General features: G+C 72.2%; 77 protein-coding genes and 1 riboswitch. Of the genes, 42 read left to right on the forward strand and 35 right to left on the reverse strand.

Annotation, left to right across the window (positions count from 1 at the left end; all coding sequences use genetic code 11):
• Window positions 1–620, reverse strand: a 620-nt coding sequence (locus tag M8C13_RS38645) for an exonuclease domain-containing protein (protein ID WP_252485777.1), incomplete at its 3' end; no start/stop codon positions are given.
• Window positions 621–757: 137 nt separating this feature from the next.
• On the opposite strand from M8C13_RS38645, the gene M8C13_RS38650 reads away from it, so the two are divergent.
• The 8 genes from M8C13_RS38650 (at window position 758) to M8C13_RS38685 (ending at window position 10132) form a co-directional block, all read left to right on the forward strand.
• A complete protein-coding gene (locus M8C13_RS38650; RefSeq protein ID WP_252485778.1) occupies window positions 758–1681 on the forward strand; it encodes a hypothetical protein in 924 nt (307 codons plus the stop codon).
• Window positions 1682–1728: 47 nt separating this feature from the next.
• Window positions 1729–2586 (forward strand): hypothetical protein, encoded by an 858-nt coding sequence (locus tag M8C13_RS38655; RefSeq protein ID WP_252485779.1) that lies wholly within the window; start codon window positions 1729–1731, stop codon window positions 2584–2586.
• A gap of 237 nt (window positions 2587–2823) precedes the next feature.
• A complete protein-coding gene (locus M8C13_RS38660; protein ID WP_252485780.1) occupies window positions 2824–3528 on the forward strand; it encodes a hypothetical protein in 705 nt (234 codons plus the stop codon).
• A 49-nt stretch (window positions 3529–3577) separates the two neighbouring features.
• Window positions 3578–4465: a hypothetical protein gene (locus tag M8C13_RS38665; RefSeq protein ID WP_252485781.1), complete on the forward strand. Its 888-nt coding sequence runs from the start codon at window positions 3578–3580 to the stop codon at window positions 4463–4465.
• A 182-nt stretch (window positions 4466–4647) separates the two neighbouring features.
• Window positions 4648–6027, forward strand: a complete 1380-nt coding sequence (locus M8C13_RS38670; protein ID WP_374213306.1) for an NYN domain-containing protein — start codon at window positions 4648–4650, stop codon at window positions 6025–6027.
• Window positions 6028–6329: 302 nt separating this feature from the next.
• Window positions 6330–6483, forward strand: a riboswitch (cyclic di-AMP (ydaO/yuaA leader).
• A gap of 14 nt (window positions 6484–6497) precedes the next feature.
• Complete coding sequence (locus M8C13_RS45665) at window positions 6498–7538, forward strand: C40 family peptidase (RefSeq protein WP_252485782.1); 1041 nt, start codon at window positions 6498–6500, stop codon at window positions 7536–7538.
• Window positions 7539–7626: 88 nt separating this feature from the next.
• Window positions 7627–8985 carry a basic secretory family protein gene (locus M8C13_RS38680; protein ID WP_252485783.1) on the forward strand — a complete coding sequence of 453 codons (1359 nt, stop codon included), beginning with the start codon at window positions 7627–7629 and terminating at the stop codon, window positions 8983–8985.
• Between the two features lie 10 nt (window positions 8986–8995).
• Window positions 8996–10132, forward strand: coding sequence for a glycosyltransferase family 4 protein (locus M8C13_RS38685; RefSeq protein ID WP_252485784.1), 1137 nt, complete (start codon window positions 8996–8998; stop codon window positions 10130–10132).
• Here the strand turns inward: M8C13_RS38685 and M8C13_RS38690 are convergent.
• From M8C13_RS38690 to M8C13_RS38705, 4 genes are all read right to left on the reverse strand, one after another.
• Window positions 10117–13203, reverse strand: a complete 3087-nt coding sequence (locus tag M8C13_RS38690; RefSeq protein WP_252485785.1) for an AfsR/SARP family transcriptional regulator — start codon at window positions 13201–13203, stop codon at window positions 10117–10119. The two genes, M8C13_RS38685 and M8C13_RS38690, sit on opposite strands and share 16 nt — an antisense overlap.
• Window positions 13200–16427, reverse strand: a complete 3228-nt coding sequence (locus M8C13_RS38695; RefSeq protein ID WP_252485786.1) for a BTAD domain-containing putative transcriptional regulator — start codon at window positions 16425–16427, stop codon at window positions 13200–13202. Before M8C13_RS38695 ends, M8C13_RS38690 begins: the two co-directional genes overlap by 4 nt.
• 28 nt (window positions 16428–16455) lie before the next feature.
• A complete protein-coding gene (locus tag M8C13_RS38700) occupies window positions 16456–19638 on the reverse strand; it encodes a BTAD domain-containing putative transcriptional regulator (RefSeq protein ID WP_252485787.1) in 3183 nt (1060 codons plus the stop codon).
• Window positions 19639–19827: 189 nt separating this feature from the next.
• On the reverse strand, window positions 19828–21615 hold the full coding sequence (locus M8C13_RS38705; protein WP_252485788.1) for a long-chain fatty acid--CoA ligase: 1788 nt from the start codon (window positions 21613–21615) through the stop codon (window positions 19828–19830).
• Between the two features lie 111 nt (window positions 21616–21726).
• Between M8C13_RS38705 and M8C13_RS38710 the strand changes: the two genes are divergently transcribed.
• From M8C13_RS38710 to M8C13_RS38745, 8 genes are all read left to right on the forward strand, one after another.
• Complete coding sequence (locus M8C13_RS38710; protein WP_252485789.1) at window positions 21727–22104, forward strand: polyketide cyclase / dehydrase and lipid transport; 378 nt, start codon at window positions 21727–21729, stop codon at window positions 22102–22104.
• A gap of 10 nt (window positions 22105–22114) precedes the next feature.
• On the forward strand, window positions 22115–22552 hold the full coding sequence (locus M8C13_RS38715; RefSeq protein ID WP_252485790.1) for a DUF1801 domain-containing protein: 438 nt from the start codon (window positions 22115–22117) through the stop codon (window positions 22550–22552).
• Window positions 22553–22632: 80 nt separating this feature from the next.
• Window positions 22633–23214: a Uma2 family endonuclease gene (locus tag M8C13_RS38720; protein ID WP_252485791.1), complete on the forward strand. Its 582-nt coding sequence runs from the start codon at window positions 22633–22635 to the stop codon at window positions 23212–23214.
• A gap of 26 nt (window positions 23215–23240) precedes the next feature.
• Window positions 23241–24029: a metallophosphoesterase gene (locus tag M8C13_RS38725; protein WP_252485792.1), complete on the forward strand. Its 789-nt coding sequence runs from the start codon at window positions 23241–23243 to the stop codon at window positions 24027–24029.
• A gap of 26 nt (window positions 24030–24055) precedes the next feature.
• Window positions 24056–24496 (forward strand): SRPBCC family protein, encoded by a 441-nt coding sequence (locus tag M8C13_RS38730; RefSeq protein ID WP_252485793.1) that lies wholly within the window; start codon window positions 24056–24058, stop codon window positions 24494–24496.
• A 26-nt stretch (window positions 24497–24522) separates the two neighbouring features.
• Entirely contained in the window at window positions 24523–25737 is a 1215-nt protein-coding gene (locus M8C13_RS38735; protein WP_252485794.1) for an ArsA family ATPase, read from the forward strand.
• A 4-nt stretch (window positions 25738–25741) separates the two neighbouring features.
• Window positions 25742–26131 carry a hypothetical protein gene (locus M8C13_RS38740; RefSeq protein WP_252485795.1) on the forward strand — a complete coding sequence of 130 codons (390 nt, stop codon included), beginning with the start codon at window positions 25742–25744 and terminating at the stop codon, window positions 26129–26131.
• Window positions 26125–27075 (forward strand): ROK family glucokinase, encoded by a 951-nt coding sequence (locus M8C13_RS38745; RefSeq protein ID WP_252485796.1) that lies wholly within the window; start codon window positions 26125–26127, stop codon window positions 27073–27075. Before M8C13_RS38740 ends, M8C13_RS38745 begins: the two co-directional genes overlap by 7 nt.
• Window positions 27076–27177: 102 nt before the next feature.
• Here M8C13_RS38745 and M8C13_RS44885 read toward each other — a convergent pair whose 3' ends face one another.
• Together M8C13_RS44885 and M8C13_RS45190 are read right to left on the reverse strand one after the other, a co-directional pair.
• Window positions 27178–27309 (reverse strand): hypothetical protein, encoded by a 132-nt coding sequence (locus M8C13_RS44885; protein WP_256510433.1) that lies wholly within the window; start codon window positions 27307–27309, stop codon window positions 27178–27180.
• Window positions 27310–27465: 156 nt separating this feature from the next.
• Window positions 27466–27939: a hypothetical protein gene (locus tag M8C13_RS45190; protein ID WP_305884048.1), complete on the reverse strand. Its 474-nt coding sequence runs from the start codon at window positions 27937–27939 to the stop codon at window positions 27466–27468.
• A 203-nt stretch (window positions 27940–28142) separates the two neighbouring features.
• On the opposite strand from M8C13_RS45190, the gene M8C13_RS38755 reads away from it, so the two are divergent.
• The 3 genes from M8C13_RS38755 (at window position 28143) to M8C13_RS38765 (ending at window position 30563) form a co-directional block, all read left to right on the forward strand.
• The gene (locus M8C13_RS38755) at window positions 28143–28841 is read left to right on the forward strand and encodes a lysophospholipid acyltransferase family protein (protein WP_256510434.1); all 699 of its coding nucleotides are present in this window, start codon (window positions 28143–28145) and stop codon (window positions 28839–28841) included.
• Window positions 28842–28883: 42 nt separating this feature from the next.
• Complete coding sequence (locus tag M8C13_RS38760; protein ID WP_252485797.1) at window positions 28884–29387, forward strand: polyadenylate-specific 3'-exoribonuclease AS; 504 nt, start codon at window positions 28884–28886, stop codon at window positions 29385–29387.
• 150 nt (window positions 29388–29537) lie between these two features.
• Window positions 29538–30563: a 6-phosphofructokinase gene (locus M8C13_RS38765; protein WP_252485798.1), complete on the forward strand. Its 1026-nt coding sequence runs from the start codon at window positions 29538–29540 to the stop codon at window positions 30561–30563.
• 65 nt (window positions 30564–30628) lie between these two features.
• Here M8C13_RS38765 and M8C13_RS38770 read toward each other — a convergent pair whose 3' ends face one another.
• Together M8C13_RS38770 and M8C13_RS38775 are read right to left on the reverse strand one after the other, a co-directional pair.
• Window positions 30629–31831: a glycoside hydrolase family 5 protein gene (locus tag M8C13_RS38770; RefSeq protein WP_252485799.1), complete on the reverse strand. Its 1203-nt coding sequence runs from the start codon at window positions 31829–31831 to the stop codon at window positions 30629–30631.
• A gap of 101 nt (window positions 31832–31932) precedes the next feature.
• Window positions 31933–33312, reverse strand: a complete 1380-nt coding sequence (locus tag M8C13_RS38775; protein ID WP_252485849.1) for a pyridine nucleotide-disulfide oxidoreductase — start codon at window positions 33310–33312, stop codon at window positions 31933–31935.
• A gap of 183 nt (window positions 33313–33495) precedes the next feature.
• Between M8C13_RS38775 and M8C13_RS38780 the strand changes: the two genes are divergently transcribed.
• Entirely contained in the window at window positions 33496–34884 is a 1389-nt protein-coding gene (locus tag M8C13_RS38780; protein ID WP_252485800.1) for a class II 3-deoxy-7-phosphoheptulonate synthase, read from the forward strand.
• A gap of 98 nt (window positions 34885–34982) precedes the next feature.
• Here M8C13_RS38780 and M8C13_RS38785 read toward each other — a convergent pair whose 3' ends face one another.
• Genes M8C13_RS38785 through M8C13_RS38795 form a run of 3 tightly spaced genes read right to left on the reverse strand, consistent with a single transcriptional unit; the run spans window position 34983 to window position 37611 of the window.
• Window positions 34983–35831, reverse strand: a complete 849-nt coding sequence (locus M8C13_RS38785; RefSeq protein WP_252485801.1) for a M23 family metallopeptidase — start codon at window positions 35829–35831, stop codon at window positions 34983–34985.
• 56 nt (window positions 35832–35887) lie between these two features.
• Entirely contained in the window at window positions 35888–36655 is a 768-nt protein-coding gene (locus tag M8C13_RS38790) for an ABC transporter permease (RefSeq protein WP_252485802.1), read from the reverse strand.
• Window positions 36652–37611, reverse strand: coding sequence for an ATP-binding cassette domain-containing protein (locus M8C13_RS38795; RefSeq protein ID WP_252485803.1), 960 nt, complete (start codon window positions 37609–37611; stop codon window positions 36652–36654). Before M8C13_RS38795 ends, M8C13_RS38790 begins: the two co-directional genes overlap by 4 nt.
• Before the next feature lie 86 nt (window positions 37612–37697).
• On the opposite strand from M8C13_RS38795, the gene M8C13_RS38800 reads away from it, so the two are divergent.
• A complete protein-coding gene (locus M8C13_RS38800) occupies window positions 37698–38465 on the forward strand; it encodes a TetR/AcrR family transcriptional regulator (protein WP_252485804.1) in 768 nt (255 codons plus the stop codon).
• Here the strand turns inward: M8C13_RS38800 and M8C13_RS38805 are convergent.
• From M8C13_RS38805 to pknB, 4 genes are all read right to left on the reverse strand, one after another.
• Window positions 38462–38605, reverse strand: a complete 144-nt coding sequence (locus M8C13_RS38805; RefSeq protein ID WP_252485805.1) for a hypothetical protein — start codon at window positions 38603–38605, stop codon at window positions 38462–38464. The two genes, M8C13_RS38800 and M8C13_RS38805, sit on opposite strands and share 4 nt — an antisense overlap.
• A 110-nt stretch (window positions 38606–38715) precedes the next feature.
• On the reverse strand, window positions 38716–40212 hold the full coding sequence (locus tag M8C13_RS38810; RefSeq protein ID WP_252485806.1) for a flotillin family protein: 1497 nt from the start codon (window positions 40210–40212) through the stop codon (window positions 38716–38718).
• A 61-nt stretch (window positions 40213–40273) separates the two neighbouring features.
• Complete coding sequence (locus M8C13_RS38815) at window positions 40274–40477, reverse strand: hypothetical protein (protein WP_252485807.1); 204 nt, start codon at window positions 40475–40477, stop codon at window positions 40274–40276.
• Window positions 40474–42477 (reverse strand): Stk1 family PASTA domain-containing Ser/Thr kinase, encoded by a 2004-nt coding sequence (gene pknB, locus M8C13_RS38820; protein WP_252485808.1) that lies wholly within the window; start codon window positions 42475–42477, stop codon window positions 40474–40476. The genes M8C13_RS38815 and pknB overlap by 4 nt, the downstream gene beginning before the upstream one ends.
• 74 nt (window positions 42478–42551) lie before the next feature.
• Between pknB and M8C13_RS38825 the strand changes: the two genes are divergently transcribed.
• Entirely contained in the window at window positions 42552–42917 is a 366-nt protein-coding gene (locus tag M8C13_RS38825) for an Rv2175c family DNA-binding protein (protein ID WP_252485809.1), read from the forward strand.
• A 52-nt stretch (window positions 42918–42969) separates the two neighbouring features.
• Here M8C13_RS38825 and mptB read toward each other — a convergent pair whose 3' ends face one another.
• On the reverse strand, window positions 42970–44580 hold the full coding sequence (gene mptB, locus M8C13_RS38830; RefSeq protein ID WP_252485810.1) for a polyprenol phosphomannose-dependent alpha 1,6 mannosyltransferase MptB: 1611 nt from the start codon (window positions 44578–44580) through the stop codon (window positions 42970–42972).
• Between the two features lie 215 nt (window positions 44581–44795).
• Entirely contained in the window at window positions 44796–45905 is a 1110-nt protein-coding gene (locus M8C13_RS38835; protein WP_252485811.1) for a polyprenyl synthetase family protein, read from the reverse strand.
• A 161-nt stretch (window positions 45906–46066) separates the two neighbouring features.
• Here M8C13_RS38835 and M8C13_RS38840 point away from each other — a divergent pair, with 161 nt between their 5' ends.
• The 3 genes from M8C13_RS38840 to M8C13_RS38850 all read left to right on the forward strand — a co-directional run bounded on the left by M8C13_RS38840 (window position 46067) and on the right by M8C13_RS38850 (window position 48614).
• A complete protein-coding gene (locus M8C13_RS38840) occupies window positions 46067–46960 on the forward strand; it encodes a methylenetetrahydrofolate reductase (protein WP_252485812.1) in 894 nt (297 codons plus the stop codon).
• Window positions 46961–47123: 163 nt separating this feature from the next.
• The gene (locus M8C13_RS38845; RefSeq protein ID WP_252485813.1) at window positions 47124–47333 is read left to right on the forward strand and encodes a hypothetical protein; all 210 of its coding nucleotides are present in this window, start codon (window positions 47124–47126) and stop codon (window positions 47331–47333) included.
• A gap of 90 nt (window positions 47334–47423) precedes the next feature.
• Window positions 47424–48614 (forward strand): lipase family protein, encoded by a 1191-nt coding sequence (locus M8C13_RS38850; protein WP_252485814.1) that lies wholly within the window; start codon window positions 47424–47426, stop codon window positions 48612–48614.
• Here the strand turns inward: M8C13_RS38850 and M8C13_RS38855 are convergent, their stop codons facing one another.
• Complete coding sequence (locus M8C13_RS38855) at window positions 48615–48995, reverse strand: RidA family protein (protein WP_252485815.1); 381 nt, start codon at window positions 48993–48995, stop codon at window positions 48615–48617.
• A 10-nt stretch (window positions 48996–49005) separates the two neighbouring features.
• Window positions 49006–49149, reverse strand: a complete 144-nt coding sequence (locus M8C13_RS38860; protein ID WP_252485816.1) for a hypothetical protein — start codon at window positions 49147–49149, stop codon at window positions 49006–49008.
• 168 nt (window positions 49150–49317) lie between these two features.
• On the opposite strand from M8C13_RS38860, the gene M8C13_RS38865 reads away from it, so the two are divergent.
• Window positions 49318–50298, forward strand: coding sequence for an AraC family transcriptional regulator (locus tag M8C13_RS38865; protein WP_252485817.1), 981 nt, complete (start codon window positions 49318–49320; stop codon window positions 50296–50298).
• Here the strand turns inward: M8C13_RS38865 and M8C13_RS38870 are convergent.
• Together M8C13_RS38870 and M8C13_RS38875 are read right to left on the reverse strand one after the other, a co-directional pair.
• On the reverse strand, window positions 50284–50985 hold the full coding sequence (locus M8C13_RS38870) for a carbon-nitrogen hydrolase family protein (protein ID WP_252485818.1): 702 nt from the start codon (window positions 50983–50985) through the stop codon (window positions 50284–50286). The genes M8C13_RS38865 and M8C13_RS38870 overlap by 15 nt on opposite strands.
• Window positions 50986–50989: 4 nt before the next feature.
• Complete coding sequence (locus M8C13_RS38875; protein ID WP_252485819.1) at window positions 50990–51658, reverse strand: DUF3153 domain-containing protein; 669 nt, start codon at window positions 51656–51658, stop codon at window positions 50990–50992.
• Between the two features lie 94 nt (window positions 51659–51752).
• Here M8C13_RS38875 and M8C13_RS38880 point away from each other — a divergent pair, with 94 nt between their 5' ends.
• Window positions 51753–53438 (forward strand): DUF885 domain-containing protein, encoded by a 1686-nt coding sequence (locus M8C13_RS38880; RefSeq protein ID WP_252485820.1) that lies wholly within the window; start codon window positions 51753–51755, stop codon window positions 53436–53438.
• Here the strand turns inward: M8C13_RS38880 and M8C13_RS38885 are convergent.
• Window positions 53435–54010 (reverse strand): N-acetyltransferase, encoded by a 576-nt coding sequence (locus tag M8C13_RS38885; RefSeq protein ID WP_252485821.1) that lies wholly within the window; start codon window positions 54008–54010, stop codon window positions 53435–53437. The genes M8C13_RS38880 and M8C13_RS38885 overlap by 4 nt on opposite strands.
• Before the next feature lie 230 nt (window positions 54011–54240).
• Between M8C13_RS38885 and M8C13_RS38890 the strand changes: the two genes are divergently transcribed.
• The 4 genes from M8C13_RS38890 to M8C13_RS38905 all read left to right on the forward strand — a co-directional run bounded on the left by M8C13_RS38890 (window position 54241) and on the right by M8C13_RS38905 (window position 58014).
• Window positions 54241–54684, forward strand: coding sequence for an SAV_6107 family HEPN domain-containing protein (locus M8C13_RS38890; RefSeq protein ID WP_252485822.1), 444 nt, complete (start codon window positions 54241–54243; stop codon window positions 54682–54684).
• Entirely contained in the window at window positions 54681–55451 is a 771-nt protein-coding gene (locus M8C13_RS38895) for a maleylpyruvate isomerase N-terminal domain-containing protein (protein ID WP_252485823.1), read from the forward strand. Before M8C13_RS38890 ends, M8C13_RS38895 begins: the two co-directional genes overlap by 4 nt.
• A 62-nt stretch (window positions 55452–55513) precedes the next feature.
• Window positions 55514–56263, forward strand: coding sequence for a MerR family transcriptional regulator (locus M8C13_RS38900; RefSeq protein WP_252485824.1), 750 nt, complete (start codon window positions 55514–55516; stop codon window positions 56261–56263).
• Window positions 56264–56490: 227 nt separating this feature from the next.
• Window positions 56491–58014: a TROVE domain-containing protein gene (locus tag M8C13_RS38905; RefSeq protein ID WP_252485825.1), complete on the forward strand. Its 1524-nt coding sequence runs from the start codon at window positions 56491–56493 to the stop codon at window positions 58012–58014.
• A 13-nt stretch (window positions 58015–58027) separates the two neighbouring features.
• On the opposite strand, the gene M8C13_RS38910 is transcribed toward M8C13_RS38905, so the two are convergent.
• Window positions 58028–59656, reverse strand: coding sequence for an FAD-dependent monooxygenase (locus tag M8C13_RS38910; RefSeq protein ID WP_252485826.1), 1629 nt, complete (start codon window positions 59654–59656; stop codon window positions 58028–58030).
• 65 nt (window positions 59657–59721) lie between these two features.
• Entirely contained in the window at window positions 59722–60321 is a 600-nt protein-coding gene (locus M8C13_RS38915; RefSeq protein WP_252485827.1) for a TetR family transcriptional regulator, read from the reverse strand.
• Window positions 60322–60430: 109 nt separating this feature from the next.
• Between M8C13_RS38915 and M8C13_RS38920 the strand changes: the two genes are divergently transcribed.
• Window positions 60431–61066: a GntR family transcriptional regulator gene (locus M8C13_RS38920; RefSeq protein WP_308202910.1), complete on the forward strand. Its 636-nt coding sequence runs from the start codon at window positions 60431–60433 to the stop codon at window positions 61064–61066.
• Window positions 61063–62070, forward strand: a complete 1008-nt coding sequence (locus tag M8C13_RS38925; protein ID WP_252485829.1) for a 1-aminocyclopropane-1-carboxylate deaminase — start codon at window positions 61063–61065, stop codon at window positions 62068–62070. Before M8C13_RS38920 ends, M8C13_RS38925 begins: the two co-directional genes overlap by 4 nt.
• Window positions 62071–62145: 75 nt before the next feature.
• Here the strand turns inward: M8C13_RS38925 and M8C13_RS38930 are convergent, their stop codons facing one another.
• Complete coding sequence (locus M8C13_RS38930) at window positions 62146–62859, reverse strand: TetR/AcrR family transcriptional regulator (protein WP_252485830.1); 714 nt, start codon at window positions 62857–62859, stop codon at window positions 62146–62148.
• A gap of 104 nt (window positions 62860–62963) precedes the next feature.
• Here M8C13_RS38930 and M8C13_RS38935 point away from each other — a divergent pair, with 104 nt between their 5' ends.
• Window positions 62964–64352: a serine hydrolase gene (locus tag M8C13_RS38935; RefSeq protein ID WP_252485831.1), complete on the forward strand. Its 1389-nt coding sequence runs from the start codon at window positions 62964–62966 to the stop codon at window positions 64350–64352.
• A gap of 502 nt (window positions 64353–64854) precedes the next feature.
• Here the strand turns inward: M8C13_RS38935 and M8C13_RS38940 are convergent.
• The 4 genes from M8C13_RS38940 to M8C13_RS38955 form a co-directional block, all read right to left on the reverse strand.
• The gene (locus M8C13_RS38940) at window positions 64855–65370 is read right to left on the reverse strand and encodes a hypothetical protein (RefSeq protein ID WP_252485832.1); all 516 of its coding nucleotides are present in this window, start codon (window positions 65368–65370) and stop codon (window positions 64855–64857) included.
• Window positions 65371–65387: 17 nt separating this feature from the next.
• Window positions 65388–66338: an endonuclease/exonuclease/phosphatase family protein gene (locus M8C13_RS38945; RefSeq protein ID WP_252485833.1), complete on the reverse strand. Its 951-nt coding sequence runs from the start codon at window positions 66336–66338 to the stop codon at window positions 65388–65390.
• A gap of 66 nt (window positions 66339–66404) precedes the next feature.
• Entirely contained in the window at window positions 66405–70988 is a 4584-nt protein-coding gene (locus M8C13_RS38950) for an ATP-dependent helicase (RefSeq protein ID WP_252485834.1), read from the reverse strand.
• Window positions 70989–71585: 597 nt separating this feature from the next.
• Window positions 71586–72413, reverse strand: coding sequence for a class I SAM-dependent methyltransferase (locus M8C13_RS38955; protein ID WP_252485835.1), 828 nt, complete (start codon window positions 72411–72413; stop codon window positions 71586–71588).
• 64 nt (window positions 72414–72477) lie between these two features.
• Between M8C13_RS38955 and M8C13_RS38960 the strand changes: the two genes are divergently transcribed.
• Together M8C13_RS38960 and M8C13_RS38965 are read left to right on the forward strand one after the other, a co-directional pair.
• Window positions 72478–73044: a helix-turn-helix domain-containing protein gene (locus M8C13_RS38960; protein ID WP_252485836.1), complete on the forward strand. Its 567-nt coding sequence runs from the start codon at window positions 72478–72480 to the stop codon at window positions 73042–73044.
• Window positions 73045–73130: 86 nt separating this feature from the next.
• Window positions 73131–75392 carry an Hsp70 family protein gene (locus M8C13_RS38965; RefSeq protein WP_252485837.1) on the forward strand — a complete coding sequence of 754 codons (2262 nt, stop codon included), beginning with the start codon at window positions 73131–73133 and terminating at the stop codon, window positions 75390–75392.
• A 39-nt stretch (window positions 75393–75431) separates the two neighbouring features.
• On the opposite strand, the gene M8C13_RS38970 is transcribed toward M8C13_RS38965, so the two are convergent.
• The 3 genes from M8C13_RS38970 to M8C13_RS38980 form a co-directional block, all read right to left on the reverse strand.
• Window positions 75432–79136 (reverse strand): S8 family serine peptidase, encoded by a 3705-nt coding sequence (locus tag M8C13_RS38970; protein WP_252485838.1) that lies wholly within the window; start codon window positions 79134–79136, stop codon window positions 75432–75434.
• Between the two features lie 115 nt (window positions 79137–79251).
• Complete coding sequence (locus M8C13_RS38975; RefSeq protein ID WP_252485839.1) at window positions 79252–80055, reverse strand: aminotransferase class IV; 804 nt, start codon at window positions 80053–80055, stop codon at window positions 79252–79254.
• Between the two features lie 16 nt (window positions 80056–80071).
• On the reverse strand, window positions 80072–80683 hold the full coding sequence (locus M8C13_RS38980; protein WP_308202911.1) for a sigma-70 family RNA polymerase sigma factor: 612 nt from the start codon (window positions 80681–80683) through the stop codon (window positions 80072–80074).
• Between the two features lie 295 nt (window positions 80684–80978).
• Here M8C13_RS38980 and M8C13_RS38985 point away from each other — a divergent pair, with 295 nt between their 5' ends.
• Together M8C13_RS38985 and M8C13_RS38990 are read left to right on the forward strand one after the other, a co-directional pair.
• Entirely contained in the window at window positions 80979–82136 is a 1158-nt protein-coding gene (locus M8C13_RS38985) for an acyl-CoA dehydrogenase family protein (RefSeq protein WP_252485840.1), read from the forward strand.
• Window positions 82133–83377 (forward strand): MFS transporter, encoded by a 1245-nt coding sequence (locus M8C13_RS38990; protein WP_252485841.1) that lies wholly within the window; start codon window positions 82133–82135, stop codon window positions 83375–83377. The genes M8C13_RS38985 and M8C13_RS38990 overlap by 4 nt, the downstream gene beginning before the upstream one ends.
• On the opposite strand, the gene M8C13_RS44890 is transcribed toward M8C13_RS38990, so the two are convergent.
• The gene (locus M8C13_RS44890; protein ID WP_256510466.1) at window positions 83374–83508 is read right to left on the reverse strand and encodes a hypothetical protein; all 135 of its coding nucleotides are present in this window, start codon (window positions 83506–83508) and stop codon (window positions 83374–83376) included. The two genes, M8C13_RS38990 and M8C13_RS44890, sit on opposite strands and share 4 nt — an antisense overlap.
• A gap of 39 nt (window positions 83509–83547) precedes the next feature.
• Between M8C13_RS44890 and M8C13_RS38995 the strand changes: the two genes are divergently transcribed.
• Window positions 83548–83742 carry a DUF3046 domain-containing protein gene (locus M8C13_RS38995; protein ID WP_252485842.1) on the forward strand — a complete coding sequence of 65 codons (195 nt, stop codon included), beginning with the start codon at window positions 83548–83550 and terminating at the stop codon, window positions 83740–83742.
• Window positions 83743–83791: 49 nt separating this feature from the next.
• Here the strand turns inward: M8C13_RS38995 and M8C13_RS39000 are convergent, their stop codons facing one another.
• Window positions 83792–85618, reverse strand: a complete 1827-nt coding sequence (locus M8C13_RS39000) for a S8 family serine peptidase (protein ID WP_252485843.1) — start codon at window positions 85616–85618, stop codon at window positions 83792–83794.
• A 296-nt stretch (window positions 85619–85914) separates the two neighbouring features.
• On the opposite strand from M8C13_RS39000, the gene M8C13_RS39005 reads away from it, so the two are divergent.
• The 3 genes from M8C13_RS39005 to M8C13_RS39015 all read left to right on the forward strand — a co-directional run bounded on the left by M8C13_RS39005 (window position 85915) and on the right by M8C13_RS39015 (window position 88699).
• Window positions 85915–86874 (forward strand): hypothetical protein, encoded by a 960-nt coding sequence (locus M8C13_RS39005; RefSeq protein WP_252485844.1) that lies wholly within the window; start codon window positions 85915–85917, stop codon window positions 86872–86874.
• A gap of 239 nt (window positions 86875–87113) precedes the next feature.
• Window positions 87114–88157, forward strand: coding sequence for a recombinase RecA (gene recA / locus M8C13_RS39010; RefSeq protein WP_252485845.1), 1044 nt, complete (start codon window positions 87114–87116; stop codon window positions 88155–88157).
• Window positions 88158–88159: 2 nt separating this feature from the next.
• Window positions 88160–88699: a regulatory protein RecX gene (locus tag M8C13_RS39015; protein WP_252485846.1), complete on the forward strand. Its 540-nt coding sequence runs from the start codon at window positions 88160–88162 to the stop codon at window positions 88697–88699.
• Window positions 88700–89342: the final 643 nt, after the last annotated feature.

An 89342-nucleotide genomic window follows, 5' to 3' on the forward strand; every position in this document is an offset into this window, starting at 1 on the left:
AGCAGCTCCTCCAGCGAGTGCACGCCCAGCGGCCCGAGGCGTTCCAGCAGCGCGTGCAGCACGTCCACGGTGGCCTTGGCGTCGTCGAGGGCCCGGTGGTTCGGGGTGACGCTGGCGCCGAAAAGCGCGGCCAGCGCGGCCAGGCGGCAGCTGGGCGCCTCCTCGCGGGAGAGCACCCGGCGGGCCAGCCGGACCGTGCACAGCACCTGCGGCTTCGGCCAGGGGTAGTCCAGCTGGGCCGCGGCGGCCTTGAGGAAGCCGATGTCGAAGGGCGCGTTGTGCGCCACCAGCACGGTTTTCGGGTCGCCGGTGGCGAACTCCAGGAACGCGGGCAGCACCTGGGCCAGCTTGGGCGCCTGGCGCACCATCAGCTCGGTGATGCCGGTCAGCGCGACCACCTCCGGCGGGATGCCGCGCTCCGGGTCGACCAGGGTGCCGAACTCGCCGAGCACCTCGCCGCCGCGCACCTTCACCGCGCCGAACTCGGTGATCATGTCCGATCCCGGCCGCCCGCCGGTGGTCTCCAGGTCCAGCACGACGAAGGTCACCTCGTGCAGCGGGGTGCCGAGCTGCTCGAAGGACAGCTGCAGTGGGGTGGCCCTGGGGCTGTGCTGGCTCATCAGCTGCGACGGTAAGTCACCCCACTGACAGTTCCGTCGGCAGAACCGGACCACTGCAAAGGTTCTTCCTGGCCTGCGTTCAAGATCCACGGTTACGTTCGGGCTCATCAGCCATGGTGGGTTCGGAGGTCTTGGGAGTGGGCACGCGTAACGGGCGGGTACTGGAGCGGATCAGCCGCACGCTGGCCGCGGGGGAACGCCCCGACAGCTGGCAGGACAACCGGATCTCGTACTTCGAGAACATGCGCGCCGAGATGTCGATCCTGAACAAGACCGGCGGCGGCTACTGGCACACCATCGGATGCACCCCGGCTGAGGCCAAGCTGGTCGAGCCGCTGGTGCTGCACTTCTACTCGCTGGTCTACCAGGGCGACATCATCTACGAGGCGGCCCAGCAGGCCGGTTCCAGCCGGGTCACCGACCACAGCTGGAAGACCCGCATGCAGGAGCTGCTGAAGAACCACAACCTCTACGACAGCCGCATCCAGGCCGGGGTGGACAACCTGGAGCGCTACTACGTCATGGAGGGCCAGCTGCTGCTGGGCGAGCTGCCGCTGACCGAGGAGGTCATCGAGGAGATCTCGTTCCTGCGCTCCTCGGACCTGCACGTGATGATCAGGGTGATGGACCGGCTCAAGGGCCGGACCCCGAACGAGCAGTTCTACCAGCTGCTCAAGGCCCCGATGGCGCTGTTCGACATCGGCGACGACTTCGACTCCTACGAGCGTGACATCGCCGACGCGAGCTACAACTCGCTGCGGCTCTACGTCGCCCTCTACGGCGTCGAACAGGCCAAGGAGAAGCTGCAGGCGCTGCGGGAGCGGATCTGGGCCAGGGGCCTGGCCCTCTTCGCCGAGGTGGGCAAGCCGGCGCTGGTGCGCTACCTGACCAGCACCCCGCTGGTGAACCTGAACCTGCCGGTGGTGCCCGAGCTGCTCGGCACACTGCCCCGCGCGGTGCTGGCCAAGCTCGCGGTCAGCGCCTACAAGCTGGAGGGCAACGGCGCCGAGGTGATCCCGGAGCCGATCGCCGAGTCCGGCCCGCTGGTACCGGTGTCCTGACCCGGCGGCTGAGGCCACCACCACACACTTCAGCAGGGAGAAAGATCGTGACCGAGGCGGCGGTGCAGCGGCTCAAGGAACGGATGGTTCCCAAGGAGCCGCCTGCGGCCTGGCAGAAGCTGGACATCAGCTACCGGGACAGCATGCGGGCCAACCGCGCGCTGCTCTGGGACAACTGGGGCGCGCGGTACGCGCTGGGCTTCAGCAGGGGCGAGTTCGAGGTGATCCGCCCGTTCGTCCGGCACTACATCGCGCTGGCCTACCAGGCGGAGTCCGACCCGGCGCTGGTGGCCGAGCTGGTCACGCTGGCCGAGAGCTACGGCGTGCTCGACGAGCAGGTGCGGGCCGGACTGGCCGAGCTGTCGGAGTCCCTGGAGACCAGGGACCGGCTGCGGCGCGGCGAGCTGGCCGCGGACGAGAAGGTGATCACCAAGCTGACGCACAGCAGGGTCGCCGACGTCCGGGTGCTCAACCGGCTGCTCTACCTGCTGCGGGACCGCCCGGTGGACGAGGAGCACCTCAGCCTGATCGACCCGTGGCTGCGGCTGCAGGACCTGCGCGGCGACCTCGCGGGCTACCCGGAGGACATCGCCTGGGACCGGTTCAACCTGCTCCGGCTGTTCGTCCAGGCGCACGGCCAGAGCCAGGGCGTGCACAAGCTGCGCGCCTACCGGGCCGGCCTGCTGCGCCAGGCGCTGGGGCAGCTGCCCGGCGCGAGCACCGAGGCGCTGCGCAAGCTGCTCACCGCAGCCCTGCCGGATGCGGGCATCGACCTGACCGCCTCGGTGGTGGCGCGGCTGCCGCGCGCGGTGCTGCTGCCGCTGCTGACCAACGTCGGGCGCACCTGGGACCTGGCCACCGCGCCGGTGCCCACCCCGTTGCCCGAAGACGTGAAAGCCCGATAGAAATCGCCGAAGGCACCAGCAGATCTGCGGGTGGCGAAAAGGGAAGTCTTTCCTCAAGTTTTCGCCAACCGCGCAGCGGCAACGGCGCACGCTGCTAGTTTCGCCCCAACTTTCGAGGCGAGGAGTGCACCGTTGTCCAAGTGGGGACGGAAGTCGTTAGAAAAAATCAGGGATAACGTCTACGGCCGGTCTGCGCCCGAACTGTGGTCGCAGAGCAGTGTCACCTATCAGGACAAGGTGACCTCGACCGCGCGGCTTTTCTCCTGCGGCGGGCTGCGCTACTGGGAGCTGCTCGGCGCGAGCAGGCTGGAGATCCGGCTGATCCAGCCGATCGCCTACCACTACCTCGCGCTGTGCAGCCAGGCCCGCCGCACGGAGGTCGCCGAGGACTCCTGGAAGAAGGAGATCGAGGCGTTCTTCCGCAGCTACGGCGTCTTCGACAGCGACGTGCAGAAGTGCCTCTACGACCTCGAGCACGCCCGCACGCTGACCGCCTCGCTGCGGACCGGCCTGCTGGAGCCGACCCCCTCGCTGCTGACCGAGCTGAGCAGGCTGCGCGCCGGTGAGCTGCTCGCGCTGGTCAAGGTGATCAGCACGCTGCGCGGGCGGCCGCTGGCCGGGCACGAGCTGGCCGTCTACGAGTCCGCGGTGCGGCTGGCCCAGCTCGACGGCGACCTCGCCGACTACCCGGCCGACGTGCGCGCCGACCGGTACAACCACTACCGCGCGCTGCTGACGCTGACCGGCGCGCAGCAGGCCGCGGCCAGGGTGCGCGAGCACCGCCAGGACCTGCTCAGCGAGACCCACCACCGGCTGCGGGCGGGCAGGCTCGGCCGCGGCGGCCACCGCGAGCTGCGCAGCTGGCTGGCCAGGCGGCAGGAGCAGCCGCCGGTGCCGCAGGCGATCACCACCTCGGTCGCCGCGCGCGCGGAGCTTGCGTAGGCAAGCGCTTACATCTGCCCTGAACCACCAACCCACCTGGGGAAACGCAATGGTGCACGGCACTGCCACCGCCGAGGCGCTCCGCGAGCGCATCCTCGGCGCCGACGCGCCCGAGTTCTGGTCCACGACCCGGGTCACCTACCTGGAGTCGCTCAAGGCCAGCCGGGTCATGTTCCTCGACGGCTACGACACGATGCTGCACCTGGTCGGGGTCAGCGAGGACACCGCGAAGGTGTTCGAGCCGCTGGTGATCCACTTCCTGGCGCTGGTCTACCAGGCCGATCTCGCCTACGAGGAGGCCCAGGTCAACGGGTCCTTCGAGGTCGACCTCGGCTGGCGGCGGGACATGGAGGACCTGCTGGAGGGCTACGGCCTGCTGGACCAGCAGGCCAGGGCGCGGCTGGACGACCTGCAGCGGTACTTCGAGCTGGAGGGGCAGCTGCTGCTCGGCCAGGTCGAGGTCACCGAGGACTCGGTCTACGAGGTGCTCTCCATCCGCTCCTCCGACATCGCGCTGGCCATCCCGCTGATGCTCAACCTGGTCGGCGTGGACCCCCGGATCGTGGACGAGCTGGTGCGGGTGAACAAGCCGCTGTACATGCTCTGGGAGATCGCCGACGACGTGCCCTCCTACGACAAGGACGTGGCCGCGGGCAGCTACAGCACGATCCGGATGTACGCCAAGATCTTCGGCGCCGAGCGCGGGCGGGCCAAGCTGGAGGAGTTCCGCGCCCGGCTGGTGGAGCAGGCCTGCGCGGAGTTCGCCAAGGTCTCGGCGACCACGCTGCGGATCTTCGTCGGCTCGGTGGCGCCCGCCTGGCTGATGCCGCTGGTGCGCAGGATGCCGCGCGGACTGCTGGTGCCAATCCTTCAGTCCTCCATACGCAAGGACAAGATGACCAGGCCGGAATTGCCGAAAATGATCGACGAGAACTGAAAGATTTACGCAATTCGGGTCCAGCTGGGCATTCCTGGCACAAAACTGCCGGGAGCGTGCACTCAATTGTTGAATGGGTGTGCGGCGGCCTCGTCCCGGCGCGGGCGTGATCAGGTTGTTGCCGAAGCGTCGCCGAGCGTAACCACAGGCGCGCGCCGAGGGGGTTGACGGCGGCTAACCTTATGCGGGTGTTCCCGTTGCCCGCGCAGACCAGCCACGACCGGCCGGAACCCGACCCGGGTCCGTCCGCTGTGGACGGTGCGCCGCCGTCGGAGCCCGAGGTGGACTTCGACACCCTGCCCGAGGCGGTTCGGGCGCGGCTCGCCGAGCTCTCCGCCGAGGCGCTGGGCACCATGCCCCAGCTCGACATCCCGCAGCCGCTGCGGCCGGTGGCCCGGTTCGCCCCGGCCAAGCGGGCCAAGCTGGGCGCCGGGCCGCTGCTGGCCGCGCTGCGCGACTCCGCGGTCTTCCGCAACGCGGTGGTGCAGTGGTGCCGGGAGCACCGGCCCAGCACCCTGGAGCTCGCGCCCGGCGACCCGGTGGCCACCGCGGCCGCCGCGGTGTTGCTGGCCGATCCGGCCGCCCCGCTGCACGTGGAGCTGGTGGCCAGGCGCTCGGTGGACGCCCAGCTGCGGGCCGAGCGGGACGCGGCGCTGTCCCGGCTGGAGCGGCTGGAGGCCGAGCTGGCCAGGGTGCGCGCCGAGCTGGCCGAGGCCAAGGGCGCGGCCGAGCAGGTCCGGCAGGAGGGCGAGGCCGAGCTGGACCGGCTGCGCAAGCGCCTGCGCGAGCAGGGCGTGAAGCTGCGCCAGGCCAAGGACGAGGCCGAGGCGGCGCGGTCCGCGCTGAGCAAGGGCCACGGCGAGACCGAGGCGGTGGTCGCCGCGGTCACCGCCGAACGGGACAAGGAACGGGAGCGGGCCGAGGTGGAGCGGCTCAAGGCCGCCCGCGCCCAGGCCGAGGCCGAGGTGGCCAGGCAGTCCGCCCGCGAGGCCAGGCAGGCCGACGAGGTCCGGCTGGGCCTGCTGGTGGACACCCTGGCCGGCGCGGTCACCGGGCTGCGCAGGGAGCTGGCCCTGGGCGGCAGCGGCCCCCGGCCCGCGGACACCGTGCGCGGGGCCACCCCGGCCGCCGGCGCGGTCGGCCGGGTGCAGGACCCGGCCGCGCTGGACCGGCTGCTGGCGCTGCCTGCCGTGCACCTGGTGGTGGACGGCTACAACGTGACCAAGACCGGTTATCCCGAGTTGACCCTCTCCGAGCAGCGGGACCGGCTGGTGCACCAGCTCGCGGTGCTGGCCGCGCGCACCGGGGCCGAGGTCACCCTGGTCTTCGACGGCGCCGGCGTGGTCGCGGTGCCCGCCTCCGCGCCGCGCGGGGTGCGGGTGCTCTTCAGCGACCCCGGGGTGCTGGCCGACGACGTGATCAGGGCGCTGGTCACCGCCGAGCCGGAGGGCCGTCCGGTGGTGGTGGTGACCTCCGACCGCGCGGTGGCCGACTCGGTGCGCAGGCGCGGCGCGCACCCGGTGCCCTCGGCCGTGCTGCTGGCCAGGCTGGGCCGGGTGTGAGTCCACCCATACCCGCTATACGTGTGGCGCTCGTCACTTTTCTCGGGTGAACCATCCTGCAACCAGAAACGGTCCGTGTCGGTGCGTGGCCAGAGTTGATCTCTGGAGAGGGCGAACACCGCAGGTCGCGCTGAATATGGTGAGCGACTACACAGCGCTGTTGTGTCGCTGGGTAACTACTCCGATCGGGCGGCCAGGTCACGGCCAAACATCGGCCGACCCCCGGCGGTGGACTGCGGGCCTCACTACTCGTAACCTGTCCGAGATCTCGCGGCGGACCGTCGTCCAACCGAGGGCGACACCGCGAGTCACCGCCGAATCGGCCTGTCGGGGGGCCGAACCGGGGACCCAGGCAGTTGGGGTGAATCGGGCGGGCCTTGATCGAAGGCGCCGCGCGTAGGGCGACTTCGGGCCCGAACCCGTCAGCTAACCCGGTAAGCGGTAGCGAGCACGAAGGAGTAGTACGCCACGTGGCGTCGCATCGACTCAAGCGCACGATGCGCGGGGCCCTCGCGGCCTCAGCAGTGGTCGTAGCTGTAGGCATCGCGCCGACGACCCCCGCGCTGGCCGACCCGGAACTGCCCGCCAACGCCTCCGAGGCGATGAAGCAGCTCCAGGAACTGGCCAAGGAGACCGAGAAGCTCGCGGAATCCCTGCACGAGGCCCAGGACGACCTGGACAAGAAGAACGCGGACCTGGCCAAGGCCAACAAGGAGGCCGAAGACGCCAGCAGGCTGGGCGCCCAGGCTCGCGAGCAGGAGAAGGCACTCCGCCAGGACGTCGACAAGGTCGCCGCCGCCGACTTCGAGGGCGCCCGGCTGAGCCAGGTCGAAGCGCTGATGACCTCGTCGTCGCCGCAGGTGTTCCTGGAAAAGATGTACGTGCTGGACCTGATCGCGGGCGACAACAAGGACGCGATCGACAAGCTGCACGCCACCATCAAGCAGGCCGAGGACGCGGCCAAGCGAGCGGTCGACGCCAAGGACCGCGCGCAGAAGGCCACCGACGAGGCCCAGCGGATCAAGGCCGAGCTGGACAAGCGCGACGCCGAGCTGAAGAGCCGCACGTCCAAGGTGAAGGCGCAGTACGACAAGCTCACCGCGGACGAGAAGAAGAAGCTCAAGGGGCCCGAGGACAACTCGGTCATCGACATCCCCGGCAACAGCGGCATCGCGGGCGCGGCGCTGCAGAAGGCGCTGAGCAAGCGCGGCTCGCCCTACGTCTACGGCGACGAGGGCCCGAGCACCTTCGACTGCTCCGGCCTGGTCTACTGGGCGTACCAGCAGGTCGGCATGACCCTGCCGCGGTCGAGCTCGCAGCAGGCGCGGATCGGCGCCGCGGTGCCGCTCAACGCGATCCAGGCGGGCGACCTGGTGGCCTACAAGGGCCACATCGGCATCTCGGTCGGCAACGGCAAGATGGTGCACGCGCCCACCACCGGCGACGTGGTCAAGATCGCCCCGCTGCAGAGCGGGATCATCGCGGTCCGCCGGGTCGGGGTCGGATCCTGACCCAGAGTTGCGGGTAAGTCTGTTTTTCCGCGGGGCCGTCACCGATCGGGTGTCGGCCCCGCGGCCATTCCCGTCCTAGGATGCAGCTGTGTCCGGGGTTGGCCGGTACAGGAGCTGGCTGGTCGCCGCGGTGGCCGCCGTGCTGCTGGCTGGGCTGGCCGTGGTCGCCACCCCGCAGGCCAGGGACGTCGTCGACCCCTCGCCCCAGGTCACCACCCTGGACGCGGCGGGCCGCCCGGTACCCCCGGAAGCGCCTGCCACCTCGGCGGAGGCCCCGCGCGCGGCCGCGGTGGCCGAGCTGCTGCGCCGCCGGGCCGAGGCGGTGCTGCGCAGGGACGAGGCCACCTTCCTGGCCACCCTCGACCCCAACGCCGACTCCGCCTTCAACACTGCCCAGCGCAACATGTTCGTCAACCTGGCCGGGGTGCCGCTGAGCAGCTGGCGCTACCAGGTCGAGCCCGCCGAGGCGCTGGGCACCTCGGGGCTGACCTCCTACGCCCCCGACGCCGACGAGCTGTACTCGCCCAGGGTCGAGCTGAGCTACGCCATCGGCGGCGGCGACGCGGTGGCCACCACCCGGCCGATGGGCTACCTGTTCGCCCGCTACGGCGACAGCTGGTACCTGACCTCGGACTCCGCGCTGGAGGCCCAGGGCCGCCGGACCTGGCGCGGGCCGTGGGACTTCGGGCCCTGCCAGGTGCTGACCACCAACTCCGGCATCGTGCTCGGCCACCGCGCCAACCAGGCGCTGGCCCAGCGGGTGGCCAAGGAGCTGGACGCGGCGGTGCGCGCGGTCAGCGAGGTGTGGGGCCGGGAGTGGTCGCAGCGGGTGGTCGTGGTGCTGCCGGAGACCACCAGGGAGCTACAGGCCATGGTCGGCTCGGAGTTCGCGGTGGACTCCATCGCCGCGGTCGCCCTGGCCGACCGGGTGGACCACGAGCAGCAGCTGGTCGAGGGCGCCCGGATCGTGTTCAACCCCAAGACCGCCACCCGCCTGTCGGCCAGCGCGCTGCGGGTGGTGCTGCGGCACGAGATCACCCACGTGGCCGCCCGCGCCGCCACCGTGGACGGCGCGCCGATGTGGCTGCTGGAGGGCTTCGCCGACTACGTGGGCTACCGCGGCTCCGGTATCGCCCCCACCGAGGCCGCCCCCGACCTGACCCGCCGGGTGCGCGCCCAGGACGGCGTGCTGGACCTGCCGGCCGACACCGACTTCCGCTCCGGCGGCCAGCGCCTGGACGTGGCCTACCAGTCCTCGTGGTCGCTGTCGGCGCACATCGCCGAGCGCTACGGCGAGGCCACGCTGGTGGAGCTGTACCGGCGACTGGCCAGGGCGGGGCAGACCGACACCGCGGGACAGGACCGGATACTGCGCGAGGTGCTCGGCATCGACCGCGCCAAACTCCTAGTCGGCTGGCGAGAGTTCTTACGCAAGACCTACGGCTAAGGTTCGCCCCGTGCGCCGCACCTTGCTGGTCACCAACGACTTCCCGCCCCGTCCCGGTGGCATCCCGGCGTACCTGCACTCGCTGGCCACCGCGCTGCCCTCGGACAGCCTGGTCGTCTACGCCCCGGCCTGGGACGGACCGGTGGGTTCGGCCGCGGACTTCGACGCCGCGCTGCCGTTCCCGGTGATCCGGCACGCCAGCCCGCTGCTGTTACCCGAGCCCGAGGTGGTGGCCAGGGCCACCGACATCCTGCGCGCCGAGGGCTGCACCGCGGTGTGGTTCGGCGCGGCCGCCCCGCTGGGCCTGCTGGCCGCGCGGCTGCGGGTGGCCGGGGCGCGCCGGGTGGTGGCGTGCAGCCACGGCCACGAGGTCGGCTGGTCCATGTTCCCCGGGGCGCGCTGGGCGCTGCGCCGGATCGGCGCGGCCGCGGACGTGGTCACCTGCGTGAGCCGGTACACCCGCTCGGCCATCGCCTCCTCCTTCGGCCCGCTGGCCGCGCTGGAACACCTGCCGGCCGGCGTGGACGCCACCTACTTCCGCCCGGACTCCGTTGCCCGCCAAGAAATCCGCCGCCGCCACCGGCTCGGCGCGGCCCCGGTGGTGCTGTGCGTCTCCCGCCTGGTCCCGCGCAAGGGCCAGGACGCCCTGATCCGCGCCCTGCCCCGGATCCGGCACCAGGTCCCCGGCGCGAAGCTCCTGCTGGTCGGCGGCGGCCCGTACCTCAAACGCCTGCGCCGCCTGGCCAGACAGTCCACTGTGGACGAACACGTGATCTTCACCGGCGCGGTCCCGATGACCGAGGTCCCCGCCTACTACGCCGCCGCCGACGTCTTCGCCATGCCCTGCCGCAAACGCGGCTTCGGCCTGGACGTCGAAGGCCACGGCCTGGTCTTCCTGGAGGCCGCGGCCAGCGGGCTGCCGGTGGTGGCGGGGGACTCCGGCGGGGTGCCGGAGACGGTGCGGGACGGGGTCACCGGCAGCGTGGTGGACGGGCGCTCGGTGCGCGCGGTGGCCGAGTCGGTGGCGCGGCTGCTGGCGGATCCGGAGCTGGCCGCGAGCATGGGGCGGGCCGGGCGGGAGTGGATGCGCCGGGCCTGGCGCTGGGACGCCGCGGGGGCCCGGCTGGCGGGTTACCTGGACGGCTGAGCCGCGTCCAGCTCGGCCAGCAGGGCGAGGGTCTCGCCGGTGCCGCCCTCGTAGCCGGTCTCCTGGAAGGCGGTCAGCGCGGCCCGCGCGTGCTGGGCCGCCGCCGCGGTCGCGCCCAGCCGCTGTTCGGTCCTGGCCAGCGCGAGCAGGCCGCGGGCCTCGAAGGTCCGCTGGTGGGTGCGCCGCGCGAGGGCGACCGCCTCTCTGGCGAGCCGCCGGGCCTCGGGCAGCTCGGCCAGGTCGAGGTGGGCCAGGGCGTTCCCGAGCAGCGCCTGGGTCATCTCCTGGAACTGACCTAGCGGGGCCGCCTGCTCGTAGGCGGCGGCGAAGCGGTCGGCGGCGACCCTGGGCCGTCCCCGCCGGTGCTCCGCAATGCCTTCGGCGACCAGGCTGTAGGCGCTGTTCGACCTGCGCCGCACCGGATACGGGTCGCTCCGCAGCGCGTTGATCTGCCGCTGGGCCTGCTCGTACTCGCCCAGCTCCGCGTAGGCCTCGGCGACCAGGCCAGTGCCGACGGACTCCGGGAGCGCGATACCCAGCTTCCAGCGCAGGTCCCGGCTGCGCGACAGGCTGCGCACGGCCAGCTCGGGCCGCCCGAGGAGGACCTGCTGATGGGCGAGGTCGGCCAGGGCGAGCGTCTCCAGCCCCGCCGCGCCGATCTCGGCGAAGATCTCGATCGCGGCGGAGACGTGCGCGCCGGACTCGGCGAGGCGCCCCAGCCGCATGGTCGCCCCGCCGAGGAAGTTCAGCGCCGTCCCTTGGACCAGCCGCGAACCCGCGGCGGTGGCCATCCGGTGGGCGCGCTCGAAGTACACCTGGGACCGGTCCAGCCGTCCGACGAGGCCGTGGGCGTGGCCGATGCGGATCAGCGCGAGGGCTTCGCCCGCAGGTAGGCCCAGCCGGGTGTAGACCAGCTTGGCCTCGGTGCCCAGTCGCACACTGGCGTGGTAGTCCTGTGGCCAGAGCAGGATCTCGCTCAGGATGACCCGCGCGTCCGCACCCGCCCGGTGCGCTCCGGCCCGGTCCGCCGCTTCGACGGTGCGCCGAGCGAGCGGGATCTGCTCGTCATGCCAGAACTGGATGTAGAGCACCCGCAGCATCGCGATGCCCAGCAGCGCCGCCCGCTCGGGATTGGCGTCGACAGCGCGCCCCTGCACCCCGGTCAGGGTGGCGAACTCGGTGTCGAACCACTCCAGGCCCTCGGCCGTGGTGCGCGACCAGACCCGCTGGGGCGTCCAGTCGTCGAGCGCGGTCTCGGTGCGTGGCCCGTACAACAGGCCGACCAACTGCGCCGCGCCGGTCAGGCAGTGCTCGAGCAACCGGCTCTCCGCGGCGGCGCGGTCCGCTGGGGCGTCCTCCGCCTGGTGGCGTTCGGCGGCGTAGAGCCGCAGCAGGTCGTGCGCGCGGTAGCGGCCGGGCCGGTACTCGTCGAGCAGGTGCGCGTCGGCCAGTTCGGTCAGCGCGGCTCCGGCCGGTTCCCCGGCGAGCGCGGTCGCCGTCGGTTCGGTGAGATCCGAGCCTGGCGTCGCGCTGGACAGCCGGAACATCCGGCGGGCGGTGGCGGGCAGTGCGCGGTAGGACAGGTCGAAGGCGCGGCGGACCACGGTGTCCTGGTCGTCGTCGATGGCCAGTTCGGCGAGCCGGTCGCGGCCGGCCAGCCGGTGCAGGTAGGCGCCGAGGTCGGGGGAGGACAGGCCCGCGATGTTGGCCGCGGCCACCCGCAGCGCGAGCGGGAGGCGGGCGCACAGTTCGGCCAGGCGGTCCGCCTCGGCCGGGTTGGCCTCGACCAGGGCCGGACCGAGGACGCGGCGGAGCAGGGCCTTGGCTTCGGGTGGGCTGAGCACGTCCAGGGTGACGCGGCGGCATTCGGGCAGGCCCGGGATGACGCCGCGGCTGGTGATCAGGGTTCGGCAGTGCTTGCCGGTGGGCACCAGGGGGGCGACGGTGGAGGCGTCGGCGGCGTTGTCCAGCAGGACCAGGAAGCGGCGGTCGGCGAGCAGGGACTGGTACAGGCGGGCGCGGCCCGGTTCGTCGGCGGGGATCTCGGACTCGGTGAGGCCGAAGGCGCGCAGGAAGCGGGCCAGCACGGCGAAGGTGGTGGGTTTCTCCTCGGGGGAGTAGCCGCGCAGGTCGACGTAGAGCTGGCCGTCGGGGTAGCGGTCCTTGAGCAGGTGGCCGATGTGCACGGCCAGCGCGGTCTTGCCGACGCCGGGCTGGCCGTAGATCACCGTGCAGCCGTGCGGGGCGGTGGTGATGGCCTCGACCAGCTCCGCGCGGCCGACGAAGTCGTTGATGTCCAACGGAAGCTGGTGGATGGGCAGGCCGCCGCGTGGCGCGGGGGGCGGGGTGGCGCGGGGGAGCTGTTCGGTCAGGATGGCCTGGTGCTGGGCGCGTAGTTCCGGGGAGGGGCGGGTGCCGAGCAGTCTGCTCAGGGTCTCGCTCGCGGTCTGGAAGGCTTGCAGCGCCTCGGCTTGGCGGCCGGAGCCGGCCAGCGCGAGCATCAGCTGGGCCCAGTGCCGTTCGCGCAGCGGGTCCTGGGTGGTCAGCTGTTGCAGCTCCGGCACCAGCTCGGCGTGCCCGCCCAGCGCCAGGTCCAGGTCGATCCGGCGTTCCAGCGCCCGCTGCCGTTCGGCTTCCAGGCCGGCCGCGGTGACCCGCAGGGCGGGGGAGAAGACGTCGGAGAGCGCGGGGCCGCGCCACAGCGCCAAGGCGGCGCGCAGGGTGGCGCGTTCGGCGTGCGGGTCACCGCCGGCCTCGGCGACCAGGGCGCGGAAGCGGTGCAGGTCAACGGAATCGGGCGGGACCTCGGCCAGGTAGCCGGTGGCGGTGGTGCGCAGCACCGGTTCGGGCAGGGTGGCGCGCATGCGGCGGATGTAGGTCTGCAGCGCGTTCTTCGGGTTGCGCGGGGGCTGCTCCCACACCTGCTCGGTCAGCTCGGTGATGCTCACCGGGCGGCCGGGGCGCAGCAGCAGCGCGGCCAGCACGGTGCGGTGCTTGCCGGGCAAGGCGGGCAGCAACGCTCCATTGTGGACTACCTCGGTGGGGCCGAGCAGCCGGAACTCCAGCGTCACGGGGTGGCTCCGTGCTCGGCCAGCCTGGCCCGGACGGCGCTGGTGTCCACCACGCCCATGGCCACGTAGTGTGCCAGCGCCTCTGTCCACAGTGGACAGGCGACACGCGGGCCGTGGGTGGCCAGCCTGGCCAGGCCCAGCACCTCCAGCGCGTGCGCCGCACCCGGCCGCCTGCCGGTCTCCCGGTGCACCGCGATCGCGGACTCGGCCAGCCCGGCCGCGGTCTCCGGCTCGCCGAGGTCCAGCCGCACCAGGGCCAGTTCGGTGAGCGCGTCGCCGAGCGCGGTGCGCAGGCCCCTGGTGCGGGCCATCAGCTCGCCCTCCTCGGCGTGCGGCAGCGCCGCCGCCGGGTCGCCCTGGCCGCGGTGCACCGCGGACACGCCGAGGCAGATCAGCACCGGGACCGCGGGGTGGCCGCCGGAGGTGCTGGCCAGCTCGCGGGCCGCCCGGTAGTGCCGCAGCGCCTCGGCCCACTCCCGGTGCGCGCGGTGGATGGCCGCGATCAGCGTGCGGGTGGCCGGTTCCAGGCGGTCCCGCGAGCTGCCCGCCTCGCTGGCCAGCACCCGGTCCAGGTGCACCCGCGCGGCCGCCACATCGCCCCTGGCCAGCTCGAACCGGGCGCGGGCCTCCTCCACCAGGCGCTGCTGCAGGCGGCCGAGGCGCTGGGCCAGCCGCTGCGCCTGGGCCAGCCGTCGGCCGGCCTCGGCGAACTCGCCCACCCCGGCCAGGGTGTCGGCCAGGTGCACCAGGCACAGCGTCTCCGACTCGTGCGCGGCCAGCCGGTGCGCGATCCGGTAGGCGTGCTCGATCCGGGCGACCGCCTCGGGCAGCCTGCCGACCGCGACGTAGGCCGAGTGCAGCCCCTGGCTGGCGTAGCCCTCGCCAGCCGGGAACCCGGCCTCGGCGCTGAGCCGGATCGCCTCGGTGTAGCGGGCGATCGCCCGCGGGAAGCGGGTGGCGACCTCGTAGGCCATGCCGATGTTGGTCAGCGCCATGGCTTTGCCCGAGCGGGAGCCGACCTCGCGGTAGCGGCACACCGCCAGCGCGCCGTGCCGCACCGCCTCGGCCACCCGCCCGTACACCGACAGCGCCCCGCTGAGCGCGTTGTGCATGTCGGCCTGCCCGAGGACCAGGCCCTGCCGCCGCGCCGAGCGCAGCCCGGCCTCGCAGCTGAGCACCTGCTCCTCGAAGTGCCCGTTGGTCCAGAAGTGGGTGGTCAGCGCGGTGGCCAGGGCCACGCACAGCTCGTCCGGCTGCTCCTGGGTGGCCAGCACGGCGGCCACCAGGGTGGCGCGTTCGGCGTCCAGCCAGTGCTTGGCGCCGTCGGCGTCGGTGAAGGGGGCCTGCTTGCCGACCACCACGTCCGCGCGCGGGGCCTCGGCGTAGAGCAGCAGGGCGGCGTAGCTCGCGCAGTCCAGCAGGTAGGCCAGCAGCCGCTGCCGGGCCGCGGCCACCGCCTCCGGCGGGTCCTCCAGGTCGCGCTGCCTGCCGGTGTAGAGCCGGAGCAGGTCGTGGAACTGGTAGCGGCCCTCGCGGTGCTCCTGCACCAGGTGCGCGGTGGCCAGCTGGGCCAGCAACTCGGCCGCCTCCTCCCGCGTGCAGCCGGTGAGCACGGCGGCGTGCGCGGCGGTGAAGTCCGGGCCGGGCACCAGCCCGAGGTCGCGGAAGACCCGTTGCGCGGCAGGGGAAAGCGTGGCGTAGGAGAGGTCGAAGGCGCGGTGCACGGCCGCGTCGTCGTCGCCGTCGATGGCCAGCGCGGCCAGCCGGTTGCCGGTGGCCAGCTCGTGCACGTAGCCGGGCAGGTCCGGCTCGCCCCGGACGGTCAGGTTGGCCGCGGCGATGCGCAGCGCCAGCGGCAGCCGCGCGCACAGCCCGGCCAGCTCGGCGGCGGCCGCGCGGTGCTCCGCCAGGTGTTCCGGGCCAAGGATCGCGCCGATCAGGTCCAGGGAGTCCTGTTCCCCCAACGGATCCAGCCGGATCCGGTGACAGTCCACAGTGGACATGGCGTTGCGGCTGGTGACCAGCGCGGCGCAGCCGGGGGTGTCCGGCAGCAGCGGCAGCAGCTGGGCGGCCGAGCCCGCGTTGTCCAGCAGCACCAGCACCCGCCGCCCGGCCAGCAGCGCCCGGTAGCGGCTGATCCGGTCCGCGGTGCGGTAGGGCACCTGGTCGGCAGGCACGCCGAGCGCGCGCAGGAACTGGCCGAGCACCTGGGCCGGGTCGAGCTGCTCGCCGGGGCAGTAGCCGCGCAGGTTCACGTAGAGCTGGCCGTCCGGGAAGGCCGGGCGCAGCAGGTGCCCGGCGCGCACCGCGAGCGCGGTCTTGCCGATGCCGGGCTGCCCGCACACCAGCACCCGCCGCTCCCGCTGCCGCGCCAGCAGCTCGCCCAGCTCGGTCAGCTCGGCGTTGCGGCCGGTGAAGTCGCTGATGTCCGACGGCAGCTGGCAGGCCGGTCGCCACAGCTCGGCCGCCGGTGGCGGCGCGGCCAGTCCAGGGGCGTTGGTCAGCACCGCCTCGTGCGTCCAGCGCAGCCTGGCCCCCGGCGAGATGCCCAGCTCGGCCTGCAGGGTGGCCGCCGCGGTGGCGTAGACCTGCACCGCCTCGGCCGGGCGCTGGGCGCGGTAGAGGGCGACCATCAGCTGGCTCCAGAACACCTCCCGCACCGGGTGCCGCCGGGTGAGCAGCTGGAGCTCGCCGATCACCGCGTTGTGCTCGCCGCGGTCCAGGTCCAGCTGGATCCGCCGGGCCAGCGCGGTCAGCCTGCGTTCCTGCCAGCGGGCCGCCTCCGGCTCGGTGAAGCCCGGCGCTGGCACGTCGGCGAAGGGCTCGCCGTGCCACTGGGCCAGCGCCGCGGTCAGCTCGGCGTGCTCCACCGCGGTGTCCTGGGCCTCGTCCGCCCGGCGCAGGTGCGCGGCGAACCGGTGCAGGTCAACGGCTTCCGGTGGCACGTCGAGCAGGTAGCCGTGCGCCACGGTGCGGATCACCTCGGCGCCCAGGCGCGCGCGCAGCCGCTGCACGTAGGTGTGCACCGCGCCGCGCGGGTTGCGCGGCCGGGCGGCCTCCGGCGGCCACAGGTGGCCCGCGATGGTGTCCGCCTCGACCGGCTTGCCGGGACTGAGCAGCAGGCAGGCCAGCAGCACCCGGTGCTGGGCCGCGCCGATCCGCAGCACCCGGCCGGCACTGCTCACCTGCAACGGACCGAGGACCTGGAACTCCAGCCCGGTCACGCCACCACCCCCCTTCCGCTCAACCTGTCTACTCGACCCCCGCCGGCTCGCGCTGGCGCCCCCACACCAGCGTGAACAACTCCCGCGCCCGCGCCAGGTACGGCGCGGCGGCCCCGGCCTCCGGGCCGCGACCCAGTCCCTCCGCGATGAGCAGCAGGGTGCGCGCCTCGCCGAGCCGGTGGCCGGTCTCGGCGTGCACGTCCAGCGCTTGCTGCGCGGTGGACAGCGCCGCGGCCAGCCCGTCGGCGCCCAGCGGGTCCGCGGCCAGCCAGGCGGCGGCCAGCGCGGTGAGCGCCTGGCCGACCTTGACCCGGCGGCCCGACGCCCTGGCCACCCGCTCGGCCTCCCGCCCGCAGTGCAGCGCCTCCTCGGCCGCGCCCGCCGCGGTGTGCGTCTGGGTGAGCACGATCAGCGCGTCGATCTCGGTGCTCGCGTGCGCGATGTCCCGGGCCAGGCCGAGCGAGCCGGTGGCGGCGCGCAGCGCGGCGGCGTGCTCACCGGCGGCCAGGTGCAGCGCGGCCTGGGTGCACAGGGTGTCGCACTCGGTGCGCCGGTCGTCCACCGCGCGCGCGTTGGCCAGCGCGGCCTCGGCGTGCCGGGCCGCTTCGGCGTGCTCGCCCAGGTCCAGGTACACCTTGGCCAGGGCTTCCTGGGTGTTGGCCTGGTCGTAGCGGGAGCCGTGGTCGGCGTAGAAGGCCAGCGCCTCGGTGAGCTGGTCCGCGGCCAGGCGCAGCTGACCGAGGTCGGCCAGCACGATGGCCAGGTTGACCAGGGTGCTGTAGGCCAGCGCCCGCGCGCCCAGTTCGCGGTGCAGGTCGACCGCCCGGTGCAGGTGCCCGGCGGCCTCGGCGAGCCTGCCGAACACCGCGTGCGCGATGCCCAGGTTGTTCAGCGTGGTCGCGGTGGCCGTGGTCTTCGGCCGACCGGCGCGCAGGGCCAGCGCGCGCTGGAAGTGCTCGACGGCCTGCTGGTAGTCGCCGCCGTTGCTGTGCGCGGTGCCGATGTTGTGGTGCATGGTCGCGGCCGCCTCGGCCTCACCGTGCTCCTGGGCGGCGCGCAGCGCGGCGTGCCCGGCGGCCAGCCACTCCGCGGTGTGCCGGTGCGCGTAGAAGTACAGCCGCAACGAGTCGATCAGGTGCCAGGCGGTCTCCGGCGGCCCGTGCCCGGCGGCGTGGTGCACCGCGGCGAGCAGGTTGGGCCGCTCGGTGTCCAGCCAGGCCAGCGCCTCCTGGCCGGTGGCGAACTCGGGCGCGGGCACCTGCCCGGTGTCCCTGGACAGCAGCAGCGCGTCCGGGTAGAGCCGCCGGATCGCCTGGTCCGCGCCCCGCAGGTAGCCCGCGAACAGCCGCCGGCGCGCGGCGATCAGCTCTTCGGCGCTGTCCTCCTCCTCGCCCAGGTCCTGGGCGTAGCGGCGGAGCAGGTCGTGGAAGTGGAAGCGTCCAGGCGAGTGCTGGCCGACCAGGTTGGCGGCGGCCAGGCGGTCCAGCAGGCGGTCGGCCTCGGCCAGGTCGACATCGGCCAGTGCCGCGGCGGCCTGCGCGGTGAAGTCGGGGCCGGGGACCAGGCCGAGGTGGCGGAACAGGCGGCGGACGTCGGCGGGCAGCGCGGTGTAGGACAGGTCGAAGGCGGCGTGCACCGCGGCCTGGTCGTCGCCGTCGATGCTCAGCGCGGCGATGGTCCCGGCGCGCAGCTCGTCCCGGTAGCCGCCCAGGGTGTGCCGGGGGTTGCTGACCAGGTTGGCCGCGGCGATCCGCAGCGCCAGCGGCAGCCGGGCGCACAGCTCGGCCAGCCCGTCGGCGGCGCCCGGCTCGGCGGCGATCCGGTCCGGCCCGAGGATCGCGGCCAGCAGGTCCCGCGCCTCCGGCCGGTCCAGCACCTCCAGGGTGAGCCTGCGCGCGCCCTGCAACGCGGTCAGCCCGCGCAGGTCGTCCCGGCTGGTCACCAGCACCCCGCAGTGCGGCTCGGCGGGCAGCAGCGGGCGGACCTGCTCGGCGGCGGCCGCGTTGTCCAGCACCACCAGCACCCGGCGGCCGGTGAGCAGCGACCGGTACAGCGCGGCCTGCTCCTCGATCTCGGTCGGGATCTGCTTCTGCGGCACGCCCAGCACCCGCAGGAAGTGCGCCAGCGCCTCGGCCACGGTCATCGGCTGGCTGCTGGCGTGCCCGCGCAGGTTGATGTGCAGCTGACCGTCCGGGAAGCGCTCGCCCAGCCGGTGCGCGGCCCGCACGGCCAGCGCGGTCTTGCCGATGCCCGGCGGTCCGGCCAGCACCACGATCGGCGCGGCCGTGCGCGGGGCGGAGCTGGACAGCAGCTCACCGATCCGCCGCAGCTCACCGGCCCGGCCCACGAAGTCGGCCAGGTCCGGCGGCAGCTGGCGGAGCACGCCCTGGCGCGGTTGGGCGGGCAGGTCGGCGGGTGGCTCGACCGGGCGGGGCGCGGCCAGCGCGGGGTCGTTGACCAGGATCGCCCGGTGCAGCTGGCGCAGCGGCTCGCCGGGGTCGATGCCCAGCTCCTCGGCCAGGGTGTCGCTGAGCTGGCCGAACACCCGCAGCGCCTCGGCCTGCCGGTCGCAGCGGTAGAGGGCCAGCATCAGCTGGTGCCAGAACCGCTCGCGCAGCGGGTGCTCGGCGGTGAGCCGGTGCAGCTCGCCGGCCAGCTCGGCGTGCCTGCCCAGCTGGAGGTCGACCTCGATCCGGCGTTCCAGGGCCTGCAACCGCTCCTCGGCCAGCCGGGGCGCCTCGTCCCGGCGCAGCGCGTCCGAGGGCACCCCGGAGAGGGCCTCGCCGCGCCAGAGCGCCAGCGCCCGGCGCAGGCAGTCCGCCTCGCCTGCCGGATCGGCGGCCGCGGCCAGCGCCCGGCCCTGTTCCAGCAGCTCGCGGAAGGTGAACAGGTCGAGCTGGGCGGAGCCGAGCCGGATCAGGTAGCCCTCGGGACGGGTGTGCACCAGCTGGCCGGGGCCCGGCTCGTCGCCGAGGGCCTGGCGCAGCCGCATCACGTAGGTCTGCAGGGTGCCGCGGGCGCGGGCGGGCGGCGTGTCGCCCCAGATCCGGTCGAACAGCTCCTCGACCGGCACCACCTGGTTGGCCCGCAGCAGCAGGGTGGCCAGCAGCGCCCGGTGTTTTCCGGCTCGTACCTCGACCGGCAGCCCGCCGCGGCGGACCTCGACCGGACCGAGGATCCGGAAAACCACCTCCTTGGGCGCCGATTCCATGAATTCCTTCCCCCCGTGCCCTGGTTACGGGCACCATGAAGCCTGGGCCGACCGTGCCCCGAACACTGTAGGCGTCCGCGTTAGTCACACGTCAGCGAGACGACAGCGCCGTCCGGCAACCTTGTTCTCAGGGGGGCCGGGTGGCCCGCGCTACAGGGGGACGAAGCGCGGGCCACCCGAAATTTTTCCTCAGCTGTACATGCCGGAGATCTCGGTCGAGTAGGTCTCGTTCACCACGTTCCGGCGCAGCTTCAGGCTCGGCGTCAGCTCGCCACCGGCCTCGGTGAAGTCCACCGGCAGGATCCGGAACTTCTTGATCGCCTCCGCGTTGGAGACCGCCTGGTTGGCCTCGGCCACCGCGGCCTCGATCTCCCCGCGCAGCTCGGCGTCCTCGATCAGCTCCGCCACGGTGGCGTTCTCGGGCTTGCCGTGCTGCTTCTTCCAGGCCGGGAAGAACTCCGGGTCGATGGTGATCAGCGCGGCGATGAACGGCTGCCGGTCGCCGACCACCATGCACTGGCTGATCAGCGGGTGCGCGCGCAGCCGGTCCTCCAGCACCGCGGGAGCGACGTTCTTGCCGCCCGCGGTGACGATGATCTCCTTCTTCCGCCCGGTGATGGACAGGAAGCCCGCGTCGTCGAGCTCGCCGAGGTCACCGGTGTGGAACCAGCCGTCCCTGATCGACTCGGCGCTGGCCGCCTCGTTCTTCCAGTAGCGGCGGAAGACGATGTCGCCCTTGATCAGCACCTCGCCGTCCTCGCCGATGCGCACCGAGGTGCCGGCCACCGGGCGGCCGACCGAGCCGATCCGGATCGCGTCCTGGGTGTTCACGCAGGCCGCGGCGCTGGTCTCGGTGAGGCCGTAGCCCTCGTAGACGGTGACGCCGACCCCGCGGAAGAAGTGCGCCAGCCGGGCGCCGAGCGGGGCGCCGCCGGAGACCGCGGCCTGGCAGCGGCCGCCGAGGGCGTTGCGCAGCTTGACGTAGACCAGCTTGTCGAACAGCGCGTGCTTGAGCTTGAGGCCAAGGCCGGCACCGCCGTGGTCCTGCGCCTCGCTGTAGGCCACCGCGGTCGCCTCGGCCAGGTCGAAGATCTTGCCCTTGCCCTCGGCGTGCGCCTTCTGCTTCGCGCCGTTGTAGACCTTCTCGAACACCCTGGGCACCGAGACCACGAAGGTCGGCCGGAAGGTGCCCAGGTCGGCGACCAGGTTCTTCACGTCCGCGGTGTGCCCGACCGTGGTGCGGGTGTAGACCGCGCACACCGCGAGCACCCTGGCCAGCACGTGCGCCAGCGGCAGGAAGGCCAGCATCGAGTTGCCGGGCTGCAACAGGCTGGGGAAGGCGGCGATGTCGGAGCGGATCTCGGCCAGCAGGTTGCGGTGGGTCAGCTCGCAGCCCTTGGGACGGCCGGTGGTGCCCGAGGTGTAGATGATGGTGGCCAGGTCATCGGCCCGCACCGCCGCGCGCCTGCTGTGCACCTCGCTGTCGGGCACGTCCTTGCCCGCCTCGGTGAGGCTGGTCACGGCGCCGTTCTCGATCTGCCACACATCGGACAGTTCGGGCAGGTTGCCGCGCACGCCGTCCAGGGTGCTGCGGTGCGCCGAGGTCTCCACGACCACCGCGCGGGCGCCCGAGTCGGACAGGATCCACTCGATCTGACCGGCCGAGGAGGTCTCGTAGATCGGCACGCTGACCGCGCCGGCGAACCAGATCGCGTAGTCGAACAGGGTCCACTCGTACCGGGTCTTGGACAGCAGCCCGATCCGGTCGCCCTGTTGGACACCCGCGGCGATGAAACCCTTGGCCAGCGCGACGACCTGGTTGGCGAAGTCCTTGGCGGTGACGTCAAGCCAGGTGCCGTCGACCCGTCTGCGGAAGCTCACCGCCGTCGCGAACCGCTCCGCGTTGGCCCACACCATGTCGGTGAGGTTCTCCTCATCGGCCACGGTGGCGGTGGCCGGGACGCTGAACTCTCGCACGTCAACCTCGCTAACGCAGGGAGGGTGTTACTGACGGGTTAACCTAGCTGCTTGTGACGCTGTGACAATAGGGCGTAACCCAGCTGTGGCCGTTATGGCACGCTTTGTCCCATGTCCTCGGTAGACGTGGTCGACGAACTCTTCATCACAGTTCCCCCGTCCACCCTGGCCGCCAGCCTCGCCGACCCGGCCTCCTGGCGCGCGTACTGGCCGGACCTGGAGCTGACCGTCTACGCCGACCGCGGCGCCGAGGGCCTGCGCTGGACGGTGGCCGGAGCGCTGGTCGGCACCATGGAGCTGTGGCTGGAGGCGGTGCTGGACGGCACCGTCGTGCACTACTTCCTGCGCGCCGAACGGCCGGGCGAGGTCCCGTTCACCCCGCGCGAGGCCCAGCGCGAGACGGTGCGCCGGCAGCGTGCGCAGAAGAAGGTCGCGTTCACCTGGAAGGACATGTTCGAGGCGGGGCGCCCTGTCGGGGTCGCGCCTTAGCCTCCACGATATGCAGAGCAGCGCGAACACCATCGAGGCCTACCTGGCCGAGCTGCCGCCGGACCGCCGCGAGACCGTGGCCGCCGTCCGCGAGGTGGTCCTGGCGAACCTGCCCGAGGGCTACGACGAGGGCATGGACTTCGGGATGATCTGCTGGCACGTCCCGCTGAGCCGGTACCCGGACACCTACAACGGCCACCCGCTGGGCTACGTGGCGCTGGCCTCGCAGAAGCGGTACCTGTCGCTGTACCTGATGGGGGCGTACGCGGACGGGGACGGCTTCCGGGCGCGGTACGAGGCGACCGGGAAGAAGCTCAACATGGGCAAGTCCTGCGTGCGGTTCACGAAGCTGGACGACCTGCCGCTGGAGCTGATCGGCGAGGTGGTGGCCGAGGTGTCGCCGGAGCAGTACATCGAGATCTACGAGAAGGCCCGCGGCCTGCGGTGAACCGGGGTGGCTTGCGAGGCGGTGCTGGTGCGGTGATCCGGCAGCCGGTGGGATACTGCTGGTAGACGTGAGGAGCGGCTGTGACGGCACTTCCGGAGACCGGTTTTTTTCACCTCCTGACCATCGAGGAGTATCTCGCGCTGGGTGAAGTCGAACACGGCTACACCGAACTCCTGGAAGGCCGCCTGCTGATGTCGCCGAGCCCGGTGCCCGATCACAACGTCGCCTCGGCGGAGCTGCGGGACCAGCTCAAACCGCAACTCCCGGCCGATCTGGAAGTGATCCAGGACATCGACATCGATCTTGAGTTCGCGCCGCCAGGCGGGCCGGGTTCCTCCCGGCGGCCGGACCTGATCGTCGTCGACCGGAACGCGCGCCGGCGGGTGCGGGCAGAGGGCGGGATGATCCGCGCCAGTGAAGTGCTCGTAGTGGTGGAAGTCGTCTCGCCTGGCTCCCGGCGCACCGACAACGTGGCCAAACGGACCGAGTACGCCGAGGCGGGTATCCCGCACTACTGGATTCTCGACATCGTCGAGCCGATGTCCCTGGTCGCCTGTCACCTCACCGAGGAGTTCGGGTACCAGGACGATTCCCGGGTCACCGGCACCTTCACCACCACGGTGCCCTTCCCCGTCACGATCGACCTGGGCCGCCTCAACTGATCCCGCCGCTCGCCTAAAGTCGTTCCGTGCGAGTTCACGTGGTCTCCGACGTCCATGGCAACGCCGACGCGCTGGCCCGTGCCGGTGACGGAGCGGACGCGCTGGTCGTGCTCGGGGACCTGCTGGACTTCGTCGACTACCACAACCACGAGCGCGGCATCTTCGGCGCGGTGTTCGGCGCGGAGAAGGTCCGGCAGTTCGCTGAGCTGCGCAAAGGCGGGCGGCGGGGCGAGGCTGGGGCCTTTGTCCGGTCGTTGTGGGCTGGGCTGGCGGACGCGGCGGCGGTGATCGAGGAGGCGGCGCGGGAGCAGTACGCGGCCATGTTCGGGGCGATGTCCGCGCCGACCTACGCCACGCCCGGCAACGTCGACCTGCCGTACCTGTGGAAGGAGTTCGCCGGGTCCGATCTCCAGGTGCTGGACGGGGACGTGGCCGAGATCGGCGGGCTGCGGTTCGGGTTCGCCGGTGGGGCGCTGCTGCTGCCCGGCACCTCGCTGCCGCGGAACGCGCCGTGGCTGCCCTACCTCCGCTCGGCCGAGGAGTTCGGCGAGGCGGTGCTGGAGCTCAGCGCGGTCGACGTGCTCTGCACGCACATCCCGCCCGCGCGGGCCGAGCTGACCTACGACGTGGTGGCGCGGCGGGCCGAGCTGGGCTCCTCGGCGATCCTGGAGCTCATTGACCGGGACCGGCCTCGGTGGTCGGTGTTCGGGCACGTGCACCAGCCGTTGGCGCAGCGGATGCGGATCGGGCGGACGGAATGCGTCAACGTGGGTCATTTCCAGCGGCGGGAGCGGCCCTACGTGCTGCGGTGGTGACCCCCGAACGCGGTAACCTCCCGGCTATGGCCGACCAGTCCACCCAGTCCATCGTCATCGCCGCCTCGCCAGAGGAGATCATGGCGGTGATCGCCGACTTCGTCAGTTATCCCGACTGGGCCGACCAGTTCAAGTCCGTCGAGGTGCTGGAGACCGACGGGGCGGGCCGGCCGAGCCAGGTCCGGTTCAAGGTGGACGCCGGCGCGTTCAAGGACGAGTACGTGCTCGCCTACGACTACAGCGAGGATGGCCGCTCGCTCGGCTGGAACCTGGTCAAGGGCACCATGCAGAAGGCCCAGAACGGCCGCTACCAGCTGGCCGAAGAGGGTGCCGGCACCAAGGTCACCTACTCGCTCACCGTCGAGCTGGCCATCCCGATGATCGGGCTGTTCAAGCGCAAGGCGGAGAAGATGATCATGGATATCGCGCTGAAGAACCTCAAGCGACGGGTCGAGAGCGCGGGCTGAACCGGCGTCCCGGAGAATCGTCACTCGTGCGTGTCCTGCTGTTCACCGGCAAGGGCGGGGTGGGCAAGACGACCCTCGCCGCCGCGACGGCCGCCCGCCTCGCGGCAGGCGGCCACAAAGCGCTGGTCGTCTCCACCGACCCGGCGCACTCCCTCGGCGACGCCCTCGGCGCCCCGCTGACCTCCGCGCCCGCCGAGGTGGAGGGCGCGAACGGGCTGTACGCGGCCCAGATCGACGCCCGTGGCCTGGTCGACGGGGCCTGGCAGGAGCTGCGCGGGCACCTGCACACCGTGCTGGCCGGCGCCGGGGTGGACGAGCTGGACGCCGAGGAGCTGACCGTGCTGCCCGGCGTGGAGGAGCTGCTGGCCCTCGCCGAGGTCGAGCGCGCCGCGCGCCTTGGGCCATGGGAGACGGTGGTGGTGGACTGCGGTCCGACCGCCGAGACGCTGCGCCTGCTCGCGCTGCCCGAAGCCTTCGCCGGCTACCTGGAACGACTCTTCCCCACCCACCGCAGGGTGGTCCGCGGCCTGCTCGCCGGTGTCGCGGGCAGCGCCACGGTGGAGAAGTGGGACGCCGCGGCCGAGGCGCTGGGCAGGCTGGCGGTGCGGCTGGAGGCCCTGCGCGACCTGCTGGTGAGCCCCGAGCACACCAGCGTCCGGCTGGTGCTGACCCCGGAGCGGGTGGTCGCCGCCGAGACCCGGCGCACGCTGACCGCCTTGGCGCTGCAAGGCATCCGGGTGGACGGACTCATCGCCAACCGGGTGCTGCCCGACCTGGGCGCCGGTGGCCGGGGCGCCGCGGCCCAGTGGCTGCGCACCCGCCGCGGCGAGCAGGACGCCGTGCTGGCCGAGCTGCACGAGGCCACCGACGTGCCGGTGCGGATCGTGGAGCACCGGGCCGCCGAACCGGTCGGGGTGCCCGCGCTGCTGGAACTGGCCGCCGAGCTCTACGGCGAGGGCGACCCGCTGGCCGGGGCCGACCGGCCGCCGCTGGTCTCGGTCAGCGGCGGTGGCCGTGGCCTGGAGGCCCGCTACGAGCTGCATCTGGCGCTGCCGCTGCTGGCCGAGTCCTCAGTGGACCTGGCGCGGGTGGACGACGACCTGGTGGTCACGGTGGACGGCAGGCGCAAGCTGGTCGCGCTGCCCGCGGTGCTGCGGCGGTGCGAGGTGACCGGCGCGGCCGCCGGGACCGAGGGGCTGACCGTGCGGTTCCGGCCCGACCCCCGGCTCTGGATGCGGTGAGGCGATGAACGAGCAGAACAACACCGGCGACGGACAGAACCGGCTGGCCGAGGAGGCCAGGCTGCTGCTGGACGCCCTCGCCGAGCGGGCGGTGCCCTGGCTGCGCAAGCTCGCCGCCGAGCAGCCCGGCGACGAGCACAGTCCGGCCAGCTGCGGCTGGTGCCCGCTGTGCGCGGCCATCGCGGTGGCCCGCGGCGAACGGCCGGAGCTGGCCGTGCGCGCGGCCGAGCACCTGGCCGGGCTGCTGGGCACGCTGCGCGCGGCCATGGAGGAGCGGGTGCCCGCGGCGCCGGGCCAGGACGTCGGCGCCACGCCGCCGCCCGCCGGGTCGCCTGGGACTGAAGCGCCGAGCGCGCCCCGGGTACAGCGGATCACGGTGGAGCGGGAGTGCTGACTGTCGGCATCGACGTCGGCGGGACCACGGTGCGGGCAGGGGTGGTCGACGACCACGGCTCGGTGCTGGACACCGCCCGCACCGCCACCCCGGCCGGCCAGGACGCGCTGGAGAACGCCATCGCCTCGGTGGTCGGCCAGCTGACCGAGCGGCACGAGGTGTGCGCGGTCGGCCTGGCGGTCGCCGGGTTCGTCACCGAGGACCGGCGCGGCGTGCGCTTCGCCCCGCACCTGGCCTGGCGGCAGGCCCCGGTCGCGGACCGGATGACCCGCAAGCTGCGGCTGCCCGTGGTGCTGGAGCATGACGCGAACGCCGCGGCCATGGCCGAGTACCGCTTCGGCGCCTCCCGTGGCGCGCGGGTGTCGGTGATGGTCGCACTCGGCACCGGGATCGGCGGCGCGCTGCTGGTCGACGGCGAGGTCTTCCGCGGCGCGCACGGCGTCGCGCCGGAACTGGGCCACCTGCGGGTGGTGCCGGACGGCCGCCCATGCCCGTGTGGCAAGCGGGGTTGCTGGGAGCGCTACTGCTCGGGCACCGCGCTGGCCGCGACCACGGTGGAGCTGCTGGCCAACGAGCCCGGCCTGTCCACCGTGCTGGCCCGCGAGCCGCTGCGTGACGGCCGCACCATCACCGGCCGCGCGGTGGCCGGCGCGGCCCGCGAGGGCGACCCGCTGGCGCTGCGCGCCTTCGGTGAGCTGGCCCGCTGGCTCGGCGAGGGCCTGGCCCTGGTCGCCGACGTCTACGACCCGGAGGTCGTGGTGATCGGCGGCGGGGTCTCGGAGTCCGCGCCGCTGTTCCTGGACGAGGCCCGCGAGCACTATGCGCGGCAGGTGACCGGAGCAGGCCACCGCCCGCTGGCCCGCATCCGCCCGGCCCAGCTCGGCGACGACGCGGGCATCGTCGGCGCGGCCGCGCTGGCCGCAGACCTGGTCGCCAGGGTCTGAGCCCCGGTTCGAAAACGAAACGGACCCGGCGCGGTGGCACGGGTCCGGCAAGTGGACAACGCCTGGCTGATCCGGCGACGCTGCCGGTCAGGCGCCGCTGGGTCAGCGGCCGCTGCGGCGGAACAGGCGGCGGCGACGGCCACCGGTGGTGTTGCGACGGTGCTGCTTCTGCTCACGCGCCCAGCTCGACTCGGCGAGCGCCTTGGCGAGCCACATGGCCTGGAGCTGATCCATGGAGAGGGACCTGCCTTCCGTTTCTGTATCGGTTCTGACGAGTCTCAGGCTACGCCTCGACTGAATCGGTACACAAACGAGAAACCGCAGTTCGTGGCCCACCTCACCGCGTTACGCGGACCCCTGTGACCTGCCTCCCGCCGAGGCGGCGCGGGGTCAGACCTGGGCGCCGTCGTGCCAGCCGGAGTCCGGCGGCGGGCCCTTGCGCATGTTGACCACCAGCCAGCCGATGCCGCCGCTGATCAGCAGCAGGCCCAGCGGGAAGGCGGTGCTCCACAGCATGCCGATCAGGCCGTGGGTGAAGAACAGCAGCACGCCAAGGCCGATCAGCGCCAGCGCCGCGGCCGTGGTGCGGCGCAGCGGCGGGATGGGCGGCGGCTCCGGGGGCTCGTAGTGGCCCTCGTCCTCCTCCGGCGGCGCGGCCGCCTGGCGGGACGGCTGCTCTTCCTCGGCCGCGCGCTCGGGGCGCGGGGCGCGTTCCGCTTCCGGCGGCTCGACGGCCTTGGCCGCGGCCTCCGGGGTCTCCGGCCATTCCGGAGCGCTGCCCTCACGGCGGAGACCCGCGACGATCGCCTCGAAGGCGGCGTCCACGTCCTCCGGTCCGTTGGTCTCCTCCGCGCGGTTGCTCATCACCGCCATCGTCCCATGAGCGGGCCGTGCCCGGCAGACGTCGGAATGGGCCTTCCGGCAGAAGAAGATGGGTGTGTCTGGTCACCTGTGCACGTCAACGGGTGCGTTGCCGTTGTGCGCAGTCGAACTCGCTCCGTAGTCTGGCGTACACCGGCCTGGTCTGGGCTTTGAGGGAGGCGCTTTCCGCGGTGTTGTGGTGGGTGATGAAGTGGGTTCTGCTCGGACCCATCTTGCGGCTGTTCTTCCGTCCGTCCATCCAGGGACTTGAGCACGTCCCGGAGTCCGGCGGAGCCATCCTGGCCAGCAACCACCTCGCGGTGGCCGACTCGTTCTTCCTGCCCCTGATGGTGCCGCGCCGGGTCACCTTCCTGGCCAAGCGGGAGTACTTCACCGGCAAGGGCGTCAAGGGCCGGTTCAAGCGGGCCTTCTTCGGCGGGCTGGGCCAGGTGCCGATCGACCGCTCCAGCGCGATGGCCGCGCAGGCCGCGCTGGACACCGGCGTGCGGCTGCTCAAGGAGGGCAAGCTCCTCGGCATCTACCCCGAGGGCACCCGCTCGCCCGACGGCAGGCTGTACAAGGGCAAGACCGGCGTGGCCAGGATGGCGCTGGAGGCCGGCGTGCCGGTGGTGCCGGTGGTCATGGTCGGCACGGACCGGGCCAACCCGATCGGCTCCAAGATGTGGCGGCCGCACAAGATCCGCATCGTGATCGGCCCGCCGCTGGACTTCTCCCGGTACGAGGGCCTCGGCGGGGACCGGTTCATCGAGCGGTCCATCACCGACGAGATCATGTACACCCTGATGGAGATGTCCGGCCAGGAGTACGTGGACGTCTACGCCGCGAAGGTCAAGGAGCCGCAGGCCACGCCGTCCACGGCCACCCCGGAGCGCAAGGCCGCCTGAGTCGCGGTCAGGGGCGGAACGGGCGCCGACTAACCTTGGTCGGTGCGGTTCTTCTACGACTGTGAGTTCATTGAGGACGGGGTCACCATCGACCTCGTCTCCATCGGGGTGGTGAGTGAGGACGGTCGTGAGTACTACGCCGTGTCCACTGAGTTCGACCCCGAGCGGGCGGGTCCGTGGGTGCGGCAGCACGTGCTCGCGAAACTGCCCCCGCCCTCGGATCCGCACTGGCGCAGCCGCAACCAGATCCGCCGCGAGCTGCTGGAGTTCGTGACCGAGTCGGACAACCAGCCCGAGCTGTGGGCCTGGTTCGCCGCCTACGACCACGTGGCGCTGGCCCAGCTGTGGGGCGCGATGCCCGCGCTGCCGCCGGAGCTGCCCCGGTTCACCAGGGACCTGCGGCAGCGCTGGGAGGACCTGGGCAAGCCCCGGCTGCCCGGCCCGCCGGCCGACGCGCACGACGCGCTGGCCGACGCCAGGCACAACTACCAGCGCTGGCAGATCATGGAGCAGACCCGCCAGCGGAAGGGCTTCGCGGTCCGCTGAGCAGGCGGCGGTAGTTCCTCTTCTTCGCCTGAAGTTCCGGAAGTGTTGCCGGTTATCGGCACCCCGCTTGCTGCACCGATCCAGGTGCGGGCAGACTCGGCGGTGACGCGAGAGACGCCGCTCACAGTCGGCGCGAAGAGGAGGCACTACATGCGCATTGGTGTGCTCACGGGTGGTGGCGACTGCCCGGGGCTGAACGCGGTCATCCGGGCGGTCGTCCGCAAGGGCGTGGAGGTCTACGGCCACGACTTCGTCGGCTTCCGCAACGGGTGGAAGGGCCCGATCGAGGGTCACACCAAGCCGCTGGGCCTGGACCAGGTCGAGGACATCCTGACTCGCGGCGGCACGATCCTGGGCAGTTCCCGGACCAACCCGTACAAGGTCGAGGGTGGCGTCGAGGCCATCCGCAAGAACCTGGCCGAGCTGGGGGTGGACGCGCTCATCGCCATCGGCGGCGAGGACACCCTCGGGGTGGCCAAGCGGCTGACCGATGACGGCATCGGCGTGGTCGGCGTGCCGAAGACGATCGACAACGACCTGGGCGCGACGGACTACACCTTCGGCTTCGACACCGCGGTGCACATCGCCACCGAGTCCATCGACCGGTTGCGCACCACCGCCGAGTCGCACCACCGCGCCCTGGTCGTGGAGGTCATGGGGCGGCACGCGGGCTGGATCGCGCTGCACTCCGGCCTGGCCGGCGGCGCGAACGTGATCCTGGTGCCGGAGAAGCCGTTCAGCGTGGACAAGGTCGTCGAGTGGGTGCAGCGGCGGTTCGAGCGCGAGTACGCGCCGATCATCGTGGTGGCCGAGGGCGCGGTGCCGGAGAACGGGGCCGAGGTCCTGCTCACCGGTGAGAAGGACGCCTTCGGGCACGTCCGGCTCGGCGGCATCGGCACCTGGCTGGCCGAGGAGATCGCGCAGCGGACCGGCAAGGAGTCCAGGGCGGTGATCCTGGGCCACACCCAGCGCGGTGGCACCCCGACGGCCTACGACCGGGTGCTGGCCACCAGGTTCGGGCTGCATGCGGTGGACGCGGTCAACGACGGCGACTTCGGCGTGATGGTGGCGCTGAAGGGCACGGACATCGTGCGGGTGAAGCTGGCCGAGGCCACGGCCGAGCTGAAGACCGTGCCGGCGGACCGGTACGCCGAGGCCGAGGTCTTCTTCGGCTGAGTTCCACAGGTTGAGCTAAGCGACGCTCTCAACGGGGAGAGCGTCGCTTTCTTCTCGCTGCTCAGCTACCGGAGGCCGCTCATGATCGCGTTGATGATGCCCTGCTGCGTCACCGCGAGGGTCCGCCGGTTGAACAGCCCGAACCCGTACCGTCCGTTTTCGCCGTTGTCCCAGTAGACGGTGGCCGCGCCGTACTTCTTCGACACCGACACGATGGCCCGCGCGTAGTCCGCGCGATACCGGTTGTTCGAGGAGTCGGCCGAGGACTTGTCGATCGAGCCGTACTCACCGACGACCACCGGATAGCCCTTGGTGACGAAGGTGTCGTACATCTTCTTCAGCTGGGACTCCAGGTAGTCCTCCTGGCCCCAGGTGGATTTCCGGGCCGGATTGGTCGACCCCCGGCCCCACTGCGTGATGGTGTCCTTCTCCTCACCCGCGAAGTCCCACGGGCTGTAGTAGTGCACCGAAATCATGATGCGCTTCTCGTTGGCCGGGATCGAGGGCGACCGGTACTGGTCGGTCGGCAGCACGAAACCGTAGTTCCCCGCGGTGTAGTCGATGTTGGTGTTCCAGCCGGGCACGAGCAGCCACCGCGAGCTGTTCTGCCCGCCGGCCCGCCGCACGGTGTCCACGAAGATCTGGTTGTAGCTGTTGATGTTCGAGTAGCAGGGCTGCGTCGGATTGCCGTACTGCCCGTCGAAGTTCTCGTTCATCGACTCCAGGATCAGGCGCTGGTCGTAGTTCTGGAACCGCTGCGCGATCTGCTGCCACACCTTCTGGTACTTGGCCTTGATGGTGGCCTGCGCGGAAGAATCGCAGATAAGCCAGGAGTTGCTGATGGTCTTGTAACCGTCGCCGTGCATGTTGATCAGCACGTGCAGGCCGCGGTTGTAGGCGTAGTTCACGACCTCCTGGATCCGGTTCAGCCAGGCGGAGTTGATCGTGTAGTTAGGGCCGGCGCCGATGTGTCGCAGGTAGGAGACCGGGATTCGGATCGTCTTGAACCCGGCGGCCCGCACCTTGTCGATGAGCGCTTGCGTGATGGTCGGCTGGCCCCAGGCGGTTTCGCCGGGAGTTCCGTCGATATTGGCTTCCAGCTGGTTGCCGAGGTTCCAGCCCGCGCCCATGCTGGCCACGATCTGCGCGGCGTTCTGCTGGCCGACCGGGGCGGCCGAGGCCGGACTCGCCAAACCGGACGCGGAAGCGGCAACCGTCAGCACGGCGGCGAGCAAGCCGGCCTTGATCTTTCCTACTGGTGAGCGCACAGGTTTCTCCCGCGTCTTCAGGGCGGCGGAAAGCGTATTGCAACATTGCAGTAGCCGACCTGCTCAGTCAATGGCTGAGCTGGGAGAAGCCTATGCCTGGCTCAATTCGACGAAATTCGAGTCGAACGATCCGCCGCTTCGCTGGAAATCGCGATCATCTCCTCGCGGCTCACCACCTTGACGCGTTCCCGGTTGGCGGCCAGGCCGAGTTTCAGTTCGTGGGTGTCGAGCCGGTTCCAGCCTTCCAGGGTGGTGTATTCGATGCCGCGTTCGACGAGCAGCTCGGTGACCCGGTCCGGATTTGGTTCCGGGGCCGGGGTGATGTTCGGCAGGTCGGCCAGGATGCTGTTGACGGTTTCCAGCGCGTCGCCCTTGGTGTGGCCGATGAGGCCGACCGGGCCGCGCTTGATCCAGCCGGTGACGTAGGTGCGGTCCACCTGCTCCGCGCCGTCGAGGACCCGGCCCGCCTCGTTCGGCACCACGCCCGCCGCGTGGTCGAAGGGCAGCTCCGCCAGGTGGCTGCTCAGGTAGCCGACCGCGCGGTAGACCGCCTGGACCGGCCACTCGTGGAAGGCGCCGGTGCCCTTGACGTCGCCGGTGCCGTCGAGCTCCATGCGCTCGGTGCGCAGGCCGGTGACCACGCCGTCGCCGAGGATGGCCACCGGGCGGTGCAGGAAGTGCAGGTGCAGGCGGCGGGGGCGGGCGCCGGGGTCGCGGATGGCCCAGTCCTGGAGGGTCTTGACCACCTGGCGGACCTGGTTGCTGCGCTCGATGGCCCGCAGGCTGCCCTGGTCGAACTCGATGTCCTCGGGGTGGACGATGACCTCGACGTTGGGGGAGTGGTCGAGCTCGCGCAGCTCCAGCGGGGTGAACTTGGCCTGGGCCGGGCCCCGGCGGCCGAAGACGTGCACGTCGGTGACCGGGCTGCCCTTCAGGCCCCGGTAGACGTTGTCCGGGATCTCGGTGCTGAGCAGCTCGTCTGCGGTCTTGGCCAGGATGCGGGCCACGTCCAGGGCGACGTTGCCCACGCCGAGCACGGCGACGCTGTTGGCCACCAGCGGCCAGTCCCTTGGCACGTCGGGGTGGCCGTCGTACCAGCTGACGAAGTCGGCCGCGCCGTAGCTGCCGTCCAGGCCGATGCCGGGGATGTCGAGGGAGCGGTCCTTCTCCGCGCCGGTGGCGAAGATGGCCACGTCGTAGTGTCGGCGGAGGTCGTCCAGGGTGAGGTCGGCGCCGTAGTTGACGTTGCCCAGGAAGCGGATCTCCGGGCGTTCCAGCACGCGCTGCAGGGCGTGCACGATCTGCTTGATGCGGGGGTGGTCAGGGGCCACGCCGTAGCGGATCAGGCCGTAGGGAGCGGGCAGCTTCTCGAGAAGGTCGATGCTGACACCGGAGAACTGCTCGGTCAGGTTCGACCATGACTCAGCGTCGGACTTGGCCAGGATGTCGGCGGCGTAGATGCCCGCCGGACCCGCACCGATGACCGCGACCCGTAGCGGGCGCTGCATGACGTTCTCCCTCAGCTCTGGATGACTCCCTGTAGTTTAAGGTTAGCCTGACCTAACTGGATTGATTCGGTGAGCCTGCTCTCACGTTTTCGTTCCACCTGGCGAGAGAGCTGTACCAGGGAGCAGGAGCTGGACTACACCGCGTACCCTTGGCCCGTGAACTGGACCGTGGACGTGCCGGTCGACACGCTTCCTGCGTTGCCGCCCCTGCCACCCGAACTGCGTACCCGTCTCGACGACGCCCTCGCTCGTCCCGCTGCCCAGCAGCCGGACTGGCCCGACCCCGAGCAGGTACGCAACGTCCGCGCCGTGCTCGAAAGTGTTCCCCCGATCACGGTGCCGCCGGAGATCGAGCGCCTGCGTGACCGCCTGGCCCAGGTGGCCCGCGGTGAGGCGTTCCTGCTCCAGGGCGGCGACTGCGCGGAGACCTTCGCCGACAACACCGAGCCGCACATCCGGGGCAACATCCGGACGCTGCTGCAGATGGCGATCGTGCTGACCTACGGCGCTTCCATGCCGGTGGTCAAGGTCGGCCGGATCGCCGGGCAGTACGCCAAGCCCCGCTCCTCGGGCACCGACGCGCTCGGCCTGCCCACCTACCGGGGCGACATGGTCAACTCGCTGGTGGCCACGCCGGAGGCCCGCGCGCACGACCCGTCCCGGCTGGTCCGCGCCTACGCCAACGCCGGTGCGGCGATGAACCTGGTCCGCGCGCTCACCAGCGCGGGCATGGCCGACCTGCACCGGGTGCACGACTGGAACAAGGACTTCGTGCGCTCCTCGCCCGCCGGTGAGCGGTACGAGGCGGTGGCGGCCGAGATCGACCGCGGGCTGCGCTTCATGCAGGCCTGCGGCGTGACCGACCACAACCTGGAGACGGTTGAGCTCTACGCCAGCCACGAGGCGCTCGTGCTGGACTACGAGCGCGCCATGCTGCGGATGGACGTCAGCGGCGAGACGCCCAAGCTGTACGACCTGTCCGCGCACTTCCTGTGGATCGGTGATCGCACCCGTCAGCTCGACGGCGCGCACATCGCCTTCGCCGAACTGCTGGCCAACCCGATCGGGCTCAAGATCGGACCGAGCACCACGCCGGAGATGGCCGTGGAGTACGTGCAGCGGCTCGACCCGCACAACACCCCCGGCCGGCTGACGCTGATCTCGCGCATGGGCAACTCCAAGGTGCGCGAGGTGCTGCCGCCCATCGTGGAGAAGGTCACCGCCTCCGGCCACCAGGTCATCTGGCAGTGCGACCCCATGCACGGCAACACCATCGAGGCCAGCACCGGCTACAAGACCCGGCACTTCGACCGGATCGTGGACGAGGTGCAGGGCTTCTTCGAGGTGCACCGCAAGCTGGGCACCCATCCCGGTGGCATCCACATCGAGCTGACCGGTGAGGACGTCACCGAATGCCTCGGTGGGGCCCAGGAGATCTCCGACGCCGACCTGTCCGGTCGCTACGAGACCGCCTGCGACCCGCGCCTGAACACCCAGCAGTCCCTTGAGCTGGCGTTCCTGGTCGCGGAGATGCTGCGCAACTGAGGTTCTGGGCAAACTGAGGTTCGAGGACAAGCACGTCTGTGGCGGCCGACCCCCAGGGGACGGCCGCCACAGACTTTCCCTGCGGTTGGCGCCGGGGCTCAGCTACCGCAGTGCTCGAACCCGCTGGTGTAAGCGGTGGAACCGACCGAGCCGCCCCACTTCACGCACTTGCCGGGGGCCGCTTTGCGCACCGGTCCCGCGTAGTGGGTGAAGTTGCCCGAGTCGGTGCCGCGGGCCTCGCCCTGGACCTCCAGGAAGGCCGAGACCGCGCTCGCGGTGCCCACGGAGACCGACTTCAGGGTCACCACGCAGTTGTTGCCGTTGCTGTTGTTGTAGAGCAGGTAGGTGCGGCCGACCGTGCCCAGGGCCTGCTCGTCGACCACGCCGTAGCCGCTGCCGCAGACCTGCTCCGGGGTGTACGGGTTGCCGCCGCCACCGCAGTTGCGGCTGGTGTAGCTCCGGCTGCCGAAGTACAGGATCTGGCTGCCGTTGAAGGTGATCCGCACATCGGCCCCGTTGAGCCGCTGCTCGTAGTGCAGGTGCGCGCCGGTGGAGCCGCCGGTGTTGCCCACCTTGCCGATCTGCCTGCCCCTGGCCACCTGCGTGCCCACGCTGACGTCCTGGCTGGACAGGTGCGCGTAGCGGGAGGTCCAGCCACCGCCGTGGTCGATCTCGATCCAGCGGCCGTAGGAGGTGCTGCCTTCGTTGGCCACCCGGCTGACCCGCCCCGCGGCGGAGGCCAGCACCGGGTCGCCCTCGTCGTTGGCGCGGTTGAAGTCGACGGAGTTCTGTGGGCTGTGGTTGGTGCGGGTCTGCCCTTCCCACACCTGGTCGCAGGGGAACGGGAGCTGGAACGCGGGTGCGGCCGCCGCGGGTTGCGCGACGGCCGCGAGTCCACCCAGTGCCACGGCCAGGGCCAGTCCCAGCCGGAGAAGTCCTCGCGTCATGGCCGGGAGCCTGACTCCGGCGGATACAGCCGGGGTCCAATCCGGATACAACCGGTTCAGCTAGCCGTGCGCCGCCGGAACAACCGGCCGGTCAGCGGCATCGCCAGCAGCAGGATCGCCGACCACCACAGCACCGCCAGCCAGCCCTGACCGGTGGTCGGCAGGCCCAGCAGCAGGGGGCGCACGGTGTCCATCACCAGCGTCATCGGCTGGTGCTCGACGAAGGCGCGCAGCCAGTCCGGCAGGGTGTGCGCGGGCACGAACGCGCTGCTGGCATACGGCACGAACAGCAGGATCAGGCTCAGCCCGCTGGCGCCCTCCACGGTGCGGGCGAGCAGGCCGAACAGGGCCGCGATCCAGGCCATCGCCGCGGCGAAGAGCCAGAGCAGGCCGAAGACCGCCAGCCAGTCCAGCGGCGAGGCCTGGGGCCGGAAGCCGAGCAGCAGGCCGATGAGCACCATGACGACGGTGGAGGCCGTGGTGCGCACGACGGTGGCCGCGACGTGCCCGATGATCACCGCCGAGCTGAGCATCGGCATCGAGCGCAGCCGGTCCACGATGCCATCGGCCAGGTCCTGCCGGACGCCGACCGCGGTGGGCATCGAGTTGGTGCCCACGCTGATCACCAGGATGCCCGCGATCAGGTAGTTGACGTAGCTGGTGCCGCCGGTGGCCACCGCGCCGCCGAACATGAACCGGAAGATCACCAGCATGGTGGTCGGGATCATGAACATCACCGCGACCTGTTCCGGGCTGCGCAGGATGTGCCGCAGGTTGCGGCCGATCATCACCTGGGCGTCGATGAGGTAGGACAGGGCTTTCACGCGGCGCCTCCGACGGTCTCGGCGGCCGGGCGGGCGCCGGTGAGGGACAGGAACACGTCGTCCAGGGTCGGACGGGTCAGGGCCAGGCCGGTCGGCTCCAGGCCCGCGGTTTCCAGCTGCTCCAGGACCTGGCGCAGCTGCCGGGCGCTGTCCACGGCGAGGCTGAGCCGGGGCGTCTCGCCCTCGTGCCGCAGCGCCTCGGGCGGCAGCGCGGACAGCGCGCGGTCCAGCTCGGCGGGGCCGGCGAAGGTCAGCTCCAGGCGCTCGGCGCCCACGGTGGCCTTCAGCTCGGCCGGGCTGCCCTCGGCGATCACCCGGCCGTGGTCCAGCAGCACCACCTGGTCGGCCAGCCGGTCGGCCTCCTCCAGGTACTGGGTGGTCAGCAGGATCGTGGTGCCCGCGGCCAGCAGCCGCTCGATCGCGGTCCACAACGTGTTGCGGCTGCGCGGGTCCAGGCCGGTGGTGGGCTCGTCCAGGAACAGCACCGGCGGCGCGGTGATCAGGCTGGCGGCCAGGTCCAGCCGCCGCCGCATGCCGCCGGAGTAGCCGCTGACCGCCCGGTCGGCCGCCCCGGCCAGGTCGAACTCGGCCAGCAGCTCAGCCGCCCTCGCCTTGGCCGCGCGCCTGCTCAGCCGGTGCAGGCGGCCCAGCATGACCAGGTTCTCCCGGCCGGTGAGCAGTCCGTCCAGCGCGGTCTGCTGGCCGGTCAGGCCGATCATCCGGCGCACCCGGTCCGGCTGGCGGCCCACCTCGGCCCCGTTGACCAGGGCCGTGCCGCCGTCGGCGGCCAGCAGGGTGCTCAGGATCCGCACCACCGTGGTCTTGCCCGCTCCGTTGGGACCGAGCAGCGCGAGCATCCGCCCGCGCCGCACGGTCAGGTCCACGCCCCGCAGCACCGGTGTCGAACCGAAGCTCTTGCGCAGGCCGGACACGCTGATCACGGCGTCCGAATCCATCTCGCCCCCAAACTGTGTATCACGCATACTGATTGTGTATTTGATACACAGTTCTAGGATGTGGGTCAAGCCAGGGAGGGTGGGAGATGTCAGCCGAGCACGAGGCGATGGCGCGCAGCCTGGAGCTGCTGTGGGGCGAGCGGGCCCAGCCGAGCAGGGGCCCACGGCCGAAGATGTCGGTGGACAAGATCGTCGAGGCCGCGGTGCGCATCGCCGACGCGGAGGGCCTTGGCGGGCTGTCCATGCAGCGGGTGGCCGCCGAGCTGGGCTACACCACGATGTCGCTCTACCGGTACGTGCCGGCCAAGGAGCAGCTGGTGGACCTGATGGTGGACCACGCCATCGGCGCGCCGCCGGCCGAACTGACCGCCGGGCAGCACTGGCGGGCCGCGCTGACCGGCTGGGCGCACGCGTTCTGGGCGGTCTGCCAGCGGCACCCGTGGCTGCTCAAGGTGCAGGCCGACCGGCCGCCGGTGGGCCCGAACCAGCTGTCCTGGCTGGAGTGCGGGCTGCGCGCGCTGGCCGGACTGGGTTTTGAGGGCTACGAACGGGTTTCGGTGGTCACCTTCATCTTCGCCGCGGTGCAGGGCCTGGCCAAGGTCTCCATCGACCAGCGGCCGCTCACCGACCGCGCCGAGGGCCCGGTGGCCAACGCCTACGCCGCCACCCTGGGCCGCTTCGTCAGCCCGGACCGCTACCCGGAACTGGCCGGGATCATGGCCGGTGGGGCCTTCGACGTGCCCGAGGACTACCCGGAGCCCAACGACGTGCTGCCGGACCTGGAGTTCGGCCTGTCCCACCTGCTCAACGGGATGGAGGCGTTCGTCCAGGCCCGGCAGTCAACGATCAGCTAATGCGCCACGTCGGTGAACAACCCGTGCGTCCTGGTGCCGTCCTCCGGCTCGGCCGGGCGCTGCGTGCCGCCCCAGGCCGGTTCGCCGAAGAGGTGCTCCACGGCCGGTCGGCCCGCGCCGTTTTCCTCGTACGGTTCCATCCCAGTCCCCCTCCCCAGTGCCGGTCCTCCCACCGGCGTCTGTTGAGGGTAGCGAACGGGTTGTGTGGCGCGAGCCGTCCAATCGCACAATATTTACGCGGCTCGTTGTCCTAGGACTCCTTCGACCCCTGGAAGCTGGTCAGATCCAGGCCGCCCTCTTTTTTCACAGTGTTGCCCTCGGCGCTGTTGGGTTCTGCCGGGCTGGTTCCCATGGACTGCATCAGGGTGCGGGCCAGGCCCAGTCCGGTGCCGCCCAGGGTCATCGCCTTGGCCAGCAGGTCGGAGAGGCCGTCCGCGCCGTTGAGCACCACCATGTGGTCCACGTTGCCCAGCGCGCTCGCGCCGGCGGCCACGATCTCCGGCCACTTCTCCGCCAGCTGCTGGGCGATGACGGCCTCCTGGTTCTCCGCCAGCGCGCTCGCCCTCGCCTTGATCGACTCGGCCTCGGCCAGACCCTTCGCCCGCGCGGCCTCCGCCTCGGCCAGACCGCGGGCCTTGGCCGAGGCGGCCTCGGCCTCACCGGTGGCGCGGGTGGCGCTCGCGCTGGCCTCACCGCGGGCCTTGGTGGCCTCGGCGTCGGCGATCGCGGCGGTCTTCACCCTGGTCGCGTCGGCGGTGGCGCGCAGCTCGGTCTCCTTGGCCTCGGCCTGCGCGCGGGCGATCTGCGCGTCGCGCTCGGCGTCGGCCAGCGTCCTGGTCTCATACGCCCTGGCGTCGGCGGGCTTGCGCACCTGGGACTGCAACCGCTGCTCGGCCAGGTCGGCCTCCAGCTGCGCGGCCCTGGTCTCCTGCACCACGACCTCCTGGCGCGCGCTGGCCTGTGCCAGCGGGCCGGACTGCTGCGCCTTGGCCGCGGCCTGGTCGATCTCGGCCTGGTACGCCGACTGCTTGATCCGGCTGTCGCGCAGCGCGGCGGCCTTGAGCGCGGCCGCGATCTGCTCGGCCTCGGCCGCCTCCTGGTCCCGCTGCGCCTCGGCGATGCGGGCCGCGGCCGCCACCGCGGCGGCGTGCGGCTTGCCCAGGTTGAGGATGTAGCCGGACTCGTCCTCGATCTCCTGGATCTGCAGCGAGTCCACCACCAGGCCCAGCTTGCTCATCTCGATCGCCGAGGACTGCCGGACCTCGCCGGTGAGCGCGTCCCGGTTGTGGATCATCTCCTCGATGGTCAGCCCGCCCACTATCGAGCGCAGGTGACCGGAGAACAGCTCGTGGATGGTGTTGTTCATGCCGTTCTGCTGGTCCAGGAACCGGCGGGCGGCGTTGGCGATGGAGACGAAGTCGTCGCCCACCTTGTAGATCACCACCGCGCGCACGGTCACCGGCAGGCCCTGCTTGGTCACACAGGAGATCTGCAGGTTGGCCGCGTGCGTGTCCAGCGAGAGCCGCCGCGCCACCTGGAAACCGGGCAGCACCAGGGTGCCCTTGCCGGTAACGATCTTGAAGCCGAGGCTGTCCGCGGTGTCCGCGGCCGTCCCCTTGGCCCCGAACCCGGAGATGATCATGGCCTCGTTCGGCTCCGCCACCCGCCACAGCAGTCGCAGCAGCAGGAACAGCAGGAGCAACCCGACGACGCCCCCGCCAACCGCGATCAGAATCGTCTGATTCATCGTCATACCCGGTGGGACACCGGCCAGTGGCAAAAGGTTCCGTGCCCGTCCAGGTCGTGACCTACGGGAGCTCCCAGCGCTCCACGTAGAGCATCCGCGGCGGCTCGAAGTCGACCACCAGCACCCTGGCGTCCACCTCGATGGTCGCGGCGGGGTCGGCCGGTTTGGCGTAGTACGCCTCGACCCCGCCGCGGATGGCCACCATCACCTCGCCGATCAGCCCCGGCCCGACGCGCCCGGTGACCCGGCCCGTTTTCCCGATCACGGGAACGCGGTGACGCTGAACTTGGACCCCGGGCGCACCCTGGTCCCCGGCGGTGCTCCCTGGCCGAGCACCCTGGAGTCGTCCCCGCCGCCGAAGGCGTGCTGGACCTCCACGGTCAGCCCGCGCTCGGCCGCCCACTGCCGGACCTCGCCGACGGTCTTGCCCAGCAGCGCGGGCATGGTGACCGCGTTGGAGAGCAGCACGCCGACCCGGCTGCCCTTGGCCACCTTGGCGCCGATGGCCGGATCGGAGCTGATCACCCGGCCGCCCTCGACGTCGGCGGAGAAGTCCTGGCCCTTCTCGAACGGCTCCAGGCCCACCCTGCGCAGCTCGGCGAAGGCCGCGTCCCTGGTCATCCCGGCCACGGTCGGCACGTTCACCGGCGCCGCGCCCTTGGACAGCCCGATGGCCACCGCCGCGCCCATCTGCACCGGGGTGCCGGCGGGCGGGTCGATCTTGAGCACCTTGCCCTCCGGCACCTCGGAGCTGAAGCCGTCCAGGCCCTTGTCCAGGCGCGGGGCCAGCTGGGCGTTGCGGATCAGGTCCTCGGCCTCCTGCGGGCTGATGCCCGCTTTGACGTCGGGCACCACCGGGCGGCCGCGGGAGACCACCACGGCGACCTTGTCCCCGCGCAGCAGGTCGGCGCCGCGGGCCGGATCGGTGCGGATCACGGTGCCCGCGACCACGTCGTTGTGGTGCTCGACCTTGACCTCGGGCACCAGGTCCGCGGCCTTGACCGCGCTGATCGCGGTCTCCTGGGTCTGCCCGGCCACATCGGGCACCTGGGCCCAGCGGCCGGAGCCCAGCCACCAGGCGGTGATGCCGATGGCCACCGCGAGCACCGCGACCACCGACACCCAGATGGTGAAGGAGCGGCGGCTGCGCGCGCGTTCCCTGGCCCGCTGCTCGGCCAGGCTGGGCGCGGGACGCGGCGGGGTCGGCGGACCGGCTGCCGGGGCGAGCTGGGGGAGCTCGGCCCGGGACATCGCCCTGGTGCCCTGCGGCCCGATCGGGGCAGGGGCGGGCACGGCGGCGCGCGGCACCGCCCGGACGGTGGCGTCCGGATCGTCCACCACCGGCTTCATCTGCTGGGTGACCGCCTCGTCGATCTCCTCGACCGGCACCGGGACCGGCACGGTGGCCAGGCCCAGCTTGTCCCGCAACTGCTGCACCGCCAGCAGGAAGGCGGCCGCGTCGGCCGGGCGCTGGTTCGGATCGCGGCGGGTGGCGGCCAGCACCAGCTCGTCCAGCTCCGCGGGCAGACCGGGCTTGGCCAGGCCGGGCGCGGGCACATCGCTGTTGACGTGCCGGTAGGCCACCGAGATCGCGGTGTCACCGGTGTAGGGCTGGGCGCCGGTGAGCATCTCGTAGAGCACGATGCCGGCGGCGTAGACATCGCTGCGGGCATCCGCCGCACCGGTGGCGACCTGCTCGGGGGAGAGGTAGGCGACCGTGCCCAGGATCATGCTGTCGCTGGTGGTGCCGGCCCCGGCGATCGCCCTGACCAGGCCGAAGTCGGCGACCTTGACCGCGCCGCCCTTGCCGATGAGCACGTTCTCCGGCTTGATGTCGCGGTGCACCAGCCCGGAGCGGTGCGCGGCGGCCAGCGCGGAGAGCACCGGCTCGATCACGCTCAGCGCCAGCGGCACCGGCAGCGGGCCCTGTTTGCGCAGCAGGTCGCGCAGGGTGCCGCCCTGGAGCAGCTCCATCACGATGAAGGCCAGGTCGCCCTCTGGGGTCGGGTCGATGCCCTGGTCGTACACGCCGACCACGCACGGGTGGTGCAGCCGCGCGGCGCTGCGGGCCTCGCGCTCCAGCCGGTCCAGGAAGCTCCGGTCGCCGGATAGCCGCTGGTCCATGACCTTGATGGCGACCGGACGGTCCAGCCTGGTGTCGAGCCCGCGGTACACCGTGGACATGCCACCGTGCGCGATCAATCCCTCGACCCGGTATCGGCGCTCCAACACCGTGCCGGTCAGTACTGAACCCCGCGTCTGCACAACCCGATCGTACGGAGCGGGGTCAATCCGTGGTTCAGCGCACACCCAGTCGGAATGTGGCAGGCTGATGAGCTGTGAGTACGATCCCTGCCGCCGATGACGTGCTGAAGCGCGAGGTGGAGGTCCTGCCGCTGCCCACGGTCGCGGAGCACCTCGGCCTGCCGATCACCCGGGTCCACCAGATGTTGCGCGACGGCCAGCTGCTCGCGGTGCGCCGTGACCGGGTGTTGTCCGTGCCAGCGGACTTCCTCGACGACAACGGCGTGGTCAAGCACCTAGCCGGCACGATCACCGTGCTCAAGGACGGTGGTTACACCGTGGAGGACATCCTGCGCTGGCTGTTCACCGAGGACGACTCGTTGCCGGGCACCCCGGTCGACGCGCTGCGCTCGGACCGCTCCCGCGAGGTGAAGCGGCGCGCCCAGGCGATGGCGTTCTGAGGTTCCCCCGTCGGCCGACCGTGGCGGCGCCACCGCCGTCACGGTCACCAGTTCAGGTGACTGGAGAAGAGCGCAGCCGCAGCGGGTCCGGGCGGACCAGCGAGGCCGCGGCCAGCGCGGAGACCGCGAACGCCCCGGCCAGGTAGCCCCAGTCGTAGAGCGCCGACTCGCCGGTGGGGTAGGTGACCAGCAGCAGCCACACCGAGGCGGCCACCACGCCCACCACCACGCGGCCGGACCAGGCGAAACCCGCGGCCAGCACCAGCGCCCAGCTGAAGTACCAGGGGAAGGTGGTCGGCGAGAGCACCGAGGCGGCCAGCAGCACCAGGGCCGCGTGGTGCACCGCGGTCTTGCCGCCGGTGCGGGCCAGCCACCACTGCCGCAGGCCGAAGGCGATCAGCAGCAGGTAGCCGGTGGTCCTGGCCACGCCGAGGAACCAGCCGCCGTCCACCGTGAAGAACACGCTGACCAGGCCGTGCACCAGCTGGCCCGCCGCGGTGGGCAGCGACAGCCAGTTGATCACCGCGGAGGAGTTGCTCAGCGCGTGCAGCCAGCCGAGGCCGACCCCGGCGGCGAGCATGGTCAGCGCGAAGGTGCCGGTGAACACGGCCAGCCCGCCGGCCACCGCGCGGCCGAGCCTGCGGCGTGGTGAACCGGCCATCCGGGCCGCCCACATCCACACCAGGAACGGCAGCGCGAGCGCCGCGGTCGCCTTCACCGCGACCGCCAGGCTGACCAGCGCGATGCCCAGCACGAACCGGCGGTCCAGCACGAAGACCACGCCCGCGGCGAGCAGGCCGACCATGAGCAGGTCGTTGTGCGGGCCGCCGACCAGGTGCACCAGGATCAGCGGGTTGGCCGCGGCCAGCCACAGCGCCAGCGGGGCCTTGCCGCCCAGCCGCACGGCCAGCCGGGGCAGCGCCCAGCACAGCAACACCAGGCCGCTGACCAGCGCCAGCCGCATCAGCACCACGCCGAGGATCATGCTGTCGCCGGTGAGCGCGACCACGCCCTTGGCGATGAGGATGAACAGCGGGCCGTAAGGCGCGGGGCTGTTCTGCCAGAGCCAGCTCACGTTCTCCAGCAGCGGCCCCCGGCTGAGCTCGATCGGGCCTGCCACATAAGGGTCGTAGCCCTGCCAGGCCAGCGCGCCCTGGGCCAGGTAGCTGTAGATGTCCCGGCTGAACAGCGGCGGCGCGATCAGCAGCGGCAGCGTCCACACGCCGATGGCCAGCAGCATCCCGCGCGCCGAGGTCCGGCCCGCCCAGACGTCGCGGCCCAGCCGGACCCAGGCCAGCACGATCAGCGCGAGACCGCCGTAGAGCAGCAGGGTGGCCAGGTCCTTGCCGTGGCCGAAGCGCACCCAGCTGAAACCGGTGTCGGCCAGCAGCGGGTCGCGCACCAGCACGCCGCCCGCGCCGACGCCGCCGAGGGCGATGAAGGCCGAGCCGAGCCCGCCGAGCAGCACCGAGCGCAGCGACACCGGCCGCGGTCCCGGCGCGGGATCCGGCGCCGGCTCCGCGGCCGCGGTGGCGGTGGTGACGGGGGTGACGACCGGGCGCTCGGGCGCCTCGGGCCGCGTCATCGGCTGGGTGACCACGTCCGTGCTGCCCGCCGTCAGCGGCGCGGCGAGCACCTGTGCGACCTCATGCGAAAAACGCACCGGTTCACCGCCGGCGCTCGAACGAGGAAGCGAGGGAATGGAGGTCATCGCGACCTCCATGGTCCCACAACGGCTTCGTGCCCCGGCACGGGATCGGGACCGGGGAGACGCAGGTCATCAATCCCTCGCCCCTTGGTGCCATTCAGGTGTCAGTCGGAAGAGGGAATTCCGGCGGTCCTGTTTCCAGCCCGTGTCAGCGCGGTGACAACCATTGGTCAGTGGTCGCGGCGGGTGGCCTCGATCGCGAGCTCGGCGAGCTTGCCGCGGGCCTGCTCCTCGGCCATCGGCGCGGTCGCCAGCGCGCTCAGCGCGGCCTCGGTGTGCGCGGTGATCCGCTGCTCCACCGCCGCCACCGCGCCCAGCCGGTGCAGCAGCTCCCTGGTCCGGTCCACCCCGGCCTCGTCCAGCTCCGGGTTGCCGATCGCGGCCTGCAAGGCGACCAGCGCTGGCCGGTCGCCCAGCTCCTCGGCCTGCCGCAGGCCGAGCGTGACCAGCAGCGTGCGCTTGCCCTCGCGCAGGTCGTCACCAGCGGGTTTGCCGGTGACCTTGGGGTCGCCGAACACGCCGAGCAGGTCATCGCGCAGCTGGAAGCCGATGCCGAGGTCGGTGCCGAAGGCGCGCAGCCCGGCGATCAGCTCCGGCGAGCCACCGGCCAGCGCGGCGCCCAGGTGCAGCGGCCGCTCCACGGTGTAGGCGGCGGTCTTGTACCGGTTGATCCGCATCGCGGTCTCCGGCTCGTTCGCCGCGCGGGCCTGGGCCAGCACGTCCAGGTACTGCCCGACCAGCACCTCGGTGCGCATGGACCGCCACACCGGGCGCGCCCGCGCCAGCGCGGCCTGGTCCAGCGCGGCGTCGTAGAGCAGGTCGTCGGCCCAGGCCAGGGCCAGGTCGCCGAGCAGGATCGCGGCGGAGAGCCCGAAGGCGTCCGGGGTGCCCGCCCAGCCTGCCGCGTGGTGCTGCATGGCGAAGCGCACGTGCAGGGTCGGCTGCCCGCGCCGCCGGTCCGAGGAGTCCATCAGGTCGTCGTGCACCAGCGCGCAGGCCTGGATCAGCTCCAGCGAGCTGACCGCGCGCAGCACCTCCGGCGCGTCCGGCGACTCCGGCCGCCCGCCCCCGGCCCGCCAGCCCCACCAGGCGAAAGTCGGCCGGATCCGCTTGCCGCCGTCCAGGATGAAACTGGTCAGCGAGTCCATCGCGGCGGCGACCGTCTCGTCGATCGCGTCGATCTCCCGCCGGCGCTCCTCCAGGAACTCCCGGAGCGCCTCGTGCACGTGCGCGGTGAGGTCGACGTCGATCGGATGGCGCAGCAGCTGCGGTGGAGGCACCCTTCAATCCTGCGTGTTCCTCCGCCTGGGCGCATGCCCGGGTGGCGAAACTCCCATTTGCGGCACCTGGTATCAAGGTCGGCCGGACCGTGCCGCGAAGGGCGGATCCACTTGTTGGAACAACCCGCCAAAGCGGCATTCCGGGCCAGTAACCTTGGCGTATGACGTCGGTGGTGGATCGCCTGTGCACAGGCAGACCCTCGTTCTCGGTGGAGTTCTTCCCGCCGGGTGATGAGAACGCGGAACGGGGCCTGTGGCGCTCGATCCGGGAGCTGGAACCGCTGGAACCCACGTTCGTCTCGGTCACCTACGGCGCGGGCGGCTCCAAGCGGGACCGCACCATCCGGATCACCGGCCGCATCGCCGCGGAGACCACGCTGCTGCCGGTGGCGCACCTGACCGCGGTGAACCACTCGGTGGCCGAGCTGCGCAACATCATCGGCTGGTACGCCTCGGCCGGGGTGACCAACGTGCTCGCGCTGCGCGGCGACCCGCCCGGCGACCCGCACGGCGACTGGATCCCGCACCCTGAGGGCCTGGCCTACGCCGAGGACCTGGTCCGCCTGGTGCGCGGGCTCGGCGACTTCTGCGTCAGCGTGGCCTGCTTCCCCAACGGCCACCCGCGCTCACCCGACCTGGACACCGACGCGGACTACCTGGTCCGCAAGTTCGACGCCGGCGCCCAGTACGCGGTGTCCCAGACGGTGTTCCGGGTGGAGGAGTTCCTCCGGCTGCGCGACCGGGTGGCCGCGCGCGGGGTGGACGTGGACCGGGTGCCGCTGCTGCCCGGCCTGATGCCGATCACCTCGGTCAAGGGTGTGCGCCGGATGGCCGAGCTCTCCGGCGACCCGATCCCGGCCGAGGTGCTGGCCCGGATCGACCCGATCGCCGACGACCCGGCCGCGGTGCGCGCGGAGGGCGTGCGGATCGCCACCGAGCTGTCCGAGCGGTTGCTGGCCGAGGGCGTGCGGAACCTGCACTACTACACGCTGAACAAGTCGACCGCGACGCGCGAGGTGCTGGAAAACCTCGGACTGGTACCCGCCAGAGCGTGAAAGTCCGGCCCTGCGGTCTGCACGGACCGTAGGGCCGACTGGTCCACTCAGGTGCAGCCGTTCGTCGCATCCGGTCTCCTTGTGATGAACAGATACGGTGAATACCGTTGCGCCACATGACTTTCGCTATGGTCATCGGACCCGGCGAAAGGTGGAGCCACCCGTGACGGCCCCGGATGCGCAGCCCCTGCTGTCGGATCACGCGCAGCTGACCATCGTGCTGGTGGTGTGGGTGGCGGTCGTGGTGGTGCTGACCGTGGTGGTGCTGCGCTCCTGCTGGCGCCGCAAGCAGGCCGACCGGCGATCGCGCGCGGCGGAGGCCGGGCCGTTCATCCGCCTGCTGCCCCCGGAACCGGACACCAAGGCCTCCTGACCGGGTAGGTCTGGCACCACCCCGCGACTCCACCGCAGGAGGCGGCCTGACGCCATGTCGATCGCCGGTCTTGATCGACAAGCTGGTGCCGTGCTTGCGAAACGACTCCTCCCGCTGACCCTGACCTGCGCCGCCGCGCTGGCCGCGACCGCCTGCGCCACCGCCACCCCGCCCGCCCCCGGACAGCGCGGCTCGGTAATCTCCACCACCCAGGTGGCTGAGCTGAGCGCCGAGCAGGTGCGCGCCCAGCTGACCGCGGCCAAGATCGACCACGCTCAGGTCCGCTACGGCGTGACCGCGCACCGGGTGGTGTACCGGACCGTCGGCGTGCGCGGCGAGCCCACCACCGCCAGCCAGTTGATCGCCTTGCCCCGCAACGACCACAGCGACCTGGGCGTGGTCTCCTGGCTGCACGGCACCACGGTCTACCGCGGCGACGTGGCCTCGGTGAAGCCCGAGTCCACCGACCGCGCCGCCGCGCTGCTGTTCGCCGCCACCGGCCGGGCCGTCTCCGCCCCCGACTACCTCGGCCTGGGCGAGGGCCCCGGCCACCACCCCTACGGCCACCCGCAAGCCACCGTCTCCGCCGCCCTGGACGCCCTGCGCGCGGCCAGGGAGGTCGCCGGGAAGCAGGGCCGCACCTTCGACGAGCGGCTGCGGATCAGCGGCTTCTCCCAGGGCGGCCCGGCCACCATGCTGCTGGGCCGGGCGGTGCAGGAGGGCGCGGACCCGGCCTTCACCCTGGACGCGCTGGCCCCGGTCGGCGGCCCGTTCGAGCTGAGCCGGTTCGAGGCCGACGCCGCCCGGGACGAGGTGGACAAGGCCGCGCTGTACCTGGCCTACTTCGGCACCGCCTGGCACCGGATGTACGGCCTGTACGACTCGCCCCGCCAGGCCTTCCGCGAGCCCTACGCCGACCGGGTGGAGACCCTCTTCGACGGCGACCACAGGACCCAGGAGATCGCCGCCGCCCTGCCCCCCAAAGCGAAGGACCTGTTCACCGAGGACTTCCTGGCCAAGATCCGCAACCCGGCCGGCCCCTTCCGCGACCAGCTCCGCGCCATGGACACCACCTGCGACTGGCGGCCCGCGGTGCCGGTGGAGATCTTCCACGCCGCGGGGGACCGGGATGTGGCCTTCGCGCACGCGCGGCAGTGCGCGGGTCAGCTCGCGGGCAAGGGAGCGGCGCACACGGTCACCGATGTGGGGGCGGTCGACCACAACGGCTCGGTGCGCGCCGCGCTGCCCCGGATCGCGGCGAAGTTCGCCCCGGCCAGCTGATCAGAGCCGCGCGTCCACCTCGATCTCGATCCGCGCCCTGGCATCCAGCAGCCCGCAGATCGCCAGCGTCGCCGCGGGCCGCGCCGCGCCAAAAGCCTTGCGCAGCAATGGCCAGCAGGGCTCGAAGTCGGCGCGGTCCGGCAGCAGGTAGCGCACCCGCACCACGTTGGCGAAGGTGCACCCGGCCTCGGCCAGGGCCTGCTCGATGTTGCGCAGGCACTGGGCGGCCTGGGTCAGCAGGTCCTCGGAGATGGTCATCGTGGTGTAGTCGAAGCCGGTGGTGCCGGAGACGTGGACGTGGTCCCCGGCCACCACGGCCCTGGAGTACCCGATCTGCTCCTCGAACGTCGATCCGCTGGAGATCAACCGTCGCTGTGTCATGCCGGGAAACCTAGGCGCGGGAGCGGTTTCCTGGCGAGGCGGTTCCCGGCCGGGGCCGGGCCGCGGTGGTCCGGCCGCCGCGCCGCTTTCCGGCGCGCAGGACCACCTGTAGGTCGCCGGTCGGCCTGGTGTTGTGGAACTGTGTCGCCGCCATGGTGACCCTCCTGTTCCCGACCCGCGCACCCCCAGCGGCGCGCGTCGTACCGCGAAACCTAGGTCGGGTCCGTGAGCAGGGAAATCCAGATCGCGACAGGATGCGAGGCGCGATTCGGACAATCGGCGCGGTGGGTGGCACGTCCTGGGTACGGCACGGGGAGTCAGCATGATCTTGTTCGAGGGCCGGGATGTCGACGAGGTGCACGAGGTGGTCAGCACGCACTTCGCGCCGCACCGGCTGCGGGTGGTGGACAACCTGCCGCTGTCCGGGCGGTTCGTGGCCGCGCACGTCGGGGCGGTGTCGGTGTTCGAGCTGGGTTACGGCGCGGAGGTCGAGGTGCGACCGGGGGAGCTGCCCGACATCTACAACGTGCACCTGCCGCTGACCGGGCACGGGGACCTGCGGGTGGACCAGCACCAGGTCGGCACCGACAGCAGCGTGGTCGGGCCGGGGCAGCGGCTGCGGATGCGCTGGAGCGGGGACAGCAACACGCTGATCCTGCGCTTCACCCGCGCCGCCATCGACGAGGCGCTGGCGCTGCGGCTCGGCGACTCACCGGCCGCGCCGACCCGGTTCGAACCGGAGGTCGGCCCGGCGGCCCGGTCCTGGCTGCTGGCCATGCGCGTCTTCGCCGAACAGGCGGGCTCGGGACTGTTCGCCCGCTCGCCGCTGGCCGCCGCGCACTTCGAGCAGATGCTGGTGCACGGCCTGCTGGACAGCCAGCCGCACACCCTGGCCGAGGCGCTGGCCGAACCCGAACGGCCCGAGCTGCCGCAGGTGCTGCGCCGGGCCATGGCCTACTGCGAGGAGCACGCCGCCGAACCGGTCACCCCGGCGGACATGGCGCTGGCGGCCAGGGTCGGGGTGCGCTCACTGCAACGGGCCTTCCGCACCCACCTGGACACCACCCCGCTGGCCTACCTGTACCGGGTGCGGCTGGACCGGGCGCACCGGGACCTGCTGGCCATCGCCGAGGGCCGGGCCGGCGGTTCGGTCACCGATGTGGCGCTGCGCTGGGGTTTCACCCACCTCGGCCGGTTCGCCGCGCAGTACCGGCAGGCCTACGGGCGGCCGCCGGTGCACACCCTGCGCCAGGACCGGCCCCGGCTGCGGCTGGTCGGCGAGTCAGAGTCAGCCGTGTCCTGACAGCCGCGCGCTGACCACCGCGCCGGTCTCCGGTCCCGCCGCGGCCAGCACCGAGCCGTCCGCGGCCCAGATCGTGGAATGCCCGGCGCAGCGGTCAAAACCGCCGCCGGTGGCGCCCGCGCAGCTGGCCATGGCCAGCTGCACGCCGTGCTCACTGGCCACCCGCCTTGCGCGGCGCTCCTGCTCGGCCAGCTCGGACTCCTCGTGCACCACGCCGGCCACGTATACGTCCATGCCCAGGGCCGCGGTGTCCGCCGCGTGCCGGGGCACGCCGGTGTCCCGGCAGACCGCCAGGCCCAGCCGCCAGCCGTCCACCGTCAGCACCACCGGCCCGGGGCCGGGCCGGAACCGCTCCGGCTCCGCGCCGCCCAGGTGCTGCTTGCGGTAGGCCACCCGGACGCCGTCGCCGTCGATGGCCAGCACGGCGATGTGCGGCCCGGCCACCGGCGCCCCGGCCAGCGCCAGCGCGCCGGTGTCCGCGCAGGCCTCCACGATCGGCCACAGCCGGGCGTCCTCGGGACTGATCAGGTCGGCGGCCAGCTCGTAGCCGGTGAGCGACAGCTCGGGGAAGACCACCACCCTGGCCCCGGCCGCGCGCACGGTGGCGGCGTGGCTGACCGCGTTGCCGGCCACGTCGTGCGAGATGCAGGGCGGCTGGGCCACGGCGAGGGTCAGCGGCGCGCGCAACGGCTCACTCCACGGGGTCGAGGCGGGCGACGTAGCGCCGGTGCGCCACGAAGGCCATCACGTACACCAGCAGCGCCACCCCGCCGGAACCACCCGCGACCACCATCGCCCAGTACTCCCAGGACTCGGTGCGCTGGTCGGCGTAGGACACCGTGGCGGCCAGCTCGGTGATCTCCCCGGCCTTGGGCGACCAGCCGATGCCGTCGGTGAGGTGCTTGCCGTTGGTGCTGGCGATCCGGCCGGGGAAGCTGATCTTCAACTGGACATCGGTGCGCTCCGGCGCCAGCGAGGTCAGGTCGACCGCCCCGGACAGCGTCACCAGGCCGCCGGAGCGGCGCAGCTGCAACCGGTAGTTGGTGGAGAGCAGCTCGGTGGCGCTGGCCAGCCCGCGCAGCTCCTCGAAGGTCAGCCCGTTGAAGAACAGCTGCGAGCCCGAGTAGCCGTCCCTGCTGTGCGGCAGCACCCGCACCCGGCTGGCCAGCTCGGCAGGCACCTTCAGCTGCGGGCCCAGGTCACCCTCGCGGGTCGGCAGGGTGAGCAGCACCAGCTCGCCGGAGACCCGGTCGTCCTCGGTGACCGCCATGGTCAGCGAGGCGCGCACGCAGCCGGAGAGGAAGAACGCGCACAGCAGCCCGAGCAGTGGCAGGGCGAGGAGTCGCCGTGACAGGGGCACCGGATCATCCTGCCAGCCATTCGAGTGACGTGTCGTTGCCAGCGCACAAGAATCCGAAAGCACCCGGCCGGAGCAGCCAGGTAGCGTCCCGGTCATGTCCGCGACCGAAGGCGTCCACCAGATCAGCGAGCGGTACGTGCGAGATTTCGCCGCGCTCGACCCGAACACCGCCACCTACCTCGGTGTCCCTGGTCATGACCACAAGCTCACCGACTACTCGCCGGAGGGCCACGCCGCCCGCGCCGAGCTGAACCGCACCGCCCTGCGCGACCTGCGCGCCGCCACCGCCGCGGACGCCGACGAGCAGGCCGCCAAGGACGTCTTCCTGGAGCGGGTCGGGCTGAGCGTGGAACGGCACGAGGCCGGGCTGGACGCCAGCGAGCTCAACGTCATCGCCAGCCCGGTGCACGAGCTGCGGCAGACCTTCGACCTGATGCCCAGCGGCACCGCGGAGGACTGGGCGGTGATCTCCACCCGGCTCGGCGGCATGCCGGTCGCGCTCGACCAGGTGCGCGCCGCGCTCAGCCACTCCGCGGCCAAGGGCCGGACCTCGGCGATCCGGCAGGTCCGCCGGGTGGCCGAGCAGTGCGAGACCTGGGCGGGCCGCCGCGGCGGGGAGTCCTTCTTCAGCACCATGGTCGCCGCCGCCGAGCAGGTCGACGGGGTGTCCCCGGCGCTGACCGCCGACCTGCGCGCGCACGCCGAGGCCGCCTCGGCCGCCTACGCCGACTTCGGCCGGTTCCTGCGCGAGGAGCTCGCGCCCAGCGCCCCGGAGAAGGACGCGGTCGGCCTTGAGGTCTACCAGCTGTCCTCCCGGTTCTTCACCGGCGCCGCCCTGGACCTGCAGGAGGCCTACGAGTGGGGCTGGGAGGAGTTCTCCCGGATCGAGTCGGAGATGAAGCAGGTCGCAGGCCGGATCAAGCCGGGAGCCACGCTGGCCGAGGCGGCCGCCGCGCTGGACGCCGACCCGCGCTACCGGGTGCACGGCCAGGACGCCTTCCAGCGCTGGATGCAGGAGCTCTCCGACCGGGCGCTGACCGACCTGCGCGGCGTGCACTTCGAGATCCCGGACCGGCTGATGGCCCTGGAATGCCGGATCGCCCCGCCCGGCGGCACCGTCGGCGCCTACTACACCGGCCCCACCGACGACTTCTCCCGCCCCGGCCGGATGTGGTGGTCGGTGCCCGCGGACAAGGAGGACTTCTCCACCTGGCGCGAGGTCTCCACCGTCTACCACGAGGGCGTGCCGGGCCATCACCTGCAGATCGCCACCGCGGTGCACGAGGCCGAGCGGCTCAACACCTTCCAGCGCCTGCTGTGCTGGGTCTCCGGCCACGGCGAGGGCTGGGCGCTCTACGCCGAGCGGCTCATGCGCGAGCTGGGCTACCTCGACGACGACGGCAACCTGCTGGGCATGCTGGACGCGCACCTGTTCCGCGCGGCCAGGGTGATCGTGGACATCGGCATGCACCTGGAGCTGACCATCCCGGCCGGCTCCGGCTTCCACCCCGGCGAGCGCTGGACCCCGGAACTGGGCCTGGAGTTCATGCTCACCAGGACCATCACCGACGCCACCCACGTGCGCGACGAGATCGACCGGTACCTGGGCTGGCCGGGCCAGGCCCCCTCGTACAAGCTCGGCGAACGGCTCTGGCTGCAAGCCCGCGACGAGGCCAAGCAGCGCGAGGGCGCGGACTTCGACCTCAAGCGCTTCCACGAGCGCGCGCTGAAGATGGGCGCGATGGGGCTGGACCTGCTTCGCGACCGGCTCGGGGCTTAGGGATCCAGCGGTAGCCGGCGGCCCAGGACCGCGAAGGGTCTTGGGTCGCCGGTGAAGGTGTAGTGCCGCAGCACGTCCTGGAAGCCCAGGCGGCGGTACAGCTTCCACGCCCGGGACGGGCCCTCCGGGGTGGACAGCAGCACGGTGCCGGAGTCGGTGCGGGACATCAGCCCGCGCAGCAGCTGCTCGCCGAGACCCTGGCCCTGGGCGTCCGGGCGCACGTGCAGCTCGGTCAGCTCGAAGTAGTCGCCCATCCACTGGTGCACCACGTTCGGCGCCGCGATCGCGGTCAGCCCGCGCCGGACCTGCTCGTGCCACCACTGCCCGCTCGCGCCGCGGTAGCCGTAGCCGATCCCGGCCAGCGCGCCCTGCTCGTCGTAGGCCCCCACGCAGCGCCAGCCCGCGCGGACCATGTGCGCCAGCCACATCGGGGCCCGCTGCTGCACGGTGCTCGGCGGGTACCGCATCGCCGCCACGTACAGCGCCAGGGCCTCACCCAGCCGCATGCGGAGGTCGTCGGCGGTCAGCTCGACGACGGTCTCGCTGATGCCGGGATGCTCTGCTGCGCTCACCGTCTCATCACACCATGACCCGCCCGCGTCGCGGTGTTCCGCCCCACGTCGAGATGGGTTGAGCATTGTCGGTCCCCCAGGCTAGTGTGGAGTCGTTCGAACGCATGTTCGATAGATCATGTGTTCGGGCCAAGCCGGGCGGCGGGGTGGGGGAAGCACCTCGCCGCCCGGCGCCGCCGGCTTCCCCTCGGCGGAGTCGTCCTTTGTGGTGACGTCTTGAGGAGGCCGTGATGTCTGTCCCCGTCCACTTCCCGATCCAGCGGCGCAACTCCCCCGAGCTGCCCTACCGGCCGCGCACGGGTCCGGTGGCCGCGGCCGGTCTGCTCGCCCAGGCCCAGCGCGGCCTGGAGAACGCGCGCCGGGAGCCGCAGCCCGCCGAGCGCTACGCCGTGGCGCACCTGGCCGCACTGCGCGCCGCCGCCTCGGTGCTGGCCATCCGGGCGCGTCCCCGCCCGGGCAAGAACCGCCCGACCAGCGTGTGGGTCCTGCTCGCGCACGCAGCTCCTGAGCTGCGCGAATGGGCCGCCTTCTACGCCGCGGGCGCCAACCGCAGGGCGCAGGTGCAGGCCGGCATCACCCGGCTGGTCAGCCAGCGCGACGCCGACGACCTGCTCCGGCAGACCGAGGACTTCCTCGTGCTCGCCGAGCGGGTCCTGCACGAGGCAGACAGGTGAGCGGGCAGGCCCTCATCGATCCGGCCCGGCTGCTCGACACCCTGCGCGCCGAAGGAGAACTGCTCGCCGTGTGCGCTGCCGGGGCCGACCTCGGCAGCGCCGTGCCCGCGTGGCCGCGGCGGACCCTCGGTGAGGCGGTCCGCGCGGCCGCGCACGGCTACCGGCTCGCCCTGAGCTGGCTGCGCACCGGGGCTCCGCCGCTGGTCACCCCGGCCGAGCAAGAACCGGCGGAGCCGCTGCCGGACCAGCTGCGCAGCGGTTTGCGCGAGCTGGCCGAGGAGCTGGCCGCGCACGATCCGTACGCGCCCTGCCCGACCTGGTGGCCCGCCGACTCCAGCTACGGGTTCTGGCGGCGGCGGATCGCGCACGAGAGCACACTGCACCGGGTGGACGCGCAGTCCGCCGCGGGCGAGCAGTTGCTGGAGATCGCGCCGGAGTTCGCCGTGGACGGCGTGGACGAGGCGCTGCTGCTGTGGCTGGGCTACCGGCTGGGGCGGCTGGGCATCACCGGCCCGCAGCGCGGCACGGTCGGCCTGCGCACCGGCGGCCACGCCTGGCTGGTGCACACCGGCCCCGAGGGCACGGTGGCCGAACGCGTCTCCGCCACCGAGGCGGCGGGCGCGGACGGGCTGGTCACCGGCGAGCCCATGTCGGTCTACCTGTGGCTGTGGGGCCGGGTGCCGGACCGTACGGTCACCCTGGCCGGTAGCAGGGACGCCACCGCCCAGCTGTGGGCGCTGCTGAGGCTGGCCACCACCGCGGGTTGACATTGACGTTGCGTCAACTTCTACCGTTGACCTCACCGAACGACAACGGGAGGTGAGCCGCGGTGGAGTGGTCCATCCAGGACATCGCGCGCTCGGCAGGCACCACCAGCCGCACCCTGCGCCACTACGGCCAGCTGGGGCTGCTGCCGCCGAGCCGGGTGGGGAGCAACGGTTACCGGTACTACGACCAGAGCTCCCTCGTGCGCCTGCAACGGATTCTGCTGTTGCGGGAGCTCGGCCTCAGCCTCCCGATGATCTCCGAGGTGCTCGATGGGCAGCGGGACACCGCCGCCGCGTTGCGCACCCACCTGAAGCTGCTGGAACAGGAGCGGCAGCGGATCGGGCGGCAGATCGAGTCGGTGCGGACCACGTTGCGGAAGACGGAAGAAGGTGAAGAACTGATGGCTGCCGAGGTTTTCGACGGTTTTGACCACACGAAGTACGAGCAGGAGGTGACCGAGCGCTGGGGCAAGGAGACCTACCAGCGCGGTGACCGGTGGTGGCGCGGGCTCGGTGAGGACGGCCGCAAGGCGCACCTCGACGAGCAGGCGGAGATCGCCACCGGCCTGGCCGGGGCCGCGGCCGCCGGCCGGGACCCCGGTGACGAGGAGGTGCAGGCGATCGTGGCCCGGCACTACGAGTGGGTGGTCGAGGGCTGGCAGGGCAGGCGGCCCACCGCGGAGCAGTTCCGGGGGCTCGGCGAGATGTACGTGCAGGACGAGCGGTTCGCGGCGAACTACGAGAAGTTCGGCACGGGCGTCACCGAGTTCATCAGGGACGCGATGGCGGTCTACGCCGACCGCCGGCTGTAAATTCGGTTGGGGCAGCTGGACATTCCGGCTACTGTTCCTCATGTGCCCGGTGCGCAGGCAACGGTTACTTCCACTCTGTAATGGCGAGGTCGCGGGTTCGAATCCCGTCCAGACTTCGGGTCTGGTAGCTCAGTCCGGTAGAGCACGCGTACCGTCGCCGACTTTGATCTCGGGCACACCTAATCTTTTTTCGTTACCACACAAGGGAAATCCTCGGGGGGTGTTCCATGGGCAAGTTCAACCTGCTGACCCGGCTGCGTACGCGACAGGGTGGCAAGGCGTACCAGCGGGACGCTCGCACCGAGCTGTTCCTGTTGGCGGTCAGCAACTTCGTCGGTGAGGCCTCCTGCTACGAGCTCGCCGAGGACCGGGACAACCGTTACGCCGCACTGGTTCGGGCCAACACGCTGCTCGATCCGGAGTGGACGGCGCGGCTGCTCGGCTGGCTGCGCGGTTCGGCGAACCTGCGCTCGGCGGCGCTGGCCGGCGCGGTGGAGTTCGCCCGCACCAGGCAGGAGCACCAGCTGTCCGGGCTGACCCGGCAGGTGGTGGAATCCGTGCTGCAGCGGGCCGACGAACCCGGCGAGCTGCTGGCCTACTGGACCGCGCGCTACGGCCGCGCGATCCCGAAGCCGGTCAAGCGGGGTGTCGCGGACGCGGTGCGCAGGCTCTACGACGAGCGTGCCGCGCTCAAGTGGGACTCGGCCGCGCGGGGCTTCCGCTTCGCCGACGTGCTGGAGCTGACCCACCCGGCGCCCAGGGATGCGTTGCAGGGCAGGCTGTTCCGCTGGCTCATCGACGCGCGGCACGACCGCGCCGGTGTGCCGGAAGGACTGCCGGTCCTGCTGGCCCGCCAGGCATTGACCGCGTTGCCGGTCGAGGCCCGGCGTGCCCTGCTGGTCCGCGACCCGGCCAAGGCCGTCACCGACCTGCACGAGGCCGGGATGACCTGGGAGGCGCTGGCCGGCTGGACGCAGGGTCCGCTGGACGCGGCGGCCTGGTCCGCGGTGCTCCCGGCCATGGGCTACATGGCGTTGCTGCGCAACCTGCGCAACTTCGACCGGGCCGGGATCAGCGACCAGGACGCCGCCCGGATCGCGGCGCGGCTGACCGACCCGGCCCAGGTGGCCAGGTCCCGGCAGCTGCCGCTGCGGTTCCTGGCGGCCCACCGGGCGGCGGGCGCGCGCTGGTCGGCCAGCCTGGACACGGCGCTGACCTGCTCGCTGGCCTCGGTGCCGAGGCTGACCGGCCGCACCCTGGTGCTGATCGACACGTCCTACTCGATGACCGACTCGTTCTCCCGCGACGGCACGCTGAAGCGGTGGGACGCGGCGGTGCTGTTCGGCCTCGCCCTCGCGGCGCGGGCCGAGCACGCCACCGTGGTGTCGTACTCCGACCGCAGCATGGTTTTCCCGCTGCGGCCGGAGGAACCGGTGCTGCGGGGCGTGCGCAGGTGGGAGTCAGACGGCTTCTTCCTCGGCTCGGGCACGAAGACCGTCAGCGCGCTGCGGAAGCACTTCCGCGGGCACGACCGGGTCGTCGTCCTGACCGACGAGCAGCACAGTGACGGCGACGTCAGCACCGCCATCCCGGCCAGGGTTCCGCTGTTCACCTGGAACCTGGCCGGCTACGCACCCGGCCACACCCCGGCGGGCCAGCCGAACCGGCACACCTTCGGCGGCCTGTCCGACCGCTCGTTCGAGCTGCTGTCCCTGGTGGAACGCGGCGAACGCGGTGAGTGGCCGTTCTAGACCCGGTGGACGGCTACCGGCCGGCCTCGCCGAACCAGGTGGCCAGCGCCCGGCGCAGCGCTTGCGCCGCGCCGGGCGCGTCCGCGGTGCCTGCCCAGGCCACGTAGCCGTCGGGCCGCACCAGCACGACCTCGACTTCCCCAAGCCCGGCCCCGGTGCCTGTACGCGTACGCACCCCGGCTGAGGCGCCCAGTGCGGTCGGCTCCGGCGGTTCTTCCTGCCGGGCCGGCTCCACGTCCAGGTCGGCCCGCACCAGGTCGACCCGGTTCGCCCAGTCCTGCGCCGCGGCCATCAGTTCCGGCGCGTCGGTCAGCGCCAGCAGCACCGGCCGGGCCGCGCGCATCAGCTCCGCCACCCTGGTCGGTCCGGCCGCGGCGCGCAGAGACACATCCGGCAGCCAGCGGCCTGCCAGCGGATGCGGATCCGGCACGCCCATGTCGTAGCGGATGTCCGCGCCCGCCATCAGGTCCGCGATCCGCCGGATCACCACCTCCTCGGTGAGCAGCTCCGCCATCAGCTCACGCAGCGCGGTCACGTTCGGTCCCGGCGAGACCAGCGCGGTCTGCGCCCTGGTGTGCATGAGCACCCGCTCGCCGACCGGGAACCGTTCCCGCTCATAGGAGTCCAGCAGTTCCGCGCCTGCCCGGCCGGTGAGCACCGCGGCCAGTTTCCAGCCCAGGTTCAGCGCGTCCTGCATGCCCAGGTTCAGCCCAGGGCCGCCGATGCCGGAGTGCACGTGCGCCGAGTCGCCCACCAGCAGCACCCGGCCGTCCCGGTACCGCTCGGCCTGCCGGGAGTTGATGCCCGCGGTGGTGCGGTCCGGCTCGTCCATGCCCGCTACCAGGCGCATCGGGATGTCCGTGCCGAGCACCCGGCCCGCCGCCGCGCGTAACCCGGCCAGCCCGGACTCCGCCTCGTCCCGGTGCCACTCCATCACGAACACCCGGTACTGGCCGGGGGTGAACATGCCGTAGGCGAACAGGCCGCGCTCGGTGCGCCGGAACGTGGCCGGGTGCAGCCGTCCGATGCCGGGCACCTCCAGCTCGCCGGTGCCGGGCACGGCCACCGGCTCCTCGATCACCACACTGCCCATCCAGCCGGTGAAGGAGTCGTCGGTGACCCCGGGAAAGCCGATGCCGCAACGCTTCCGGATCGTGCTGCGCCCGCCGTCCGCGCCGACCAGGTACCGGGCCCGGATCTCCCGTTCGCCCTGAGGTGTGCGGACCCGCACGGTGACCCCGTCGACGTCCTGGTTGAAGTCGGTGACCTCGTGCTCGCGCCGGATCTCCACGCCGAGCTCCAGCGCGCGTTTGGTGAGCAGTTCCTCCATCCTGGCCTGCGGCACCGCGAGCGTGCCGAGCGCGTGATCGTCCACAATGGACAGGTCCAGGGCCAGCGCGCCGAACTGGAAGAACGGCGTGCGCGGCGGCCGGCCGGTCTGTCCGCTCAACGCTTGGTAGAGGCCGCGGTGGTCGAGCGCCTCCAGCACCCGGCCGACCAGGCCGTTGGCCTTGGGTTCCAGCGAGGGTTCGGCGAGTCGTTCCAGCACCACCGGCCGCGCCCCGACCAGGGCCAGTTCGCAGGCCAGCAGCAACCCGTTCGGGCCGCCACCGGCGATGACCACGTCAAGCTGTTCTGCCACGGTGTCCTCCTTGCTCTTGCCAGCTGGACGAGGGCAGGGCGGAGCGACCGTGGCGGGGAAAGTCGTTACGGCGCAGGCAGTCCGGCCGAAACCTGGGCCAGCGCCTCGGAGATCAGCGGGATCACCGGCCGCGGCGGGTCGGCGTGCATCCAGAGCTCGGTGGCCACCGCGATGGCCGAGCTGACCGAGCCGGCGACCAGTCGCGGATAGAGGTCCTGCTTCACATCGGTGCCGGTGCGCTCGGCGACCACCTCGGCGAACTCCTGGTCGGCTTGCGCGCTGGCCTTGAGGAACTCGCCGACCACACTCGGCTCCGCGGTCATCAGCCGCACCCCGGCCTGCCACGCCGGATCCGGCGGAGCCTCGGCCATGGCCCGGAAATGCCCGAGCACGGCCTCGGTCACCGCGGTCCACAGCGGTTCGGCCGCGGGCCGCTCCCGCAGCCGGACGCCGATCTGCCTGGCGCGCTCCAGGTGCCGGTAGGCGATCGCCTCGGCCTTGCCGCTGAAGTAGTTGTTGAAGGTCCGCGCGGACACCCCGGCCTCCGCCGCGATGTCCTCGACCAGCACGTTGTCCAGCCCGCGCTCGACCGCCAGCCGCACCGCGGCCCAGCTGAGCGCCTGCCGGGTGGCCGCCTTCTTGCGTTCGCGCAGACCGGGCTCCATGACGCCACCGTAGCGAGAAAAGTTCGCGCCCCGCAAGTTTTCGGGCCACGCAATTTTTGCGGGTGGGCGAGAACCGAGCTAGCGTGCCGGTATGCAATATATTAGTCGGGTGGACCGGTCGCTGCTGCGAGACCGCGCGCTGACCGCCATCCGCCAGGCCATCGTGGTCGGCGACCTGCCGCCCGGCTCGCCGGTGCGCGACATCGAGCTCGCCGAACGCCTTGGCCTGTCCCGCACGCCGGTCCGGGAGGCGCTGGCGCGGTTGGCCGACGAGGGGCTGATCGAGAGCAAACCGCACTCCTACACCAGGGTCACCGCGGTCGACCCGGAGGCGGTGCGGGACGCGCAGGTGGTGGTGCAGGCCATGCAGTCGGTGGCCGCGCGGCTGGCCGTGCCGAGGATGGGGGAGCAGGAGCTGGCCGCGATGCGGGCGGCCAACGAGCGGCTCGCGGCGGCGCTGGCCGCCGGTGACCCGCTGGCGGCGCTGACCGCGGATGCGGACTTCCACGCGATCGCGGTCAGGGCCTGCGGCAACGCCGCGGTCGCCGCGACCATCGAGCGCTACCTGCCCGCGCTGCACCGCCTGGTGCTGCTGCGCTTCGACACCCTCGCCGCGCGGGACTCGGTGCGCATGCACGAGGAGATCATCGCCGCCTGCCGCGCGGGCGAGGCCGACGGCGCCGCGCGACTGGTCGAGACCAACTGGGCCACCCTCACCACGCACGAGGACAGGAGCAGCACGTGAGCCTGGCGAAGTTCCCCCGCTACCCCCTGCTGTTCGGCCCCTCCCCGGTGCACGAGCTGACCCGGCTGACCCGGCACCTGGGCGGCGCCCGGATCTGGGCCAAGCGCGAGGACTGCAACTCCGGCCTGGCCTACGGCGGCAACAAGGTGCGCAAGCTGGAGTACCTGGTGGTGGACGCGCTCGCGAAGGGCTGCGACACGCTGGTCTCCATCGGCGGCGTGCAGTCCAACCACACCCGCCAGGTGGCCGCGGTCGCCGCGGTGACCGGGATGCGCGCGGTGCTGGTGCAGGAGGACTGGGTCGAGCACAACACCCCCGGCTACGCCGAGGTGGGCAACCCGCAGCTGAGCAGGCTGCTGGGCGCGGACATCCGGCGCTCGTCAGCCGGTTTCGACATCGGCTACCGGCCCAGCTGGGAACAGGCCCTCGCCGACGTCAGGGCCGAGGGCGGCACCCCGTACGCCATCCCGGCCGGGGCCAGCGACCACCCCCTTGGCGGCCTCGGCTTCGCCCGCTGGGCCCAGGAAGTCATTGAGCAGGAACGGGAACTGGGCATCTTCTTCGACACCGTCGTGGTCTGCTCGGTGACCGGCTCCACCCACGCGGGCATGATCGCCGGCTTCGCCGCCGCCGGCGGCCCCCCACGCCGGGTGATCGGCATCGACGCCTCAGCCGCTCCCGAGACCACTCGCGAACAGGTCCGCCGCATCGCCGAGAACACCGCCGCCCTGCTGGAAACCGAGCTCCCACCCGACGCGCTGATCCTGGACGAGCGCTACCACGCAGGCGCCTACGGCATCCCGGACGAGCAGACCCTGGCCGCGATGCGCGTCGCGGCCCGGACCGAGGGCATGATCACCGACCCGGTGTACGAGGGCAAGTCCATGGCCGGCCTGCTGGATTTGGTCTCCCGCAAGGAGATCGGCCCGGACTCGACGGTGCTGTACGCGCACCTGGGCGGCCAGCCCGCGCTGAACGCGTATCCGGAGCTGTTCGCCAGCTGACCCGCGCGTCCGCCGCTGCCGCCGCGCGGCGGCCGGCTCGGCCGCCCGGTCCACCGCGTCCGCCGCCGTGCGTCGCTAGCCCAGCCGGGTGGCCAGCCCATCCAGGATCCGGGCCAGCCCGTAGTCGAACCGGTGGTCGCGGGGCTGGTCCTGGCGCTCGTAGGCCGCGGTCAGCTCGCTCAGCCGCGGATAGGGCGCCATGGCCTGCGTCGCGCTCTCCCGCAACCGTTCCGCCCAGTCCGCCTCGCCCTGCCCGCTGCGCGCCAGCGTGGTCAGCCAGGCCGCCTCGCTGGTGCTGATGCCGATCACGTACGCGGCCACCACGCTCAGCGCCTGGTCCGCCTCCAGCAGGTCGAAACCGGCGGCCAGGTACACCGCGAGCATCCGGTCGTTGAGCCGTATCACGTTGGGGCCCAAGTAGGACAGCCCGGCCTGGCCGAGCACCGAGGCCATCCACGGGTGCCGCAGGATCATCGCGCGCATGCTGTGCGCGCAGGCCGTCGCGCCCGCCCGCCAGTCCTCGCCCGGGTCCGGGATCTCGATCTCGCCGTAGACCTCGTCCACCACGAGTTCGATCAGCTCGTCCTTGTTGGCCACGTGCCGGTACAGCGAGGTCGCGCCCGCGCCCAGCCGCGCGCCCAGGTTGCGCATGCTCAGCGTCTCCAGGCCGTCGGCGTCGAGTAGCCGGACGGCCTCGGCCACGATCTGCGCCCGGCTCAGCGCGGGCTGTTCGCGGGTGCGGCGCGGACGGGTCCACACCGACAGGTTCGGCTTCTGCTCAGCGGCCATGCCCCGAAGGTTAGCGCACGATGTGCGCAGTTGCGTCTCCTATCGCCATCTGCGTACAGTGTGCGCAACGCCGAAACATCGTTCGCAACTCTGGGGAGAATCCGATGACCTTCGACCTCACGCACTGGCAGACCCGGCTCGACCAGCTCCGCGCCCAGCACCACGTGCCCGGCGCGACCCTGGCGGTGCTGGCCGACGGCCGGATCCACGAGCTGGCCAGCGGCCTGCTGCACCGCGGCACTGGCGTGCCCGCGGCCACCGAGTCGGTGTTCCAGCTCGGCTCGGTCGCCAAGGTGTACACGGCCACCCTGGTCATGCGGCTGGTCGAGGCCGGTGACCTGGACCTGGAGGCGCGGGTCGTGGATCTGCTGCCGGAGTTCCGCGTCGCCGATCCCGAGGCGACCAAGACGATCACGGTCCGCCAGTTGCTCAACCACACCAGCGGCCTCAGCGGCGACTTCAGCCTGGACACCGGCCGCGGCGACGACGCGCTGGCCAGGTACGCCGAAGCCTGCGCCGACCTGGGCCAGGACTTCCCGCCCGGCGCGGCCTTCGCATACAGCAGCAGCGGCTACAGCCTGCTCGGCCGGATCATCGAGGTGGTCACCGGCCAGACCTGGGAGGAAGCGCTGCGCACCCGGCTGCTGGAGCCGCTGGGCCTGACCCACTCGGTCACCCTGCCCGAGGAGGTGCTGCGCTTCCGCGCCGCCATCGGCCACGAGGGCCCCTCCGGCCAGGACCCCGCGCCGGTCCCGGTCTGGAACCTGATGACCCGCAACGCCGGCCCCTACGGCGGCGCCCTGTGCGCCAGCGCCGGTGACGTGGTCCGCTTCGCCCGCCTGCACCTCGACGGCGGCCGAACCCCCGACGGCGAGGCCCTGCTCACCGCCGGAACGGTCGCCGCGATGCAACACCGCGAGGTCGAGGTCCCGGACAAGTGGACGGTCAGCTCCGACGCCTGGGGCCTGGGCTGGACCCTGTACGACTGGCACGGCACCCCCGGCTACGGCCACGACGGCGCCGCCACCGGCCAGTTCGCCTACCTGCGCGTCATCCCGGGCACCAGGGTCGCGGTCGCCCTGCTCACCAACGGCGGCGACGCCCGCCTGCTGTACGCGGACCTGTTCCGCGAACTACTGGCCGAGCTGGCCGACGTCACCATGCCCGCCCCCTTCGGCCCCCCGGCCCAGCCCGTCACAGTGGATCTGGCCCGTTTCGCCGGGACCTACCGCCGCGAAGGTGTGGAGATCACGGTGACCGAACAGGAGGGCGTGACCCGGCTGGTGTACCGGTTCGTGGGCGGGATGGCGGTGTACTCGGACGCGCTGGAAATGGAGCTGACGGCGGTGTCGGAGTCGGAGCGGGTGACGGTGTGCGCGGGACCGGGGACGGGCACGTTCAGCGGCGACTGGATGCCGGTGGTGTTCACGGAGCTGCCGGATGGGACGGGGTGCGTGTACGTGGGCGCGCGGGCAACACCGAAGGTCGCCTGACCGGGCGGCCGATCCGCTGCCCGCCCCCACCCCGCCGCCCGCCGCTGCCTGCGCGCCGCGCCCGCGGCCCACGCGCCCGCGCTCGCCGCCCAGGCCCGCAGCCCGATTTCCACGCCCGCCGCCGATTTCCGCCTCCGCCGCCGCCCGCGTCCGCCGCCGCTTTCCGCGCCAGCGCTCGCTGCCCGCTATCCGCTGCTAGCTGCCCGCGCGCACGCTTGCTGTCCGCAGGCAGCCCGCAGTCCGCAGCTCACCGCCTGTGCCCGCAGCCCGTGCCCGCAGCCCGTGCCCGCAGTCCGCAGCCCGTGTCCGCAGCCCGTGTCCGCAGTCCGCAGCCCGTGTCCGCAGCTTGCCGCCCGCGGCTCGCGACCCGCTGCCTGTGCCCGCCGCGCGCGATCCGCTGCCCGCGCCCGCCGCACGCCATCCTCTGCCCGCGCTCGCTGTCCGCTGTCCGTGTGGGCGTTTGCCGCCTCTGTCGGCTGCCTGCGCTCGCCGCGTCCGGGGTTCAGCCCGTGGGCTGGACGTTCTGGCGCAGGTCAGGCGCCGTGGTCGGCGCGGGGAAGGTCAGCGGGCTGGCCTCCACGCAGGCGGTGGGGCTCGCGGCGCCCTCCGGGCGGCCCGGTTTGCCGAACTCCAGGGTGAAGCAGCGGGTGGCGGTGGCTTCCGGCGGGCCGGAGCGGCGGTCACCCGTCATCCAGTTGCTGCGCCAGCCCTCCCCGGTGACCCGGACGAGCAGCGACACCCCGCCCAGCGCCCGCTCCACGCCCTCGGTGCGCAGCACCTGGACGCCGGCCTGCTCGGTGGCCAGGCGGGCGTGGTCGGTGACACCGGACAGGCGCAGGCGCGCCAGGTGGTCGCCGAGGGCGTTGGCCCGGCGGGTGGCGTCGGTCTCGGCGTTCTCCTGCGCGCCGGTGCCGTCGAACAGCCCGGTGAACAGCCACACCGGTACCGCCAGCAGCGCCGCGGCCACCCCGAAGATCGCCAGCCCCCCGGCGACCGTACTGGTCGTGCGTATCCCCATGGGGAAATCTTGGCGGCTCAGGCGGTGAAGCGGAAGGTGCTCACCACCGCAGCGTGATCGGAGGTCCACTCGTTGTCGCGGTGGTGGGGCACCGGCTTTGGCGTGCCGACGACCACCGTGCGCGAGTCCAGCACCCGCAGCGACCCCTTGACGTGGATGAAGTCGATGCGGTCCTGGGGTTCCGGCTTACCCGCCTCGTCGTTCCAGAGGTAGACCGGGGACCAGGTGTTGCCGGGGCCGCGGGCCGGGTCGGGGTGCACGGCGCGGTAGGAGTCGGTCAGGCCAGCCTTGGCGACCTCCTTGGTGGTGGGCCAGTCGATGGTGTAGCCGCAGTGGGACTTCCGGGTGGCCGCAGTCCAGTCCAGGTGCGAGGGCGTGTTGAAGTCCCCGGCCAGGATCACCGGCGTGCGCTGGGCATCAGCCAGCTCCTCGCGCAGCTCGGCCAGGATGTCGCGGATCTCTTGGGGTCGCTGGGACTCCTCCTCTCGGCGCAGGATCTGCGCGGTGGTCATGCCCGCGTGGCAGGCGTCGTACGGGCCGTACGGGGTGTAGTTCAGGTGCGCCGACCACACCACCGTTTCCTTGCCCCCGGGCAGCCGGATCCGGATTCCGGCTCCCTGGAGGGTTTTCCCGGTCGCGCTGGTCGGGGCGTACTTGGCGGTGATCGGGTACCGGCTGATCAGGCCGAGGCTGTAGCTGGCCTGGTAGTGGTGCCAGCCGAGCTCGGCCGCCAGTTCCTTGGCCGCGACGCTGTAGCTCTCCTGCATGGCCACCACGTCCACGGCCTGCTCCCGAAGAAAGCGGACCTGCTTGGCGCGGTAGTCGTTGACCTTGGTTCCGCCGTACCAGAGGTTGACCGACATGACTTTCAGCTGTCCCGGCGCGGCGGGCGCCGCCACCGCGGGCACGGCGGTGCCCAGCGGCAGAACGGCACTGGTCAGCAGGGCGAGCAGTCTGGTGAGTCGCACCAGGGCACGCTGACAGCCGGAGGTGTCCGGCAGGCAGCCGCCGATCGACGGGCGGGTATCAGTTTTTCAGGCTCGTAGTCGTAGTCCCTTCGGTGTGGCCCGGAAACCGGCTTCGCGCAACACATCGGCCAGGTTCGAGGTCAACGCGACCTCGCCGTCGGCCCGCTGCACCGCGAGCTGCCCCAGCCAGCCGTCGTGCACTGCCTGGGCGAGCGCGGCCGCGGCGCTGCGCAACGCGCCGTCCTCGTCGGTGAAGGACAGCAGCGACCGCCCACCCCGCTCCACGTACAGCGCGGGCACCCCGTCGACGAGCACCGCCAGCGCTCCGGCCTTGCGGCCAGGGCGGTGTTTGGTGTCGCCGACCGCGGCCGGCCAGGGCAGCGCGGCGCCGTAGGGCTGGGCCGGGTCGGCCGCGGCCAGCACCACGGCGGTGGGCTGGCCGGGTAAGGGTTCGCCGCCGCGGGCGTTGGCACGTAGCTGGTCCACCGCGCCGCGGACGGCGAACTGGGCCGCGCCAAGACCGTCGACCACGTAACCGCGGACCACCTGGCCGGAGTCCTCCATCGCGCGCAGCACCCGGTAGACCGCGCTGAAGCCGCCGGTGACCCGCTCGGTCTCCAGCGCGCCCCTGGTGAGCACGCCGTGGCGTTCCAGGAACGCCTCGGCGCGGGCGTGCGCGCGGCGGGTGGGATCGGTTGCCCTGGCCGGCACCAGGGTCCAGCGCCCGGCGGCGGTGGGCGGGCCACCGCGGCTGGGCAGGGCCGGGCGGGCCGCGCGCAGGCGCGCGTAGCGGCCACGCGGGGTGCTCGCCCGGGGTTTGTGGGCGGCACCGCGGCCCGCGACCAGGGCGCGCAGCGGCGTCAGGGTGTCATTGCTGACCAGACCTGCCCACACCAGGTCCCACAGGGCGGCGAGCACCGCCTGGTCGTCGGGGGCCGGTTCCGCTTGGGAGAGCAGGACTTCGCCCGCTCGGTCGGCCAGCTGACGGAAGAACAGCGCTCCATTGTCCAAAGTAGACAGAACCGCGGTGTGCAGCGGGGTCGCGGGCGGGTCATCCTCGGGATCGGGCAGCAGCAGGTCGGCCACCTCGGTGGGGGCCAGCACGAGCCAGCCGTCACCTCCGGCCAGCGCGCCGCTGCCGGTCCAGGTGACCTCGCCGCTGGCGGTGAGCTGGTCGAGCAGCGCGGGGGAGTAGCCGGGCAGCCGGGCGGGCAGGATCAGCGACTCCAGGGCACTGGCCGGTAGCGGCACGCCGGCCAGCTGTTCCACCACGGAGAGCACGTCGTCCACGGTCGGCGCGAACCGCATCCGCCGGCTGACCCCGTGCCAGGCGGGCAGGAATCGGCCCAGTGCGGCGGGTTCCACCGGTTCGACCTCGGCGCGCAGCCTGGCCAGGGAGGCGCGCCGGAGCCTGCGGAGCACGTCGGCGTCGCAGTACTCCAGGCCGCCGGCGGGCGCGTGCGCCTCGGCCAGCGGGCGCAGCTCGCCCTTGACCAGGCGGCCGAGGCCGGTCTGGCGTTCCAGCACGGCGGTGACCACGGCCACGCCCAGTCCGAACCGGGCCGCGGCGTCGGCGGCGGTGAACGGGCCCCGGCCGCGGGCGTAACGGGACAGCAGGTCGCCGAGCGGATCGGGCACCGGCTCGGTGAACACCTCGGGCACACCCACCGGCAGGGCCGCGCCCAGCGCGTCCCTGACCCGGCCCGCGTCCTCGATGGCCAGCCAGCGCGTCTCCCCGGCGATGCGCACCTGGATGACCCGGCGGGTGGCGGCCAGCTCGGTCAGCCACGCCAGCTGGATACCGCGGGCGGCGGCCTCCTCGGTGGACAGGTCGCCGAGGAAGCGCAGCAGGTCGGCCGCGCCCTCCAGGTCGCGGACCTGGCGGTCCGGGCTGAGGCGTTGCAGCTGCTGCTCGATCTCGGCGAGCACCTCGGGGTCGAGCAGTTCGCGGATCGCCTCCGCGCCGAGCAGTTCGGCGAGCAGGGTGGTGTCCAGCGACAGCGCGGCCGCGCGGCGTTCGGCCAGTGGCGCGTCGGTCTCGTAGAGGAACATGCCGACGTAGCCGAACAGCAGGCTGCGCGCGAACGGCGAGGGCGAGGGGGTCTCGACCTCGACCACCTTGACCTTGCGTCCGCGCACCTCGGTCATCAGCGCTCGCAGGCCAGGCAGGTCGTAGACGTCCTGCACACACTCGCGCATGGCCTCCAGCACCACCGGGAACTGCTCGTAGCGCGCGGCCACGGCCAGCAGCTGGGCCGAGCGCTGTCGTTGCTGCCACAGCGGGACCCGGCGTTTCGGGTCGCGGCGGGGCAGCAGCAGCGACCGGGCGGCGCACTCCCGGAACCGGGCGGCGAACAGCGCGGAGGAGCCCAGCTCGGCGACCACGACCTGTTCGACCTCCTCCGGGTCGAGCAGCACGTCCTCCGCCGTGGGCAGCACCTCCCCGCCGTCGCTGTCCCAGGCATCCGGCAACCGCAGCACGATCCCGTCGTCGGAATGCGCGACCTGTGCCTCCAGCCCGCGCCGCTCGCGCAGCCGGGCGGCCACCGCCAGCGCCCACGGTCCGTTGACCCTGGCCCCGAACGGGGAGTGCACCACCAGGCGCCAGTCGCCCAGCTCGTCCCGGAACCGCTCCACCACGATGGCCCGGTCGTTGGGCACGTGCCGGGTGGCCGCGCGCTGCTCGGCGAGGTAGCTCAGCAGGTTGCCGGTCGCCCACTCGTCCAGCCCGGCCGCCGTGCACCGCGCCCTGGCCGCCGGTTCGTCCATTGTGGACAGTTCGCGGACGAACTTGCCCAGCGCCCTGCCCAGTTCGAGCGGCCTGCCGGGGGAGTCGCCCTTCCAGAACGGCATCCGCGCGGGCTGGCCGGGCGCCGGGGTGACGATCACCCGGTCGTGCGTGATGTCCTCGACCCGCCAGGCGGAGGTGCCGAGCAGGAAGGTGTCACCGACCCTGGACTCGTAGACCATCTCCTCGTCCAGCTCGCCGACTCGCGATCCGGAGCCCTCGGCGCCGGCCGGGGTCATCACGGTGAACAGGCCGCGGTCGGGGATGGTGCCGCCGGAGGTGACCGCGAGCCGCTGCGCGCCGGGGCGGCCGCGGAGCTCGCCGGTGATCCGGTCCCAGGTGATGCGGGCGCGCAGCTCGCCGAAGTCCTCGCTGGGATAACGCCCGGCGAGCATGTCGAGCACGGCGTGCAACGCCGAGTCGGGCAGGGCGGCGAACGGCGCGGCCCGCCGCGCCAGCGCGGCCACCTCGGGCACGGTCTTGGGTTCGAGCGCGACCATGGCCACGATGTGCTGGGCCAGCACGTCCAGCGGGTTGCGCGGGTACCGCACGGCCTCGATGGCGCCTTCGGCCATCCGTTCGGCGACCACCGCGCAGGCCACCAGGTCGCCGCGGAACTTGGGGAACACCACGCCCTTGGACACCGCGCCGACCTGGTGCCCGGCCCGGCCGACGCGTTGCAGCCCGGCGGCCACCGAGGGTGGCGCCTCGACCTGGACCACCAGGTCGACCGCGCCCATGTCGATACCCAGCTCCAGCGAGGAGGTGGCGACCACGCAGGGCAGCACGCCGGACTTCAGCTCCTCCTCGACCAGGGTGCGCTGCTCCCGGGACATCGAGCCGTGGTGCGCCCGCGCGATCACCGGGTGCGCACCAGTGCTCAGCCCGGACTGGCCGATCGCCTCGGCGGGGAACTGGTCGAGCTCGACCCGGTCGTCGGGTTCGGTGGCGAGCTCGTTGAGGCGAGCGGTGAGGCGTTCGGCCAGGCGGCGGGAGTTGGCGAAGACGATGGTGGACCGGTGCGCGCGGACCAGCCGCAGCACCCGCTCCTCCACCGCGGGCCAGATCGAGGTGCGCTTCTCCGCGCCCGCGGCCGACCCGCTGACCTCCCCGGTCGGCTCGCCGAGGGTGGACATGTCCTCCACCGGCACCTCGACCCTGACCTCGATCGTCTTGGGCGTCTTCGGCTGCACCACCTCGACCGGACGGCCGCCGGCCAGGAAGGCGCTGACCTCCTCGATCGGCCGCACCGTCGCCGACAGCCCGATCCGCTGGGCAGGCGCCTCCAGCAGCTCGTCCAGACGTTCCAGGGACAGCGCGAGGTGCGCCCCGCGCTTGCCGCCCGCCATCGCGTGCACCTCGTCCACGATCACCGTGTGCACCCCGCGCAGCGAGTCCCTGGCCGCCGAGGTGAGCAGCAGGAACAGCGACTCCGGGGTGGTGACCAGCACGTCAGGCGGTTTCCGGCCGAAGGCGCGCCGCTCGTCGGCAGGGGTGTCGCCGGTGCGCATGCCGACCGCGATCGCCGGTTCGGGCAGGTCCAGCCGGTGACTGGCCTGGCGGATGCCCGCGAGCGGTCCGCGCAGGTTGCGCTCGACGTCCACGGCCAGGGCTTTCAGCGGGGAGACGTAGAGCACCCGGCAGCGGCGGCGGGCGTCCTCCGGCGGCGGGTCGGTGGCCAGCCGGTCCAGCGCCCACAGGAAGGCGGCAAGGGTCTTGCCCGATCCGGTGGGCGCCACGACCAGGGCATGCTGACCAGCGGCGATGGCCCGCCAGGCGCCCAGCTGGGCCGCGGTGGGCTCGGCGAAGGCGCCCCGGAACCAGTCCCGGGTGGCGGGGGAGAACATCGGCAGGTCGGCCATGGCACCCATCCTCACCCCATACCCCGACAATCGGCCTAATCGGTTATCCACAGGCCCCGGATCGGGGCGGAGTTATCCACAGGGCGGCGGGGTGCCGGTTGCGGGCCTGGGCCGGGGCGGCGCAGAGTGGCGTGGCCGGGAACTCCCGCACCGCTCGGACCGCGAGGACCGGTTCGGAGGTGTCGCGGAGTCGAGGCTGGTGACGGGCGATGACGGCCGTGCACGTGCTGTCGCCGGTGTGGATCAGGAGAGCGCTGGCTCGGTTCGGAGGGGCAGCGCACCTGGGCGCCCCGGCGGACCGGAGCAGCGCCGGTGCGGACCGGGACGTGGCCGCGTGGTGGTCGTGGACTGGATCGCTCACGCCGCGTGGGTGGCCGGAGCGGCCGGAGCCGTGCTGGTGGGCCGCGTGCGCGACCGGCCGGGCCAGGTCCAGGCCGGGACTGGACCGGACTGGCCCGGGCCGGGCAGGCCAGTCCGGGGATTGGCCCGGGCCGGGCGCTGGACCGGGCCGAGGACTGGACTGGCCTGGACCGGGCCGAGGACTGGGCCGCGGAATGGACCGAGCCGCGGTGTGGTCGCAGACGGGCCGCCGGCCGGTTACGGCTTGCGGCCGTAGTGGACCGTTCGGGCGGCCAGGAAGAACAGGTCCTGGCGCTGGTCGACGCTCGCCGGGTCGGCCGGGTCGAGCAGGCGGTCCATGGTGGCGAGGTCCTCGGCGTCCAGGACCTCGGTGGCCATGTGGCGCTGGCGTTCCAGGCTGTGTCGGATGAACTGGCGATGGGAGGTGGACAACGGAGCTGGGTGATCGATCAGGAAGGTCTTGCTGCGGACCGCGGTCAGGCCGGCGTTGGCGAGCAGGGTCCGCCAGTCCTCGGCCACGGTGACCGAGCCGGGCAGGTCGGCGCGCATCGCGTTGAAGCGGTCGGCGATGGCCGCGTCCAGGCGGGCGGCCAGGCCGGGACGGCCGAAGCCCAGGTCGCGCGGGAACGTGCGGATGGGCAGGCCGCCCTCGGTGATGGCCAGTTCGCCGCCGGGGTTGAGCAGCGCGGTGAGGCGGTTGAGCGCGTCCTGCTGGTCGCCCACGTGGTGCACGACCTGGCTGGACCACACCAGGTCAGCCGGGCCCAGCTCGGCCAGGCCGTCGGGGAACTCGGCGACCTGGGTGTGCAGGGTGACGCCCAGGCGCTTGGCGCGCTGCTCGGCGCGGTCCAGCAGGCCGGGGGCGCCGTCGACGGCGATCACGTCGGCGTCCGGGAAGGTCGCGGCGAGCTGGCAGGCGGCCACGCCCGGGCCGCTGCCGATGTCCAGGACGCGTTTCGGGGTCAGGTGGCTGAGTTCGGCCAAGGCCTGCGTGACGTACGGGGCGTTGGTCTCGCCCTCGCGTTCCAGCAGGTCGGCCATGGCGGTCCAGTCGATGTCGGTCATGTCCTGACTGTGCGCGCCGAGGGGCCAACTTGACAAACTTTGTTGCTGTTTCTGCAATAGGAACATGGACGATGTGCTCGCCGAGGTCGGCCCCCGGCTCAAACGGATCCGCCAGCAGCGCAGGTGCACCCTGGCCGCGCTGTCCGAGACCACTGGCATCTCGGTCAGCACGCTGTCCCGGCTGGAGGCCGGGCAGCGCAAGCCCAGCCTTGAGCTGCTGCTGCCGATCGCGCACGCGCACCAGGTGCCGCTGGACGAGCTGGTCGGGGCGCCGCCGGTGGGTGATCCGCGGGTGCGGCTCAAGCCGGTCCGGCACGGTGACCGCACCGTGGTGCCGCTGACCCAGCAACCGGGCGGGCTGCAGGCGTACAAGTTGGTCATCGGCGTCAGCCAGAGCGAGCCGGACCCGCGCACGCACGAGGGCTACGAGTGGCTGTACGTGCTCGCCGGGAAGCTGCGGCTGGTGCTGGCCAGCCACGACGTGGTGCTCAAGGTCGGCGAGGCCGCCGAGTTCGACACCCGGTTGCCGCACTGGTTCGGCAGCACCGGTGAGGCGCCGGTGGAGATCCTCAGCCTGTTCGGCCCGCAGGGCGAGCGCATGCACGTCCGGGCCAAGCCGCGCGGCGACTGACACCCCTCAATTAGGGGATCCGCCCACGTTGCTCCGTTCGGACATGGCAGCATCAGCCTCCGCTGAAGGAAGGCGAGGGGAGAGCTGTGCGCGTCCTGTCCGTTGACCTGGGCACGTCCAACACCGTGGCGGTGCTGTCCGCACACGGCCTGCCGCCGCGGGTCATCGAGGTGGACGGCTCCGCGACCATGCCCTCGGCGGTCTACGCCAACGAGGACGGCACCCTGCTGGTCGGCCGGGACGCCGAACGGCAGGCGCGGCTGGACCCGTCTCGGTTCGAGCCGAACCCGAAGCGGCGGATCGACGAGACCACGCTGCTGCTGGGCACCGACGTCATCACCGTCACCGACGCGCTGGCCGCGGTGCTGGAGCGGGTGGCCAAGGAGACCGCGCGGCAGCTCAACGGCGTGCTGCCGGACGAGGTGCGGCTGACCCACCCCGCGCAGTGGGGTTCGGTGCGGCGCAACGCGCTGGTCTCCGCGGCCCGGCTGGCCGGGCTCGGGCCGAACCTGGTGCTGGTGCCGGAACCGGTCGCCGCGGCCGCGCACTTCGCCTCCTTCCCGGACCGCGAGCTCAGCCCGGGGCAGGCGCTGGCCGTCTACGACCTGGGTGCGGGCACCTTCGACGTCGCCGTGGTCGGGGTCACGCCCACCGGGTTCACCGTGCTCGCCGAGGACGGCCTGCCCGACCTCGGTGGCCTGGACGTCGACCACGCGCTGCTGGTGCACGTCGGCCGCGAGGTCTCCTTCCGCGACCCCGGTCGCTGGCAGCGGTTGCTGCGCCCGGAGTCCACCGCGGACCGCCGCGCCCGCCGCACGTTGCTGGAGGACGTGCGCGAGGCCAAGGAGGCGCTGTCCCGGCACCAGCAGACCGAGGTGCCGATGCCGGAGGAGTTCTCCGACGTGCTGGTCACCCGCACCGAGCTGGAGGCACTGATCCGGCCCAGCCTGCTGCGCAGCGTGGACGTGCTGGCCAAGACGATCCAGCGCGCGGGCATGGCTCCGGAGCAGCTGGCCGGGATCTACCTGGTCGGCGGGTCCAGCCGGATTCCGTTGGTGGCACAGCTGATCGCCGACCGGCTGCGGGTGGTGCCGGCGAGCCTGGACCAGCCGGAGACCGCGGTCGCCAAGGGCGCGCACGACGTGCCGCAGGACGACAACCCGATGCGCACCCAGGACGTGGCGGCCGCGACGGCCCAGGGCGCGCACGCCGCGGACGGGCAGGGGCAGGACGGGTACGCCCAAGCCGGGCAGAGCGCGGCGGGGCACGGGCAAGCGGGCCAGGGCCAGGCGGGGCACGGCCAGGCAGGGCATGGCCAAGCAGGGCATGGGCAGGCGGGACAGGGCGCGGCGGGGCATGGCCAAGCGGCGTACGACCAGGGCGGGCATGGCCAGGGCGCGTATGACCAGGGCGCGTATGACCAGGCGGCCCACGGCCTTCACTCAGCGCACGGGCAGGCGGGGCAGGGCACGCACACCCCGCCAGGCCTGTACTCGCCGCAGGACGCCAACGCGACGGGCGGCCATGCGGCAGGCGCCCATGCGACAGGCAGTCACGCGACGGGCAGCCATGGGACAGGGAGCCACGCGACGGGCAGTCACGCGGCGTGGGGCGGCCAGTCGCCGTATGCCGCGCAGCCGGGTGCCACCCCGGCCGCTGGACTGCCGAACCAGTCGCAGTACCCGGGGCAGCAGCAACCTTACGGCTCTCATCAGCAGTACCCGGGTGGTTATCCACAGGGTCACCAGCAGGCGCAGCAGGGTGCGGGCAAGAAGAAGAACAAGACGTTGCTGATCGGGATCGCCGCGGCGGTGGTGGTCGTGGTGGGTGTGGTGTTCGGGGTCATCGCGTTGAGCGGGTCGAGCCTGCCCAGCGCGCAGGACTGCCAGGCGGTCGGCACGGCCGATGACAAGGGGTTCACCGACTGCACGCGGCAGCTCGCGGGCGCGGTGGCCGAGAGCGCGAAGTGCGCCAAGGGCACTGGGTCCAGCAACCTGCCTGCCGAGATCACCAAGCTGGTCGGGGCGCAGGCCAGTTGCAGTCTCACCGCGGACGGGCAGCAGGTGCAGGTGATCTACCAGCACGCCTCCTCCCAGCAGTCGGCCGACCTGGCCGCGGCCATGACCAAGCAGCTCGCGGGCAAGGGCGAGAAGGTCGAGGCCCAGTGGGAGGGCAACGGTCTCAAGGGGCGGTACTCGGCCGCGGTGAACAACAACACCGGGTGGGTGGTGTTCACCGTGGAGGGGCGGCCGCTGTTCGGGGCGGTCAACGTGAGCGGCAAACCAGGCAGCGCCAACGCGATGGCCGACCTGTTCGAGCAGAAGATCCAGCCCGGCACCACCAGCTGAGGCGGCGACGTCCCTTGACCGGGACGCCGCCGCATTCGCTCAGCCGATCTCGTAGGCCTTGAGCACGGTCTGCTCCACCTTGCTGGACCCGTCGGAAGCCTTGGCCCGCAAGGACACGAAGCCCTTGGCCGGGTTGCGCACCGTCGCCGTCCAGCCCGCCTCGGTCTTGTCCACCTTGGCCTGCTGCCAGGTGGCGCCGTCATCCACCGAGTAGTCCACGGTCAGGCTGTCCGGCTGGGCCGGGCCGTCCTGGCGCGGCACGGTCACCGGGATGGCGAACTCCCGGTCGCCGGGGGCCACGTTGCGCAGGCTCACCGGCGGCGCGAACCGCACGGTGTACAGCGGCAGCGGCCCGGTCTCCACCCTGGGCGGGGCGAAGGTCCACACCGAGCTGACCTTGGTGGAGGTGGTCCACCACGGCGCGTCCCTGCTGACGTCGGACTCCAGCCGGTACTCGCGTGCCCCTGGGCGGACGAACACGCCGCGGCCGGGCAGGTTGTGCCGCGCCACCTCCTGGCCATCGGCGAACAGCGTCGTGCTGCCCTTGTCGATCTCCCAGCTCGGGTCGGCCACCCTGGGGTGCCCCGCCGCGTCGGACCACCAGGGCACGGTCACGTCGATCAGGTCGCCCTTGATCCAGGCCCACGGGTGGTTCTCGCCGAGGGCGCTGCTGGTGGTGCCGTGGAACGCGGGCCCGTTGACCGCCTTGTTCCACTCGTGCCGGTAGGACTTGCCCGCCTCCAGCTTCACCTTGGCGGTCAGGTCGCCGGAGGCGCCCCACCAGCCGCCGACGCTGAGGTCCCAGTTGCCGGGGGTGAAGTACTCGACCCGTTCGGCCGAGGCCACGCCCTCGGTGAAGCTCTGGGTGCTGATCCAGCCGCTGGGCGTCTGGTAGTAACCGCCGACGATGGGCGGCTCGTTCTGGCTGTAGCCGTAGTAGACCGAGTTCACCGTGGCCAGTTCGGCGGGCTTGGCCTGGTACTCCAGCTTGGCCGGGACCTTGCCCGCGGCGGGGTAGGCCAGCTCGTAGCGGAACTTGCTGCCCTTGCGCGCGATCAGCGACACCTGGCCGCCGGTCTTGGCGAACTCGGCCAGCTTCGGCCCGTACTGGCCAAAGGCCCGCACCGAGGGCAGCACCGCCGGGTTCTCCTCCTCGGCCAGCTTGGCGGCCGCGCGGAAGGGCTGCTCGTCGCTGACGTAGAGCCCGGCGACCAGGCCACCGGCCGCCTTGATGTTGCGGATCCGTTGGTACACCTCGTCATAGGTGGTCTGGCCGGGCAGGCCGATCACCACCAGCTTGCCCTTGGCGTCGACCTTGGCCAGCTCCTCCACCGTGCCGCTGCCCGCGTAGACCGAGGGCAGCTTGGTGTTCACCGGGTCCTCGGCGGAGCCGCGCAGCCAGCCGACGGCCATCTCCTGGCGTTGCGCGCCTTCGGTGAACAGCTCCAGGTCCGGCTCCTCCAGCCGGATGTTGTTGGCGAAGCTGAACGACGGGGAGCTGACCCCGGCGGTGGAGTAGGCGGAGAAGTGGGAGAACCGGGGGTTGAGGAACCAGCCGAAGCTGTGCGTCTGCCCGGTGTCCTTGATCTGCTGCCGCATCTGCGCCAGCCAGTAGCCACTGCGCGCGGCGGCCTGGTCGGCACTGATCTTGACCTGCTTGGCCTGCCGGGCGTCGAAGTTCACCGTGGCCGACTTGCTGATCTTCACCACGGGGTTGGCCACCATCGCGATGGTCGGCTCGCCGTCCGGCCGGGGCGTGGTGATCGAGCCGATCGCGGTGTAGGTGCCGGGCGGCACCCGGACGCTGCCGCCGGGCGGCATCCGGTAGGCCTCACCGTCCTGGTGGCGGGTCAGGATGACCTGGCCGTTGTCCGCGGTGCCGGGCTTGCCGTCCTGCAACAGGACTTTGGCGGTGACGTCGTAGTGCTCGCCCTCCTCGTGCGCGCCGACCAGCGAGCGCACCGTGGTGGTGCCGTCGGTGGCGGTGAGCACGCCGCCGTAGCTGCCCTGCTTGGCCGCGCGCGGGGTCAGCGTGAGCGTCACCGAGGCATGGCCGCCGGCGGGCACGGTCACCGAGCTCGCGGACAGCTTGGCCAGGTTCGCCGGGGCCGGCGCGCCCGAGGTGTCGGCCAGGTCCAGCTTCAGGTTCAGGGTGATCGGCGCGGTGCCCGGGTTGGTGTAGGTCACCGTGCGGGTCTCCGCCTTGGTGCTGGGCCACTTCAGGAACGCGTTGACCACGCTCGGCCCGGCCAGCACCTTCGCGCCGACCGCCTTGCCCAGGTCCATCCGGCCGCCGCCGACGGCGAACACGCCGCTGCCCGCGACCGGGACCGCGGTGGACACCAGCGCCGACTTGAGCTGCTCGGCGGTCCAGTCCGGGTGCTGCTGGGCCAGGATCGCCACCCCGCCGGCCACGTGCGGCGTGGCCATCGAGGTGCCGGATGCCTTGGTGTAGCGGTCATTCACCGGCTCACCCATCGCGGTGCCGGTGGCGCGGGCGGCCACGATGTCGCTGCCCGGCGCGGAGATCTCCGGCTTCACCGCGCCGTCGCCGACCCGCGGTCCCTGGCTGGAGAACTCCGAGCGGCCACCGGACTTGGTCACGCTGCCCACGGTCAGCGCCAGGTCGGCGCTGGCCGGGCTGGACACCGAACCGGGCGAGCCGTAGTTGCCCGCGGCGATCACGAACAGCGCGTTGTGCTTGCGGGTCAACGTGTTCACCGCCAGCGCCATCGGGTCGCTGCCGTCGGTCGGGCCGCCGCCCAGGCTCATGCTGATGACCTTGGCCTTGACCTCGCCCGCGGCCCACTCCATGCCCGCGATGATGTCGTCGAACTGGCCGCTGCCGTTGTCGTTGAGCACCTTGCCGACCGCGAGGTCGGCCTCCGGGGCGACCCCCTTGAACTTGCCGCCTTCGGCCGCGCCAGAGCCCACGGCGGTCGCGGCCACGTGCGTGCCGTGCCCGTCGCCGTCCTTGACGTTGCCCTTGCCGCTGAAGTCCTTGCTGTGCTTGACCTTCCCGGCCACATCCGGGTGCGTGTCGTCGATCCCGGTGTCCAGCACCGCGACCGTGACGCCCTTGCCGGTGAACCCGGCCTGCCAGGCGGCCGGCGCGCCGACCTGCGGCACGCTCGTGTCCAGTGAGGACTTCACCTTGCCGTTGAGCCAGATCTTGCTGGCCCCACCGGCGAGCGCGGCCGGGCCCTGCTGGGTCAGCTCACGCCAGAAATCGGTCGCCGCCGCCTTCTTCCCGTCCACCGCGGCCAGGTTCAGGCTGGGCAGCTCACGTTGCGCGGTGACGCCCGGCAGCGCCGCGGCACGGCGGGTGGCCGCGGCCTCCGGGTACTGCACCAGCAGCGGCAGCACCGGGCTGCGCGCGTCGTCGTAGCCCTGCCGGATCAGGCCGGTGACGTTGAACAGCTCGCGGTCCAGCAGCCCCTCGGCCAGCAGCCGCTCGGCCCGCTCCGGCACCAGGTACCAGTCGGTCTTGCCATCGCGGGTGACCGGGAACTGCCGGAAGCCGAACGACGTTGAGCGATGTGCCGGGTCGACGTTGAGCTGCCAGCCGCCGTCGGCGCGCTGTGCCGCGCGCACCTTGTCGCCGGTGATCAGGGTGACCTGGTGCTGCGTGCCCGCACCGGGTGCGGGAGCGGGTGCCGCGGCGGCCGATGGCGAGACCGCCAGGGTGGCGCTCGCGGTGGCCAGCGCCACCAGCCCGGCCAACGTCCGTGATCTTCGGTTCATCTCGTTGGACCCCTCGGTAGGAACGGGGGCGGAAAGGGAAGCCCCTTTTCCTTATTGGCCGAAACCTGGTGAGAGTTCCACTTTTTCGTGCGATCGACCGACAACGATCGGCGGGTCAGACCTCATCCCACGGAGCGAGCTCGTAGGCCCGGCGGAGCAGGTCCATCAGCTCGGGGTCCACCGCGAACTCGACCTCGTCGATGCTGCTCAGGGCGCGGGCGCCGGTGGGCGCGTTGGTGAAGAAGGCGGCCCGGAAACCGGTCAGCTGAGCCGGTTCGACCGGCCGGTCCAGCTCGGGCACGCCCAGCTCGGCCAGACCGCGGCGCAGCAGCTGGTAGGCGATGCCGGGCAGCACGGCCGCCTCCGGCCACACCACGTGCTCGCCGTCGAAGAGGCCGAGGTTCCAGATCGAGCCCTCGCTGAGCCTGCCGCGCTCGTCCAGGAACACCACGTCCTGGTAGCCGTCCAGCCGGGCCAGCCGCTGCTGCTGGAACAGGCCGAAGGTGCCCACGTGCTTGAACTCCGGCGCGTCCCTGGTGTACCGCGCGGTGCGGGTGCGCAGGGGAGTGGTCGCGGGCTCCGGCGCGGGGCGGATGAGTACCAGCACCCTCGGCTCGATCGGCGCGCCGAGCCCGTCCCAGCTGAGCGCGGCCGGGAAGACGTTGATCCGGGCGCTGACCGGGCCGGGCAGGCCGGCGAGTGCCTGCCGCAGCAGGGCGCGGACCCGGTCCAGGTCCAGGGTGGTGCCGAACAACGCGCTGGTCGCGTGGCCGAGCCGGGCCAGGTGCAGGTCAAGGCCGCGGACCCGGCCGTCCACCGCGGTCATGCCGGTGAAGTGGCCGTAGTTGACCGTGGTCGTGGTCAGCAGCTGCTCGACCGTGGCCGGTTGTCCGTCGATCTCGGCACGCAACACGCTCATGCCGCCGACCCTAGGTCTAGGCGCGCTTCGACCTGGTCAGCAGGGTGCGCAACCGGCTGATCGCCCGGTGCTGGGCCACCCGCACCGCGCCAGGGGTGGACCCGACCGTGCTGGCGGTCTCCTCGGCGGACAGGCCCACCACCACGCGCAGCACCAGGATCTCCCGCTGCTTCGGCGGCAGCACGTCCAGCAGCTTGCCCATCTCGGTGGACAGCTCGCGGTAGAGCGCCTGCTGCTCCGGCCCGCCCTCGGTGATCACGGTGTCCGGCACCTCGGGCACCGGCTCGGAGATGTTGCGCGCGGCGTGCCGGTAGGCGTCGGCCACCTTGTGCCCGGCGATGCCGTAGACGAAGGCCAGGAACGGGCGGCCCTGCGAGCGGTAGGTGGGCAGCGCGGTCAGCACCGCGAGGCAGACCTCCTGGGCCACGTCGTCGGCGGAGGCGAAGGAACGCTCCTGGCGGCCGATCCGGGTGCGGCAGTAGCGGACCACGATCGGCCGGATGTAACCGAGCAGCCAGGACACCGACTGCCGGTCCCCCGCGATGGCCGCGGACACCACCCCGTCGAGCTCGGCGTCCCTGGACTCCGCGCGGACCGGGGTGAAGACGGCGGTCGTGCGCCTGGCGATGTCCCGGCGTAGCACCCCACCGAGTCCCCCTAGGGAATGCGCCTGTGCGGACACTGTGTCGTCCCCTCTCTAGTCGCCCCAGCCGACACGATTCCTGCGTTCGGACGAACTCTTGCTTCAACTTTCGACTTGTTCTGTGACGCAACGCACGGTGCGACGGGGACGGAGACGGAATGTGATGTCGCCGGGCCAAACCGTTACCTGAATGGCGGTCTGCGGTTGCCCGTTCGGTCGCCTGCCGCGAGTGATCCACTGAGCGGTTCCGCCGGGCAGAACCCCATGTCACGATCGAGGCATGGAGCGTCAGCTGTACGGGGACGAGCACGAGGCGTTGCGGGCGACGGTGCGGGAGTTCCTGGCCAGGTCCGTGCTGCCGCACCACGCGCAGTGGGAGCGGGACGGCATCGTGGCGCGGGAGGTGTGGGAGGAGGCCGGGAAGCTCGGCCTGCTCGGCATCGACATGCCGGAGCGCTTCGGCGGCGGGGGCGAGCCGGACTACCGCTTCTACGCCGTGCAGGATGAGGAGGTGGTGCGGGCCGGGGCCTCCGGGCTGGGCTTCGGGCTGCACAACGACATCGTCGGGCCGTACCTGCGCGAGCTGACCACCGAGGAGCAGAAGCAGCGCTGGCTGCCGGACTTCTGCGCGGGCAAGCTGATCACCGCGATCGCCATGAGCGAGCCCGGCGCGGGCTCTGACCTGCAAGGCATCCGCACCTACGCGCGGCGGGACGGCTCGGACTGGGTGCTCTCCGGGTCCAAGATCTTCATCACCAACGGCATCCTGTCCGACCTGGTCATCGTGGTCGCGCGCACCGATCCGGAGGCCGAGGGCAGCAAGGGGCTGAGCCTGCTCGCGGTGGAGCGGGGCATGCCGGGGTTCGAGCGCGGGCGGAACCTGGACAAGATCGGGCAGAAGGCGCAGGACACCGCCGAGCTGTTCTTCGACGAGGTGCGGGTGCCCGCGGCGAACCTGATCGGCGAGCAGAACCGCGGCTTCTACCACCTGATGCGGTTCCTGCCGCAGGAACGGCTGTCCATGGCGGTCGGCTCGGCCGCGGCGGTGCGCGCGATGCTCGACCTCACCGAGGACTACGTGCGCGAGCGCAAGGCCTTCGGCCGCTCCATCGGCGCGTTCCAGAACACCCGGTTCGAGCTGGCCGAGATGGAGACGCAGTACTGGGTCACCCAGACCTTCGTGGACCGCTGCGTGCTGGACCTGGTCGCGGGCAGGCTCACCGCGGAGGACGCGGCCATGGCCAAGTGGTGGGCCACCGACATCGACCGCAGGGTGGCCGACCGCTGCCTGCAACTGCACGGCGGCTACGGCTACATGAGCGAGTACCCGATCTCCAAGTACTTCCTGGACGGCCGGGTGCAGGCGATCTACGGCGGCACCAACGAGATCATGAAGGAGATCATCGGCCGGTCACTCCGGCTGGATGGCCCGCGGTGACCCCGGTCGCGGCCGCCCAGCGCCGGGTGCTCGGGATGCTGACCGCGACCCAGGTGCTCGGCGCGGGCGGGGTGGCCGCCGGAGTCGCGGTGAGCGCGCTGGCCGGGGCCGCGCTCTCCGGCAGCGCGGCGGTCGGCGGGATGGCCGCGACCGCCTCCACCATCGGCTCGGCGCTGCTCGCGGTGCCCGCGGCCACCCTGGCGCAGCGGCGCGGACGGCGGCCGGCGCTGGTGCTGGGCTACGGGACCGGCGTGCTCGGGTCGGTGCTGGCGGTGCTCGCGCTGGTGCTGGGCAGCTGGCCGCTGCTGCTGGGCGCGTTGGTGCTCTTCGGCGGCGGCGCGATGGCCGGACTCGCCGCCCGGTACGCCGCCACCGACCTCGCGCTGCCGGAACGCCGGGCGCGGGCGCTGTCGGTGGTGGTCTGGGCCAGCACCGCGGGCGTGCTGGTCGGACCGAACCTGGCCGGACCCGCTGGTCAGCTGGCCGGTGAGCTCGGGCTGCCCGCGGCGGCGGGGGCGTACCTGGTGGCGGCGCTGGTGTTCCTGGCCGCCGCGCTGTGCGCAGGCCTCGGCCTGCGCCCCGACCCACTGGTGCTGGCCAGGTCCTTCGCGCCGGCCGGGGTGAACTGCCCGGCGCACGGCGGCGTGCCGGTGGTGCCATCGGGGGCCTGGTCGGCCTGGCGGCACCTGCGCGGGCAGGCCGGGCTGGCACTGGCCGGGATCGTGCTCTGCCACGCGGCCATGGTCGGCCTGATGGCGATGACCCCGGTGCACCTGGACCACGGCGGCCATTCGCTGGCCGTGGTCGGCGTGGTGATCAGCCTGCACGCGGCCGCGATGTACGTGGCCAGCCCGGTCTTCGGCTGGCTGGCCGACCGGCACGGCCGGGTGCCGATCCTGGGACTCGGCGCGGCCCTGGTGGTCGCCGCGGCCGGCATCGCGGGCACCGCGGCCGGGCAGGACGCGCCGCAGCTCGCGCTGGCCCTGACCGTGCTGGGGTTCGGCTGGTCAGCGGGCGTGGTCGCGGGGTCGGCGCTGCTCACCGAGAGCGTGCCCACCGCCGAGCGGCCCGCCGTGCAGGGCCTGTCGGACCTGCTGATGAACGCCGGTGGCGCCTGCGGCGGGGTGCTGGCCGGGGTGCTGGTGACCGCGGGGTCCTACGGCGCGCTCGGGCTGGTGGTCGGCTTCGCCGCGCTGCCACTGCTGGTGGTCTGCGCGCTCACCGCGCTGCGACCGGTCTAGTCGTCGTCGCGGCCGCGCGAGTTCCGCAGGTACCGGAGGTAGAGCACGATCATGGCCACCAGCGCGCCGATGGTCGCGATGGTGGCGATCGGGGAGGACAGACCGGTGGGGTCGTCGCCGAAGTCGAACACGCGCCGAGCCTACCGGCCGGGGCCGTAGTCTGGTCCCTGATGAGAAACACGGTGTTCCGCAGTCTGATGGCCGAGGAGTTCGGCGAGGTCCGCGCCGACATGCTGGCTCGTGACCACGTCTTCTCCGCACTCGGCGGCCGGACCCCGAACCAGGCGCTGGACGCGGGATTCCCGGCCAAGCAGGTGTGGCGCGCGGTGTGCGAGGACTTCGACGTGCCGCCAGAACGGCGCTGACCCGCCCGGAGCAGGGACCGGGCGGGTCAGCATTACCTCAACCGGGTGGTCAGAAGGTCAGGCTCCAGGAGTCGATCTTGCCGGTGTCGTAGCTGGCGACGTCCTGCACGCGCAGCTTCCAGGTGCCGTTGGCGAGTTCGCTGGAGGCGTTCACCGTGTAGGTGGCCAGCACGTTGGCCGCCGAGTCACTGGCCGAGGAGCGCTTCAGCGAGTAGACGGTGCCGTCCGGGGCCACCAGGTCGACCACCAGGTCGCCGCGGAAGGTGTGCTTGATGTCCACCGCGACCTTCAGCGCGCTGGAGGCGTTGCCGGTGCGACCGGTGACGGTGATCGCGGAGGTCACCGCGGCGCCGCGGTCCGGGATCGCCACGTCCTCGGTGTTGCTGAAGGTGCCCGCCGGCGGGGGAGTGGTGCCGCCGACCGCGGCCACCGTCTTGGTGGCATCGGCCAGGCCCGCGCCGCAGCCGCCGGTGCAGGTGCCGGGCAGCGCCCGCGCGTTGTCCTTGATCAGCTGCTCCACCGAGGCCGGGGTCAGCGCCTTGTCCTTGCCCACCATCAGCGCGGCCAGGCCGGCGATGTGCGGGGCGGCCATGCTGGTGCCCTGGTACGGCTCGTAGTTCTCCGCGCCGGGGGTGCTCGCGCCGTTGTTCAGCGTGGCCCAGATGCCGTTCTCCGGGGTGGTGATGGTGCCGGGGGTGTCGTTGGCCCTGCGGGTCTCGCCGCCCGGCGCGGCCACGTCGATCTTGGCGCCGTAGTTGGAGTACCAGGTCCGGTTGCCCTCGCGGCTGCTCGCGGCGACCGAGATGACGTTGTTGCAGCTGGCCGGGGTGTAGCCGGAGACCTCGTCGTTGCTGTTGCCCGCGGCCACGACCACCGTGGTGCCGCGGGAGACCGCGGCGTTGATCGCGTTCTGATAGGTGCTGGAGCAGCTGGACTTGCCGCCCAGGCTCATGTTGATGACCTTGGCCGGGTTCTGGTTGGCTGGCACGCCGGTGACCGAACCGCCGGAGGCCCAGTTGATCGCGTCCGCGATGTCGGAGGTGGCGCCGCCGCACTTGGCCAGCACCCGGATCGGCTGGATCTTGGCGTTGTAGGCGATGCCCGCGATGCCCTTGCTGTTGCCGGTGCTGGCCGCGATGGTGCCTGCCACGTGGGTGCCGTGCCAGCTGGAGTCGGTGTCCTTGGCGGGCACCGGCTGGCCGTTGGCGTCGGTGCCGCACTCGCCGCGCTTGACCCAGTCACCCTCGTCCGCCGGGTTGGCGTCCCGGCCGTTGCCGTCCCTGGCGCGGGCGGCGTCGGCCACGAAGTCGTAGCCGCTGACGATGTTGCTGGCCAGGTCGGAGTGCGCGACGTAACCGGTGTCGATCACCGCGACGGTCACGCCGGTGCCGGTGGCGGAGTCCCAGGCGCCTGGCACGTTCATGCCGGCGTTGGCCTCGAACAGGTCCCACTGCCGGTGGTACTCGGTGTCGTTGGGCGCGGCCAGCGGCTGCATCATCAGGTCGGGCTCGACGTAGGCGACCTTCGGGTCGGCCCGGAACTCCTCGATGGTGCGCGCGGCCTCGGCCTTGGTGGTCTTGCCACCGAGGTCGACCACGGCCGCGCCGGTGGACATGCGGCGGTGCAGCCGCAGGTCCTTGCCGACCTTCGCGGCCTTGCCGCGGGCGTCGCTGGCGGCCGCGTCGTCGGAGCTGGCCTCCAGCGAGCTGGACTGGTAGCCCACGATCAGTCGCTCGAACGGGCGCTCGGTCACCGGCTGGCTGGGCTGGGCGCCGCTGGGGGCGGCCTGGGCGGTCACGGGCAGCAGCATCAGGCTGCTGACGAGGGCGGCGGGCACGGACGCCGTGGCCAGCGCCGTGCGGAACACACGGTTCACAGGGGGCTTCCTTCCAAAGCAGGGGACTCGGAAGGTAGGCATTGGTGTGATCGCAGGCACAGGGTTGGACGCGGCTGTTTTACGTCAGCACCGTGTTCACGCCATTAGTCGGTCACGTTTCCGTCATCAGCTGACTACGATGCGTTCACGACCTGCGGCGAATGGTCTAACCGATTGCCGACCCGATGGCCGCATAGTCGGATAATCACTTGAATACTGGTGATCCGGACAATCGGCTTCGACAGTGCCTTTTCGCTTTCCGGGGGTCACAATGACCGGCACAGGCGGGAGGGCGAGTGTTCGCAAACCTCGGGGTCGACCCGGCCCAGTCGGCGGTCTACGAGCTGCTGCTGCGTGGCGGCACGAGCAGTGCCGCCGAGTTGGCCATGGCCGGGTCGGAACGTGATCCGCGCAGGTTGGCCGAGGTGCTGCTGGAGCTGGAGAGCCGCGGCCTGGTGCGCAGGGTGGCCGGTGCGACGCCCCGCTGGTGCGCGGTCGCGCCCGATCTCGCGGTGGAGCTGCTCATCGCCGACCGGGAGAACGAGCACCGCCGCGCCCGCGCCGAGACCGCCCGGCTGATGGAGCTCTACCGGCAGTCCGGCAACGGTTGTCCGGATGACGACTCCATTGTCGAGGTGGTGAAGGGCGCGGATGCCGCGCTGTCCCAGTGGCGGGCCCTGTTGCTCAGTGCCAGGGACGAGGTCCGCGTTCTCGACAAACCGCCTTATCTGTCCCATTCCGAGGAGTTCATCGGGCTGGAGAACGACAGCAGCGAACGCGATGTCTGCTGGCGCGTGGTCTATGAAAGGTCCAGTTTTGAGCTGCCGGGGCGGCTGGCCGAGGTGCTGAGCCTGGTGGCAGGTGGCGAGAAGGCCAGGGTCACCCCGGACCTGCCGTTCAAGCTGGGCCTGGTGGACCGGCGCGGCGCGGTGCTGCCGGTGGTCGGCGCGACCGGCATCGACAGCGTGCTGGTGATCCGCCCGTCGCCGCTGCTGGACGTGCTGCACTCCACCTTCGACCTGTACTGGGACCGGAGCATCCCGTTCACCGGCGCGGCCGCGGCCGAACCCGAGCCGGAGGTGGACCCGCAGCTGCTCGCGTTGCTGGCCGCCGGGCTGACCGACGAGAGCATCGCCCGGCAGCTGGGCATGGCGCCGCGGACCGCGCAGCGCCGGGTCCGGCAGCTGATGGACCGGTGCGGCGCGCAGACCCGGTTCCAGGCTGGCGTCCAGGCGATCCGGCACGGCTGGCTCTGACACTGGCAAGCGCCGCTGCCTCAAGTGTGGCCGCGGCCAGGCCGAAACCCTCTCGGGGCGCGGCACCGTACCAGTCGGCGTGTCGGTTTTCGGATCGAACACCTGTTCGGTTAGCCTGTTGTCCACATCGGGCCGGTTATCCACAGACGGCGACCACCTCGCGGAGGATTGTCGGTCCTGCCCGCTAGCGTGAGCGCGACCCACAAAGACCAGCCCGGACGAGAAGGCGGACCACAGCGATGCCACCCGCAGCACCCGACAGAGACAAGGCCCTCGAACTCGCGCTGGCCCAGATCGACAAGCAGTTCGGCAAGGGCTCGGTGATGCGCCTGGGTGAAGAGGGGCGCCCGCCGATCGAGGTCATCCCGACCGGCTCCATCGCACTGGACGTGGCCCTGGGCATCGGCGGCCTGCCGCGTGGCCGGGTCGTGGAGATCTACGGTCCGGAGTCCTCCGGTAAGACCACGGTCGCCCTGCACGCGGTGGCCAACGCGCAGAAGAACGGCGGCATCGCCGCCTTCATCGACGCCGAGCACGCGCTCGACCCCGACTACGCCAAGGCCCTCGGCGTGGACACCGACGCGCTGCTGGTCTCCCAGCCGGACACCGGCGAGCAGGCGCTGGAGATCGCGGACATGCTGATCCGCTCCGGCGCGCTGGACGTGCTGGTGATCGACTCGGTGGCCGCGCTGGTGCCCCGCGCCGAGATCGAGGGCGAGATGGGCGACAGCCATGTCGGCCTCCAAGCCCGGCTGATGAGCCAGGCGCTGCGGAAGATCACCGGCGCGCTGCACAACTCCGGCACCACCGCGATCTTCATCAACCAGCTGCGCGAGAAGGTCGGCGTCATGTTCGGCAGCCCGGAGACCACCACCGGTGGCAAGGCGCTGAAGTTCTACGCCTCGGTGCGCCTGGACGTGCGCCGCATCGAGACGCTCAAGGACAGCGGCGACGCGGTCGGCAACCGCACCCGCGTCAAGGTGGTCAAGAACAAGGTGGCCCCGCCGTTCAAGCAGGCCGAGTTCGACATCATCTACGGCGTCGGCATCAGCCGCGAGGGCTCGCTGATCGACGTCGGCGTCGAGCAGGGCATCGTGCGCAAGTCCGGTGCTTGGTACACCTACGAGGGCGACCAGCTGGGCCAGGGCAAGGAGAACGCCCGCAAGTTCATGCGGGAGAACCCGGACGTGGCCAACGAGATCGAGAAGCGCATCAAGGAGAAGCTCGGCATCGGCGCCAAGCTCGACGCCGACGACACCGCGCCCGCTTCGGTCGACTTCTGACCGTGCGCTCCGAACAGGGCAGGCAGGAGCAGCCGCAGGATCCCGTGGCCTACGCCAGGGATGTGTGCCTGCGGCTGCTCACCGCCCGCCCGCGCACCAAGGCGGAGCTGGCGCAGAGCCTGGCGCGCAAGGGAGTGGAGCCGGAGGTCGCGGAGACGGTGCTGGCCCGCCTGGACGAGGTAGGCCTGGTCGACGACGCCGCCTTCGCCGAGGTCTGGGTCCGCTCCCGGCACGCCTACCAGGGCATGGCCCGCCGCGCCCTGAGCGTCGAGCTCCGCCGCAAGGGCGTCGCCGACGAGGTGGCCGCCGAGGCGGTGGCCGCGGTGGACCCCGAGGCCGAGGAAACCCGAGCCAGGGACTTGGTCCGCAAACGCCTCCGCGGTGGCAGCCTCCAGTCCGCCGACGAACAAACCCGCATCCGCCGCCTGGTCGGCATGCTGGCCCGCAAGGGCTACTCCGAGGGCCTGGCCTTCCGCGTAGTCCGCGAAGAACTCCGCGAGGCCAACCTGGACGCCACCCTCCTGGACAACCCCCCAGACTGACCCCCGCCCATGCCGCCACCCCGCGCCACCCCGCGCCTGCCGGAAACCCCGGCCGGCCTGGCTGACCCCGGCGGCGTGGCCAGCCCCGGCACGGCGGATCGCGTCGGCGGGGCAGGACCGCCTTGGCGGCCGGAACACGCGGGCGGAGCGCATCGCGCAGGCGCGCGGATTGCGTGGGCGGCCCAGTTTGCGTGGGTGCGCGGGTTGCGTGGGCGGCCCGGATCGCGTGGGTGCGCGGGTTGCGTGGGCACGCGGTTTGCGTTGGTGGAGCGGCGCTTCCGGGCGGCCAGCGCTGTTGGCGGCAACTCCGGCGAGGAGCGTGCCGCTTCCGGCCCGGCGTCCGAGAAGCCACGCTGCCCAAGAAGCCACGCTGCCCGAGAAGCACGCTGCCGGGGAAGCAGCGCTGCCGAAGCCGCTCCCGCCGAACGCCGCCCGCCCTGCCAGCCCCGCCTCCGACTCGCCGCAGCTTCGTTCCCACCGCGCTCCCGCCCTCACACTCCGCCCCACCGCCCCACCGCGCTCCCGCCCTCGCGCTCCGCCCCACCGCGCCTCCACCCCCCACCACAGCTCGCCCCAACTGCACTCCGCCCGAGCCGCGCTTCCGCTGCACCCCGCCGCCGCCCCTGTCACACCTCGCCCAGCC

Source organism: Crossiella sp. SN42 (genome assembly GCF_023897065.1).
In the GTDB taxonomy this organism is placed as follows: domain Bacteria; phylum Actinomycetota; class Actinomycetes; order Mycobacteriales; family Pseudonocardiaceae; genus Crossiella.

Bases quoted from the DNA above. Each gene is read 5' to 3' on its own strand.
- M8C13_RS38665 (WP_252485781.1), top strand. From the start codon at position 3,578: ATGGTGCACGGCACTGCCACCGCCGAGGCGCTCCGCGAGCGCATCCTC.
- M8C13_RS38670 (WP_374213306.1), top strand. From the start codon at position 4,648: ATGCGGGTGTTCCCGTTGCCCGCGCAGACCAGCCACGACCGGCCGGAA.
- M8C13_RS38700 (WP_252485787.1), bottom strand. From the start codon at position 19,638: ATGGAATCGGCGCCCAAGGAGGTGGTTTTCCGGATCCTCGGTCCGGTC.
- M8C13_RS38710 (WP_252485789.1), top strand. From the start codon at position 21,727: ATGTCCTCGGTAGACGTGGTCGACGAACTCTTCATCACAGTTCCCCCG.
- M8C13_RS38715 (WP_252485790.1), top strand. From the start codon at position 22,115: ATGCAGAGCAGCGCGAACACCATCGAGGCCTACCTGGCCGAGCTGCCG.
- M8C13_RS38730 (WP_252485793.1), top strand. From the start codon at position 24,056: ATGGCCGACCAGTCCACCCAGTCCATCGTCATCGCCGCCTCGCCAGAG.
- M8C13_RS38740 (WP_252485795.1), top strand. From the start codon at position 25,742: ATGAACGAGCAGAACAACACCGGCGACGGACAGAACCGGCTGGCCGAG.
- M8C13_RS44885 (WP_256510433.1), bottom strand. From the start codon at position 27,309: ATGGATCAGCTCCAGGCCATGTGGCTCGCCAAGGCGCTCGCCGAGTCG.
- M8C13_RS45190 (WP_305884048.1), bottom strand. From the start codon at position 27,939: ATGAGCAACCGCGCGGAGGAGACCAACGGACCGGAGGACGTGGACGCC.
- M8C13_RS38755 (WP_256510434.1), top strand. From the start codon at position 28,143: ATGAAGTGGGTTCTGCTCGGACCCATCTTGCGGCTGTTCTTCCGTCCG.
- M8C13_RS38765 (WP_252485798.1), top strand. From the start codon at position 29,538: ATGCGCATTGGTGTGCTCACGGGTGGTGGCGACTGCCCGGGGCTGAAC.
- M8C13_RS38785 (WP_252485801.1), bottom strand. From the start codon at position 35,831: ATGACGCGAGGACTTCTCCGGCTGGGACTGGCCCTGGCCGTGGCACTG.
- M8C13_RS38795 (WP_252485803.1), bottom strand. From the start codon at position 37,611: ATGGATTCGGACGCCGTGATCAGCGTGTCCGGCCTGCGCAAGAGCTTC.
- M8C13_RS38800 (WP_252485804.1), top strand. From the start codon at position 37,698: ATGTCAGCCGAGCACGAGGCGATGGCGCGCAGCCTGGAGCTGCTGTGG.
- M8C13_RS38805 (WP_252485805.1), bottom strand. From the start codon at position 38,605: ATGGAACCGTACGAGGAAAACGGCGCGGGCCGACCGGCCGTGGAGCAC.
- M8C13_RS38810 (WP_252485806.1), bottom strand. From the start codon at position 40,212: ATGAATCAGACGATTCTGATCGCGGTTGGCGGGGGCGTCGTCGGGTTG.
- M8C13_RS38840 (WP_252485812.1), top strand. From the start codon at position 46,067: ATGACGTCGGTGGTGGATCGCCTGTGCACAGGCAGACCCTCGTTCTCG.
- M8C13_RS38855 (WP_252485815.1), bottom strand. From the start codon at position 48,995: ATGACACAGCGACGGTTGATCTCCAGCGGATCGACGTTCGAGGAGCAG.
- M8C13_RS38860 (WP_252485816.1), bottom strand. From the start codon at position 49,149: ATGGCGGCGACACAGTTCCACAACACCAGGCCGACCGGCGACCTACAG.
- M8C13_RS38865 (WP_252485817.1), top strand. From the start codon at position 49,318: ATGATCTTGTTCGAGGGCCGGGATGTCGACGAGGTGCACGAGGTGGTC.
- M8C13_RS38880 (WP_252485820.1), top strand. From the start codon at position 51,753: ATGTCCGCGACCGAAGGCGTCCACCAGATCAGCGAGCGGTACGTGCGA.
- M8C13_RS38890 (WP_252485822.1), top strand. From the start codon at position 54,241: ATGTCTGTCCCCGTCCACTTCCCGATCCAGCGGCGCAACTCCCCCGAG.
- M8C13_RS38905 (WP_252485825.1), top strand. From the start codon at position 56,491: ATGGGCAAGTTCAACCTGCTGACCCGGCTGCGTACGCGACAGGGTGGC.
- M8C13_RS38915 (WP_252485827.1), bottom strand. From the start codon at position 60,321: ATGGAGCCCGGTCTGCGCGAACGCAAGAAGGCGGCCACCCGGCAGGCG.
- M8C13_RS38930 (WP_252485830.1), bottom strand. From the start codon at position 62,859: ATGGCCGCTGAGCAGAAGCCGAACCTGTCGGTGTGGACCCGTCCGCGC.
- M8C13_RS38935 (WP_252485831.1), top strand. From the start codon at position 62,964: ATGACCTTCGACCTCACGCACTGGCAGACCCGGCTCGACCAGCTCCGC.
- M8C13_RS38940 (WP_252485832.1), bottom strand. From the start codon at position 65,370: ATGGGGATACGCACGACCAGTACGGTCGCCGGGGGGCTGGCGATCTTC.
- M8C13_RS38950 (WP_252485834.1), bottom strand. From the start codon at position 70,988: ATGGCCGACCTGCCGATGTTCTCCCCCGCCACCCGGGACTGGTTCCGG.
- M8C13_RS38955 (WP_252485835.1), bottom strand. From the start codon at position 72,413: ATGACCGACATCGACTGGACCGCCATGGCCGACCTGCTGGAACGCGAG.
- M8C13_RS38960 (WP_252485836.1), top strand. From the start codon at position 72,478: ATGGACGATGTGCTCGCCGAGGTCGGCCCCCGGCTCAAACGGATCCGC.
- M8C13_RS38970 (WP_252485838.1), bottom strand. From the start codon at position 79,136: ATGAACCGAAGATCACGGACGTTGGCCGGGCTGGTGGCGCTGGCCACC.
- M8C13_RS38975 (WP_252485839.1), bottom strand. From the start codon at position 80,055: ATGAGCGTGTTGCGTGCCGAGATCGACGGACAACCGGCCACGGTCGAG.
- M8C13_RS38985 (WP_252485840.1), top strand. From the start codon at position 80,979: ATGGAGCGTCAGCTGTACGGGGACGAGCACGAGGCGTTGCGGGCGACG.
- M8C13_RS38995 (WP_252485842.1), top strand. From the start codon at position 83,548: ATGAGAAACACGGTGTTCCGCAGTCTGATGGCCGAGGAGTTCGGCGAG.
- recA (WP_252485845.1), top strand. From the start codon at position 87,114: ATGCCACCCGCAGCACCCGACAGAGACAAGGCCCTCGAACTCGCGCTG.